This is a genomic window from Phenylobacterium sp. (assembly GCF_030697925.1).
GTDB lineage: Bacteria > Pseudomonadota > Alphaproteobacteria > Caulobacterales > Caulobacteraceae > Phenylobacterium.
In genome coordinates, this window is the sequence record NZ_JAUYOJ010000173.1 from 1 (window position 1) to 109,708 (window position 109,708).

Here is a 109,708-nt window from a genome sequence, read left to right on the forward strand (position 1 = left end):
GATGCGCGGGTAGTTGATCTCTCCAGTGCCCGGCTCACATCGGCCTGGCACGTCGGCTACCTGAATTTCACCGATGTAAGGCAACGCCTGCCGGCATAGCTCGATCAGGTTACCTTCGCCGATCTGCGCGTGGTAAAGATCGAGCATGAGCCTCACCGAGGGCCGGTCGACCGACGCGACCAATTCGATGCAGTCGATTGCTCGCCCGAACGGTACGCCGGGATGGTCGACCGCAGTGTTGAGGTTCTCAAGCACGAAAGTAACCCCTGCTCCTTCCCCGAGGTCGGCCAGACGGCGCAACGTGTCGCGGGCGTGAAGCCACATGGCGCCCGTCACCGAGGCGGCCGGCAGCAGCGGTAGTCCGTCAGGACCAAGACCCGTACCGTGCAGGTTTAGGCGGGGCACGCCCAACCGCTTGGCCACGGCGATCGACTCCTTGGCGGTCGCGACAAGCTCTTCGGCGCCATCGCGATCCGCAAGCCGGCCCCGCACATATCCCGTCATCGACGAGAAGGTGACGCCGCTCGCCGCCAAGGCCCCGATATCGTGGCGCGTCCAATCCCAGATCTCGACCATAAAGCCTGCCGAATCGATCCGCTTCGCACGCTCAAGCAGCGGTAGCTCAAGGAAAAGCATTTCGCTTGAGGCGGCGAGCCGGAAAGGCACGCCGGCAAAAACGCCCTTTGTCGCCGCTGGTTGGGGCTCAGCTTCTGGCCTGGCGTTTGTCATGGTCTGGCTACCTTTCGGCGTGAGCCAGCCCACTCCGCCAACGATCCCGCGATGCTCAGTGGAGCGTACGCTTTGTTGGCTGCCCCAACTGGGGTGAGGGGCAGCAGGCAATGGGTCAATCAGAACTACAATTGCAGCTCGAACCGCTGGAGAACCTGGCGCCTGTCGGCAGGCCCACCGCTTTCGGCGCGCGAACCGCGGGGGCCGGCTGCTCTTGCCGCCTCGAGGCCAACGCGTCGCTGAACACCGCGCCACAAGTGCATATGTCGGCTTCACCGGTCGCCACGGGACAGCAAATCGCGTGTCGAAGCATCGGTTTAACTCCTCCGGCCCATCCGCCGTAGGCTTGTGTCGCTGCGCAGCGACGGGCTCACGAGTGGCGTTGGATAGAATATTCTAGTTTTTTAAAAAGGGAAATTGATAGTTCACTCTGTCTCGCCCGGAGAGGCGTCTTGCGCCGCCTCGCGCCACGGGTCGGCAGCCTTGCGCGCCCTTCGCGTGCTCGCCCCTTTCAATGATCTTTCGTGGTTTTGCTCGAGCTTAGCTCGCCGTCGTCGGCGGTGAGCCGCGAGCCGCGAGCTGCGCCCGACCCCATGCGGAAGGCTTCGAGATCCTCTAGACCGTGGGAACGACCCACGAGACACGATGCACCTGGACGTTCTCGCGAGGGACCCGAGGGGGAGATCGATCGTCTAGCCGCGATGGCGAGCGCGCCGATCGGGCCGGTACGAAATGTATCTTGCGAATGCGACATCAGTCGAAATATACATTCCATCCAACTACGGCGGGGGCCCACAACGCGCGTTGAGGGCGTGGTCAGTCCGCTGGTCGCCCAGTCGGCTCGCCCTTCTGGCGCGGGAAATCAGAGCGTCCTCGGCGCAAGGTCCACGCAAATGCCCACCAACGAGGGGGAGGTTAGGTGATGACCGAGAAACTAGGGACGCAAACTCCGGATACCGGAAGGGCGCCGGACGGGACGGTTCAAGGCTCCCCAAAGGTCGCGGTCGACTTCGACGTGCCTGCGCGAATGCGCGATGGGAACGTCCTCCGCGCCAACGTCTACAGACCCGAAGGCGCCGGGCCCTGGCCCGTTCTGCTGGCCCGATTGCCGTACTTTAAGGATTCGCCAATGCTGGCGAGCGTCCTGGATCCCGTTCAGACCGCGCACCGCGGTTTCATGGTTGTGGTTCAGGACACGCGCGGCCGCTTCGCCTCCGAGGGCGAGTGGGAGCCGTTCCGCTATGAGCGCGAGGACGGTTTCGACTCCGTCGAGTGGGCGGCGCGCCTGCCCGGCTCGAACGGTCGCGTTGGCATGTTCGGCGGCAGCTATTTCGGGAACACCCAGTGGATGGCCGCGATCCAACGGCCGCCCTCGCTCGCCGCGATCTCGCCCATGGTCACTTGGTGCGACCCCATGGACGGCCTGTTCGCTAGGGGCGGGGCGGTGGAATTGGGCCTTGAGCTTGCCTGGACGCTGCAGACGGGTGCCGCCTATCTGCTGAGGTTGCCCATCTCGGAGGAAGAGCGGGCGCGCCGCTTAGTCGCCATCGTAGCCGAATATGACTCTCTTCCGACGAAGGGCTACTGGGACCTTCCCGTGAAAACTGGCGAGATCCAAGGCCACCAACTTCCGTCGCTTGGCGCGATCCCGGTTCTGACCAATCCTGATGTCGCCACATGGTGCCGCGTCGCCGGAAATCATCAGCGCGTGACCGTGCCGACCTTCCACACAGCGGGTTGGTACGACGTCTTCCTGCAGGGAACGCTGGACAATTTCAGGGCGATGAGAGACCTCGGGCGTGACGCCCGGCTGGTGGTCGGGCCGTGGTCGCACGGTGAATTTGGCGATGCGGTCGGTGACTTGCGCTTCGGACTTCCCGCGAGCCGTGTGGGCGCAGCGGTTCATCCGTATGGCGACGTCAATGACTTCCAGCTCGCCTGGTTCGGCCAGCATCTCAAATCGGATTCAAGCGTCGAACTTCCCGAACCGAGGGTGCGGCTGTTCGTAATGGGCCGCAACGCGTGGCGTGACGAGAACGAGTGGCCCTTGCAGCGCGCCGAAATCCAGCGTCACCACCTTCGTGCCGACGGCTCCCTGACGACTGCGGGGCCGGCCGCCGACGAAGGCGCGACCGAGTTCCTCTACGACCCCTCCGATCCGGTTCCGACGGTCGGCGGTCAAACCGTCATGATGAGCGCCTTTCCATCGGGTCCCAAAGAACAGGCTAGGGTCGAGGCGAGGCCGGATGTCTGTGTTTTCACCTCCGAGCCTCTCGATGAAGAGTTCGAAGTCACAGGTCGCGTGCGGGTCGTCTTGCACGCCGTCAGCTCGGCGCCGTCCACAGATTGGGTCGCGCGCCTGTGCGACGTCCATCCAGACGGACGCTCGTATAATCTCTGCGACGGCATTGTCCGGACGGGCCAAAACGCCAGCAGCGTCGGCTGTTACGAAGTCGATCTATGGTCAACCAGCAACGTATTTCTGCCGGGTCACAGAATTAGAGTGCATGTCACGAGCAGCTCGTTCCCGCGCTGGGACCGCAATCTCAATACTGGCGATCAGGACAGCCCGCGACATCAAGTGGCGCAACAGCGCCTATTCCACGACGCCGATCGCCCGTCCTTCATCGAACTACCTGTCATTCGCTAGTTGTTGTTGACGTGCCAGGTCGAAGAGGACCGATGCGCCGGGTTGACGAGCTCCTCGACCTATAGGGCGCGCCCGCCTGCGCGGAGGGCGGTGCTAGGATCCGCTTCGATCTCCTGATCGTGCTCGACGCGGAACACGGCCCAGGCCTTTTATGGCTGGATGAGGGGGGCCGGGGAGGGGATCGGGGATGGGCCGGTTCCGGTTCCAGCGCCTGTTCGACGGCGCTCCATCAGGCGTGAGGAGCGCCGCCTTGAGGTGATCAGAATTGGCGCCTGACCCGGATCCCGTACCGACGGACATCACCAAAGCTCGTGACCCTGCTCGCGCCGCCGCCACCGACATCTGCAGCAACCGCGTTGGTGGTATAGAACTCATTGGTGAGATTGGTGCTGAACGCGCTCACTTCCCAATCGCCGCTCGGGTCGGCCAGCGAAATGGAACCGCTGAGAATACCCACCGAGTCCTGTGAGAAGCCCGGGTTGTTGTAGATGTCGAGCGGGACCTCGCTATTCCAGCTATAGCTGGCGTTGAGCCTGCCCTGCCATTCTCCGACGGGGAATTTATAGTCTCCACCGACGTTGAACTGCCACTTCGGCGCCCCGGCCAGCCTGTTGCCGGTGAGATCCCTGACACGCAGCGCAGGGTTGCCAGGAGCCGCGTCACCCAGTTCGGGATACAAGGGGTCGACCGTGCGCAACCCGTCGTATTCCGTGTCGAGATAGGCGACTGAGCCGTTGAACCTTAGCCCATCCATCGGCGACACTTCCAACTCGGCCTCGATACCTCTGATCTTGGCCTTGGACGAGTTGATGGTGCGGAAGGAAATTTCCCCCGGATCGAGCCCGAGCACCGCCTGCTGGAGATTGGAGTAATCCATGATGAAGCCGGTCAGGTTGCCTGACAGACGGCGATCGGCTGTGCTGGCCTTCAAGCCGACTTCGTAGTTCCAGACGTATTCCGGATTGTAGGAGCGTGACGGGAAGGCGAATTCGTCAAAGCCGCCGGATTTATATCCGCGTGACGCCGTGGCGTAGACCAGCACGTTTTCGCTTGGCTTCCAGTCGATCGAGACGCGCGGCGTCCAGGCTGAGCCTGTGAGGCTACCGGACGAGGTCAGAGTATTGAACGCCGCCCGGCTGGACTTTTTGTCGTGCGTGTAACGGGCCCCTGCCGTGAGGCGGACAGTATCGGTCACATCGAAACGGACCTGACCATAGCCTGACCGAGAGGTGAGTTTCTGGTTGTCGAGGAAGGCGAGCCCGCCTGCCGGAATGCCAAAGAAGGGAAAGCCAACGTCGCCGCGAAGCTTATAGTCATAATCCAGGTAGAGGCCGCCGACGATAAAATCGAGACGGTCGCTGATCTGTCCAGATAGCGTCACCTCCTGCGACAATTGTTCAAAGGGCTGCCGACGTGGATTCGGTCCCCAGAGAACAGCTGCAACGGTGGTGTGATCCTGGTCCTCATTATAGAGCAGCTTGCTTTTCACGTACCCACTGGTGGTCACAAGCTGCAGGTTATCGCTCAGGTCCCAAGCGAGCCGGAACGTACCCTGGAAGAACTCGTCCTTGCGGATGTCGGTCCGATCCTGACTCATTGTCCTGGTGTCGGGATTGAAGTCCAGCGCTCCATTTGCTTCGGCGAGCGATGGCCTGTCCGGTCGAGACCGCCCGAAGGACACAGTCGCCGGAAGAGCTTCGTCGACGCGGGCCTGGAGGATCAGGCTCATCTCCAGCGAGTCGCTCGGACGGCCTAGGAGGTAAAGGCGGGCTTGTCGCTTGTCGATGCCGCCATAGGTGTTTCCGGTTTGCGTCTCGGTGATCCAGCCGTCGGCCTTGTCGACCTGAGCCGCCAGCCGGAAGAGCAACTTGTCGCCGGCGATCGGGCCCGTGACCGCGCCTTCGACCGCGATGCGATCGTAGTTGCCCACGGTGGCTTCCAAATAGCCGCCAGGCTCTGAAGACGGCTTGGCGGAGATCACATAGACGCCGCCGGCGGTCGCGTTGCGGCCACCGAGCGTGCCCTGCGGCCCGCGCAAGACCTCGACGCGTTCGACATCGAAGAAGTCAAAAGTGCCGATTCGGCGGGACGCGTAGGAGACGCCATCCTGAACCATCGCGACGGCCGGCTCGAAGCCCCCGAAGCTGCCGACGCCGCGGATAACGACATTCACGCCCAGACCGCCGTTGGCGTTCTCGGGTACGCGTATCGACGGGCTCAAGAGCGACAAGGAGTTCAGATCGGCTACGCCGCGGTCTTTGAGCGTCTCGGTCGAGTAGGCGGAGATTGCGAGCGGCAGCGAGCTGAGGCGTTCGGCGCGCCTTTCGGCCGTAACGACAATCTCGTTCACGTAGCTGGGCTCGGAGGCGGCCAGCGCCGCATCGCCCGACTGGCCCTTGGGTGCGCGTTGAGCCTCGGTGTCGCCCTGTTGCGCCCAAGCGCCGGCCGACGCACAGGCAGACATCGCGGTCCCGACAAGCAGGCGCGCCAGCCATGAGGTCATCTTCATTTCGTACCCTCCTCACCCAAGATTTTGGCGGGATATGGAGCGCCGTTGGGCATGTCCATTCCGTCTTGCGACTAGGTGGAACAAATATTCCATCATGAGTCAATGGGGAATCGCCTGCCCAAGCGCCGTCACGCAGGATCATGTTCCTGTCGATCGCCGGATGAACGATGGCGCGGAAATCGGGCTGGGCGCCGAACAGCCCCGCCGTGTCTATCGGGGCGTAGGCGCAGGTCCGCCGGCCCGAGAGCATGGCGGCGAGACGCCCGCCGGCCGAGAGACCCATGGCGCAGATCCGGTGAGAATCGACCTCGATCCGCAAGGCGCTCGGAGCACGGCCTGGGCCATGCCGCACACATTGGGCCCGCGGCACCGCGCAATGGACCTGCGCAGCCTCGGAAGGGGGCCGTGCTTCGGGCTTCGGCTGGCCTGCGGCGCTCCGATCGCCTGGCGGAGCCTGTCAAACCCTGGATCGGGAGGGCGGGTCAGGCGCTCACCGGCCGTCACCGCATCGTTGGAATGACGAAGCTCTGATCTGAAACGGCGCCGCCAATGTTCCTGGGCCAACGCTGGGTGACGGTCTTGGTGCGCGTGTAGAAGCGAACGCCATCCAGGCCATACTGATTGAGGTCGCCGAAGCCGGACCGCTTCCAACCGCCGAACGAGTGATAGGCGACGGGCACTGGAATGGGGACGTTGATCCCGACCATGCCGACCTCGACCCGATCGGCGAACTCGCGCGCCGCATCCCCGTTGCGGGTAAATATGGCGACGCCGTTGCCGTATTGATGCTGCGAGGGCAGGGCTAGCGCCTCCTCGAAGTTGGCGGCGCGGACGATCTGAAGCACCGGTCCGAAGATTTCCTCCTGGTAGGCCTTCATTTGTGGGGTGACGTGGTCGAACAGGGTGGGAGACAGGAAGAAGCCCTTCTCGTAGCCCTGAAGCTCGAACCCTCGCCCATCGACGACCAGTTCGGCGCCCTCATCGACGCCCGTCTGAATGTAGCCCTCGATGCGGGTCTTGTGCGCGGCGGAGACGACCGGGCCGTAGTGGGCGTCGGGATCTGTGGAGACGCCGACCAGCAGCGCCTCGATCGCCGGCAGCAGCTTGTCGCGCAGGCGTTCGGCGGTCTCTTCGCCGACCGGCACCACGACCGGCAGGGCCATGCACCGTTCGCCGGCCGAACCATAGGCCGCGCCCATCAGGTCCGCGACGGTCTGGTCCATGTCGGCGTCAGGCAGGACGATGCCATGGTTCTTGGCCCCTCCCATGGCCTGAACCCGTTTTCCGTGCAGGGCCCCCAGGGCGTACACCGACTGGGCGATGTCGGAGGAGCCGACGAAGCTGACGGCCTTGATCGTCGGATGCTTCAGGATCGCCTCGACGATGTCCTTGTCGCCATGGACGACGTTGAGAATGCCAGGGGGCGCCCCGGCCTCGATCATGAGCTCGGCCAGGCGGACCGGCACCGACGGATCACGCTCGCTCGGCTTCAGGATGAAGCCGTTGCCACAGGCGATGGCCGGTCCGAACATCCACATCGGGATCATGGCCGGGAAGTTGAAGGGCGTGACGCCGGCGACGACCCCCAGGGCCTGGCGCGCGGAATAGACGTCGATGCCGGGCCCCGCGCCCTGGCTATGTTCGCCCTTCAGCAGATGCGGGATGCCGCAGGCGAATTCGATCACCTCCAGCCCGCGCATGATGTCGCCCCTGGAATCGGCGATGACCTTGCCGTGCTCGGACGACAGCAGATGCGCCAACTCCTCCATGTGGGCCTCCAGCAGCCGTTTGAACTCGAACATCACCCGCGCCCGACGCTGGGGATTAGTCGCGGCCCAACCGTTCTGCGCCTCCGCGGCATTGGCGATGGCGGCGTCGAGTTCGTCCAGCGAAGCCAGCTGGACCCGCGCCTGAACCTCACCTGTATTAGGATCGAAGACGTTGCCGAAGCGGCCGGAGGCGCCAACGACCGTGCGGCCGCCGATGAAGTGGTTGATGTCGCGCATGATCAGTCCTGGGGAGGGATTTTTGGCCTGGCGATCCAGTCGTGGGCGGGATCGTTGCGGAAGATCCACTGCCGCTTGGGGCCGGCCATGACGTTCAGATAGTAGAGGTCGTAGCCGTGCGGTGCGCCGACCGGATGGTAGCCGCGCGGCACCATCACCACGTCGCCGTCCTCCACCGAGATCGTCTCGTCCAGGCTGCGATCGTCGGTGTAGACCCGCTGGATCGCGAACCCCTGCGGCGGGTCGAGGCGGTGGTAGTAGGTCTCCTCCAGCTGGGTCTCTTCGCTCGGCGTGGCGGTGTCGTGCTTGTGCGGCGGATAGCTGGACCAGTGGCCGCCCGGGGTGATGACCTCCACCACGAGCAGGCCCTCCGCCGGTTGGGTCTCGGGCAGGATGTTCCTGACTCGGCGTTCGTTGGCGCCGCTGCCGCGGATCTCTTGCGGCATGTCGGCCTCTGCAATCAAACGCGGGTCGCCTCGCCCCGAACCCGGCGCGGTGCAGACCGCCAGTTCGACGATGTCGCTGGCGGTGACGAAATAGCGGGTTCCGGCGGGGACATAGACGGCGCCGGGGGCTCGGTCCTCGAACGGCGTGGCGCGACCGCCGACGTCCTCGAAGCTTCGGTCGCCCGCCGTGATCGCGGCGGTTCCCGCGACAATGACCAGACAGGCTTCGCGACCGCCCTCGCCGCCGCTGTAGGTCTGGCCCGCCTTCAACCGCAGCACCTTGAAGCCGACATAATGCCAGCCTGCGCTCTGTGGCGTAACTTCCAGGACGCTGCCGTCGGCGTCGGGGGCGTGAGGGCGGATGCGCAGGTTGGGCACTAGATGAGGCCCGCTTCCAAGGCGCGGGCCTTCAGCGTCTTCAGCCCCAGCTCGGCGTATTTGCGCGGGTTGGCGAGGCTCGGATCCTGTTCGGCCTCGATGACGATCCAGCCCGAATAGTCCATGCGGCGCAGGGCCTCCATGATCTCGGCATAGTCGATGCCGCCGTCGCCCGGCACGGTGAACATGCCCGACAGCACGCCATCCAGGAAGCTGGAACCGCCTCTCTTCGCCTTGGCGAAGGTCTCCCACCGCACGTCCTTGCAATGGACATGGGCGACGCGCTCGGGGTGGTCGCGGATGAGGGCCAGCGCGTTCACCCCGCCCAAGGCCGCATGGCCGGTGTCGAGGGTGAAGCCCACCGAGGGCGCGGTCGCAGCGATGAAGGCGTCCATGTCGGCGGCGGTCTCGACCACCGTGCCGAGGTGGTGGTGATAGGCGAATTTCATCCCCTGCGAGACCACATAGTCGGCGACGCCGGTCATCCGTTCGCCGAACGACTTCCAGTCGTTGGAGGCCAGGCGCGGGGCGGCGCTTATGGGAACCGAGCGATCGCCGTGCACGGCGTTGGAGGTCTCGGCGAAGACGAAGACCTTCGATCCCATGGCCTTCAGCAGGTTCATGTGCGGCTGCAGGGCGACGATCTCGGCCGCGGCGTCGCGCACCAGCAGCGAGCCGGAATACCAGCCGCCGATCAGGTCGAGGCGTCCCAGCATGGCCCTCAGCGCGATCGGGTCCTTGGGGAATCGCCCGCCGAGCTCGACCCCCTCGAAACCGACCTCGCGGATGTCGTTGATGATCTCCTCCAGCGGCGTGTCACCGCCGAGTTCGGGCATGTCGTCGTTGGACCAAGCGATCGGGCTCACGCCCCAGCGGATGCTCATGGCAGCTCTCGCTTGCTGCGGATGTGTTGTTCGTAGTCGCTGCGGGCGGCGTTCACATGCGGACGGTCGGAAACCTCGGGGACGGCGACGTCCCACCACCAGCCGCCGGCCTCGGTGGTCGTCAGCGGGTCAGTGTCGATGACGACCACATAGGACCGGTCGGCGGCGCGGGCGCGGACCATGGCCGCCTCGAACTCGCCGAGCGTGGCGACATGCTCGCTGATCGCGCCCAGGCTGCGGGCGTGGGCGGCGAAGTCGATGTCGGGGAGGATCGCGTGGAGACTGTCGACCAGCAGGTTGTTGAAGCCGGGCGAGCCTGTCGCCTGTTGCAGCCGGTCGATGCAGCCGAAGCCGCGGTTGTCGAGCAGGGCGACGATCAGCTTGCAGCCCATCATCACCGAAGTGGCGAGTTCGGAGTTCAGCATCAGATAGGAGCCGTCCCCGACCATGACGACGACCTCGCGGTCGGGCTCGGCCATTTTGACGCCGAGACCCCCGGCGATCTCGTAGCCCATGCAGGAGAAGCCATATTCGAGGTGGTAGCCGCCCGGCCGCGCCGTGCGCCACAGCTTGTGGAGCTCGCTGGGCAGGCCGCCGGCCGCGCAGACCACGATGGCGTCCTCGCCCATGGAACGCTGCACCGCACCTATGACCTGGGCGTCGCTGGGCAGGGTTTTGTCGGCGGGGCCGGCGGTCGCCGCATCGACGGCCGCGGTCCATCCCGAGACATCGGCGGCGATCTCTGGCGCGCGCCAGCCGGCGAGGGCGACCGACAGGGCCTCAATTACCTCCCGGGCGTCGCCGACGACGGGCTCGGCGCCGTGCTTGTGCGCGTCGAACGCCTGGACATTGACCTGGCACAGCCTGCGGTCCGGGAACAGGCTGCGCGAGCCGGTTGTGAAGTCCTGCAACCGGGTGCCGACGCCGACGATCAGGTCGGCGTTCGAGGCCGCCTCGTTGGCGGCGCTGGACCCCGTGACACCGATGGAGCCGAGGGTGTTGGGATGATCCCAGGGCAAGGCGCCCTTGCCCCCTTGGGTCTCCGCGATCTTGAGCCCGGTGGCTTCGGCCAGGGCGATCAGTTCGGTCTCCGCCTGGCTGTAGAGGACGCCGCCGCCAGAGACGATCAGCGGGCGTTTCGACGCCTTCAGCGCTTCGACGAGGGCGGCGATCTCGCCCGCATCGGCGGGCTGTCGGCGCGCCTTCCAGAGGCGGCGATCGAAGAATGCGGCGGGATAGTCGAAGGCTTCAGCCTGGACGTCCTGGCAAAAGGCGATGGTCGCCGGGCCGCAGGTGGCCGGATCCAACATGGTCGCCAAAGCCTTGGGCAGGGCGTCGAGGATCTGCTCGGGCCGGGTGATCCGGTCGAAGAACCGCGATACCGGTCGGAAGCAGTCGTTGGCCGTGACCGTCCCGTCGCCGAAGGCCTCGACCTGTTGCAGGACGGGGTCGGGGCGGCGGCTCGCAAAGACGTCGCCCGGCATGAACAGGACCGGGATGCGGTTCACATGGGCGACCGCCGCGGCCGTCACCAGGTTGGTGGCGCCGGGCCCGATCGAGGTGGTGCAGATCATCGCGCGTCTGCGGCGCATCTGCTTGGCGTAGGCGATGGCCGCGTGGGCCATGCCCTGTTCATTGTGCGCCCGCCAGGTCGGCAGGACCTCGCGCGACGCATGCAGGGCCTCGCCGATCCCGGCGACGTTGCCGTGGCCGAAGATGGCCCAGCAGCCGGCGAAGTAGGGAACCTCGGCGCCGTCGACGACGACGTGCTGGGCGGCCAACCAGCGGACGGCGGCCTGGGCGGCGGTCAGCCGGATCGTGGTCATCGGCGCACCGCCTCCCGAACCGGGGCGGTCGAAACTCGTGCCTTGGCGGCGCGCCAGGCCTCGATCAGCACCGAGAAGCGTGACGACAGATCGGTGATCGCCGCCTCGTCGTCCATCTTGCCCGACAACCACTGCTCCCCGGCGTCGGCGAAGATCGTGCGGCCGACGGCGAACCCCTTGACGATGGGCCGGGCCGCGGCGGCGTCGAACGAGGCGATCAGCTCGGCTTCCGGCGTGGACAGGCCCAGGAGCAGGACGCCCCGACATAGCGGGTCGTTGGCCTCGATGGCCTGCTCGATATTGACCCAGGCGACCGCATCGTCGGTCGGCTCCAGCTTCCACCAGTCGGGTTTCATGCCCAGATCGTAGAGCCGCTGGATGGCGCGGGAAATCGTGGTGGCGTCAATCGCGCCGTTCTTGGAGGCGATGATCTCCAGCAGCAATTCGTGGCCGGTCTTCCGGCAGGCGTCCTGAAGCCTCAGCATCTGCCGCTCCTGCCGGTCGCGCAGGCCGGGCGGATCGTCCGGATGATAGAGGACGAGGCATTTGGCGACATGGTTGGACGGCCAGGTCGCCAGCTCCGTCGCCACGTCGGCCGAGCTCTCGAACTCGAGCGGGCACGATCCCGGCAGCTCGATGGGCCGCCCGATCCAATAGTTATGGTCGGCGGCGGCCTCGAGCCCGCGCATCCCGAACCGGCCGTCCAGCAGCACGCCATATCGCCGATCGCCCTTGGCCAGCCGGTCAACGGCCTGAAGCGCCAGGGCCTTGAAGGCCGGGATGCGTTCGGGATCGGCGCCCAGCCGTTCGCACATCTCCTCGAACTGGCTTCGGTGGTCCATGGCCAGGACGGTGAGTTCGTCGTACCTCCCACGCCGAGTGGTGGCCCAGTGGATGTGTTCCAGCTCGGCGTCCTCCCGCAGGCGGTACGGGCGCTGTTTCTCGCCCAGGAACAGCTGCAGTTCGTCCCAGGTCGGCATGGCCGGGGCGCAGCCGTGGCGCGATACGACAATGGCGCCGCAGGCGTTGCCGAAAGCGCAGCAGGTCCCCAGCGGCTCGTCCCTCAGCCAGCCGCGCAGGAAGCCGGCCATGAAGGCGTCACCCGCGCCCAGCACGTTGAAGACGTCGACGCGGAAGCCGCGCCCGACGATCCCCCCAGCCAGGGTGTCGGGAATGGCGTCCGGGAAGGCCGAGCATCCGTCGGGGCCCCGCTTGCAGACCAGCAGGGCGTCGCTCATTTCGCGAATGGTGCGCAACGCCGCGATGGTGTCGGTCGACCCACCGAGGATGTGGACCTCTTCCTCAGTGCCGACGATCAGGTCGCAGAGCGGCAGGACCTGTTGCAGCCGGGCGGTGACGTCCAGATCGGCGACGAAGCGATTCTCGCCCATGTCCTTGCCGGTCAGGCCCCACAGCACGGGACGATAATCGATGTCGAAGACGATCCGCCCGCCGCCCTCGCGCATCAGCCGGCAGGCCTTCATCGTCGCCTCGAACACGTTCGGTTGCGACAGGTGGGTGCCGTTGATCAGCAGGGCGCCCGCCGACTGGATGAAGGCGGGATCGACATCGTCGACGCAGAGCGCCATGTCGGCGCAATTCTCGCGATAGAAGATCAGGGGAAAGGTGTCGGGGTCGCGGATGCCGAGGAAGACCAGCGCGGTCAGCCGTTCGGCGTCCGTGAGGACACCGTCCACCGCCACGCCCTCAACGGTCAGTTGCTCGCGGATGAAGCGGCCGAAGTGGTCGGCGCCGACCTTTGTCACCAGGCCCGTCTTCAGGCCCAGTCGCGACGACCCGATCGCCGTATTGGTCGGGCTGCCTCCGATGTATTTGGCGAATGAGGCCATGTCCTCGAGCCGCCCCCCAGTCTGCTGACCGTAGAGATCGACGCAGGACCGGCCCAGGGTGATCAGGTCAAGTCCGCCTCTCCCTCTCGCCATCGACCTTATCTCCATACACAGCAGACTGCGCCTCCGCCCAGCCAGATATGTAACACATATTCTAATATCCTGAGATTAGCAACTTTCGTTTCATGACGCCACGCGCTTGCGTGCCCCTCCGGACGCTATCGGCTTGCGCTTTGGTTGAGACGTCGCGAAAGCGAAGGAAATCACCAAGGCTTGGGCAAGGCACATCGACGTCGCGAGCGAGCGGAACTGGCGGATCTCAGCTTCGCGAACCTGCAGGACTTGCGTCGCCGGCTTGGCCACGGGGCTCACCAGACTGTCACTGATCGCCAGTACGGCCGCCTTCCGACCGACGGCTGAGTCGATGAGCTGCACCGCTTCCTGGGCATATGGGTGATAGCTGACGGCGATCAGCAGATCGTTGGAGGTGATGGCGTGGACCTGCTGACTGGCCATGCCGCCGACGTTGTCGATAAAGACGGTCTTCTTATCCACCTGGTGCAGGGAATAGGCGATATAGGCCGCAACCGGGAACGAGCGGCGGAAGCCGGCGACGTAGATCGTTTCGGCCCTGGTCATAAGATCGACGGCGGCCGATAGGGCCGCGGGGCTGACGGTCTCGCCCAGGTTCTGCAGGGCCAGGCTGTTGCCCTCGATGAACTCGGCCAGAACCTGGCCGGGTTCGCCCGCCGCCTTGCCGTCGACGGCCCGACTGAACTGTCTGACACGCTCGCCATAGGCCAAGGCCGCATGCCCGGACATCAGGCCGTCTCGGAAGAGGCGCTGCATCTGCGTGGCGCCGTCGAATCCAAACGCCTTCGCGAACCTGACGATCGCGGAAGGCTGCACCCCGGTGCGGTCCGCCAGCACCGCGAGCGTTTCCAACGCCACCGTATTGGGCTCGTCGAGGACGTACCTGGCGATCTGCTTGAGCCGCTTACTCAGCGACTCGTATCGATCCAGAATCGCCGCCCTCAATTCATCGGCCGTGGTGGGTGTCGTCAGCTTGTCTGTCATTGTGGCCCTGCCTCGCCTCGCACGGAAACGAAGGTGGCACGGACCGGACTGAAATGGAACGATTCCTGGCGCCGTGGAAATTCCATGCCATATATGGGCAGAATATTGGTTCCATGACGTGTTGCGCGTGAGATGGGCGCCGGTGGAGTTTAGGGGGCTTTCAATGAACAAGGTCGCGATCATCGGCGCGGGGCGCATTGGCCGCATCCATGGCAAGAATGCTGCTCACAACAGCCGCCTCGAACTGGCTGGCGTGGTCGACCCCATCGCAGAAGCGGCGTCGGCGCTCGCAGCCGAATTGGGCTCGAAGGTCATCTCGCTCGATGAAGCTTTGGTCGATCCGTCCATCACCGGCGTCATCATCGCCTCGTCGACGGACACTCACCTCGACTACAGCGTCCTGGCGGCGAAGGCGGGCAAGGCGATCTTCTGCGAGAAGCCGATCGACCAGGATTTGGAACGCGCTCGAAGCGCCGCCGCCGACCTGGGGGAGGCGCGCATGTTGCTGGCCTTCAATCGACGCTTCGACCCCAACTTCCAAGCCCTGAAGGCGCGCCTGGACAGCGGCGCGGTGGGTCACTTGGAAAGCGTGCAGATCACCTCGAACGACCCGTCCCCGCCGCCGCCGTCCTACGTCGCCGCGTCGGGGGGACTGTTTAAGGACATGGCCATTCACGACTTCGATATGGCGCGCTGGCTCCTCGGTGAGGAGGTGAGCGAGGTTTACGCCGTCGGCAGTTGCCTCGTCGATCCCGCCATTGGCGAACTGGGCGACATCGATACGGCCCGCACCGTGTTGAAGACGGTCTCTGGAAAGCTCTGCGTCATCGCCAACAGCCGCCGGTCAGGTTTCGGCTATGACCAGCGCATCGAGGCCTATGCGTCCAAAGGACTGGTCAGGGCGGACAACGTGCTGGAATCGACCGTCCAGGTCTGGAGCGAAGCCGGGGCGTCCGCCGACCGGTTCCAGAACTTCTTTCTCGATCGCTACGCCGAGGCTTACCGCCGCGAGATGGACCATTTCGCCGATATGCTGGAGGGCGCCGCCGCATCGGTCGGCTATGCCGACGGGATCGCGGCGCTGGCCCTGGCCGAGGCGGCGGCGAGATCTGTGCGAACGGGATTGCCGGTCCGTACCTGATCCGCGTTCCGCCCAGCTGTTGCAGCTGGCGCCGCGTGACGCGATGCGCTCGGCGCCTGGCCGGGAAGGGGCCCGCGGCAAGTGCGGACGATCCTCTCGGCGCGGGAAAACTTGCGGTCGTTTTCTAAATCTATAGAAGATAGAAGCGTCGTTCCAACTCTCGTTGTGTGTTCGTTCGCCCGCGGTGGCGAGGGTGGAGCGTCGAGAGGCCAGGCGATATCCGGATCGCCCGTCGTCGGACTCGCCACTGATGGAAGACTTCACGCAACCAGCGCCGCTGGCTCGTCCAATGGGAAAATCACATGTCGCTCGACCCAGTGCTCCAACAGATCCTTGACCAGATCCCTCTGCCGTCGGGCGACCTCGACTGGGGGAAGCTACGCGCGGAATCCGCCTCCCTGATCGCCCTTCTGAACGGGCCCGAAGGCCCGGTCGTCGTGGCCGACGTCCAGACGTTGGAGATCGACGGCAAAGGTGGCCCGGTGCCTCTCCGCATCATCCGGCCAGAGACCGAACCGCGCGGGACCCTGCATTTCGTCCATGGCGGGGCTTGGGCCCTTGGGAGCGTGGATCACATCGAGGGCGTCGTTCGCAGGCTCGCAAAGGAGCTGTCCATGGTCGTCGTCGCCAGCGGGTACAGGCTTGCCCCCGAAGCCCCGTTTCCGGCTGGCTTTGAAGACGTCATGACGGCGGCGGCCTGGGTGCTGGACCACGCCGCCGAGCTTGGCGGCTCGACCCTGCCGGTCGCCATCGGCGGCGAGAGCGCCGGGGCGAATTTGGCCGCAGCCGCAGCGATTGCTCTGAGGGGCGGCGATCATCCCAGGTTCGACGCGCAACTCCTCTTCTTTCCGGCGGTGGATCTTCGCGATGGGGCCAATAGCCTGCCATCGCGACGTGCAGACGCCGATCCGACGCTCCCAGCCACGACGTTCCCGCAGATCTTCTCGACCTACTGCGGCGAGAACGATCGTGGCGATCCCCGTATTTCACCCATGGCGGCGGAAAGCCTCGCCGACCTGCCGCCCGTCTTGCTGGTTGTGCTTTCGGTTGATCCGTTGCGCGACGAGGCCGTCGCCTATGCAGAGCGTTTGAAGAGCTCGGGCGTGCCTGTCGACGTCATGGAATTCGACAATCTCACGCACGGATTTCTCGGCTTTGCAGGTCTCGTGCCGGCGGCCGCGGCGGCTGTCTCGGACATCGCTGACCGCTTTTCCATGATGCTCGCAAGACTACCGCACCAAACGAAATAGCTCGGCGTCGAAGGGAGAGAACCATATGGACAGTTTGGTCTGCGGACGACGCGACATCCCGCTGATGGACATGACGATCGGCGAGGCCTTGGACGCAGCGGCCGCAAGATGGCCCTCGGGCGAAGCGGTGGTGTTTCCCGAACAGGGCGTGCGCCTCTCCTGGTCTGACCTCAAGGACCGCGCCGAGGCGTTCGCCGCCGGACTGCTCCTGCGCGGCCTGCGGCCGGGCGATCGCCTAGGTGTCTGGTCGCTCAATCGGGTCGAGTGGGTGATCGCCATGTTCGCGGCCGCCAAGGCTGGCCTGGTCCTCGTCAACGTCAATCCAGCCTACCGTCTTGACGAGCTTGAGTACGCGCTCGCCAAGGTCGACTGCAAGGCGCTGGTCATCTCCCCGCCTTTCAAGACGAGTGACTATCCGCAGATCCTGCGCCAGTTGGTCCCGGAGATCGGCCAGGGCCCTGCCTGGCGGTCCGTGCGCCTCCCCGCGCTGCGCTTGGTGGTGCAGATGGGTCCGCAAACCCTGGCGGGGGCCGTCGATTTTGCAGGCATCGAAAAGGAAGGCCGGGCGGCGGGGACGCTCGCCCTCCTCGACGCCGCCCTTGGCGTGCGATCCCGTGATCCGGCGAACATTCAGTTCACGAGCGGGACGACGGGCCGGCCCAAGGGCGTCACCCTGAGCCACCACAGTGTGCTGAACAACGGCTACTTCTGTGGCTTGGCTTTGGGATTGACGGCGGCGGACCGTATTGCAGTTCCCGTTCCTCTTTACCATTGCTTCGGCATGGTGATGGCCGTCCTGGCCGGTCTGACGCATGGCGCGGCGACGGTTTTCCCCGGAGAGGGATTCGACCCGGGGCGAACGCTGGCGACAGTGGCGGCTGAACGCTGCACCGCGCTTTACGGCGTGCCGACCATGTTCATTTCCATGCTCGACGACGCCCATTTCGACGACTTCGACCTGTCGAGCCTGCGTACGGGCATCATGGCCGGGTCGCCATGCCCGATCAAGACGATGCGAGAGGTGGTGGAGCGCATGAACATGGCCGACGTCACGATCGCGTACGGGATGACGGAGACGAGCCCGGTCAGTTTCCAATCCGGATTGGACGATACGCTCGAGCGTCGCGTATCGACCATTGGCCAGGTTCATCCTCACGTCGAATGCAAGGTCATCGACGCCGAGGGCAGGACCGTTCCCCGCGGTGCGCCTGGGGAACTATGCACGCGGGGCTACTCGGTGATGCTTGGCTATTGGGAAGATCCCGAACAAACGGCTGCAGCCATCGATGCTGACGGATGGATGCATAGCGGCGATCTCGCGGTCATCGACGAAGCCGGGTACGGCACGGTCGTCGGCCGCCTGAAGGATTTGATCATCCGCGGCGGAGAAAACCTCTACCCGCGTGAGATCGAGGAGTTTCTGTCTCGTCATCCGAAGATCCGCGACGTCCAGGTGTTTGGCGTTCCCGACGATCGCTACGGTGAGGAGGTTTGCGCCTGGATCGTGGTCGCTGACGGCGAATCCATGGCCGCCGCCGAAATTGACGCCTACTGCGAAGGTTCGATCGCCCATCAGAAGAAGCCGCGATACGTTCGGTTCGTCGAGACCTTCCCACTGACCGTCACGGGCAAGCCGCAAAAATTTCTGATGCGCGACGCTATGGTCGCCGAACTCGCCAAGGCGAGGGGAGTCTCAGGCGTCTCGACCACGACGGGCGAGACACACTCGGTCGATGGCCTGCCTGGGACGCCGATGGTCGGAAAGGGCTGAAACGGCCGACCCCGTTCGCCTTTCACGCGCAGGTTCGCCACTGCGCGGGGCCGGTTGACCGGCCGTTGAGAGGACTATGACCCCAACGCTTGCGGCGGGCGGCCGTTTCGTCGTCGGGGCGACGTCACACCGTCCCATCCGTTCGGTTTGGCGGCCCAAGGGGCGAGTTGAAGCCGTGGCGGTTCAGCCAGCGATCAAGGTCCTGGGGCCAGGCATCCACCGGCAGGCCAAGGCGGCGCATGCCGAAACCATGCCCTCCGGCGTCGAATCTATGGAGATCGCTCGGACGTCCACGAGCCTGCCAAGCTTCGAACATTCGGACGCTCTCGCCAACAGGTACCAAGGGATCATCATCTGCGTGAACGAGGAACACGGGAGGCGCGTCGTGCGGCACTGGCTCATCCGGCATCGCGCCGTAGATGACCGCGCCGAAGTCCGGACGGCTGGCGACGTCTGCCCCAAGCAGTGTTGTCGCTGTCGTAATAGCTCCCGCTGAGAAGCCGATCATCCCGATACGGGTCGGATCGACGCCGAAGGCGACGGCGCCGCTCCGGACGGTCCGCACGGCCTGCCGCGCATCGTCCGCGGCAAGCATGCGGCCAGGCAGCATCAGCTGCATGGCTTGCCGCCATGCTCTCACGGTGAGCAGTCGGCTCAGATGATCATCGTCGGAATCGTGAACGCGATACTTGAGGACGAAGGCGACATAGCCGCGCTCAGCGAACCAGGTCGCGATTTCGGCCCCTTCCTTGTCCACCATGAGACAGCGGAACGCCCCGCCAGGGAGAACGATCACCGCGCCGCCATGCGCCTTATCCTGCGGTGGCGCATAGCGGGTGAGGGTAGGCTCGGAAACGTTGGTGACGCTGATGGCCGGGCCCGTGGCGGGCTCGACGATCGCGGTTGACGTTTCCGCCGGAATTCCAGCGGCGAGGTGCGGCGAACCCGCGGGCCAAATCGCGAATGTATCGGTGGACATTGGGAGGGACCTTCGCTGTGTCAGGGGCCGGTTGGAGACGGCTCAAAGGCGCCCGCCGCCGAGGCCGGAAGCGCGCCGGACGACGTCGGACCTGAACTCGGATGGGGCGCGGGCGTCCGGCGACGGCCGACGCGCCCGCTATCCTCGCAGGCGAATGAGGATCGCACACAGGCCAGCCGCCATCGAGACCAGCGCTCCGAAGACAAACAAGCTGGGGTAGCCGCCGGACGCTATGATTCCGGCGGCGATCGCGGGCGCGACCACGCCGGGCGCCGAGCCGGCTGCGAGGAGCAGTCCGAGATCTCTTCCAGCTGTCTGTTCCGAGGGCAAAACGAGCGTGGCGAGCTTTAGGTCGAGAACAAAATAGGTGCCGAACATCACGCCGATGCCGACGCCAAACAGGATCATCACCGACCAGTCCGCATTCAGGGCGGGCAGCAGCGTGACCAACCCGGCGCCGAACGAGACGACCGCCACGATGAACGCGGTCCGGCGCAACCTATCTGCGACGAAGCCCACGACCGGCGTAACGATCAGCCAGCTGATCGTCATGACTGTTAGCAGCATGCTCACGGCGACACCGGGATTCTGGTGCGGCAGGTTGGGCACGCCGACGTAGTCCTGGAGGACGTAGAAGAGGTAGCCGTTCACGCCGAAATAGCACAGGAACATCAGGAAGCGGGAGGCGACCGCCAGGGCGAAATTGCGGTCCCTGAGGCTCTTGAACTCGTCGAGGGCGCTCGTCAGAGACAGGCGCGGGCGGGGGGGCAGCACCTCATCAAGGCTGGACGGCTCTCGCTCGAGAGCAATGAGCGCAAACGTCAGAATGGTGAACGGGATGGCCAGGAAGACGTATCCAAGCACCGGATTGGGCGCGAACGCGCCGATGTTGACGCCTCCAAAGATGCCGACCGGCGCCCCAAGGCCGATGGCTGCGGACGCAAAGCCCAGCTCCTTCAGGGGAATACGGTCGGGGAGGGCGGCGAGCAGAACCGACTGGTAGTAGTTCAGCGTGAACCAAAGCAGCGGCATGACGATCATGAGCTGCACCACCGAGTCCGCGAACGCCATCAGCGGCATCAGCGCGATGCTGGCGAGCCAGGAGAGAACAAGCGACGGGGTCCGACGTCCCCATCGGCTCCGCGTGCGGTCAGAGATGGCTCCGCCCGCAAACAACGCCACGATCGTCGTCAACGACGCGAGCGTGGATAGGACCGCCAGAGTGCCGACCTTGTCGTCCGGGGTCAGGGCCTCCACGACCGGAGGCAACAGGATGTTCTGGATGCCTTGGAAGATCGTGATCAGCGAGGCGTAGGCGAGGAACAGGAGCAGCGCCAAGCGTCGCGGCCTGACGCTCAGGGACTGTCGGTGAACCGACGATGAAGCTTCTCCTTGATCGGTCATAGCCAAGGTCCTCCATGGGCCGGTATCGCTGAAATAAATCTTCTGTCAAGGCAAAAATTGGAATTGACCTTCCATTGTCGCCCTGGCGCGGCCTGGCCGACTTGCGCCCCTGGGCGTCCGACGCGCGCTTTCCTCCCGACCGATGCGCTCGGTCCGACACGGCGCACGCACGCCGCTCGTCGAATGTTTAGTTCATAAATTGCATGGACAGAATGTGTGTTCCATAATAGGGTGGCGGCAATAATAACGGGGAGAGGGAATATGACGTCCAAGAACAGCCTTCTGTGCGCGACAGCCTGTCTGGCGTTGTTTCCCGCGATTGCGACTGCTCAATCGTCGGCCGCCGCAGGCGCGCAGCCCGGCGAGGGTGGCGGGCAAGCGAGCGTCGTCGAGGAAATCATCGTCACCGCCAACCGAAGGGCCGAGCGGCTGCAGGACGTGCCGATCAGCGTCACCGCGATCGCTGGCGAAACGCTGCAGGAGCGTGGCGTGCAGAACCCCGAGGATCTCAGTCGCCTCGCCCCCAGCCTGGTCACCCAGAACAACGCCGCCAACGCCCAGGGAACGAATTTCTCAATCCGAGGCGTGGGCACGTCCAGCTTCCAACGCTCGGTTGAGCCGAGCGTCGCCGTGGTGATCGATGACATCACACTGATCAGGTCTGAGCTCGCCGTCATCAACTTCACCGATCTGGCCCAGGTCGAAGTCCTGAATGGACCTCAGGGCTTTCTCTTCGGAAAGAACGCTTCCGCCGGCTTGGTCAACATCCGGACCCGCGATCCAGAACTCGGCGACAGCGGAGGACGGCTGTTCTCCGAATATGGCCAGCTCAACAACTCCAATAATACTTCATTGTTTCGCGCCCAGGGCATCGCCAACCTCGCCATTCGGGAAGATGCGGCAGCGCGCTTCAACCTGTTCTACGTGAAGAACTCGGCGCTTCAGGACAACGTCGTACCCAACCCCGCCTTCGATGGCGGCCTAGAGCAGATTGGCGGCTCGGGGAAACTCCTCTGGCAGCCCAGCGACGCTCTGCGCGTCCTGCTGTCAGCGGACTACATGGACTCTCAAGGCACGGGGGGCGGGGTGGCGACGCTCCGTAACGCCACGGCGGCAAGCCCGCTCTCCATTGTGCTTCCGGCCATCGGCGTTACGCCGGGTGTGGACAACGACCGGAGCGCTTACAACGGGCTGACCTTCTATGACCTGAAGGTGGGCGGAGGCCAGGCGCGTATCGACTACGAGTTCGACAGCGGTTTTCGACTGACGAACATTGCAGCCTACCGAGGCTTCAAGACCGAACAGGCCTTCGACGCGGATTACAGCCCACTGGACCTGGTCCAGTTTTTTGGCGGTGGAATCTCCACCCGTCAGTTCTCGGAAGAACTTCGGCTCGCGTCCCCGGTCGGTGGAAGGTTGGACTATCAGGTCGGCGTCTTCGTCCTGCAGGCCCGAGTTCGCGAGAGCAACCTCTTGGCGGCGTCACTGGGACAAACACCCCCGCCAGGGTTCACGACCGTACTGGGTTCCGACAGCTTCTGGCGCCAGAACCTCGGCAGCTACGCGGTTTACGGGCAGGGCACTTACCGGTTCACGGATCGCTTGAGCCTGACAGCGGGCGCTCGCGTGACCCACGAGACAATCGACATGCGATTTGAGAATACGGCGGGTGGCGGCGTGGCGCCCCTTCTGCCGATCGCCCCAGACCGCAGCCAAGATCGGAAGGAAAGCAACTTCTCGTGGCGAACGACGCTTCAGTACGACCTGAACGACGATTGGATGATCTATGGGACGGCGGCCGAGGGCTACAAGGGCCCAGGCTATGCGCAGTACTCCTTCTCCTACGTGAAACCTGAAACGTCGACGCACTTCGAGATCGGTTCGAAAAGCCAGCTTCTTGACCGCAAGCTGACCGTCAACGTCTCCGCCTACAACACCGATTTCAAGGACTTCCAGGCCCAGAGCATCGACTTCACGACGCTGTCCTTCCTGCTGCAGAACGCGGGCAAGCTCCGCACCCGCGGCGCCGAAGTTCAGGTCATTGCACGACCGACATCGCGCCTGACGCTGAATGCTGGCGTGGCTTACACCGACGCGCGCTTTCGGGATTTCCAAGGGGACACCTGCTACGTCGGCCAGGTGGACTGCGTGGGGGGAGCCACGGACTCCTCGGGCCGGAGGCTGCCCAATGCTCCGAAGTGGAAAGGCGTGTTCGACGCGAGCTACGAACAGCCGCTCGGGCGTGACTTCGCAGCCATTTTCAACGTCGGTGTCGTCGCCCAGTCCTCCTACAACTTCCTCTCGAACGGAGATCCGGACGCCCTTCAGGGCGGCGTCACCACCATCGACCTCGGGGTGACGCTGAACCAAACGGCGCAAAACTGGAGCTTGCGCGCCTTCTGCCGCAACTGCACGGATGAGCGCTACGTGGCGACGGTCCAGGGACATCCGTTCTTCGGGGCTGATCACATCCAGAACCTGAGCGTTGGCGGGTTCCGTCAGATCGGGGTGGCCTTGGACCTGTCCTTCTGAAGCTTGGCCTCGACCGAGGGGAACTCGTCTTTGTGGATCTGCGATGGGGGTGGCGGTCTGCGACCGCCGCCCCATCTTGATGCAACTGGCCCGCCTACTGTCGAACTCCGCTTGCCTTTTCTGGTTTCGGGTGGCGGCGCTCGAGCGTGATGGAGCGAGGACGGTCAGCCTGGACGACCAAATAGCGAATACCGATCACTCGCGTGGCGACCCGGCCGCAGGCGTCAGCGTCCGTCCCAACCAGTCGAAGGCGCGTACGTAGAGGTCACGCAGGTTGGCGGGGCTGGAGATCAGGTGGCGCTCCCCCCAATAGGTGATCAGCTGGGTGTCCTTGCCTTGCCGATAGAGGGCCGAAAACATCGCCTGGCTCTGGGTGACGGAGACCTCGTCCTGGTCTCCGGCGATCAGCAGCAACGGGGCCGAGATCCTGTCGGCGGCGACATCGAACGCAATGTCTGGTAGAGTCAGGTTGTTGAATCTGAGCGCCTTGGCCAATTGCGTATCAAGTACGCAAGCGAGACGTTTCCAAGCCGAGCATCAACAACACCTCACGGATTTATGATCGACCTCCGCGAGTGGGCGTATCTCCAAAACTCCAATGAAATCATAAGCGTAGCGATGTGACGGTCGAGTTGACGGCAAATCGTGTCTCGAAACCCAAAAACCGAAGTATTTTCATATACTTCGACTGATCATTGATGATCGAGTGGGAGTGACTCGCGTGATCGACCCGCGCTAAACCCGATGCAACCGTAGCGGCTTGGTGTTCTCTCGGGCGATCAGGCCCTTGGCCTCCAGGTCGAGTTGCACGCCCTTCAGCCACCAGCCGGCCGTGGCGCCGCCTGGAAACAGCGCCTCGGGTAGCAGGGGCAGCAGGCGCGCCTTGGCATCCGCCACCGCCAGGCCGGGCGCCGCCGCGGGTAGCACGGCGAGGATCGCCTCGCGCATGGCGTTGTACTTGTCGGCGTCGACCCGCACCGGACGATCCGGACTGTTGGGATTCTCCATCAGGACCTTGTCGGACTGGGCGGTCATGCGGGCAGGCCCTCGACCTTGGGGTTGCGAAAGCCCATCGCGGCCCACGCCTTCATCAGCCGCCACATGAACCGTCCCGAGTGGCCGGAGTAGCTGGGGATGTCGCCCAGCAGCTCGACGCCTTCCGGCCGCTCGGCGGCCATGGTCCGCTCGTCCAGCGGCGGCGCTCCCTCGGCCAGGCGGTCGCGATAGACACTCAGCCAGTGGCCACCCTTGAACTCCAGGGCCATCGGCGCATTGCAGCACTTGGCCACCAGGCGGCGCGTGGTCGAGGCGGGCGTAAGCCGCAACGCCTCCAGCCGCTCGCCGCCCCGCACGCAGCGAACGCGATCCTTCCGATGCATCACGAAGTCCGTTCCGGCGTCGGCGCGGAGCACCGGCGGCGCCTCGGCCAGCGCCTCGATCTGCCGGCCTGCGTCCTGGCAGCTCTTGCAGTAGCAGGCCACGCTGAGGATCGGCGGCCCCGCCATTTCGAACGCCACCTGGCCGCAGAGGCACGACGCGAGCAGGGGTTCCTGCCGTCTCCTGTTCATCCGGGTTCTCCCGTCTTCATTCTTGACTAGAACTGGACGGTCCAGTACTACGAGTCAACCGGGCCGAGGGCAATGACGAAGGCGACCGTCGCCACGAAACGTGAGGAACCGGGCCGCTCCGGACGCAAGCGCCGGGCGATCCTCGACGCCGCCGCGGAGATCTTCCTGCGGCAGGGCTATCTGGGCGCCAGCATGGACGATGTCGCGGCCCAGGCCGAGGTGTCGAAGCAGACCGTCTACAAGCAGTTCGTGAGCAAGGAGGCGTTGTTCGTCGCGGTCGTGAGCGCCATGACCGGGGCGGCGGGCGACGAGGTCCAGCGCGAGATCGCTAGGCTGGGCGAGCAGGACGATCCCGCAAAGGAGCTGCTGGCCTATGCCGAGCGGCAGCTGACGGTGGTGCTGACCCCGCGGCTGATGCAACTTCGCCGCCTGGTGATCGGCGAGGCCAACCGCTTTCCGGCGCTGGGGCGGGCGCTTTACGACGGCGGTCCCGGTCGCGCCATCGCCGGCCTGGCCATGGCGTTCGCGCGATGGACCGAGCGGGGCCTGCTGGCGATCGAGGATCCGGGGGCTGCGGCGTCGCACTTCAACTGGCTGGTCATGGGCGAGCCCGTGAACAACGCGATGCTGTTGGGCGATGAGTCCATCCCGAAGCCGGCGGCGCTGCGTCGTCACGCGGTCGATAGCGTCCGCGTCTTCCTGGCCGCTTACGGACGCCCGGGCTGAGCGTTCGAACGCATTAGCGTTGACTCATCAATGAGTGAATGCTAATTGATTTCCATGCCCGAAGCCGCCGCCTTAACCAATGTCATGCGCGCCCTTGCCGATCCAACCCGGCGCGCCGTGTTCGAACGCGTCGTCGGCTCCGACGAGATCACGGTGGCCGAGCTGACCCGAGGGAGCGGGGTGACGCAGGGGGCCATCTCCCAGCACCTCAAGTCCCTGAAGCAAGCTGGCCTGGTCGCCGAGCGCCCCGAGGGCCGCAACGTCTTCTATCGAGCCCAGCCCGAGGGGCTTGAGCCGCTATTCGACTGGATGAACCACTACAGCGTCTTCTGGCGCGAAGGGTTCGACAAGCTCCGCAGCCTTTTGAAGGAGATAGATCCATGAGCGACGCCGCGATGATGGCCGACACCCAGCAGATTGTCGTCGACGAGGTGTTTCCCCACACCCTGGACGTGGTGTGGAAGACCCTCACGAGCCCCGAGATGATGGCCCGATGGCTCAGGATGGAGCCCAGGGGCTTCAGGGCCGCAGTGGGGACCCGCTTCACCTATCAGACCACGCCGGCCGGGGCGTGGGACGGCGTCATTCGCTGCGAAGTGCTCGAAGTCGAGCCGCTGGAACGCCTCTCCTATGCCTGGACGGGCGGCCATGACGGAAACGTCGGATACGGCTCGCGGCTGGACACCGTGGTGACCTTCCTGCTCTCGGCCGAGGACAACGGGACCCGCATTCGACTTGTCCATTCCGGCTTCGTGCTCCCGAGGAACGAGTCGGCGTTCAAGAACATGAGCGAGGGCTGGAGGAAGGTCGTTCAGACGATCGACTCGATCGCCGCCGAACAGGCCTGACGCACCCTGGCCGATCGCCGAAGGCCGTCGCAGCGCGGCCTTCGGATGGCGGAATTTGTGGGAACTATGACGTTTTGGCCATGAGCGGCCGCCCTTAGAATAATCCCGTCAACTCGCTTGGCGGGAACCTGCCGGCCTGCACCTGGCCGTGCTCATAGGAGGTTTCGATGAACCAGCCGATAGGCGGACAACCCGCCATGCAGCCGCCCCCGATCGTCTCCCGGCAGGCGTGGGAGGCCGCGCGCGAGCAGCTGCTCGTAAAGGAGAAAGCCCAGACCCGCGCCCGTGACGCCCTGGCCGCCGAGCGCCGGCGTATGCCGTGGATGGCCGTGGAGAAGGCCTACGAATTTGAGGGTCCTGACGGCAAGGTGAGCCTGCTCGACCTGTTCGAGGGCCGCCGCCAGCTGATCGTCTACCGCGCCTTCTTCGAGCCCGGGGTGTTCGGGTGGCCGGATCACGCCTGCCGCGGCTGCTCCATGGTGGCCGACCAGGTCGCCCACGTCGCCCATCTGAACGCCCGCGACACCACGCTCGTCTTCGTTTCGCGGGCCCCGCAGGCCGACATCGCGCGCCTTAATGCGCGGATGGGCTGGGAGATCCCCTGGTACACCTTGACCGACGCCTTCGACGCCGACTTCGGCGTCGACGAGTGGCACGGCACGAACGTGTTCATCCGCGACGGCGACCGCGTGTTCCGCACCTACTTCATCAACTCCCGCGGCGACGAGGCGATGGGGGGCACGTGGAGCTATCTCGACATCACGCCGCTCGGCCGGCAGGAGGTCTGGGAGGACTCGCCCGAGGGCTATCCCCAGACCCCGCCCTACAAATGGTGGAACTGGCACGACAACTACGCCGCCGAGGCCGCGCCCGACCCGAAGTGGGTCGAGGTGTCCGACGCCGGCGAGGCGACGTTCAAGACCCCCGAAAACTAGCTCGCCGACGCCGATAGGCCGATCGCCCTCACCGCAGGAGAAACGGAATGAGCGAGGGCGCGCCCGCACGGGGCGCGGCCGGCTGGCTAAGCCTCGCGGCCGCGCCCACCTTCGCCGTGATGGCCCTTCTTACGGCCATGGGCGGCGGGCCGTCCGACATGCTCTGTTCGGCCGGCCCAGCCGCGTCACCGCTGACCGGAATGACGACGATGTACCTGCTGATGAGCGCCTTCCATTTGGCGCCCTGGCTCAAGCTGATCTCAAACCGACGAACAGGACCATCGACATGAACGAGCCCTATGCCGGCGGCTGCGCCTGCGGCGCGATCCGTTATGAAATCGCCGAGAAGCCGCTTGTGGAAGTCGACTGCCAATGCCGCGACTGCCAGCGGATGAGCGGCACGGGCCACGGATCCTATCTGACCTTCCCGAGCCGCGACAAGGTCACCCTCACGGGCCGGGCGGCGCATTGGGATGTGGCCGGCGACAGCGGCAATGTGAAGACCCACGCGTTCTGCCCAACCTGCGGATCGCCGGTCTATCTGACCTCAGCGGCCATGCCCGACTTCTTCTCTGTGCATGCGGCGAGCCTCGATGATCCCGGTCGATTCAAGCCCCAGATGGTGTTCTACACCGCGAGTGGCTTTCCCTGGGACCGCCTCGATCCAGCCCTGGCGAAATTCGAGAAGTTGCCGACCTGACCCAGGTCGGCGGCTTGCCGTTCCCGCCATGCATGTTCTATGTTTGTTCTCACTCAATGCGCGAGGGGAGAACCTGCAGATGAGCCGGGAAAGGGACGAATCGAGGCGTGACCCCGGCGGCCTTGCGCAGCTCCCGCTAGCCTTCGACCGTCCCGGCCCGCCAATGGCGGCGACCTGGCGCGACGTCCTCTATTTTGCGCTCCTGCCGGACGCTGAGGCCATCGCCCGGATCTCCCGTCTCGAGCTCGGGCTGCGGCGGCGTCTCGGCCGGACGTGGCGGCCGTGCGCGCCTGCCAGGCTCCATCTCTCACTGTTGGGCGTAGCGGCCGGACCGTTCGCGCGCGCCACCGTGCTGGCCGCGGCCTCGCGGATCGCCGCGGCGGTGGCCTTCCCACCGTTCGAGGTCGTGCTCACCGGGGCCGCCAGCTTCGGCGGCGGTTCGGTGGTCCTCGGTTGCAGCGAGGGCTCGGCCGCCGCCCTCACCGGGCTGCACGATCGGCTGAAGGATGCTGGCGAGGACCTCGGACTGAGGCTTGGCGCGCGCGCCTTCACGCCCCATCTGACCGTCGCCTACGACGAGGTTCCGATTCCGGAGACGATGCTCGACCCGCCGATCGCCTGGTCGGCCCGGGAGATCGTCCTGGTGTCCAGCGAGCAGGGCAGGGGGCGCCACACCCACCTGGGCCGCTGGCCGCTGGTCGCTTGACTTCGACGGGAGGTCATCCGATCCGACGGCAGGCGCCGTCGCCGTTCCCTGGAGCCTTGAATGCCGGATCTTTCCGCCTTTCCCATCACCAAGCTTTGGCCGGCCAAGCATCCCGATCGTCTGCAGCTTTATTCGCTGCCGACCCCAAATGGCGTGAAGGTCTCCATCATGCTGGAGGAGATCGGTCTTCCCTACGAGCCGCACCCGGTCGACATCGGCAAGAACGAGAGCTGGAAGCCCGAATACCTGGCGCTGAATCCGAACGGCAAGATCCCGGCGATCATCGATCCGAACGGGCCGGACGGGGCGCCGCTGGCCCTGTTCGAGTCCGGCGCCATCCTGCTCTACCTCGCGGAGAAGGCCGGCAAGCTGCTCCCGAGCCCGGCTGCGCGGCGCTACGAGGCCATTCAGTGGGTGTTCTTCCAGATGGCGGCGGTCGGGCCGATGTTCGGCCAGGTCGGCTATTTCAACAAGTTCGCCGGCAGGGAGGTCGCCGACAAGCGTCCGCTGCAGCGCTATGTCGACGAGTCCAAGCGCCTGCTGGGCGTGCTGGAGAGCCGCCTGGCCGGTCGACGCTGGATCATGGACGACGACTATTCGATCGCCGACATCTCCCTGGTGGGCTGGGTGCGCAACCTGATCGGCTTCTACGAGGCCGGCGACCTGGTCGAATACGACGCCCTGGAGCATGTGCCGGTCTGGTTGGAGCGCGCGCTCGCGCGGCCGGCCGTCCAGCGCGGCCTGCAGATCCCCGACCGGTCGTAGGAGAGGCGCGCGATGACCATCACCATCTACGGCATCAAGGCCTGCGACACGATGAAGAAGGCCCGGGCCTGGCTGGACGGGCGCGGTGTCGCCTACGCCTTCCACGACTACAAGGCGCTGGGGATCGATCGGCCGCGGCTGGAACGGTGGATCGGCCAGGTCGGCTGGGAGGTGCTGCTCAACCGCTCGGGGACCACCTTCCGCGCCCTGCCGGACGCCGCCAAGGTCGGGCTCGATGCGGAGAAGGCCATTGGCCTCATGCTGGCCCAGCCCTCGATCATTAAGCGGCCGGTGGTGGACCTGGGCGAGCGCCTGCTGGTCGGCTTCAAGCCGGAGATCTACGAAGGGGCGCTGGGCTAGTCGGAATTATTTTCGCGGCTCCGCATCCAAAGCCCGCCGCGGCGGCGACTAGAGGGTGAAGGAACGGAGAGATGGCTCTCCGTTCCAACGGAGGGGCGATCACTCATGCAAGACGTGTTTCACAGTTACTGGTGGTTGATCTTCCCGCTGGCCGCCTTCGCGTTCGGCGCCTGGGACCGCTGGTTGGCCTATAGCCGTTCGCGCGCGCATCTGGAGCTGATCAAGACCTACGCCGCCCAGGGCAAGGAACCGCCGCCCGAGCTGATGAAGCGCATCCAGGAAGAAGAAGATGACGACGAGGAGAGCGACTGGAGCGGCCTGGGCCGCCGTCACCGCCGCAATAGCAAGCGCCATTCGCGGCACGACGACATCCGTAGGGTGATCTTCACGGGCGCCTTGGCCGGAGCCTTTTGGATCGCCGCGGAGGCATCGTTGATCAACGGCACCGAGGGGCCGTTCCGGCTGGTGGCGCTGATCCTGGTCTGCATCTCCGGCGCGACCCTGCTCTCGGTCCTCGTGACCTCCCGCTTTCGTGACAGATGAACCCTGCCGCCTTGGACGCGACCCTGGTCCGCGCCGCCCAGGGCGGCTCGGAGGAGGCCTTCGCGCGACTGGTGGACCGTCACCAGCAGGCGCTACGCGCCTTCCTGCGCCGGGCCTGCGGGAACCGGGCCCTGGCCGACGACCTGGCCCAGGAGGCCCTGCTGACGGCCTGGTCGCGGATCGACCGGCTGGACGAGGCGGCCAATGTGCGAGCTTGGCTGTGCGGGATCGGGTACAACAAGTGCCGGACCGAACTGCGGTCCGGCCGCAGGGTCCGACAACGGGAGGCCGACTACCAGTCGTCCGACCATCGCTCAACAGGGGTCGCGCCGGAGGACCGGCTGGCCTTGGAGCAGGCGATGGCCGTCCTGCCGCTGGAGCAGCGGGCCGTGGTGGCCCTCTGTCTGGCCGCGGAGTTCAGCCACGCCGATGCGGCCGAGGCGCTCGGCCTCCCGCTCGGCACGGTGAAGTCTCATGTGACGCGCGGACGCGCGCGGCTCATGGAAGCCTTGGGAGTGCGTGATGAGCGATGACGACGCCAGGCTGGCCGCCTTCTTCGCGGCCTCGGAGCCTCCGGCCAGGGACCTCGCCTTCTCGGCCGGGGTGATGGAGGCGGTCGCCCGGGCGCGGTTCCGGCGGGAAATGGCGCGTCTGGCCCTGTTCAGCCTGGTGGGCGGCGTGGTCCTCTGGGCGGTATGGCCCAGCCTCGCGCCGGTGTTGGTCCAGGTCGGCGGCGGGCTGGCGCCGGCCGGCGCGGCCCTGGTGGTCGCCGCCGCGGTGCTGCTGCTGGCCGACGGTCGAGCCATGTCGGCTCTCGGTTTGCGATCATGACGAACATTTCATGCCAAGCTTTGCATCTGTACGCAGGGCCCGGCGCCTCTTTCCTTTCAGAACGGGGCTGATACGCCCGGCAATCCTGAAGAGGGGAAGACGAGATGGAAATTCTGATCCCAATCACGATGTTCGCCATGATCGCGGCGATCGTCATCGCGCCACGCTGGTTCAAGAGCCAGGAACGCCAGAAACTGCAAGAGACCCTGCGGGCCTCTATCGAGAAGGGCGCGACCCTTCCGCCGGAAGTGATCGAAGCCCTGACCAGCGACGTGAAGGCGCCGCCTTCGCCATACAAGGATCTCCGCTCCGGCATCGTCTGGCTGGGCGTGGCCATCGGCTTCGCGGCCCTGGGCTTCGCGATCAGTTTCGAAGAGCCCGACGCCCTCTATCCGTTGCTGGGCATCGCCGCCTTCCCGGGCTTCATCGGCCTGGCCCTGATCGCCCTGTCTTTCGTCACCCGCGGCAAGAACTGAAACGCCCTCTAGAGGGGATGGGGAAAAGCCCAAATGTCGGGCGCTAACACTACAAGGCTGGCCAATCTCCACGACGTGGAACTGGCCGCCCTGGCGGCGGCGGGAGACCGTGCGGCCTTCGGGGAGTTGGTCCGCAGGCATGGCTCGGCCGTGCGCGGCCTGCTGCGGCGGATGGGCTCCCCGCCGGCCGAGGCCGACGACGTCGCCCAGGACGCGTTCCTGACGGCCTTCGAGCGGATCCGCGAGTTCCGCGGTGAAGGGGCCTTCGCCGCCTGGGTCAAGAAGATCGCGGCTCGGCTCTATCTGCGCCGCCTGCAACGCGAGCGGAGATTGGCGGGCCTGGCCCAGGAAGCCGAGGACGCCGCCATCGACGCCCATCAGCCGGATGCGGCGGGGCGGATCGACCTGGACGAGGGGTTGAAGTCGCTGGGAGCGGCCGAAAGGCTGTGCGTGTCCATGTGCTACGGCGCGGGTCTTTCCCACGCCGAGACGGCAGAAGCCTTGAACCTGCCGCTTGGAACGGTCAAATCGCATGTCAAACGTGGTCTGGAGAAGCTCAGAACGCGACTGGCGCCTGCCGGCGCTGCACTTGAAGGGAAGCAGGGCAATGGCTGAGCTTGAATTCGAGCGGCGTCTGGAACGCCTTTTCGGCGACGCGCCGGCCTTCTCCGACGAGAAGGCTTTCGCCATGGCGGTGGAACGCAAGCTGGCGCGGGGCTGGACCCTGCGCCGGATGCTGATCGGCGCGGCCGGCCTGGTCGGCGGCGTGGTCGGCGCGAGCCAGCTCATCCTCTCCAACTTCGTGGGGCAGGTCGAGGCCGCCTCGGAGGGGTCGAGCCGCGTCCTGCGCGCCGGCGTGGCCGAATGGGCGCCGCGGGTTGAGCTGCTTTCGGCGCTGCCCGACGGCTCTTCGGTGGTATGGATCGCCAGCGGCCTTGCGGTCCTGGCCATGGGGTTCGTGCTGACCCGCGTCATCGAGGAGTTCTAGTTCATGTCGGCCCAGCGTCAGGAAACGGTCAAGCGGCTCGCCGCCCCGGATATCACCGCGCGCAAGGGCGGGGTGCCGGTGGTCTGCCTGACCGCCTACACCGCGCCGATGGCCGAACTGCTGGATGAGCACTGCGACCTGATGCTGGTGGGGGACTCCCTCGGTATGGTGGTCCACGGTCTGCCGAACACGGTGGGCGTGACCCTTGATATGATGATCCTGCACGGCCAGGCGGTGATGCGCACCGCCCGGCGGGCCATGGTGGTCGTCGACATGCCCTTTGGCTCCTACGAAGGCGCGCCCGAGACCGCCTACGCCAACGCCGCGCGGATCATGAAGGAAACCGGCTGCCAGGCCGTGAAGGTCGAGAGCGGCGCCATCGTGGTCGACACTATCGACTACCTGGTCAAGCGCGGCATCCCGGTCATGGGCCATGTGGGCCTACGGCCCCAGGCGGTGAACGTCGACGGCGGCTTCAAGGCCAAGGGCAAGGGCGCCGACGAGCGCGCCCGCATCCTGATCGAGGCCAAGGCCACTGCCAACGCCGGCGCCTTCGCCGTGGTGGTCGAGGGCGTGGCCGAGGGCCTGGCCCGTGAGATCACCGAGGCCATCAGCGTCCCGACTATCGGCATCGGCGCCTCGTCCGGCTGTGACGGCCAGATCCTGGTCACCGACGACATGCTGGGCCTGTTCGACTGGACGCCCAAGTTCGTCCGCCGCTACGCCGACCTGCGCGGCGAGATCTCCAAGGCCGTCGCCGGCTACGCCGAGGACGTCCGCCAGCGCCGCTTCCCCGGCCCGGCCGAGATCTATTTCGCCAAGGCGGGGTAGGGCGCGGCGCGGTCGGATAGAGCCGCTCAATCCTGCCTATAAATTAAATCGATTAGGTCTATCGCGTAGTCGGTCCATACTTCCGCCGACGGCGAATTCGCGCACCGGCCTTCAAGGTGCGCCGCGCTTCAAGGGAGAAGACCATGAGCCTCGCGACCAGCAAGACCCTGCAGAACCTGAAAGACGCCTTCGCCGGCGAGAGCCAGGCGAACCGGCGCTACCTCTATTTCGCCCAGAAGGCCGACGTGGAAGGCTACAACGACGTGGCTGCTGTGTTCCGCTCGACAGCCGAAGGCGAGACCGGCCACGCCCACGGGCACCTGGAATTCATGGAAGCCGTCGGCGATCCCGCCACCGGCCTGCCCATCGGCGCCACCGGCAACAACCTGAAGGCCGCCATCGCCGGCGAGACCCACGAATACACCGACATGTATCCGGGCATGGCGCGCACCGCCCGCGACGAGGGCTTCGAGGAAATCGCCGACTGGTTCGAGACCCTCGCCAAGGCCGAGAAGTCCCACGCCGGCCGCTTCCAACGCGCCCTGGACACCCTGGACGCCTAAGGTCCCGCCGGGCGGCGCAGCGTCGCCGCCCGAAGCCTTCTGATTGCGAGGTCTATGTGGCCGACAGTCCCGCCCGCGAGGGCAGCCTCGACGCGCCCTTCCGCCATCCCATCGCCTGGCAGGACGAGGCCTATTACGACCTGGCCGCCGTCGAGAAGGAGATGGAGCGGCAGTTCGACGTCTGTCACACCTGCCGGCGCTGCTTCAACCTCTGCGACAGCTTCCCGCGACTGTTCGACCTGATCGACGAGTCCAAGACCGGCGAGCTCGATAGCGTGGCCAAGAGCGACTACGCCAAGGTCGATGAAGCCTGCACGCTTTGCGACATGTGCTTCCTCACCAAGTGCCCCTATGTCCCGCCGCACCCCTTCGACATCGACATCCCGCACCTGATCCTGCGCTATCGCGCCGCCAAGCGCCGGGCAGGGGAGGTCCAGTTCATCCGCGAGCAGCTGGGCGAGACCGACCGCAACGGCAAGCTCGCCAAGCCCGTGGCGCGCCTGGCCAACTGGGCCACGGCGCGCAAGAACACCCCGCTGCGCAAGCTGCTCGAGGCCATCGCCCAGATCGACGCCGAGGCCGTGCTGCCGAAGTACCATTCCAAGACCGCCACGGACCGGCTGAAGGTCCCGGTGCCGCCGAACCCAGCCGGGCCGGCCGTCGGCCAGCGCAAGGCGGTGCTCTACGCCACCTGCTTCGTCGACTACAACCAGCCCGACACCGCCGTCGCGGCGGCCCGGGTCCTGGCCCTGCAAGGGGTCCAGGCCGAGCTGCTCTATCCGGAGTGCTGCGGCATGCCCCAGCTGGAGGCCGGCGACCTGGCCGACGTGGCCGGCCGTGCGGAACGCCTCGCCGCAGCCTTCGCCCCCTATATCGACCAGGGCTACGAGGTGATCGCGCTCACCGCCAGCTGCGGCCTGATGATGAAGTTCGAGTGGCCGCTGATGCTGCCGGAGAACCACGCGGTCCTGCGCCTGGCCGCCGCCACCCGCGACATCAGCGAATATGTGGTCGACATCGCCAAGACCCACGGGCTGGCCCCGGGCCTGTCGCCGGTCGAGGGTGGAGTGACGGTGCATCATGCCTGCCACGCCCGGGCGCAGAACATGGGCCAGAAATCGGCCGAGATGCTGCGCCTGATCCCCGACACCGCCGTCGAGGTGGTGGAGCGCTGCTCCGGCCACGGCGGCACCTTCGGCGTCATGAAAGCCACCCACCCGGTCGCGCGCAAGGTGGGCCGCCCCGCCGCCCGCGCCGTGGCCCAGAAGGCGAGCGCCGAGCTCTGTTCCGACTGCCCGCTCGCCTGCAAGCACCTGGGCCAACTGCTGATCGTCGAGACTGGAGCCGACCAGGCCCAGCCGCGCCAGTCCCATCCCATCGAGATTTTCGCCCGTGCCTATGGCGCGCTCTGAAGGAGGTCCCATGCCGCTCGCCCTTCGCCAGGTGACCCACGACGACCTGATCCCGGACGAAGAGTTCGCCAAGGTCCGCGCGGAACGCCGGGCCGCCCTGCTGCCGGCCAAGCGGCTGCGCCGGATCGCGCTGGGCCCCAGCTGCACCGTCTATTTCGAGTCCTTCGAGACCATGTTGTTCCAGATCCAGGAGATGCTGCTCACCGAGAAGGGCGGCGCAGCTCAGGTTCCAGATGAGCTTGCGGCCTACAACCCCTTGATTCCCCAAGGTTCGGAACTGGTGGCGACCATCATGTTCGAGGTCGACGATCCGGTTCGGCGCGCGGCTTTGCTGGCCCGGCTGGGCGGTGTGGAGGAGCTGTTCTTCCTGCAGATCGGCGGCGACAAGGTCATGAGCGTCCCCGAGGGCGACGTGGAGCGCACCCGTGAGGACGGCAAGGCCTCCTCGGTCCACTTCGTCCGCTTCCCGCTGAAGCCCGAGCAGATCGCGGTCTTCCGCGATCCCGCCGTGGCGATCCTGGTGGGCTGCGACCACGAGGCCTATGCCCACATGGCGGTGCTCGGACCGGCGACACGGGCCGAGCTGGCCAAGGATTTCGCCTAGGGTTCGCGCGAAACCGGTTTCCAAGCCCCGCGAACGCTCTAGGTTCGGGCGATGGCCTCGTTCATCTCCGCCCTCCGCGCCGCCGCCGGCCAATCGACCCTGCGCATCCTGGCCAGCCTGGTGGTCGGCCTGATCCTGGGGGCTGCGCTCGCCGACGCCTGGTTCCTCGACAACATCCTGGCGGTGGCCGAGCCGGTGGGCGGGCTGTGGCTGGACGCCCTGCGCATGACCATCGTGCCGCTGGTCTTCTCGCTGCTGGTGGTGGGAATCGCCTCGGCGGCCGGCACCGCCGCCGCGGGCGGGACGGCGGCCAAGTCGCTCGCCTTCTTCGCGCTCTTCCTGGTGCTGTCGGCCAGCTTCTGCGCCGTGGCCTTGAGCGCGGTCCTGGCGGCGTGGCCCGCGCCCGTTGAAGCCGTGGCCGGCCTGCGCGAGGCGGCGGGCTCTTCCACGGACAAGGTGCCGGACTTCCCGACCATGGGCGCCTGGCTGCGCGCCTTCATCCCGACCAATCCCGTCGAGGCCGCGGCCACCGCCCAGATGGCGCCCCTGGTGGTGTTCGCCCTGCTATTCGGCCTGGCCGCCACCCGCATCCGGGCGGACCTGCAGACCGGCCTGATCGCGGTGTTCCAGGCGGTGATGGACACCATGCTGGTGCTGGTCCAGTGGGTGCTGTGGGTCGCGCCCGTGGGCGTCCTGGCCCTGGCCTTCATCGTCGGGGCCAAGGCGGGCTTCGGGGCCGCCGGGGCGCTCGGCCACTACATCCTGCTGCTGTCCGGCGTCTGCATCTCGGTCACTCTACTGGCCTATCTGATCGCGCTGGTCGCCCGGGTCCCGCTGTTCGCCTTCGCCCGCGCCGTGGCGCCGGCCCAGGTGGTGGCCTTCTCCACCCAGTCCTCGATCGCTTCTCTGCCGGCCATGATCGCCGGCGCCGCGCAGCTCGGCGCGCCCGAGCGGGTCAGCGGCGTGGTCTTGCCGCTGGCGGTCTCGCTGTTCCGCATTACCAGCCCGGCGGCCAATCTGGGCGTGGCGATCTATTGCGCCCACGTCTACGGCGTAGACCTCACCGTCGCCCTGCTGATCGCCGGCGTCGGGGTGGCCGCCGTGATCAGCCTGGCCTCGGTGGGCCTGCCTGGCCAGATCACCTTCTTCACCACCACCGGCCCCATCTGTCTGATCATGGGCGTGCCGCTGGAACTGCTGCCGATCCTGCTGGCGGTGGAGACCATCCCGGATATCTTCCGCACTGTGGGCAATGTGACCGCCGACGTGGCGGTCACCTGTCTCGTCGACGAGCGGGCCAAGCCATGACCACCCCGGTCCTGCGTCCCATCGCCGCCTCGCGCGGTCGCCGTCGGAAGGGGGAGGGCCCTGACCTGCGCGGCGCTATCCTCGACGCCGCCGAGCTGCTGTTCGCCGGACACGGCTTCTACGGGGTCACCACACGCCAGGTAGCGGCCGAGGCTGGCGTCGACACCGCCCTGATCCACTATTATTTCGGCTCCAAGCGCGACCTGTTCGACGCGGTCTTCGCCCGCCGCGCCGAGATACTGAACGCCGAGCGCCTGCAGGCCATGGCCGCCTACGAGGCCGCTCATCCGGGAACCATGACAGCCAGCGGCGTGATCGAGGCCTTCATCGGCCCGCTGATCGAGCGTTCCCTGACCGCCGAGGCGGGCTGGAAGAACTATTTCCGGCTGGTGGCCCTGGTGAACAACACCCCGGCCTGGGGCGGGGAGACCATGCACCGGTACTTCGACCCCGTGGTCCACCGGTTCATCGACACCCTGAAGAAGGTGATGCCGGGGGCCGAACTCGCCGACCTCTACTGGGGCTACCAGTTCCTCACCGGCTCGATGATGCTGGCCCTGTCGGAGACTGGCCGCATCGACCAACTTTCCGAGGGGCTCTGTCGCTCGACCGACTTGGCCGCGGTGCGGGCCCGGCTGTTCGACTACTGCGCCGCCGGCTTCGAGGCGATCGTCGGAAAGTCAGCGCCCAGCTAGCGGGGCTGTGGCGCCAATTCATCACTTGATTAAAAAACGTGCGGGCGGGGCGTCACGCCCCTGGCGGCGCACGCCCGAATAGTCGCAGTGTCCGCGAAATTCGTCCGACGATGAATTTCAACAACGCTCGCCGTCCGAACGGCCGGGCCTGGGAGAGAGACACGATGCACAACATGTTGAAGGCGGCGCTCCTGGCGGGCGCGGCGTGGTCGGCTATGGCGACGATGGCCGTGGCCCAGACTCCGGACGGCGATGGAACGACCGTCGAGGAGATGGTGGTCACCGCGCGGCGTCGCGAGGAAAGCTTGAAGGACGTCCCGGTCGCCGTGACCGCCGTGACCGCCGAGCGCCTGGAGCGCACGGGCGCCGTCGACCTGACCGTCATGCAGCAGACCACGCCCAACCTGACCGTCCAGGTGGCGCGGGGCTCCAACTCGACCCTGATCTCCTTCATCCGCGGCGTCGGCCAGCAGGACCCGCTATGGGGCTTCGAGCCTGGCGTCGGCCTCTATATCGACGACGTCTATGTCGCCCGCCCGCAGGCCGCGGTGCTGGACGTGTTCGATATCGAGCGGATCGAGGTGCTGCGCGGGCCCCAGGGCACGCTCTACGGCCGCAACACCATCGGTGGGGCGATCAAGTACGTCACCGCCAAGATCCAGGGCGAGCCGGAAATGAAGTTCAAGGGAGCCTTCGGCTCCTACGGCCAGCGCGACTTCGTGGCCTCGGCCAAAGGCAAGGTCTCCGACACCGTGGGCCTTGGCCTCACCTGGGCCAAGTTCGACCGCGACGGCTATGGCACGAACCTCAACACCGGCGCCGAGCACTACAACAAGGACGTGGGCGCGGCGCGGGCGACCATCGAGTGGGAGCCCTCCGAACAGCTGTTCTTCCGCCTGTCGGGCGACCTGGTGCAGGACAAGTCCAACCCGCGCCACGGCCACCGCGAGACCCCGGCCTTGAACTTCCTGGGTCAACCCATCGCCGGCGGCGCCCCGCCGGCCGACGTCTATGACACCTACGCCGGATCTGGCGACGTCAACCGGGTCGAGACCCGCGGCGTCTCGCTGCTGGGCCAATGGAACGTCAGCGACACGCTGACCTTCAAGTCGATCACCGCCTACCGCGCCGGCGAGACCGAAGGCACGATCGACTTCGACGAACTGCCGGCCAAGATCCTCGACATCCCGGCCCGCTACAACGACCATCAGTTCAGCCAGGAACTGCAACTTCTCTATACCGGCGAGCGCCTGCAGGCGGTGGCCGGGGTGTTCTACCTGAACGCCACGGCGGCCGGCGCCTTCGACACCGTGCTGAGCCAGGCCAACCTGACCATCGCCACGGCCGGTGCGGTCGACACCAAGAGCTGGTCGGCCTTCGCCGACGTGAGCTACGACCTCACCGACGCCCTGACCCTGTCGGTCGGCGGACGCTGGACCCGGGACGAGAAGACCGGCCAGGTCTATCGCCAGAATTTCACCGGCTTGATCAGCCCGCTGTTCGGCAACCCGACGGCGATCCCGGGCCTGGTGCGGTCGAACTTCACCAACGAGAAGTCGTTCGAGAAGTTCACCCCGCGGGTCTCGCTGCGCTACGAGGTCAATCCCGACCTGACCGGTTACGTCTCCTACAGCCAGGGCTTCAAGTCGGGCGGCTTCGACATGCGGGCCGACGCCATCCTGACCCCCACCTCGGTCGACGGATATGAGCCGGAAACCGTGGATTCCTACGAGGCGGGTCTGAAGGGCTACTTCTTCGACCGCCGCCTGTCGCTCAATTCGGCGGTGTTCTACGGCAAATACAAGGATCAGCAGATCACCCAGCAGACCCCGGTCGGCGCCTCCATCGCCAGCCAGGTGCTGAACGTCGGCAAGAGCCACATGTCGGGCTTCGAGCTGGAAGGCGTCGCTTCCTTCACTTCCAGCCTCAGCGCCAACTTCTCGCTGGGTTACATCAAGGCCGAGTTCGACGAATACAGCGCCCTCGACCTCACGGTCGTTCCGCGGGTTGTGCGCGACTTCGCCAATAGCCGCGTATTCCAGAACACACCGGAATGGAACGGCAGCGTCGGCCTGACCTACATCCACGACATGGGCGACCACGGGAAGGTCAGCTTCTCGCCGAGCGCCGCCTATCGCAGCAGCTTCCATATGTTCGAGATCCCCTCGATGCTGGACCAGAAGGCCTACTGGCTGATGGACGCCAGCGTGGTCTGGTCGTCGTCCGATGATCGCTACCGCGTGGGCCTGCACGGCAAGAACCTCGGCGAGGAGACCTATCGCGTCGGCGGCTACAACTTCCCGCAGACAGCCGGCGTCCTGTTCGGCAACTCGGTGACCGCCTTCTACGGCCCGCCGCGCACCGTGACCTTGTCGCTCGAAGCCAAGTTCTAGGCTTCTTCACAAGGGGCGCGGGGCTTTCGGCTCCGCGCCCTTTCGATTCCTGATAGGGCTCGACCATGGCCACGACGGACGCGCGAGCGACGGTGCGGGGCGGCGGCTATCGCTATGCGGTGCTGGCGCTGCTGATCATCGCCTACACCTTCAACTTCCTGGACCGCCAGATCCTCGGGATCCTGGCCGGTTCCATCAAGAAGGACCTCAATCTCACCGACAGCCAGCTCGGCTTGATGGGCGGGCTGGCCTTCGCGCTGTTCTATACCGGGCTTGGCATCCCCATCGCCTGGCTGGCCGACCGCTGGAGCCGCACCTGGATCATGACCGGGGCGCTGACCATCTGGAGCGGCTTCACGGCGCTCTGCGGCCTCGCCACCGGCTTCTGGCCCTTGTTCCTGTGCCGCATGGGCGTGGGCGTGGGGGAGGCGGGCGGCGTGGCCCCGGCCTATTCGCTGATCTCCGACTACTTCCCCAAGGAACAACGGGCGCGCGCCTTGGCGGCCTATTCCTTCGGCATCCCGGTGGGCAGCGCGCTGGGCATCCTGTTCGGCGGCCTGATCGCCGCCAGCATCGACTGGCGCGCGGCCTTCATCATCGTGGGCCTGATGGGCGTGGCGCTGGCGCCGGTGTTCCGCCTTGTGGTGCGCGAGCCTCGCCGGGGCTTGGCCGACCTGGAGGCCGGCGCGCCGATTCCCGAGACCGAGCCCGTCGCCCCGCCGAAGGGGGCGCTCGGCCTTCTGCTGAGGAAACCCAGCTTCTGGCTGATCTCGCTCGCGGCCGCGGCCTCGTCGGTTTGCGGCTATGGCGTCTCGTTCTGGCTGCCGTCCTTCTTCGAGCGGAGCCTGGGCATGGGCCTGGTCGACCGGTCGCTGTTCCTGGGGGCCATCACCCTGGTGGGCGGCACCGCGGGCGTCTGGGCCGGCGGATGGCTGGGCGACCGGCTCGGCGGTCGCGACAAGCGCTTCTACCTGCTGGTCCCGGCGGCGGCCTTCGCGCTCGCCCTGCCGTGCTTCTTCTTCGCCATCGGGGCCAAGTCGTTGGCCATGGCCTTCGTGCTGTTCCTGATCCCCCAGGGCCTGAACCTCGCCTGGCTGGGACCGGTGATCAACGCCATCCAGCACCTGGTTCCGGCCGCCTCGCGCTCCACGGCCAGCGCCTGCTTCCTGTTCGTCAACAACCTGATCGGCCTCGGCCTGGGCACCTACTACTTCGGCGCGGTCTCGGACCTGCTGACCCCGCGCTTCGGCGCCGAGGCTCTGCGCTACGCCATCTATTCCGGGCTGGGATTCTATCTCTTGAGCGCGCTGCTTTTCGTGGCCGCCGCCGGCGTCATCAGGCGCGATTGGGTCGACTGATTGCGAGCGTTGCAGCGCACGTCCCGCCGCTATAGGTTCCCCCGCTCAAAACCCTAACGCCCTTTCGCGCGGAGTCCCCTTTCGTGGTTGATGTCTTTGAAGAGGTCGAGGAGCAGCTCCGCTCCGACCGCTACAAGGCGCTTGCGCTGAAAATCCTGCCGTGGATCGGCGGGGCCCTGGTGCTGGCCCTTGTCGTCGCCCTCGGGATCTGGGGCTATCAGAGCTATCGCGCCAAGGCCCATACCGAGGCCTCCGACCAGTACGCCTCGGCCATCGAGGCCTTCAATTCCGGCGACCGGAACGAGGCCGTGCGGCTGTGGGGCGAGGTCGGAAAGTCGTCATCCAAGGCCTACAAGTCCCTGGCCCTTCAGCAGTTGGGCGGGCTCCAGCTCTCCGACGGCAAGGTCGCCGAGGCCGTGAAGCTGTTCGACGAAGCCGCCGAGGCCGCGCCGACCCCGGTGCTGGGCGACGTCGCCCGCCTCAAATCCGCCTTCGCCTTGCTCGACTCAAGCTCGTACAAGGACATGGAGGCGCGCCTGAAGCCGCTCACTGAGGAAGGCCGCCCCTATCGGGTCCAAGCGCGCGAAGCGCTGGCCTTCGCCAAGATCATGGCCGGCGACCTGCCGGGCGCGCGGACCGAGTTCTCCGTGCTGTCGCTGATGGTCGACGGCGGCGAGGGCGTGAGCCAGCGCGCCAAGGCCGCCATCGCCCTGATCGATTCCGGCTCGGCCAAGGCGGTGCCTGGCGCGGTGAAGGCCGCCCTGGCCCTGCCGCCCGCCGTCGCCCTTCCGCCGGGCGCCCTGCCGCCCGGGCTCCAAGCCCAGCCCGCGCCGCAACAGCCAGCCCCTGGACCCCAATGACGTCGATCCGCCGTAACAGCCTGCTCGTCCTGCTCCTCGCGGCCTCCGTGGCCGTGAGCGGCTGCTCGACGATCAACAGGCTGAACCCGTTCAACCGCGGCGGGGACGACAGTCCCAGCGAGACCGCCGCCGAGGGCGAGCGAATCTCCATCGTCGCGGCCGACCAGACCCTGGAAGTCGCCGAAGCCCTCAAGGGCGCGGACTTCTTCCTGCCGACTCCCGCGGCGGTCACCGAGTGGCCGCTGCCCGGCGGGACGGCCGAGCAGTCGGTGGGCCATCCGGAGGCCGGCGGTGGCCTGTCCATCGCCTGGAAGCGCGGCTTTGGCCAGGGCTCGGGCAAGGGCGCCTACGTCACCGCCCCGCCGGTCGCCGCGAACGGCAAGATCTTCGTCATGGATGGCGAGGCCACGGTCTCGGCCTTCGACGCCCAGTCCGGCTCCCAGGTGTGGAAGGCCAACCTCCGCCCCAGCAGCAAACGCGACAAGGAAGCCTTCGGCGGCGGTCTCGCCGTGGCCGACGGCAAGCTCTATGTCGCCTCGGGCTATCGCTTCGTCGCCCAGCTCAACGCAGACACCGGCGCGGTCGTCTGGAAGACCATGACGGAACAGCCGATCCACGCCGCGCCCACGGTTTCGGGCGGACGCCTGTTCGTGGTCGCCGTGGACAACACCCTGCTGACCTTCGACACCGCCAACGGCGCCGATGGCTGGACCTATCAGGGCCTGTCGGAATCGGCCCGCATCCTGGCGGCCTCGTCGCCGGCGGTCTCGGGCGACACCGTGGTCGCGGCCTTCGGGTCCGGCGAACTGGTGGCCTTGCGCGCGGCCAATGGCAATGACCTGTGGAACGAGGCGCTCAGCCGCGCCAACCGCAACAACGCACTGTCCGAGATCCGCGACATCCCCGGCCGCCCGGTGATCTATCAGGGCGACGTCTTCGCGGTCAGCCATTCGGGCGTGTTCGCGGCCACCGACCTGCGCACCGGCCAGGCCCGCTGGAGCCTGCCGGTCACCGGCATCACCACCCCGTGGCCGGCCGGCGACGTGGTCTATGTGGTGTCGAAGGCCGGTGAGGTGATCTGCGTCGCCCGCGAGAGCGGCCAGATCTATTGGATCCGAGACCTGGGCGTCGGGCGCGAACAGTCCAAGGGCGGTCTGTTCGGCATGAAGTTCCTGGGCCGGAAGAACTATACAAGCCGCCCGTTCTGGTCGAGCCCGATCCTGGCTTCGAACCGGATCGTGCTGGCCGGCACCAGCGGCGAGCTGGTGGCGATCAACGCCAAGACCGGCGAAGTCGAAAAGACCATGAACCTTGGCGCCCCCACCCTGATCGGCCCGATCGCGGTGAACGGAACCATCTATGTCGTGACGGATGAGGCTCAACTCATCGCGCTGCGCTAGACCGGACGAAACGTGACGCTATGCCGATGCGGCTAGCCATTGTCGGGCGTCCCAACGTCGGGAAGTCGACGCTGTTCAACCGGCTTGCCGGGCGCAAGCTCGCCATCGTCGACGACCAGCCGGGGGTCACCCGCGACCGGCGCTATGGCACGGGCCGGATCGGCGACCTGGACCTGGAGCTGATCGACACCGCCGGCTTCGAGGACGTCACCGACGACAGTCTCGAATCGCGGATGCGCCAGCAGACCGAGCTCGCCATCGCCGAGGCCGACGTGGCCCTGTTCGTCATCGACGCCCGCGACGGCGTGACCCCGATGGACGAGGTGTTCGCCGAGATCCTGCGCAAGCACGACAAGCCGGTGATCGTCGCGGCCAACAAGGCCGAGAGCAAGGCCAGCGACATCGGCGTCATGGAAGCGTTCGGCCTGGGCCTGGGCGAACCCGTCGCCATCTCCGCCGAGCATGGCGAGGGCATGGCCGACCTCTTTCAGGCCCTGCTGGCCGTCCAGCCGGACGATGACGAGGAAGCCGCCGAGGAGGCCGACAAGCCGATCCGCATCGCCATCGTCGGCCGCCCGAACGCCGGCAAGTCGACCCTGGTCAACAAGCTGATCGGCGAGGACCGCCTGCTGACCGGTCCCGAGGCCGGGATCACCCGCGACGCCATCTCCGTGGACTGGACCTGGGACGGCCAAGCCATCCGCCTGGTCGACACCGCGGGCCTGCGCCGCAAGGCCAAGGTCCAGGAGAACCTGGAGAAGCTCTCCACCCACGACTCGATCCGGGCCATCACCTTCGCCGAGATCGTCATCCTGGTGATGGACGCCACCCACCCGTTCGAGATTCAGGATTTGCAGATCGCCGACCTGGTCGAGCGGGAAGGGCGCGGCCTGGTCTTCTGCTTGGCCAAGTGGGACCTGGTGGCCGACCAGGGCGCGACGCTGAAATACCTGATCGAGGAGGCCGGCCGCTTGCTGCCGCAGCTTCGCGGCTCGCCGGTGATCGCGCTCTCGGCCGAGACCGGCCGCCATCTCGACCGGCTGATGCCGGCGGTGATCAAGGTCCACAAGGACTGGTCGACTAAGGTCAAGACCCGCGACCTCAACGACTGGCTGCACATGGCCATCGAGCGCCATCCGCCCCCGGCCGTGGGCGGCCGTCGCGTGCGCCCGAAATACATGGCCCAGACCAAGGCCCGGCCGCCGACCTTCGTGCTGTTTGCGAGCCGCGCCGACCAGCTGCCCGACCACTACCGGCGCTATCTAATCAACTCGTTGCGCGAGAGCTTCGACATGCCCGGGGTGCCCATGCGGCTCACCGTCAAGTCGAACAAGAACCCCTATGCCGAGGGCGAGGACAAGGGCGGCCCGAAGCCGCGCTCCCAGGCCCCGGTGTTCGCCCCCAAGATCGGCAAGAAGGCGGCCGCCCCCAAGGGCGTCGCAGCCACCCGCGCCGGGATCACCGCCGCGGCCATGGCGGCGGAACTCGATGCGCCAGCGGTGAAGGCCAAGCCGAAACCCAAGGTGAAGCCCAAGACCAAGCTGGCCTCGGTGGGCAAGCCGAAGATCGGCGCCGGCCCCACGCCCAAGGGGCGCAAGGCCAAGCTGATGCGCCCCGGCGTCAAGCCGAAGCGAGCTTCCCGGCCGCCGCCCAGTCGGAAAAGCGGACGTTGACCTTGGGCAGGCCCAGATCGGCCTGCGCCAGCTCCACGATCATCGGACCGATCTCGGCCGGCTCGGGTAGGGTCATTGGATCCTCGCCCGGCATGGCCTCGGCGCGCATCTTGGTGCGCATGACGCCGGGATCGACCAGCACCGCCCGGATGGTGGTGTTCTCCAGTTCGTCGGCCCAGGTGCGCACCAGGTGCTCAAGAGCGGCCTTCGAGGCGCCATAGGCCCCCCAGAACGCCTTGGGCCGCTCCACCCGGCCGGTGGTGAAGAAGATGCCCCGTCCAGCCGGCGACACCCGCAGCAGCCGCTCGGTGGAGCGGATCAGCCGGTAGGTGGCGGTGACGTTGCTCGAGAATACCTTCTCCCAGTTCGACGGGTCGATGTGCGAGATCGGCGACAGCCCGCCCAGGATGGCGGCGGCGTGGACCAGCACGTCCAGCCGGCCGAACCGCTCGTGGATCGCCAGGCCCAGGCCGTCGATGGTGTCGCCTTGGGTCAGATCGAGCGGCACGAGGGTCGCGGACTTGCCGGTGGCGGCCTTGATCTCGTCGTCCAGGGTTTCCAGCGCCCCCTGGGTGCGGCCGACGGCGACCACGTGGGCCCCGGCCTGGGCGAGCGCCAGGGCGCAGGCGCGGCCGATGCCGCGGGTGGCGCCGGTGACCAGGGCGATCTTGCCGTCGAGGGGGAGGGAGGCGGTCATGCGGGAACTCGTTTGGCGTAGCGCTGCGCCAGGGCGGCGCAGGTGATCAGTTGGAACTGGTGATAGAGCATCAGGGGCAGGAGAATGAAGCCCACAGTGGCGGCGGGGAACAGGACCCCGGCCATGGGGACCCCGGCGGCGAGGCTCTTGTTTGAACCCCCGAAGACGATGGCGATCTCATCTTCGGTGGAGAAGCCGCGCGTCCGGGCGACCCAGACCATGAAACCCAGCGACATGGCCAGCAGGACCACGCAGATCAGCATGATCCTGGCGAGGTCCAGGGCCGTGACCTGGTTCCAGATCCCGGCCACCACCGCGCCGGAAAAGGCGTTGTATACCACCAGCAGGATCGAGCCGCGGTCCACCAGGCCGAAGGGCTTGGCGTGACGCTGGATGAAGCCGGCGACCCATGGCCGCAGCAACTGGCCCGCCAGGAAGGGCGCCAGCAGCTGCAGCAGGATGGCCTGCAACGAGGCGAGCGAGACGCCTTCGCCCTGGGCGCCTAGTAGGACGCCCGCCATCACGGGGGTGGCGACCATGCCGATCAGGTTGGAGGCCGAGGCGCCGCAGACCGCGGCGGCCACATTGCCCCGGGCTATGGCCGTGAAGCCGATCTGCGACTGGATCGTCGAGGGCAGGCAGGCCAGGAACACCACGCCTGGCGCCAGAGCGGCCGGCAGGACCCAGCTCGGCAGGGCCGCCGCGCCGAGGCCGGTCAACGGCCAGAGGATGAAGGTTGTGACCAGCACCAGGCCGTGCAGCCGCCAGTGCAGCAGGCCCTTGATCACCGCGTCCGGACTGAGCTTGGCGCCGTGCAGGAAGAACACCAGGGCGATGCCGAACTTGGTGGCGGTGGCGACCACGGGCGCGGCCTCGCCCCGGGCCGGCAGGATCGAGGCCAGCACGACCATGCCGACGATGGCGGCGATATACCAATCCAGGCCGAGGTTCTTGAGGACGCCACGGATCATCGGCCTGAGCCACCGCAGAGGAAGGCTGGACAGCTACCTCGCCGAAGCCACTTCCTCTCCACCCGTCTTGGGGGGGGAGAGGGTAGGGTGAGGGGGGCCTTGCCGCCGCAATGAGCTGGATGGGAGACCGGATTGCGTCGCTCCGCGCCGCATCCCCTCACCCTACCCTCTCCCCTTGAAGGGGGAGAGGAGACGAACGCACCGCGCGCGATCGTCCCCGCGGCCTCGATGAGATCACGCGTCGACCAGGAACGAGAGCTGGCGGTCGGCGCCGTCGTTGCGGCCCTCGGCGATCTCGCGGTCCAGCAGACGCGTCGGGTAGTCGCCGGTGAAGTAGTGGTCGGTGAACTGGGGGTTCACGGGGTCGCGCGGGTCGGCGTTCATCGCCGCGTAGAGCCCGTCGACCGAGAGATAGCCCATCGAGTCGACCTCGAGGATCTTGGCGATCTCTTCGACCGACTTGTTGGCCGCCAGCAGGTGCTCGCGATCGGGCATGTCGATGCCGTAATAGTCCGGCCACTTGATGGGCGGGGAGGCCGAGCGCAGGTGCACCTCGGCGGCGCCGGCCTCGCGCACCATGCGCACCACGCGCACCGAATTGGTGCCGCGCACGATGGAGTCGTCGATCAGCATCACCCGCTTGCCGGCCAGGACATTGCGGTTGGGCGACAGCTTCATGCGCACGCCCAGTTCGCGGGCGCCCTGGGTCGGCTGGATGAAGGTGCGGCCCACATAGTGGTTGCGGATGATGCCCATCTCGAAGGGCACGCCGGTCTCCTGGGCGTAACCCAGGGCCGCGGGCACGCCGGAGTCGGGCACCGGCACGACCACGTCGACCGGGACGTGGCTTTCCTGGGCCAGGCGGCGGCCCATGCGTTTGCGCACCTCATAGACCGAGCGGCCGTTCACCACCGAGTCGGGCCGCGCGAAATAGACATATTCGAAGATGCAGGGCCGGGCCCGGGCGGCGGGGAAGGGCTTCAGGCTCTCGATCCCGTCATGGTCGATGACCACCATCTCGCCATGCTCGATGTCGCGGACGAAGCGGGCGCCGATCATGTCCAGGGCGCAGGTCTCCGAGGCCAGGACGTACTTGCCGTCGACCTCGCCCAGCACCAGCGGGCGGATGCCCAGCGGATCGCGCACGCCCACCAGCTTCTTGTTGGTCAGCGCCACCAGGGCGTAGCCGCCCTCGATGCGGGAGAGCGCGTCGATGAACCGGTCGACGAACCGCGATTTCCGCGAGCGGGCCAGCAGGTGGAGGATCACCTCGGAGTCCGAGGTCGACTGAAAGATCGCGCCTTCCGAGACCAGCTGTTCGCGCAGGGTCAGGAAGTTCGTCAGGTTGCCGTTGTGGGCCAGCGCCACGCCGCCGGCCTCGAGGTCGGCGAACATCGGCTGGACGTTGCGGATAAAGCTGCCGCCGGCGGTGGAGTAGCGGGTGTGGCCGATGGCCATGTGGCCGGGCAGGCGGTCGACCAGGTCGGCGCCGGCGAAGGCGTCGCCTACGTGGCCCATGTGGCGTTCGGTGTGGAAGCGCTGGCCGTCGAAGACCGCGATGCCGCAGGCCTCCTGGCCGCGGTGCTGCAGGGCGTGGAGGCCGAGAGCCGTGATGGCCGCCGCGGCGTTGACGTCGTAGACGCCGAACACGCCGCATTCCAGTCGGGGGGCGTCGTCGTCAGGATCCCGGGGATTCAGCGCCGATTGGCGCCATCGATCCAGATCCTGGGTCATCGGGATTTCTCCACCAGATCGTCGAGCCCGCCGCGTTCGCCGGGGTCATAGCCTTGAGCGTCCCGAGAGTCACCCCCGGCCGACTTGGAACTGTCACGAACCGCCTCGTCGAACGAGGGCCGCAGCCGGTCGGCCATGTCGAAACCCTTGGGCGCAATGGCCTTTAGCGTATCGGCCGCCGCGCGGGTCAGGGGATAAAAAGCCGCACCCGTCATCCATTTGGGCAGCCGGTCGGGCGGCGTGGCGGCGTGGAACACCAGATGGAAAGCCCCCAGGACCACCAGGGCGCGGATCAGCCCGAATCCCAGGCCGATGACCCGGTCCAACATGCCCAGCACCTGCATGTCGCGGACCTTGCGCACCATGCCGGCGCCGGTGATGCGCAACAGGCCGTAGATCGCCACGAACACCACCAGGCCGGCGCTCACCGTGCCCAGCCAGTCGGGATCGATCAGGTTGCGGCCGATAGGCCCCGACCAGCGCAGGCCGAAGACCGCCGCCAGGGCCGCGATGATCAGGGCCAGCGCCGTGACCACCTCGCGCGTGCCGCCGCGATAGAAGCCGACCCCCGCCGAGACCAGCAGCACCAGGCCCACAATGATGTCGAACCAGGGCAGGGGATCTAGTCCCATTGGCTCTCGCCGATCCGAGCGATGGCCTCGGCCAGGCGGCTCACGCCATCGATCTTCATGCCGCCTCCGTCGATGTCCTTTGGCCCCAACGCCCGACGGAAGCCCAGCTTGGCGGCTTCCTTCAGCCGCGAGTCCATGCGGCTGACCGGTCGGATGTCGCCTGAGAGGCTGATCTCGCCGAACACCACGCAGTCCTGCGGTAGGGCCGCGTCCAGGGCCGAGGAGGCCAGCGCCGCGGCGGCGGCGAGGTCGGCGGCGGGCTCGTTGACCCGCAGACCGCCGGCCACGTTCAGATAGACGTCGCGATTGCCCAGCGACAGGCCGCATCGGGTCTCAAGCACCGCCAGCACCATGGCCAGCCGTCCGCTGTCCCAGCCGACGACCGCGCGGCGGGGGGTGCCGTAGGCCGAAGGGGCCACTAGCGCCTGGAACTCCACCAGCACCGGGCGCGAGCCCTCGATCCCGGCGAACACCGCCGCGCCGGCCGCCCGCTCGCCGGAGGTGTCGAGGAACAGAGCCGAGGGATTCTTCACCTCGCACAGCCCCGCGTCGCCCATCTCGAACACCCCGATCTCGTCGGTGGCGCCGAAACGGTTCTTCACCGCGCGCAGGATGCGGAACGGGTAGCCGCGCTCGCCTTCGAAGGCCAAGACGGCGTCGACCATATGCTCGATCACCCGCGGACCGGCGATGGTCCCCTCCTTGGTGACGTGGCCGACCAGGATGATCGCCACGCCCTGCTTCTTGGCCAGCCGCACCAGTTCGCCTGTGGCGGCGCGGACCTGGGTCACCGAGCCCGGCGCGGCCTCATGGACGTCGCTCCACATGGTCTGGATGGAGTCGATCACGACGAGGTCGAACTTCTCGCGCTTCAGGCTGTCGAGGATATCGCGCAGGCTGGTCTCGGTTGCCAGTTTCACCGGCGCGTCGGCCAGGCCCATGCGCTGGGCGCGGCTGCGCACCTGGGCGATGGCCTCCTCGCCGGAGATGTAGGCGCAGGACGCCCCGCGCCGCGCGGCGCTGGCCATGACCTGCATCAGCAGTGTCGACTTGCCGACTCCGGGGTCGCCGCCGAGCAGGATCGCCGAGCCCGGCACCACGCCGCCGCCGCAGACCCGGTCGAACTCGTCCACGCCGGTGGCGATCCGAGGCGGGGAGGGCGTGTGCTCGTCCAGGCCCTGGAAGGCGAGGCCCCGGGTGCGCGAGGCCTTGCTGGGCGCGAGCGCGCCGGGCGGCCGCGACTGCAGCTCCTCGACCAGGGTGTTCCAGGCGCCGCAGGCGGGACACTGGCCGGCCCACTTGGTCTGCGTGGCCCCGCAGGACTGACAGACATAGACGGCGCCGTCGCGGGCCATGCGGGCTCCCTGATTCGCTTGAAGACGACAGTTTAGACGGGCGGAAGGTCCGCGTCCGTCGCAGATCGAAGCCGGTTGCCGAAAGGGTGGCATAGGCTAGGCTCGCCATGTGGGGATTGGACTGGGGCTTTTACAGGCTGGGAGGCGTCTATGAGCGCAGTTGAACCGGGGCCCGCCGCGTCGGGGCTCGTCGAGCGTGCGAAATCCATCTTGCTGCAGCCTTCGGCCACCTGGGCGGTGATCGACGACGAGCCGGCGACCATCGGCGGCCTCTACAAGGGCTACGTCATTCCCTTGGCCCTGATCCCGGCGGTGGCCGGCCTGATCGGCGCCATCGTGTTCGGCTACGGGATGTTCGGCATCAACTACAAGCCGACGGTCGTTTCGGCGCTGGTCGGCGCGGTGGTGAACTTCGGGATCGCCCTGGCCAGCGTCTATGTCCTGGCCCTGATCATCGACGGCCTGGCTCCCAGCTTCGGCGGTACGAAGAACCAGACCCAGGCCTTCAAGGTCGCGGTCTACGCCAGCACCGCCAGCTGGCTGGCTGGGATCTTCATGATCTACCCGCCGCTGGGCATCCTGGGCCTGCTCGGCCTCTACAGCCTGTTCCTGCTCTTCAAGGGCCTGCCGGTGCTGATGAAGGCGCCCGAGGACAAGGCGACCACCTACACCGTGGTGGTGGTCATCGCCGCCATCGTGCTGGCGATCATCGCCGGGGCGATCCTCAGCCCAATTCGCAGCATGGGCCAGGGCTCGGGCCTGATGGCCGATCACAGCGCTGGCGCCGGAACCGTCACCTTCGGCGGCAACAAGGTCGACCTCGGCAAGTTGGAAGAGGCCTCCAAGAAGATGGAAGCCGCCGCCAAGCAGATGGAGAGCGGCGAGGGTCCGGCTCCGACCGATCCCAGCCTGCTGAAAGCCTACCTGCCGGCCGACGTGGCGGGCTTCGCTCGGACCGAGGTCACCACCGGATCCGGCGGGGCCGGCGGCGTCACCGGCTCGCAGGCCGAGGCCATCTACACCAAGGGGGACGGACGCATCCGGCTCAGCGTCACCGACCTGGGGGCGGCGGGCGCCCTGGCCGGCATGGCCGGGGCCTTCAACGTCCAGTCGTCCAGTGAGAGCGATGGCAAGTACGAGAAGGTCGGCAAGGTCGACGGCCGCATGACCACCGAGTCCTACAACGCCGCCTCGCGGCACGGCGAGTACAGCGTCCTGGTCGGCGACCGCTTCATGGTCGCCGCCGAGGGCGACGGCGTCCGCATCGAGGACCTCAAGGCCGCCGTGGCCTCGGTCGGGCCCGCCCGGCTGGAGGCGCTCGCCAAGAAGGGCTAGCGCGTATCGGGCGGTCCGACCCTACCAATGTTCGTCATGGCCGGGCCGCAGGTCCCGGCCATCCAGTCGGCGGACTGGCTTGCGAGTCCTGCGCGTATGGACCCCCGACACGCGCTGCGCGCGGCCGAGGATGACGAGCGTGGGTAGGGTCTGGCTCGTGGTGTGACGACCTAGCGCGCGCCCAGATAGACCCGCTCGGCCCGGTCGCCTAGGCGCACGAGGCATTCGTGCGCCACTGTGCCGGCCGCCGCCGCCAGGTCATCGAGCAGCACATGGGAACCCAGCAATTCGACCATGTCGCCGGGGCTCGCCTCGGCCTCGCCGATCTCGATGGCGATCAGGTCCATGGTGACGATCAGCACCTTGCGCAGCGCGCCTGCGAACCAGGCCTGGCTGCGGCCCATGGTCCCGCGGATCAGGCCGTCCGCATAGCCCGCGGCGATCACGGCGACCCGGCTCTCAGCCTCGACGATGGTCTTGGAGCCGTAGCCGATCATCTCGCCGGCCCCCACCTGGCGCACATAGAGGATCGGCGCCTCGAAGGTGGCCACGGCCTTCAGGCGTGCGTCCGGCCGCTCCTCGGGACCGCCGCCATAGAGGCTGATCCCCGGCCGGACGATGTCGAAATGATAGACGTGCCCCAGCGCGATGCCCGCGGAGGCCGCAAAGCTGGCCCGCGCCTCGGGAAACAGCGACCGCACACCGGCGAACGCGTCGAGCTGGGCGGCGCTGCGGGGATCGGCCGGATCGGTGGCCGAGCCCAGATGGCTCATGATCGTCTCGACGCGCAGACCCCGCGGTGGGTTCGCGGCCAGGTCCCTGATCTCGGCGGCGGTCAGGCCCTGGCGGTTCATGCCGGTGTCGACCTGGATGGCCGCGGTCATGGCTTCGGCGGCTGCAAAGGCGCTCGCGGCCTCGATCTGTGGGCGGCTGCAGAGCACCGGCGTCAGGTTCGCCGCCGCCAGCCGCGGCCCGGTGTCCGGCGTGAAGCCGTCCAGCACATAGATGGTCGCCGGATGGCCGAGCTCGGCCCGCAGCGCCTCGCCCTCGCTCAAGCGGGCCACGAAGAAGGCGCGCGCGCCCTCAGCCCACAGCCGGCGCGCCACCGGGACTGCGCCCAGGCCATAGCCGTCGGCCTTGACCACCGGTGCGGCCTCGGCGCCCGGCGCCAGATCGCGCAACACCGCGTAGTTATGGGCGAGCGCGTCGAGATCGATGGTCAGGCGCGCGGAGGAGGGAGCAGGCATCGTCGCTCCCATAACCGGTTTAGTGCGCGTTGTAGAATCCCTCGCGGGCGAGGTTGCCGAACTTGGTGATGTCGGAGTTGAAGGACAGTTTCACCGTGCCGATGGGACCGTGGCGTTGCTTGCCGATGATCACCTCGGCCATGCCCGCGACCTGGTCCATCTGCTCCTGCCAGGTCAGGTGCTCAGGCGTGCCTTCGCGGGGTTCGGTCCGGCCCAGATAATATTCCTCGCGATAGACAAACATCACCATGTCGGCGTCCTGCTCGATGGAGCCCGATTCCCGCAGGTCGGAGAGCTGGGGCTTCTTGTCCTCGCGGTTCTCGACCTGACGAGAGAGCTGGCTGAGCGCGATGATCGGCACCGACAGCTCCTTGGCCAGGGATTTCATCGACTGGGTGATCATCGAGACTTCCTGCACCCGGTTGTCGTTCTTGCCGGTGCCGTCTCCGCCAGTGACCAGCTGCAGGTAGTCGATGACAATCAGGTCCAGGCCGCTGGTCCGCTTCAGGCGTCGCGCCCGCGCGGCCAGTTTGGCGATGGTGATGCCGCCGGTGGCGTCGATGAACAGCGGCGCGTCCTGGATCTCCAGCGCCGCGTCGCGGATCCGACCGAACTCCAGGGCGGTGATCTCGCCCTTGCGCAGCCGGTCGCCGGAGACCCCGGAGACCTCGGCCAACAGGCGCATCGCCAGCTGTTCGGCCGACATTTCCAGCGAGAAGAAGGCCACGACCCCGCCGGAAACGGTCTTCTTCGACCCGTCCGGCTGCGGCTCCCACGCGTAGTGGCGCGCCACGTCGAAGGCGATATTACAGGCCAGCGCGGTCTTTCCCATCGAGGGACGGCCGGCGAGGATCACCAGGTCGGAGGGGTGTAGGCCGCCCATCTTCTTGTCGAGATCGATCAGACCGGTGGAGATACCCGCCAGGCCGCCGTCGCGGGCGTGGGCCTCGGCGGCCATGGTGACGGCGCCGTGCAGGGCGTCGGCGAAGGGGATGAAGCCCTGGTTGACCGATCCGGTCTCGGCCAGGCTGAACAACTGCTGCTCGGCCGCCTCGATCTGATCGCGGGCCGAGCGCTCGGCGTCGGGCTGGGCGGCGGTGGTGGAGATGTCGCCGCCGATGCGGATCAGGTCGCGGCGCAGGGCCAGGTCGTAGATGACCCGCGAATAGTCGTTGGCGTTGGCCGACGGCGGCGCGCGGTCCACCAGGTCGGCGAGGTAGCGCACCCCGCCCAGTTCCTCAAAGGCCGCGTCGCGGCTGAACTGCTCGGCCAGCAGGATCGGCTCGGCCAGCTGGCCCTTGCGCACGGCGGTCTCGACGGCGGAGAACAGCCGCTGGTGGAAGGGCTCATAGAAGTGGCGCGCCTGCAGGTAGTCGCCGATCCGCTCGAAAGCGGCGTTGTCATAGAGCACGGCGCCCAGCAGGGCCTGTTCGGCCTCGATATTGGCCGGGGCGTGCGGGATCGCCGCGTCATTGTGGGCGGGCCGAAGGTCGAGGGCGGGAACGAGAGCCATGGGTTACCGATAGCTTAAGGCGGAGCGCTCACGCATGCGGCGCAGCGTCCGGACTCACAGGTTTGACGCGGCCTGTGGACAAGCTGAAGACGAAACGACGCGGAGAGGCTATCCCCGCGTCGCGTCAGTTTCGGTCGTAGCGCCCCGAAGGCCTACCAGGTGTAGGCGACTCGACCGTAGAGGTAGCGGCCAGAGCGGCCGAACGGCGCGTAGTTCGAGAACGGCGTGTTCGAGGTGGTGTTGAGTGCAGGGGGCGAGGCGGTGGGGTACTCGTCGAACACGTTGTCCGCGCCTAGCGAGACGCGCACCTTCTCGGTGACGTTCCAGCGGCCTTCTAGGTCGATTACGACCTTGGCCTTGAGCGTCAGGTCCTGGGCCGCCGACGTTCCCGGGCTGAGAACCTCGCCGTAGCGCGTGGCCCGTACGGTCGCGCCGAACTTGTCCAGGGTCCAGTCCACCGAACCGGTGAACTTCGACTCCGGCGAGCCCTTCTCAAAGGTCAGCACGTTCACGCGGTCGAACAGCACCGGGGCAGGGTTGAGCGCCGCGAGCTGGGCGGTGGCCGGGACCTTGGTCACGTCGGTGGAGTTGAAGTTCGCGCCGAGGGTGAAGGCGAAGGTCCCCATGGCCTCGGTGTCGTGCTTGAAGTTGGCGATGATGTCGACGCCCTGGGTCTCGGTGTCGACGCCGTTGATGAAGAAGCGTCCGCCGCCAACGGCCACGAAGCCCTGCGAGACCAGATAGGCGCGCACATTGGCCTGGGTCAGGTTCTCCGAGAGGACGATACGATCCTCGATATCGATGCGATAGGCGTCGATCGTCAGGTTGACCCTGCCGAAGCGGAAGACCGCGCCGATCGCGTAGTTGATCGACTTCTCCGCGTCGAGCGGCTTCGCGCCCAGGGCCGCCGCCACCGGATCCGTCGCCGGGAAGGTGGTGATGTCGAAGGGCACGCCGTTGATGAAGTTCGTCGAGGTGGTCGAGAAGAATTGCTGCTGCAGGGACGGCGCCCGGAAGCCGTTTTGGATCGAGCCGCGCAGGGCGAAGTTCTCAGTGAAATCATAGCGCGCGGCGAACTTTCCGGTCACCGTCTCGCCGAAGTCGGAATAGGACTCCGCCCGGACCGCGGCCGACATCAGTAGCTCGTCGGTGACGTTGGCTTCGACGTCCAGATAGAGGCCGACCGAGGTGCGGTCCTCGTCGAGCTCATTGGAAGGACGGAAGCCTGGGAAGACCTGGGCGCCGGACGGGGTCGGGGCGCCGTTCAAAAGGGCGCCGCCGTTGCGGTACGAGTCCGGCTCGCCCGCGTGGATCTCATAGCCCTCTTTCCGCCACTCCAGGCCGGCGGCGACGTTCAGCGGCGAGGCGAGGCCCACCTCGTAGGTCCGAACGCCGGAGACGTTGAGGACCAGCTGGTTGTACTCGAACCCGCCGGCGTCGAAGACCGTCTTGCTGCTGGGCCCGATGGACCGGTTCAGCGTGTCGCGGATCACGAAATCCATCTCGTTGGAGCCGTAGACCAGCGAGATGTCCGTGTCCCAGCTGCCCAACCTGGACTTGGCGCCGCCGGCGACCGAGAAGTCCTCCACGGTCGGATTGATCAGCGGCAGGAAGCCGTCGGGATAGATGGAGACGATGTTGCGGTCGTCGAGCGAGCGGCGGAAGAAGCCCGCCGAGAGCGCCTCGCGGTTCTGGTAGCTGGCCCAGCCGTAGAGGCTGGTGGTGTCGCTGACGTCATATCCGGCGTTGGCGAACAGCGAGTACTGCTTGACGTCCGGCTCGCCGAACCAGGCGTTGTAGCGATTGAAGCTCGCCTCGCGCGGATCGAAGGCGCCGCCCACCAGGGTGTATTGCTGACGCCAGTCGGGGGCGGTGCGGATGGTCTTGTTCTGGTCGAGATATTCCGCCGCCAGGGTCAGGAAGCCGGATTCGCCGAGCGGCAGACCGATCCAGCCCGAGAGGTTGATGGTCTCGCCGTCGGTGCGGTCGTACTTGGCCTTGTCGGCCACGGTCCAGTTGGCGCCGGCTGGCGGCGACGCGACCAGGGTCTTCACGGTGGTGACGCGCGCGCCGTAGGTGGCGGTCAGCCCGCCGCCGCTGTTGGCTTTGCGCAGGCGCAGGTTCAGCACGCCGGCGATGGCGTCGGAGCCGTATTGCGCCGAGGCCCCGTCGCGCAGCACCTCGATCGACGACACCATGGCGGAGGGAATGGTGTTCAGGTCTACCGACGAGGCTCCGCGGCCGATGGTGCCGTTGACATTGACCAGGGAGGCCGAGTGGCGGCGCTTGGAGTTCACCAGGACCAGGGTCTGGTCGGGCGCGAGCCCGCGCAGGGTGGCCGGGCGGATGGTGTCAGTGCCGTCGGCCAGGCCGGGGCGGGGGAAGTTGAACGAGGGCAGGGACACCGAGAGCGCCTGGTTGACCTCGGTCACGCCAAGCTGGTTCAGCTCGGCGGCGCTGATCACGTCGACGGGCGCGGCGGTGTCGAGCACGGTGCGGTTGGCCGCCCGGGTGCCGGTGACGATGAATTCCTCAAGCTCCGTCGCCGGGGTCTGTGTCTGGGCCATCGCCTGGCCGCCGGCGAGCAGGGTCGCGGCGGAGGCCGTCGCGAGCAGAATGTGACGAGTGTTCATGAATCCCCCAGGAATGCCCGCGGACTCTTCGGCCGCGCGCAGGCGTCGAGGATTCTGAAACTAGTTGGGTTTGCGCCGGCCCGGTATGGCAAAACTGTCACAAAACTACGCAAACGAAATGTGCCGTTGCTCAGTTACGCGGCATCTATGGGCCGGTATCCACCGCGCGCAAAGAAAACGGCGCGGAACCCGAAGGTCCCGCGCCGCTGTCTTGGGTCTGGAAGGCGTCGACCTAGTGGTCGGCGCCGAAGTCCACATCATGCGAACCGGCGCCGCCGGCCGCCATGTCGGCGGCGGCTTCCTCGTCGGCGATCCGGTCTTCCTCGAACTGCGAGGTGATGACGTTCTCGCCGCGGGCCTGGCGTTCGGCCTCGTCCTGGCTGCGGGCGATGTTGATCGTCACCGTCACGGTCACTTCGGCGTGCAGGCGGATCTTCACCGGGTGCATGCCCAGGGTCTTGATCGGCTTATCGAGCGAGACCATCGAGCGGTCCACCTTGCCACCGGCGCCGTTGACGATGTCGGCCACGTCGCGACCGCTGACCGAGCCGTAGAGTTGGCCGGTCTCGCCCGCCTGACGGATCAGGATGTAGGACGTGCCGTCGAGGGACTCGCCGGCCTTGCCGGCTTGATCCTTGGCCTTGAGGTTGCGCGCCTCGATATCGGCGCGCTGGGCGTCGAAGACCTTCTTGTTGGCGCTGGTGGCCCGCAGGGCCTTGTGGCGCGGCAGCAGGTAGTTGCGAGCGTAGCCGTCCTTGACGGTGACTTCGTCGCCCAGGCCGCCACGGCCTTCGACTCGTTCGAGCAGAATGACTTTCATGTGCCTGGCTCCCTTACTTCACGACATAGGGGAGGAGGGCCAGGAAGCGGGCGCGCTTGATGGCCTTGGCCAGTTCACGCTGCTTCTTGGCCGACACCGCGGTGATGCGCGAGGGCACGATCTTGCCGCGCTCGGAGACGTAGCGCTGCAGCAGCTTCACGTCCTTGTAGTCGATCTTCGGAGCGTTGGCGCCGGAGAACGGGCAGACCTTGCGACGGCGGAAGAAGGGACGGCGCGCGGCGCCGGCGGCCGCGGGGCCCGTTGCGGTTTCGTCGGTCATCAGAAGCCCCCTTCTTTCGGAGCAAAGCCGCCATCTTTCGAGCCGAAGCCGCCGTCCTTCGAACCGAAGTCGTCGCGGCGCGGTTCGCGCTCACGATCGCGGTCGCGACGGGCGAGAACCGGGGAGAGCTCCAGGTCGAGTTCGTCGACGCGGACGGTCAGGTGGCGCAGGACGTCTTCGTTCAGCGACAGCTGGCGCTCCATCTCCTTCACCGCCGGCGCCGGGGCGTCGATGGAGAGCAGGGAGTAGTGGCCCTTGCGGTTCTTCTTGATACGGTAGGTGAGGTTGCGAAGGCCCCAGTACTCGATCTTGGCGACGGATCCGCCGCCTTCTTCGATCAGGTGCTTCAGGGTGTCGTTGAGGGCTTCGGCCTGTTGCGGCGAGATATCCTGCCGCGAGATGACGACGTGCTCGTAGAGCGCCATGGTTTCCTTTTCCCATTTGGAGGGCGGCGCGTCCGGCGGCGGGTGACCGCCGGAAACGATGGATCTCAGGCGCGGCGGCCGGGAGTTTCCCGACCCTTTCGCGTTCCGGCTTGAGACCGCCTTCCGTGAAGAGGCGCGCTAGTACGGGAAAACTGCTGTTTCGGCAAGGGTTTTCACGCCGCCGTGGCGCGGCGCTATTTTTTGGGATGCTTCGCGCGCCAGGCCTTCACGGCGGTCATGGTCTCGGTGACGTGATCGTTGGCGTTCAGGTTTGAATAGGCGTGCACCACCTCGCCGGCTGGCGAGATCACGTAGGAGGTGCGGTCGGACAGGCCGGGCCGGACGGCCAGCTTGGAGTCGTACTGGCCGGCGATCACCGCATTGGGGTCGGCCGCGACGGGGAACTTGCCCGAGCACTTCTCGGTGTCGGCCGAGAAGGCGGCGAGCTTGTCGAGATTGCCCGAGGTGACCCCGATCACCGTCGCGCCCTGGGCCTTGAAGCCGTCGGTGGCCTCGGCGAACAGCCGGGCTTCCAAGTTGCAGCCGGCGGTGTCGGCGGCTGGGAAGAAGTACAGCACCACCGGCCCCTTCTTGCGCGCATCGGCCAGGGAGAAGGTGATCGGCTTGCCGGCCTGGTAGCCCTGGGCCGTGAAGTCCGGCGCCTTGGCGCCTTCCTTGAGCGCGGCGAGGGCCGGGGTGGCGGCGAGGGCCGTGAGCGCGGCGACGAGGGCGAGGCGGTGCATGCGATTTTCTCCCAGTTGCCGGGATCATACGGCCGGTCGTCGGCTTTGTCTTCGTTGCGGGCGCAGGGAATTTCGTCGCCTGGCGTGTCCAGTTGCCTCGGCTAAGGTTGTTAACCTTTCTGAACATTCACTTACTTCGTTGAGGTTATCGCAATCGCTGCTCCGCTAACCCTCTGAATGTACGAAGCATCCAGGGGTGGGGCGTTGCGGGTAGTCACGATCGCAAGTTTGGGCGCCTCGGCGGCCCTCGGCCTCGGGGCCCTGGTGGTCGCCAAGGTGATGCTGCCGGCCCAGGGAAATGTCGCCCAGGCCTCGCCTCGGTCGCCGATGGCCAACGCCGTCTCGGTGGTCGTCGCCTCCCGCGCCATCAAGTACGGCGAGCGGCTGGACGCAGCCCGCCTGACCGTGGTGCGCATGCCGCGCGACGCCGCACCGGCCGGGGCCTTCGCCACCGTGGCCCAAGTGCTGGCTCAGGATCACGGCGGGGCGCCGGTGGCGTTGACCCCGATCGCCATCCGCGAGGCGGTGCTGCCCGCCAAGCTCTCGGGCCCCGGCGCACGGCCCTCGGTCGCCGCCGAGATCGCCGATGGACTTCGCGCCTATACGATCAAGGTCTCCGACGTCTCGGGCGTGGGCGGCCACGCCCTGCCGGGCGACCGGGTCGACGTGGTGCTGATGCGCGATCTGTCGACCGACGACACCCACAAGGTTATCGAGTCCGAGGTGGTCATCCAGAACGCTCGCGTCCTGGGGGTCGATCTGAACGCCGATCCCACCTCCAACAAGCCCGCCAGCCCCAACACCGCCACCCTCGAGGTGAGTGTCAAGGACGCCCAGAAGCTGGCGGTCGCCGCCAGTCTCGGCGAGCTGTCCCTGGCCCTGCGCGCTTCGGGACAGGCCGAGATCGAGACCTTCGCCCCGCTCTCGACGCGCGACGTCGTCGGCGGCCTCGCTAAGGGCGCGCCGAGCGCGAGCGCCGTCCGCCCGCGCCGCGCGACGGCGCCGGCCGCGCCGCGCTCGATCATCCAGATCGTCGAAGGAGAGGGCGCGTGATGTCGCGATCCAAGACCTCGGCCCGCGTGTTCTGCGCCGTGGCCGCCCTCCTGACGGCGGTCCCGGCCTCGGCCGCGGAGTCGTTCGTCAGTGAGTCCGCCCGCAGCCGCATCATCAACGTTCCCCGTAACAAGTCGCTGTCCTTCCGTCTGGACAGTCCGGCTTCCAAGATCGTGGTGGCCCAGCCCGAAACCGCCCAAATCGTCGCCACTACGGACCGCAGCTTCTATGTGCGCGGCAAGGCGCTGGGCTCCACGAACCTTCTGATCTACGGCGGCGGCGGCCAGCTGCAGGAAGTGATCGACGTGCGCGTCGGCTATGACGCCGAGTCGCTCGAGGCCGATCTCGCCGCGGCCCTGCCCGGCGAGGGTGTGCGGGTGCGCAACCTGGGCGAAGGCCTGCTGCTCACCGGGGAGGTCTCGACCACCGCTGTCGCCGCCCGCGCCAAGACCCTGGCCGACAGGTTCGCCCCCGAGGCGGTGACCACCGCCCTGACCGTCCGGGCGTCGCAGCAGGTGATCCTGGAGGTCCGCATCCTGGAAGCCAGCCGCTCGGCCCTGAAGGACGTGGGCTTCAATCTCACGGCGTCCAACGGCTCCTTCGCCCTGGCCACCGGCAGTGGCCTCATCGGCAACACAGCGCCGCAAGGGGTGCTGCAGCTCTCCGGCTCGATCGGCTCGGCCAATGTCGACCTGACCCTGGCGGCCCTGGAGGAGAAGGGCGTGATCCGCACGCTCGCGCGGCCGAACCTGGTGGCGCTGTCGGGCCAGAAGGCCAGCTTCCTGGCCGGCGGCGAGTTCCCGTTCCCTGTGCCCGCGGGCCTCAACACGGTCAGCATCGAGTTCCGCGAATTCGGCGTAAAGCTCAACTTCCTGCCGACCGTGCAGGACAACGGCCTCATCCGGCTGCAGGTGGCCCCCGAGGTCAGCCAGCTCGACCACAACAACAACCTGCGCATCCAGGGCTTCGAGATACCCAGCCTGGTGGTCCGCCGCACCGACACCACCATCGAACTCAAGGACGGCGAGGCGTTCGCGGTCGCTGGCCTGTTCCAGCAGGACTACGTCAACCAGGTCCGCCAACTCCCCGGCGTCGGCGAGGTGCCGGTGCTGGGGACGCTGTTCCGCTCGGCGCGTTGGCGCCGCGCCGAGACCGAGCTGGTGATCATCGTCACGCCGAGACTGGCCACCGCCGCTGACCTGGCGCCCGCCAACCAGCCCGATCCGTTCACCGGGCAGGAGGCCAGCGCGATCGACCTGATCCTCGAAGGCAAGGCCCTCGACCAGCCGATGGCGGCGCCGGTCAACGGCAAGTCGCCCCGCGGATGACCCTCATGCAGCGTGTAGCGAGACCTCGCGGATGACCCACTGGAGCCTGCTTGGCCGTCGTGTCCTGGCCATCGGGACGACCCTCGCGCCGCTGGCGCGCGGGCCGCTGTTCGGCGCGGCTTTCGAACTGGCGGGCGTGGAGCGACTGGTCGATCTCCAGCCGGCCACGGTCGACCTGATCCTGATCGACGCGGACGCCGCCGACCCCGCGATCCTGGGCGAGGCCATAGCCGGCCTCGCGGCAATGGCGGGGGCGCCGCCGACCTTGCTAGTGGGCCAACGCCTACCCGCCAACCTGGTCCGCGCCCTCATGCGGATCAAACACTCCGACGTACTGGAGGAGCCGTTTTCCGACGAGCAGCTGCAGGCGGCCGTCTACGGCCTGCTCGATGGCGCGGCGTCGGAACCGGCCCTGTCCTCCGGCCAGGGCTCGCGCTGCTGGGCGGTGGTGGGCGCGGTCGGCGGCGCCGGAGCCACGACGCTCGCCATCGAGATCGCCAGCGCGCTCGCCGGCCGGACCACCAAGGAACAGGGGGTCTGTCTGATCGACCTGCACCTCGCCGATGGCGCGGCCTCCGCCTATCTGGCGGCCTCGCCGGCCATGGGCCTGGCCCAGTTCGGCCCAGCGGCCGAGCGGATGGACGCGGCCCTGCTCGCGGCCTTCACCACCCCGGTCGCCAAGGGCCTGGACCTGCTGGCCTGTCCTCGCGACCCGCTCGCCTTCGACCAGATCTCCCGCGAGGCGGTGCTGCGCATCCTCGAGATCGCCTGCGAGGCCTATGAGTTCGTGATCATCGACATGCCGCGCCATCGGCGGTCCTGGTCGCTGGAGGTGCTGTCGGGCGCCGACGAGGTGCTGGTGATCTCCGAGCTCACCGTGCCGGCCCTGCTGGCGGCCCGGTCTCTGTCGGAGGAGATCGAGACGGCGCTGCCGGTGGGCCGCAAGACTCGCATCGTGCTGAACCGCCTGGCCGGCCGCATGTTCGGTCCTACACCGTCGACGGCGGAGGCCGAACGCGCCCTGGAGCGCAAGACCGAGGCCAGCATCAGCTCCGACTGGGAGGCCGCCGCCGCCTCGGTCAATCTGGGCGGACCGATCAGCCAGTACCGGCCCAAGTCCAAGATCGTGCGCGACGTGGCCGTCCTCATCGACCGACTGCTGGGCGTGGCCGACCGCCGCGCCGGCTGGTCCCGGAGAGCCGCCTGATGGGCCGTTTCAACCTCACCCGTCCCGCGGCCCCGGTCGAGGTCGACCCAGACCTCCCCGAGCCGCCCCCGCCGCGGCCCGAACCCTCCGCCCAGCGGGTGTCGGAAAACAAGATGCTGGACGTGAAGATGAAGCTTCACGCCCGTCTGATCGAGGAACTGGATCTCTCCAAGCTGGAGAAGCTGGCCGACGGCGAGCTGCGCAAGCAGGTCATGTCCCTGGTCGCCGACTTCGCCCGCGACGAGCGCCTGGTGCTCAACACCGCAGAGCTGGAGGAACTGGGCGCCTCGGTGCACGACGAGATGGTGGGCCTTGGCCCCATCGAGCCGCTGCTCAAGGACGACAGCGTCAACGACATCCTGATCAACGGGCCGTTCCAGGTCTATGTGGAGCGGCGCGGCGAGCTGGAGCCGACCCCCGTCAGGTTCCGCGACAACGACCACCTGCTGCGCATCGTCAATCGCATCGTCGCCGGCGTGGGCCGCCGGATCGATGAGAGTTCGCCCATGGTCGACGCCCGCCTGCCGGACGGCAGCCGGGTCAACGCCGCCATCTTCCCGGTCGCCATCGACGGCGCCTGCGTCTCGATCCGGAAATTCTCCAAGAAGCCCTACACCCTGGAGAAGCTGGTCGATGTCGGAGCCATGCCCCAGTGCGTCGCCGACTTCCTGCACGGGGCGATCAAGGCGCGAGTCTCCACTGTGATCTCGGGCGGCACGGGTTCGGGCAAGACCACCATGCTCAACGCGCTTTCCGCCGCGATCAGCCACGGGGAGCGCCTGATCACCATCGAGGACGCCGCCGAACTGCAGATGCAGCAGCCCCACGTCGTGCGCATGGAGACCCGGCCGCCGAACATCGAGGGCAAGGGTGAAATCCGCCAGCGCGAACTGGTCAAGAACGCCCTGCGGATGCGCCCCGACCGGGTAATCCTTGGCGAGGTCCGCGGCGAAGAGGCCTTCGACATGCTCCAGGCCATGAACACCGGCCACGAGGGCTCGATGGCCACGATCCACGCCAACACCCCGCGCGACGCCATCACCCGCCTGGAGCAGATGGTCGCCATGTCCGGCATGCGGCTGACGCCCGAGAGCATGCGCGGCCAGATCGCCTCGGCCATCGGCATGATCGTCCAGGTGATGCGCCTGTCGGACGGCAAGCGGAAGGTGATGGCCGTCACCGAGATCACCGGCATGGAGGGCCAGGTGGTCCAGATGCAGGATATCTTCGTCTTCAATCGCACCCACACCACCGCCGATGGGATGGTGCATGGCGAATTCCGGGCCACGGGTCTGCGCCCCAAGTGCCTGGACGAGATGATCCGCCGCGGCATCGCCTATGACGTGGCCCACTTCGATCCCTCGCGGGCGCTGAGCTGATGGAAGTCGACGTTTCCTGGGTCTATCTGATCCTGGTCTTCGCCGCGGTGTTCGCCGCGGCCCAGGCGACGATCGGCCTGGCCCGCACCGCCCAGCAGAAGCGCAAGGTGAACCGCCGCCTGCTGATCGCCGAGCGCACCGCCGGCATCGCCGAGCTGGTGGTCGAGCTTCGCAAGCAGCGGGGCCTCAACGCCGCGGGCGACGCCAAGGGCGGCTGGGTGTGGCTGGGCGCCCTGATCGTCCGTTCCGGCGTGCCCTATGACGCCCGTCGCTGGCTGCTGGTGATCTTGGTCGTCGCCCTGGTCGGCGCGGCCCTGGCCTTCCTGGCCACCAGGAGCCTGATCGCCCTGCCGGTCGGCGCCGTGCTGGCGGGCGCGGGCGGCCCGATTATGTTCCTCAAGGTCATGGCCGGCCGCCGATCGAAGGCGCTGGGCGAACAGCTGCCGCAGGGCCTGGAAATCATCGTCCGTAGCCTGGAGGCGGGCCATCCGGTGCCCACCGCCATCTCCCTGGTGGGCCGGGAGATGTCCGACCCCATCGGCTCGGAGTTCGGCATGGCCGCCGACGAGATCGCCTATGGCGCCACGCTGGAGCAGGCCGTCGAGCGCATGTCGGTCCGATGCCAGCACCCGGACGTCGATCTGTTCGCCGCCACCGTGCGCCTGCAGGAGCGGGCCGGCGGCAATCTGACCGGGCTCCTGAAGCTCAACGCCAACACGGTGCGCGAGCGACAGCGGATGCGCCTGAAGATCAAGGCGGCAACCTCCGAGGGCCGGGTCTCGGCCATGATCCTCAGCGCCGCGCCGCTCGTGGCCGGAGGGGCCATCACCGTCATGGCGCCGGACTTCTATGGCGACGTGATCGACGAGCCGGTCGTGCAGTTCGCCCTGGCCGGGTTCGCCGTCTGGCTGGGCATCGGCAACCTCGTCATGCGCAAGATGGTCGCCATGCGGATCTAGCCATGGACATGCTTCAGCTCCAGAATCTGATCACCGGCGTCGCCCTGGTCCTGCTCTCGGTGGCCGGGGTCGGTGGGCTGCTCGTGCTGGCCGGCGAGGTGCGGGTGCGCTCGCAGCGCCGCGCCCGGTTCGAGGGGCCGGACGGCGGAGCGCGGCCGACCTCGCCGCACGGCGAGGTGCGCATCTTCGGCCACGTGATCGCCGGCGTGCGGCGCCTGGGCCAGCAGGCGGCCGTGAGCGATCCGTCCAAGGTCTCTGACGTGCGCATGCGGCTGATGCGCGCCGGCTACTTCAACCGCGACGCCGCCGTCTATTATCTGGGCGCCCGCGCCATTTCCCTCGCGCTCGCCACCATTGGCACGATCCTGCTGTTGCCGTTCGCCATGAAGGGCGGCGGCACCGGCCCGCTCAGCGTGGCCGGAGCGCTGTCGCTGGTCGCCCTGCTGGGTCCCGACCGGTTCCTGAAGATGCGCCAGAAGGACCGGGAGCTGGAATATTCCGACGGCTTCCCCGACCTGCTCGACCTGCTGGTCGCCTCGGTGGAGGCTGGTCTCTCCCTGGACGCCGCCGTGTCCAGGGTCTGTGACGAACTCGCGCGGCGCTATCCGCGTCTGACCGTCCACCTGCGGATGCTGACCCTGGAGCTGCGGGCCGGCAAGTCGCGCAAGGAGGCCTGGCTGACCTTCGCCGACCGCCTGGGCATCGACGACGCCCGGGCCCTGGCCACCATGCTGCGCCAGGCCGAGGATATGGGCACCAGCCTGGGCGAGACGCTCACCATCTTCTCCACCGACATGCGCCAGAAGCGCATGCTGCGGGCCGAGGAGAAGGCCCTGGCCCTGCCGGTCAAGCTGACCATCCCGCTGATCCTGTTCATCTTCCCCTGCCTGCTGGGCGTGCTGCTGCTGCCCGCGGTGGTCCGGCTGTCGCAGACCTTCGGCAATGGCGGTCCGGTGAACTAGCACTTGTGGGCCGGGGCAGGGCCGGACGATAAGCTCGCCAGATGGATTCCTCCGCCCTGCGCCACGTCCTTCGCGACGCCGTCATCCCCGAGCTGCCGAACGCCTATTTCGGTAAGGTGCGGGACAATTACGACCTGCCGGACGGCCGGCGGATCATCATCGCCTCGGACCGGCTGAGCGCCTTCGACAGGATCCTGGCGGCCATCCCCTACAAGGGCCAGGTCCTGACCCAGACGGCTCGGTTCTGGTTCGAACAGACCGCCGATATCTGCCCCAATCACGTGCTCAGCTATCCCGACCCGAACGTAGTGGTGGGCCGGCGGTTGGACATTCTGCCCGTGGAGATCGTGGTTCGCGACTACCTGGCCGGGACCACCGGCACCTCGATCCTCACACTCTACAAGCAGGGCCAGCGGGAGATGTACGGCCACGTGCTGCCGGACGGCCTGCGCGACAACCAGAAGCTACCGCATCCGATCATCACGCCGACCTCGAAGGCCTTCGACGGCGGCCACGACGAGCCGCTGACGCCAGAGGAGATCGTGGCCCAGGGCCTGCTCACACAGGCCCAGTGGGACCAGCTCTCAGCCTATGCGCTCGCCCTGTTCGCCCGCGGCCAGGAGATCGCCGCCCGGCGCGGCCTGATCCTGGTCGACACCAAGTACGAATTCGGGACCGACGCCGACGGGACCATCCTCCTGGCCGACGAGATTCACACGCCCGACTCCAGCCGCTACTGGATCGCCGGGACCTACGACCAGCGCTTCGCCGCCGGCCAGCGGCCAGAGAGCTTCGACAAGGATTTCGTCCGCGCCTGGGTGGCCGAGCGGTGCGACCCCTACAAGGACCCGATCCCGGAGATTCCGGCGGCGATGATCCTGGAGACCGCGGCGGTTTATGTCCGCGCCTTCGAGACCATCACCGGCCAAGTGTTCGAACCGCCGAAGGGCGACGAACCCGTCCTGGAACGGATCCGCCGCAACCTCGCGCAGTTCTTCTAGCCAGCGCCTCTTAGAACGTCTGGCGCAGGGTGACGCCGACCGTCCGCGGCTGGTTGGTCTGGTAGCCGTAGCGGGCGCGCAGGCCGCGTTCCCGGTCGATGGAGAGCAGGGCCCTCTCATCCGTGAGGTTCTGCACGAAGACCGCGGCTTCGAAATTGCTGAAGCGCGCGCCGCCGCGCAGGTTCACCACCTGGTAGTCCGGCAGCTCCAGCGGGAAGCTCAGCGTCGAGACGGTGGGCGCCCCGGTCGTGAACAGGGTCACCGTCGTCGGGTTGTTCTCCTGGTCCGCGATCTGGGTGAACCGGTCGCCGACATACTGCCAGGTGAGACTGGCGAAGGGAGTCCAGCCGCCTTCCAGTTCATGATTGTAGTTCAGGCTGAAGGCGGCCTGGAACTTCGGCACGGTGGGCAGGCGGTTGCCGTCCCGCAAGCCCTGGGTCGGGGCGCCGGACGAGTCGAGCACGCTCGACTTGAGCTTGGCGCTGTTCCAGGAGGCCGAGGCCGCCACGTCGAAGTCGCCGGTGAGCCGCAGGGCGAACTCCGCCTCGACGCCGCTGGACTTGGCCTTGGGCACGTTGACGATAACCCGCGACGAGCAGCTTCCGGCGTTGATGGTCGCCTGCAGGTTCTCGATGTCGGCATAGAAGGCCGCGAAGGTGAGCGACCCGCGCCGTTCGGCGAACTCCGCCTTCATGCCCGCCTCGTAGTTCCAGACGGTTTCGTTGTCGAAGCTGGGCTTGGAGAGCGCGTTGAACGTCGCGAAGTCGGCCGGAGTGCACAGCGGCCGGTTCAACGGGTCGTTGATGCCGCCCAGCCGGAAGCCCTTGGAGGCCTGGGCGTTGAAGGTGATGTCATCGGTGGCCTTGTAGGCGACGATGACCCGCGGGGCGAAGTCATCGGCCTCCGTGCTGCCCGGCACGCCGATGGTGGTGTCGGCAAAGATGCCGTCGAAGGTGAGGATCCGGTCTTCCTCATAGCTGGCGTAGCGGAGGCCGGCGGTGACGTCCAAGCGCTCGTTCACCGTCCAGGTGGCTTCGCCGAACACCGCATACTGCTTTTGCTTGTAGGGCACGGTCGAATAGTAGAGCGCGTCCTTCGGCGCGCGCGCGCCCGCGGTCGGAATGCCGGTCGCGGCCTCGAAGCCGGCCACGTCGAGGAATTGGGAATAGTCGCGGTCGACATTGGAATAGAAGCCGCCGACCACCCATTGGAAGGGGCCTTCGCCGTCCGAGGTCAGTCGGAGTTCCTGGGTGAACGACTTCACATTGGTTTCGTCATAGAGCGGCGCGTCGAGGGTGAAGACCGCCTCTGGCAGACCGATCGAGCCGCCGGTGATCGAGCCGGTCAGGGCGGTGGCGTCGCGCACCACAAGAAGGTCGCGGTCCTGGAATGTGGAGATCGAGGTGAGGGTGACGCCGCCGAAATCGTACTGGACGTTGACGTCGCCCAGCCGGAACTCGTCTTTGAATTTCTCTTGGAGCTGAGTGAACTGCTGGAGGTCGCCCAGGGTCACCGCCGGACGGGTCGTGGTGTATTGGTTGCCGAGGTAATTGTAGACGTCGACCCGGTTGTAGCCGTCGACATCGATGGTCTGGTAGATCACCCGCGGCGTGATGGTGAGGTTCTCGTTCGGCTGGAACAGCAGCGAAGCGCGGAAGCCCAGGCGGCTGCCGCCGTTCACGTCCTCCTTGATCGCCCCGCCGGGTTGGACCGCGTCGATGAAGCCGGGAAAGTCCGTGGCGTAGGCGACGATGCGCAGGGCCGCCTGTTCGGTCAGCGGAATATTGATCATGCCCTTCAGGTCGCCGCCGGTTTCGCCGTGCCGCACGTTTTTGACGGTGACTTCCGCCGCGCCCTGCATTTCGGCGGTGTTGGGCTGGTTGGTGATGTAGCGCACGGTGCCCGACAGGGAGCCGGAACCGTAGAGCGTGCCCTGGGGCCCGCGCAGCACCTCGACCCGGTTCAGGTCGAACAGGTCGATGTCAGGGGTGAACAGCGACAGCGAGATCACCGACTCGTCGAGATAGACGCCCACCTGTTCCTTGACGCCCGGCTGGTCGCGGACGATCTCTCCGGCGGAGATGCCGCGGATGGCCACCTGGCTCTGGCCGGGACCGAGGTTCTGCACCGTGAAGCCGGCGATGTTGCGCGACAGCTCCTCGATATTGGTCGCGCCGCGCTCGCGCATCTTGGTTTCGCTGAGCGCATTGATCGAGAACGGAACGTCGATCAGGGCCTCGTCGCGTTTCCGCGCGGTGACGATCACCTCTTCGATTTCGGTCTGGGCCATCGCGGCGGTCGCCGGCATGGCCATGATGATCGCGAGCAGGCTCGCCTGAGCCGCCGCGCGCTTGCGGTTGTACGCCATGGTCGTCTTCTCCCGTGTTCACCCCTGTCTCGGCGCATCGCTGCGGATACGCGGCATGGGTGTTATGGGGGCAGGTAATCCTGCTGCGACCGGGACTGTCCAGCATGATTGCGTTCCAGGCGCCGCGGGATGAAATCGTCCGAGGCGGGAGTATTTTGCGCTCGATTACGCCTGCGAAGTGTTGTCCCAGTGGACGTTGCTGCCGACTATCCTACGATCGGGGACCATCCCGGCCCCTGTGGCGCCAAAGCCCCAGCGCGCCGCCATCAGCCGGTGAAGCCCAGCATGATCACGGTGAGCAGGAAAATCACGATGGCGATGACGCAGAAATTCAGAAGCAGGAAGGTCCGCCAGATCGCCGAGAACATCCTTAGGCTGTAGGCGCCCTTCAGTTGGGCGAACATGTGCGCCGGGATGATTAAGGGCAGACCGATCGCCACCGCCGCCCCGCCCGCCGCCCCGCCCCAGCGGACGATAGCCGCGGCCACCATGGTCAGCATCGCCATGAAGGTCAGCGAATAGAGCACAAGGACCCCATGGTCGTAGAAGGTGAAACCGCGCTTCCAAATGAACAAAAGGGCCACGAAGGGCAGGGAAATCGGCACCAGCAGGAAGGAGAATTTGTAGAAGGTTTGTTGGAGCTTGTAGAGCGCTAGGGCTGGGTTTTCGAGCTTCTTCCGGAGCTTCTTGTCGAGATCCTTGTTGCCGGTATCGACCTTGAACTCCCCCGACAAGGTCTTGGCCCGAACCTCATCCTCCCAGCCGCGGCCTCCGATGACCGAGGTTGGCGTGCTGTCCAGGGCGGCCACGGCCTCCTGGGTGTCGGCGACCACATCCCGGGCGTCCTTCACATCGCCTTCCAGGTCCTTGCGCCTCCCCCTGGCGTCCCCATCGTCTCCGGTCGGCGCCTTGGCGAGCGCCGCCTCGGCCGCGACGAGGCTGGCCTGGTCGGCCGCGAGCCGGTTCGCCAGGGCCGTCCTCTGCAGCGCCATGTCGACCGGCAGTTCGGCCTTCACCGGCATGAAGCTCAGCAGCATGAACATGACGAAAACGGTGAACAGGAACGTGGCCAGCGGCGACACGTAGCGGGTCCGTTTGCCGTACACCCACTCGCGGGTGAGTTTGCCGGGGTTGAAGACCAGCAGCGGCAGGGTCCGCCAGATGCGGCTGTCGAAGTGCATCACCCCGTGCAGCAGTTCCTCGCCCAGGTGCAGCAGGGTGCGGTGGACGTGGGTCGGCTGGCCGCAGGTCTGGCAGAAACGCCCGGAGACCTCGGCGCCGCAGTCGGTGCAGGTCTTGGCATGTTCGCCGGCCAGGCCGGTCGGCTTTTCGATGGCCGCCCCGATCAGCCCGCCCGTGGCCGCGCCGCCGACTGCATCCAAATCCATGGGCGACCCCCGTCACGAAAACGGAGAGATTGTTACAGGCGTTCGCCGCGCCGGCCAACGGGCGTAGGATGCCGCCGAGCTGGCGAGGGGAGGGTCACATGTATCATCAAGGCAATCGCGACCTGCAGGACGCATTCGGCAGTCGCGCCCTGGCCGACCGGCTGGAAGAGACCCTGCGCCGCTCGACCTTCAACGAGGCCGACGGCGCCTTCATCGCGGCGCAGAGCTTCTTCTTCCTGGCTACGGCCGATGCGGAAGGCCGGCCCGACTGCTCCTTCAAGGGCGGCCCCGCCGGATTCGTCCAGGTGGCCGCGCCCGACGAGCTGATCTTCCCTGACTATGACGGCAACGGGATGTTCAAGAGCCTCGGCAATATCGCCGCCAACCCGCATGTGGGCCTGCTGTTCATCGCGATGGGCGAGAAGCCGCAGCGTTTGCGGGTCAATGGGACGGCGAGCGTCTCGCAAGATGATCCGCGCATCGCGGCCATCCCCGGCGCCCAACTGCTGGTCAGGGTCCGTCCGACGGACATCTTCCCGAACTGCCCGCGCTACATTCCGTCGCTGCGGGAGGTCGAGCCGTCCGCCTACACGCCGAAGGCCGACGCGCCGCCGGTCGAGCCGGCCTGGAAAAGCTTCCAGGCCTTCGCCGACGTGGTCCCGCCGCGCCGGCGGTAGCGGCCAATCAGGCCGCGCCGAGGTCCAGCTTGCTAACGTCGACGCCGCCGGTGACGACCTTCACCTTCAGCAGGCGCATCTCGCCGTTGGCGAAGCTCAGGTCCGACACCGGAATGCGGTTGTCGCGGCGGATGTTGGAGGCGTCGCGCAGGGTCAGGTGCAGGGTCATGTCGTCGCGCGAGGTGCCGGACTGCTCCGCGGCCTCGATCGCCTTGCGGAAGGTCTCCGCCATCGACTTCGGCGCCACGAAGGCGGGCCGCTGCAGCGGAATGTCTTGGCTCATGGTCTGGCTCATCGGGCTAGGTCTCGGTTGAAAGGGCGGGTCAGGCTGCGGCGAAGAAGCCATGCTCGCCAGTGACCCGGACCTGGCAGGGCCGGCCGGCGTCCTGCGCGGCGCGGGCGCGGCGATTGGCGGCGGCCTTGGCCTCTTCCTTGTCGATGGAGTGGTCGAAGTACTGGCCTTCGTGTTCCACGGCCCACTTGTCGTCATGGCGCGCCACGGTGAAGACGGCTCGGATGAAAGCGTCGCGGGTGGCCATGGGGGGCTGCTCCTTGTCGAGACGGGCTTGTGGAATGGGGGTGCGGCCGGCGGGCAGCGCCGGCGCGAGAATCCACAGACCTCGAGTGTGTGACAAGTTATCTACAGGCAAAGGGCCTGAATGTCCGCCTTATTCTGGAAATTGCTCATTTTTTCGAAACTTTCGGCGACTCTCGTTTTACGGGTTTCACCGCTCATCATGAGTCTTCGATGACCTACCGGCATGTTGAAGACACCGGATTCCCGACCGCGAGCCGCCACGGGAATTTCAGCTCAACCTCGGCTATGCCGTTTTGGGCGCGTAAATATTGCCGGTCCATTTAGGCTGGACCGCGAGCCCGGCGCGAACCGAGGGTCCTAGCGCGCCAGTTCTTCCTCCACCTGTCCCAGGCGCTCCTTGCCGAAGAACATCTCCTCGCCGACGAAGAAGGTGGGGATGCCGAAGGCGCCGCGCGCCGCGGCGGCCTCGGTGTTGGCCATCAGCTCGGCCTTGACCTGGGAATCCTGGGTGGCCTCCAGCAGCGCCGGCGCATCGAGACCGGCCTCGGTCAGCACCTGGGCCACGACCTGCGGATCGTCCATCTTCAGGCCCCGCTCCCACATGCCGGCGAAGACCGCGGCGGTATAGGCCGGCTCCACCCCCATCCGCCGGGCGGCGACCATACCGCGCATGATCAGCAAGGTGTTGATCGGGAAATGCGGATTGAACTGATATCGGCTCAGCCCGTGCCGGGCGGTGAACCGGCGGCTCTCCAGCGCCTCGTAGGCCAGCTTGCCCTGGATGTCGCCAAAGGCGGTCATCGGGGCCTGGTTGCCGGTCAGCTTGAACAGGCCGCCCAACAGGCAGGGCGTGATCTTGATCTCGGCCCCGGTCCGCTGGGCGATGTCGGGCAGGACCTGGTGGGCCATGTAGCCGTTGGGGCTGGCGAAATCGAAGATGAACTCGACGGTCTTTGCCATGACGTTCTCCCTCACCAGCTCTCGGACCAGGGGCGCAGGTCGAGTTCGTGCGTCCAGGCCGAGCGATGTTGCCTGTGCAGCCACACATAGTTCGTAGCGATCTCCTCGGGCTTGAGGATGGCGTCGCGCTCCAGGCGCTCCTCGCGGTCGGGGATATTGGTGCGGGCGAACACCCCGTCGATTGAGCCGTCGACCACGATATGGGCCACGTGGATGCCCTGGGGTCCCAATTCCTTGGCCGCCGTCTGGGCGACCGCGCGCAGGGCCTGCTTGGCCGCGGAAAAGGCCGAGAACCCCTGGCGTCCGCGCATGGACGCCGAGGCGCCGGTGAACAGGATGGTGCCGCGGCCCCGCGGGATCATGACCTTGGCGGCCTCGCGCCCGGTCAGGAAGCCCGAGAAGCAGGCCATCTCCCAGACCTTGTGGAACACCCGGGCGGTGGTCTCGGTCAGTTCGAAGCGCACATTGGCTCCGATGTTGAACACCACCACCTCCAGCGGGCCCACGTCGCGCTCGATCTCGGCGAACAGGGCGACCATCTCGTCCTCGGACCGGGCGTCGACGCCGAAGGCGCGGGCCTTGCCGCCTGCGTCGCGCAGGGATTGGGCCAGGGCTTCCAGCTGATCGAGGTTGCGCGCCCGCCGGGTGATGCAGACCTCGAAGCCCTCGGCCGCGAAGGCCTTGGCGATGGCGCCCCCGACGCCATCCCCGGCGCCGACCACGAGACAGACCCCAGCCATGGCTTCACTCCAGTCAGTTTATTTTCTGTACTGACCATGGTATCGAATCCGGACCCCGTCAATGATCGGTTTCACGAGGAATGGGAGACGCCGCCGATGAAGTGGAACGAACTGGCCGAGCAGCCGTGCTCGATCGCTCGCTCGGTGGCGGTGATCGGCGACCGCTGGACCTTGATGGTCCTGCGTGACTGCTTCCTGGGCGTCCGGCGGTTCGAAGCATTCCAGGAGCGCCTGGGCATCTCGCGGACCATCGTCGCCGACCGCCTGAGGCGCCTGGTCGGGGAGGGTGTGCTGAAGCGGGTTCCCTACCAGGACAACCCGACCCGTTTCGAATACGGGCTGACCGAGAAAGGGATGGAACTGCACCCCGTGGTGATGGCCATCGTCCACTGGGGCGACCGCCACTATGCCGGCCGGGCTGGACCGCCGCTGCTGCACCGGCACAAGGCCTGCGGCCACGATTTCCACGCCGTCCAGACCTGTTCCGAGTGCGGCGAAATGGTCGACGCGCGGAGCGTCGAGACCCGACCGGGGCCGGGCGCGGCGGAATAAGCGCGGCCGGCGGGTCGGCCTGTGCTAGGGTGGCGCCTGCGTCCAAGAAGGCTTTCGCATCGGGAGCCTGCGGTCGCCAAGGGGCCAAGGTGGCCGTCATCGAAAATCGGTCCGTGGCCGCCGGGAATCTGGCCGGCGCGCTCATCGACACCTCGCCCGTTCCGCTGCTGCTGTTCGACGCCGAGGCGCGGGTTGTGCGCGCCAGCCCGTCGTTCTGCGCCGGCTTCGACATCCTGGCGGATGGCGCGGAGGGCTCGACCCTGGCTGAGCTGGGCGGCGGCGAATGGGACATCGCCCAGCTACATGTCCTGCTGGAGAACGCTCTGACCGACGGGCCTGTGCTGTCCGACTACGAGACCGATCTCGTTCGGCATGACCTTCCCGTGCGGCGGCTGGTGGTCAATGTCCAGAACCTCACCCATGGCGACGCGGAGCGTCACCGAGTGCTCATGGTGGTCAATGACATTACCGACGTCCGGCGGGTGGAGCACCTGAACGTCGCCCTGCTTCTGGAGAAGGACACCCTGCTGCGGGAACGCGCGGTGCTGATGCAGGAAATGCAGCACCGCATCGCCAACAGCCTGCAGATCATCGCCAGCGTCCTGCTGCTCAAGGCCAGGACCGTGAAGTCCGAGGAAACCCGTCAACACCTGCACGACGCCCACGACCGGGTCATGTCGGTCGCCGCCGTGCAGCAGCACCTGCAGGCGAGCCTCGGCGAGGTGGAGGTTGGACCCTATCTGACCAAGCTGTGCGAGAGCCTGGCCTCGTCGATGATCCGCGAGTCGCGCCCGCTGACCCTGAACGTGCGCGCGGACAATGCAACGGTCACCTCCCAGGAGGCGGTCAGCCTCGGCCTGATCGTCACCGAACTGGTGATCAACGCTCTCAAGCACGCCTTCCCGGATGGGCGGCGGGGCAAGGTGCACGTCGACTATGAACTGACCCAGCCCGGATGGACCCTGTCGGTCACCGACGACGGGATCGGCAGGCCGCCGACCTCGCCCGATATACGCGTCGGCCTGGGCACCAGCGTCGTCGAGGCCCTGGGCAAGCAGCTTCGCGCCGAGGTGGTGGCCTCGGACGCCGCGCCCGGCGCCAGGATCGCCCTGGTCAACATCGGTCCGCCGCCGTCCAACGACGACTGAGGCCGCCGGGCGCGCGCGAACGCCATCGCCCTCGCGCCCTCGATCTCCTCCATATAGACGTATGGGTCGTTGGGATCGGTCAAGGCGAGCGCGGGGAGGGCTGACATGGTGCTCAACATGGCGCCTGCGGCCAGCTTCCAGGGAAAGAAGGACGCCTCGACGGTGCTTCCCAAGGCTGAAATTCGCGAACCGGGACCTTAGTCTGAGCAGATCGAGCTGCGCAAAACATGACCGACGAAACAAATCTCATCGCCTGGAGCCTGGAGGAGGTCGCTGATCGCCACGGCGATCCGACAGCCGCCGTTTATGACCGGCTGTTCGCCAAGAGCCCCGAAATGGCCGAGCTGTTCATCGGCGATAAGACCGGCGCCGCGCGGGGCGAGATGCTGGCCGTCGTCTTCCAGACCTTGCTGGACTTCTCGAGCGAGGGGGCGTTCGGCGCCAACATGGTCCGCGCCGAGATCATCAACCACGAGGGCCTAGGCGTGCCGCCCGGGGTGTTCACGACCTTCTTCGCCACGGTGATGGAGACCCTGCGCGAGCTGCTGGGCGACGACTGGACCCCGCCGGTGGCCGCGGCTTGGGACGATCTTCTGGCGGGGCTGGAGACTGCGATCCACAGCGAAGCTGCGGCCTAGTTCTAGGATCGGGAATCCGTCATGGTCCCGCGCCATGACAAACGAACCCTTTTTCAAACGAGACGGGGACCACTACGTCCCCACCCCCGCCGGCCGAGGCCCCTGGAATCCGAACTCCCTGCACGGCCGCGTCATCGTCGGCCTGCTGGGCTTCGAACTGGAACGCAAACATGGCGACCCGGATTTCCTGCCGGCCCGCCTGACCGTCGATATGTACCGGCTGCCGGGCTTCGATCCCGTCGAGGTGACCACCCGGCTGATCCGCGAGGGCGGCCGGATTCGGGTGGCCGAGGCGGAATTCATCTCCGGCGGCGTCAGCATGGCCAAGGCGACCTGCCAGTTCCTACGCCGCACCGAGAATCCCGAAGGCAATGTCTGGAAGGCGCCGGAGTGGGACGTCCCCAAGCCCGCCGCGATCCCGGCGCCGGATCCTTCGAGCGGACCCATGGGCCGGATGTGGTCCACCCGGCCGATCAGCGGCGGCTTCGGCCAGGGCGGCCAGCGCCGCATGTGGATGAGCGAGGTCCGCGACATCGTCGAGAATGAGCCGCTCACCCCGTTCCAGCGCGTCGCCGTCGCCGCCGATTTCGCCAGCCCCGCCGCCCACGCGTCGGACCAGGGCCTGGCCTTCATCAATTCCGACGTCACCGTCTATCTGCACCGGATGCCGCGCACCGAATGGATCGGCTTCGAGAGCGCCTATCACGACGCCACCGACGGCGTGGCGGTCGGCGAATGCCGCCTCTATGACGAAGAGGGCTCCATCGGCTTCGCCTCCTGCGCGGCCCTGGCCCAGAAGCGACCGGCCAGGCCCGCCCCGGCCAAGGAGGCGAAGGCGGAGGCATGATCCTCTTCGTCACCCATCCCGAGGTGGTGATCGATCCGGCCGTCCCGGTCCCCGACTGGCCGCTATCGGAGGTCGGCCGCGCGCGAATGGAGGCCTTCGCCGCGTCCCTGGCCGGAGGGCCGACACCGGTCGTCGGCGTCTGGTCCAGCGGCGAGCGGAAGGCGCGCGACGGGGCGGAGATCGTGGCCGGACGCCTTGGTCTGACGGCGCGGGTCGAGCCGGACCTCCACGAGAACGACCGCTCGGCCACCGGCTATGTCGCCCCGCCCGAGTTCTGGGAGATCGTCGAGCAGTTCTTCGCCCGGCCCTATGAGAGCGTCCGCGGCTGGGAGACGGCGGCCCACGCGCAGGCGAGGATCGTGGCCGCGGTCGGCCGGGTGGCGGCGGCCGAGACCGGGCCCGGCCTGGTGGTCGTGGTGTCCCATGGCGGGGTTGGCGCGCTGCTGATGGCCCATCTCCAAGATGTCGCGATCGGCCAGGAAGATCGCCCCGCCCATTCCGGCGGCGGGTGCTGGATCGCCATCAGGCGCGAAGACCTCAAGGTCCAGGGCGGCTGGCGAAACGTCGAGGACTACGGACGCTAGGGCAGGTTAGATAGGCCGATGGCCGCCGAATCCCCGATCCTGTCGCTGCGTTCCCTGGCCAAGTCGGTCCCCGGCGGCCGGGTGCTGTTCGAGGGCCTGGACCTGGACCTGGCGGCCGGCGAGTTCGTCGCGGTCATGGGCGAGTCCGGGGTCGGAAAGTCCACCCTGCTCAACCTGATCGCCGGGCTGGACGGCGCGGACGCGGGGCAGGTGGCCATCGACGGGGTGGGGCTGGAGACCCTGGACGACGACGCGCGCACCGGACTGCGGCGCGACCGGATCGGCTTCGTGTTCCAGGCCTTCCACATCCTGCCGCACCTGACCCTGGGCCAGAACGTGGCTCTTCCCCTGGTCCTGCAGCGCGCGCCGGGCGCCGAGGCCCTGGCGCGGGCCGGCGACATGCTGGACGCCGTGGGCTTGCCGGGTCGAGCGGGGGACTTCCCCCACCAGCTCTCGGGTGGGGAGATGCAGCGGGTGGCGATCGCCCGGGCCCTGGCCCACCGCCCCGGCCTGATCCTGGCCGATGAGCCCACCGGCAACCTCGATCCCGAGACCGCCGGCCGGGTGCTGGAACTGTTCGCGGCCCAGGTGCGCCAGTCCGGCGCCGCGGCCTTGCTGGTCACCCATTCCGACGTCGCCGCCGCGGCGGCCGACCGGGTTCTCACCCTGACCCGCACCGGCCTCGTCGAGCGCCATGGCGGCTGATCGTCCCCGGGCGCTGGCCGCGCGCTGGATGATTCTCGGCGAGTGGCGGGCCCATCCTATGCGGGCGGTGACGGCGGCTGTGGCCATCGCCGTCGGCGTGGCGCTGGGCCTGGCTGTGCACCTGGTCAACGCCTCGGCGCTCAACGAATTCTCCCAGGCCGTTTCGACGGTCAATGGCGACGCCGAGCTGCAGGTGCGAGGGGTCTCGCCCGCCGGCTTCGACGAGGCGCTCTACCCGACACTGGCCCGGCTGCCGGGCGTGGCGGCGACTAGCCCGGTGGTGGAGCTTGAGGCCGGGGCTAAGGGCGCGGATGGTCCGGTGACCTTGATCGGCCTGGACGTCTTGCGCGCGGCGCATGTGACGCCGAGCCTGCTGGGTCGCCCCTCTGGCGCGGACGCGGCTCATGGCCCGACCAGCGAGGCGGCTTTCGACGACAATGCCGTGCTCCTCTCTCGGGCCGCGCTTGACGCCCTGCAGGTCAAGCCGGGCGACCGCCTCGACCTGACCGCGGCCGGCCGCACCGTGCCCCTGGCGGTGGCCGGGACGCTACCCGGCGTGGCCGAGGGCCAGCAGATCGCCGTCATGGACATCGCCGCCGCCCAGTGGCGGTTCGGCCAGATCGGCAAGCTGCAGCGCATCGACCTGCGCCTGGAGCAGGGCGCCGACGCAGGCCGGGTACGCGCGGCCATCGCCAGGGTGCTGCCCGCCGACGCCCAGCTGGTCAGCCGCGAGAGCGAGGCCCGGCGCAGCGACGCGCTCAGCCGCGCCTACCGGGTCAATCTCGACATGCTGGCCCTGATGGCCCTGCTGACCGGCGGGTTCCTGGTCTATTCGGCACAGTCGCTGGCCGTGGCGCGGCGCCGGGCGCAGTTCGCCTTGCTGCGGGTGCTGGGTGTGCGCCGCCGCGCCCTGCTGGGCCAGGTGCTAGCCGAGGGGGCGGTCGTCGGGCTGGCGGGTGGCGTCGCGGGGCTCGGGCTCGGCCTGGCGCTGGCGAGCGGGGTCCTGGCGCTGCTGGGCGGCGACCTCGGGGGCGGCTATTTCGGTGGGGTGGAGCCGGAGCTGGTCTTCGCGCCGGGCGCCGCCCTGGTGTTCCTGGTCCTGGGCCTGCTCACCGCCATGGGCGGCAGCCTGATCCCGGCTCGTGAGGCCGCCAGGGCCCAGCCGGCTGTGGCGCTGAAAAACGTCGGCGATTCCGTCGACCCACGTGTCGCGCCGCGCATCTGGCCCTCGCTGCTACTGCTGGCCGTAGGGGCCGCGGCGGCCTTCGCCCCGGCCGTCGGGGGTATTCCGCTGTTCGGCTACGGCGCCATGGCCCTGCTGCTGGCCGGCGGGGTGGCGGCCATGCCCTGGATCGCCCGGACCATGTTGACGCCCTTGCAACGCGTCCGCGTGGCCGGCGCGGCGGTAGATCTGGCCTTCAAACGGCTGTGGGGCGCGCCGTCCCAGGCGGCGGTGGCGCTGTGCGGGATCGTGGCCAGCACCAGCCTGATGGTGGCCATGGCGGTGATGGTGTCGAGCTTCCGCGGCTCCGTGGACGACTGGCTGGGCCAGGTCCTGGCCGATGACCTCTATGTCCGCGCCGAGGCCTCAGGCGGCGGCTTCGATCCCGCGACCCAGGCGGCCCTGGCGCGCACCCCCGGCGTGGCGCGGATGGTCTTCCAGACCTCCACCAGCCTTCGCCTGTCTCCGGACCAGCCGCCGCTGGCGGTGCTGATCCGGCCCTTCGACGCGCGCCGGATGCCGATGATCGACAGCGCGACGCCGCCGGCGGGCGCCACGCCGGTCTGGGTCTCAGAACCCGCCGCTTGGCTCTATGGCTGGAAGCCGGGCCAGAGCATCACCCTGCCCATCAGCGGCCAGGCGGCGCCGTTCTTCGTGGCCGGCGTTTGGCGCGACTATTCCAACCAGCACGGCGCGGTCTCCCTGGATTCCGCCGACTACACGCGGCTGACCGGTGACGCCTTCCGCGCCGGGGCCGCGGTCGAACTGGCGCCTGGCGCGAAGCCCGAGACGGTCATCGCCGCCCTGCGCGCCCGGATGCCGCCCGGCCTCAGCGTCGACTTCGCCGAGCCCAAGACCTTGCGCGCCTTCGCCCTGCGCCTGTTCGACCGCAGCTTCGCGGTGACATATGGCCTGGAGGCCATCGCCATACTGGTGGGGCTGGCCGGGGTGGCGGCCACCATCTCGGCCCAGACCCTGGCGCGGACCAAGGAGTTCGGCATGCTGCGCCACCTGGGCGTCACCCGCTCGCAGATCGTCGCCATGCTGGCCACCGAGGGCGCGGTGCTAGGGGCGGTGGGCGTCCTGGCCGGGATCGGCCTGGGCCTCGTCATGAGCCAGGTGCTGATCCACGTGGTCAATCCGCAGTCCTTCCATTGGACCATGGAGACCCAGCTCCCCTGGACCCTGCTGGCCAGTGTGGCGGCGGCCCTGGTCGCCGCGGCGGCGGGCACCGCCCTGCTGGCGGGCCGCCGGGCGCTGTCGGCGGACGCCGTGCGCGCCGTGCGGGAGGACTGGTGATGGGGCGGTTGTTCGCCATCCTCGCCGCCCTGCTGGTGCTGGCCAGCCCCGCGGCCACCCAGACCGGGCCGGTCCTGCCGCTCTATCCGCAGGTGCGACCTGGCAGGGTCTTGACCTTCCCCGCCGACCACGGGGCGCACCCGGAATTCCGCACCGAGTGGTGGTACGTCACCGGCTGGCTGAAGACCGAAGGCGGCCAGGACTTGGGCTTCCAGGTGACCTTCTTCCGCTCGCGCCCCAGCGTCGACCAGGCCAACCCCAGCGCCTTCGCCGCCAAGCAGATCCTGTTCGCTCACGCCGCGCTGTCGGACCCCAAGCTCGGCAAGCTGCTGCACGACCAGCGCATGGCCCGCGCCGGCTTCGGCCTAGCCGAGGCGGCGGTGGGCGACGCCAACCTGATCATCGACGACTGGACGATGCGCCGCGCCGCCGACGGCCGGTTCCTGACCAAGGTCGGCGGCAAGGCCTTCACCCTCGACCTGGCCTTTCGCCCCACCCAGCCGCCCCTGGCGCAGGGGGAGGGCGGCTACAGTCGCAAGGGCCCCCAACCCAGTCAGGCCAGCCACTATTACAGCCTGCCGCAGATGGTCGTGTCGGGGACCGTGACGCGGGGCGGCAAGGCGGTGCGGGTCACCGGCTCGGCCTGGCTCGACCGCGAATGGTCCTCGACCCTGCTCGATCCCAAGGCGGTGGGCTGGGACTGGGTCGGCCTCAACCTCGACGACGGCGGCGCCCTGATGGCCTTCCAGGTCCGCGACGCGGCTGGCAAGGCGCTCTGGGCCGGCGGTTCGCTACGCGGCAAAGATGGTGCGGTGACGAGGTTCACGCCGGACATGGTGCGCTTCGGCGCTGAACGTCTCTGGCGCTCGCCCCGGACCGGAGGCCGCTATCCAGTGGAGCGCTCGTTGTCGGTGCGTCTGCCGCAGGGCGAGCGGAGGTGGATGCTGAAGCCCCTGTTCGACGACCAGGAACTCGACAGCCGCACCGCCGGGGGCCCGATCTACTGGGAAGGGGCGGTGACGACGCAGGGCGGTCGTGGGTATCTGGAGTTGACGGGGTATGTCAGCCCGATGAAGTTGTAGAAACGCGCTTGTCTACATAGCCGGCAAGACAATCCTTTCGCCGAAGCGCGCTCGAAAGAGCCGGTCGATCAAGAGAAACCAGTGGCTCTGCGGACTTGGGTCAAGCCCCTCGGCCTTCAGAACTGCAAGGGTGAACTCACTCGCTGACACGCTCTCGCGCTCGGAAATCTGCTCGATTGCCTCGGCTGGAACGCAGAATCCATGGTCAACGCAAAGCGTGTCGAAGAAGGCGTAGAGGTCGCCTCGAAGCGCCACGACTAAGCCCGCCCAGGCTCCACCAGGATCTTCACGTGCGCTTCGGGATCCCCCAGTGTCACGAACGCATCGGCCACCCGGCCTAGCCCCACCTTCCCAGTCACCACGCCGCTGACGTCGATCACGCCCTCGGCGATGTCGCGCAGGGTCTGGGCGAACTCTTCGGGGGTGTAGCCGAACACGAAGGTGAGCTCGATTTCCTTCGTAATGGCGATGGCGGGCTCGATCTTGTCGGTCTCCATACAGACCCCCGCCACCACGATCTGGGCGCCGGCGGGTGAGGCCTCGATCAGGCTCTGGACGATGCCGGGCGAGCCGACGCATTCGAAGACCACCGGCTGACCGAAACTGCCGCCCATCATCTTGATCATGCTCTGGGCCGCGCGAGCGGTCGGGACGCCGAAGCCCTCCCAGCGGGCGTGCGGGCTCTCCCTGGCCGGGTCGATGATGATGTCGGCGCCCAGCATTTCGGCCGCGGCGCGGCGGCGCGGCGAGTAGTCGGCGGCGATGACAGGGCCATGGCCGCGCGCCTTCAGCCCCGCGATCACCGCCAGGCCGACGGTGCCGCAGCCCACCACCAGGCAGACGCTGTTGGGGTCGAGCCGCGCCTTGGCCACCGCATGGGCGCCGACCGCGAAGGGCTCGGTGAGCGCCGCCTGGTCGGTGGGCAGGCCGTTGGGCACCTCCAGCAGCAGGGCTTCCGACAGGATCATCCGCTCGGCGAAACCGCCCGGTAGCTTGTTGGAGAAGCCGAGCATCTCCGCCCCGCCGGCCGGGGTCAGGGTGACGGGCAGGGAGACGATGCGGGTCCCGGCCTTCAGCGCGCCGGTCGTGCCGGGTCCGTGGTCGAGGATCTCGGCGCAGAACTCATGGCCGAACACCGTGTCGGCGCGGGGATCGAAGCCGTTGGTCATGCCGCCGCTGGCCCGGCTGGTCAGCTCTATCATGTGCTCCATGTGGTGCAGGGCGTGTAGGTCCGAGCCGCAGATGCCGCAGGCCAAGGTTTTGACCAGCACCTGGCCGCTGTCGGGCTTCAGGTCCTCGATCTCGTCGCAGACCAGGGCCTTGTTCCGCCGAATGACCGCCCGCATGTCGCTCTCCCACAAGCTGTCATCCCGGAAGACGCGCAGCGGCTATCCGGGATCCATAGACGCCGACCCCTCCGGCTTGATCTGGAGCGTATGGCTCCCGGTCTTGCTGCGCAAACCGGGATGACACCCAGAGAAGACGGCGCGTCAGCGCGACGACATCTGAGAGAAGGTGACGCCAGGGAGGGGAAGCCGCTATTTCGCGGGAGTTGCCGGGGCTGGGCATATCCCCTAACCCTCCCGGCTCGGAATCGTGAGAGCGCGACAGCGCCGTAGACGGGAGAGCCCCATGAGCCTCGCCTTCCTATTTCCCGGCCAGGGCAGCCAGGCGCTCGGCATGGGCGCCGATCTGGCGGAGGCCTTCGGGTCGGCCCGCGAGGTGTTCCAGGAGGTCGACGAGGCGCTCGGCCAAAAGCTGTTCAAGCTGATGCGCGAAGGGCCGGAGGATCAGCTCACCCTGACCGAAAACGCCCAGCCGGCCCTGATGGCCGTGTCCCTGGCGGTGATGCGCACCCTGGAGAAGGAATTCTCCATCGGGGTCGAGAAGGCCGCCTTCGTGGCCGGCCACAGCCTCGGAGAGTATTCCGCGCTCGCCGCCGCCGGGGCCATCAGCCTGGCCGACACCGCGCGCCTGCTGAAGCTGCGCGGTCAGGCCATGCAGCGGGCTGTGCCGGTGGGCGAGGGGGCCATGGCCTCCCTGATCGGGCCCAAGTCCGACGTGGCCCTGGCCGAAGCGGCGGCTGCAGCCGGCTCTGCGGTGGGCGTCTGCGTCGTGGCCAACGACAACAACAACGGCCATGTGGTGATCTCCGGCGCCAAGGCCGCCGTGGATCTGGCCATCGAGAAGGCCAAGGAGCTGGGGGCCCGCGCCATCCCGCTGAACGTCTCGGCGCCCTTCCACTGCCCGCTGATGCAACCGGCGGCCGACGAGATGGCCGAGGCCCTCGGCCGCGCCACGATCCTGGCGCCCCGCGCGCCGCTGGTCGCCAATGTCACCGCCAAGCCAACCCTCGACCCGGAAGAGATCCGCCGTCTGCTGGTGGACCAGGTCACCGGCCGGGTGCGCTGGCGCGAGAGCATGCTGTGGCTGGCCAACGACGCCGGGATCACCCGTTTCGCCGAGGCCGGATCGGGTAAGGTGCTGTCGGGCATGGCCAAGCGGATCGCGCCGGACTCCGAAGCCACGCCGCTCAACACCCCCGCCGACCTCGAAGCCTTCGCGAAGAGCCTCTGACATGTTCGATCTGACTGGAAAGACCGCCCTCGTCACCGGCGCCACGGGCGGCATCGGCGGCGCCATCGCCAGGGCCCTGCACGCGGCCGGCGCCCATGTGGTGCTGTCGGGCACCCGCGAGGCGGTGCTGGCCGACCTCGCCAAGGCGCTGGGCGAGCGCACTTCGATCGCCGCGGCCAACCTTGCCGACGCCGAATCGGTGGACGGCCTGATCGCCCGCGCCGAGGAGGCCGCCGGGAACGGTCTCGACATCCTGGTGGCCAACGCCGGCATCACCAAGGACGGCCTGCTGATGCGGATGAAGGACGAGGACTGGGAGTCCGTCCTCAAGATCAACCTGGAAAGCTATTTCCGCCTGAGCCGCGCGGCCATGCGTGGCATGATGAAGCGGCGGGCCGGCAGGATCATCGGCATCACCTCGGTGGTGGGCGTCATGGGCAATCCTGGCCAGGCCAACTATGCGGCCTCCAAGGCCGGAATGATCGGCTTTTCCAAGGCCTTGGCCCAGGAAGTGGCCACGCGCGGCATCACCGTGAACTGCGTCGCCCCGGGGTTCATCGAGAGCCCGATGACCGATGCGCTCAACGAAGCCCAGAAGGCCCAGATCCTCGGGACCATTCCCGCTGGCCGGCTGGGCCTGGGAAGCGACGTCGCGGCGGCCTGCGTTTATCTGGCCAGCGACGAGGCCGGCTACATGACGGGCCAGACGCTGCACGTGAACGGCGGCATGGCCATGATCTGACCGGTTGGCGCCGACGTGGCGATCATGCTACGGCGACGCCCGAACCGGCGAGGCGAAGGTCTCGAAGCCCAGTTCCGTTGCGGTTGACAACTCGTCGGCCGTCGCGGATGGATCAGTTTGAACAACAGGGACTTAAGCGAATGTCCGACATCCTCGAGCGCGTGCGCAAGATCGTCATCGAACACCTCGACGCCGATCCGGAGAAGGTCACCGAGAAGGCGAGTTTTATCGACGACCTGGGCGCTGACAGCCTCGACAACGTCGAACTCGTCATGGCCTTCGAAGAAGAGTTCGATATCGAAATTCCCGACGACGCGGCGGAGCATATCCAGACCGTTGGCGACGCGGTGAAGTTCATCGGTGAGCGCCTGGGCGCTTAAGCTCAGCAATCATTGAAGTTTCGGCCGCCGCGTCGCTCCCCGGAGCTCGCGGCGGTCTGCGTTTGGAGGCTCGCCCATGCGTCGTGTCGTCGTCACCGGAATCGGTCTTTTGACCCCTCTCGGCCAGGGCGTCGACTTGACCTGGGCGGCGATCCTGGCCGGAAAGTCCGGGGCCGGGCGCATCACCACCTTCGATCCGACCGAATATGCCTGCCAGGTGGCCTGCGAAGTGCCGCGGGTGGACGGCCGGGGCGGCGGCGGGCCCGATGTGGCCGGCTCCTTCGATCCGGACCTGACCATGGCCCCCAAGGACCAGCGTCGGGTCGACGACTTCATCCTCTACGCCATGGCCGCGGCCGACGAAGCGGTAAAGGATTCGGGCTGGGTCCCGGAGACCGACGAGGACAAGGAACGCACCGGGGTCATCATCGGCTCTGGGATCGGCGGCCTGGGGACCATCGAGCGCACGTCCGTCGAGCTCTTCCAGAAGGGTCCGCGGCGGATCAGCCCGTTCTTCATCCCCTCGGCCCTGATCAACCTGGCCTCGGGCCAGGTCTCGATCCGCTACGGCTTCAAGGGCCCGAACCATTCGGTGGTCACGGCCTGCGCCACCGGGGCCCACGCGGTCGGCGACGCCGCGCGGATGATCAAGTACGGCGACGCCGACGTGATGGTGGCCGGCGGGGCCGAGGCGGCGATCTGTCCGGTGGGCGTCGCGGGCTTCATCGCCTGCCGCGCCATGTCGACCAACTTCAACGCGACGCCCGAGAAGGCCAGCCGGCCCTATGACAAGGATCGCGACGGCTTCGTCATGGGCGAGGGCGCCGGCGTCCTGGTGCTGGAAGAGTACGAGCACGCCAAGGCGCGCGGGGCCAAGATCTATGCCGAGGTGCTGGGCTACGGCCTGGCTGGCGACGCCTACCACATCACCGCCCCGGCCGAGGACGGCGACGGCGGCTTCCGGGCGATGCGGGCGGCGATCAAGGACGCCGGCATCGACCCCTCGGAGATCGACTACATCAACGCCCACGGCACCTCCACGCCGCTGGGCGACGAGATCGAGCTGGGCGCCGTGGCCCGCATCCTGGGCAACGCCGCCAAGACCGTGACCATGTCCTCCACCAAGTCGGCCACCGGCCACCTGCTGGGCGCGGCCGGCGCCATCGAGGCGATCTTCTCCTGCCTGGCGATCCGCGACCAGATCGCGCCGCCGACCATCAACCTGGACAGTCCATCCGTGGTCACGGAGATCGACCTGGTTCCCAACAAGGCCAAGCCGATGGCCATCGAGGTGGTGCTTTCCAACAGCTTCGGCTTTGGCGGCACCAACGCCTCGGTGGTGTTCAAGAAGGTCTCGTGAGCCCGCGCGCCCGTCGCGGCGGCCTGTCGCCCGCGCGACGCCTGATCATCATCCTCGCCAGCGCCGCGGCCACCCTGGCCGCCGCCGTGGTGCTGTTCCTGGTCTGGGCGGTCTGGTCCTACCAGGGTCCAGGTCCGGCGGCGAAGTCCGGCGACGTCACCGTGGTCATGCTGCGCAAGGGCGCGGGCGTATCCGAGATCGCCTCGACCCTGGAGCGCGCGGGCGTAGTGCGCTCCGACGCCATCTTCGCCGCCGCGGCCCAGATCACCGGCGCGGCGCGGACGCTGAAGGCAGGCGAGTACGAGTTCAAGAGCCGCGCCTCCATGGCCAGCATCCTGGACGACATCCGCGACGGCCGCATCGTGGTCCACCAGATCACCGTGCCGGAGGGCATGACGTCCGAAGCTGTGGTCGAGGCCCTGGCCGCCAAGTCCGAGCTGACCGGCGACGCCCCGGCCCCGCCGGAGGGCTCGATCCTGCCCGAGACCTATCAGTTCGAACGCGGCGAGGACCGGGCCGCGGTGCTGAAGCGGATGATGGACGCTCGCGAGGAATTGCTGGGCCTGTTGTGGTCCAAACGCCAGCCGGGCCTGCCCATCGCCACGCCGGACGAGGCCGTGACGCTTGCCTCCATCGTCGAGAAGGAGACCGGCGTCGCCTCGGAACGGCCGAGGGTGGCGGCGGTGTTCGTCAACCGGCTGCGCGCCGGCATGCGGCTGGAGAGCGACCCGACCATCATCTACGGCCTGACCGGCGGCAAGCCGCTGGGCCGGGGCCTGCGCGCCTCGGAACTGGCCGCGCCCAACCCCTACAACACCTACCAGATCGACGGCCTGCCCCCGACGCCGATCGCCAATCCGGGCCGCGCGGCCCTGGCCGCCGTGCTGGATCCGCCGGGGTCCGACGCTCTCTTCTTCGTCGCCGATGGCACGGGCGGCCACGTCTTCGCCGCGACCTACGAAGAGCACCTGAAGAACGTCGAGCGCTGGCGCGCCATCGAACGCAAGCGCGAGGTCGAGGTGCTGAAGGACCGGGCCAAGGCCCTGAAGGAACGCTAGCCATGCCACTGAACGGAATGACCGGGTTCGGCCGGGCCGAGGGCGCGGCGGGGGACTGGAGCTGGTCGGCGGAGGCGCGCTCGGTCAACGGCCGCAACCTGGAGGTCCGGTTCCGCGGCCCGCCGGGGTTCGACACGCTGGAGCGCGTGGCGCGCGACGGGACCCAGGCCCGGTTCGCCCGCGGCCAGGTCACGATCGGCGTGCAGGCCAAGCGCAGCGAGGGCGGCGCCCAGGTCCGGATCAATCTCGACCAGATCGAGCGCTATCTGGAGGCGGGCGCCGGCCTGCTGGCGGCCGGCAAGGCCGCGCCACCGAGCCTGGACGGCCTGCTGGCCCTGCGCGGCGTCGTGGAAGCCGCCGAGACCCTGGATGATCCCGACGCCCAGGCCGCCATCGAGGCGGCCATGGCGCTCTCCATCGGGGCCGCGCTGGAAGGCCTGGCCGAGGCGCGGCGCGAGGAGGGGTTCGCGCTGACCGGCGTGCTGATCACCCTGGTGGATCGCATCGAGCTGCTGGTCCGCCAGGCGGGCGAGACGGCCGCCGGCCAGCCAGCGGCGATCAAGGCGCGCTTCGAGGCGAGAATGACAGAGCTGCTCGGCGAGGCCGCCCCGGCCGACCGCATCGTCACCGAGGCCGCCGCCATGGCCGTGAAGGCCGATGTCCGCGAGGAGCTGGACCGCCTGGCGGGCCATATCGACGGCGCGCGGACGCTGATTGCGGGGGAGGGGCCCTCGGGCCGCCGGCTGGACTTCCTGACCCAAGAGTTCATGCGCGAGGCCAACACCCTTTGTTCGAAGTCGGCGCTGTCGGCCTTGACCAATATCGGCCTCGATCTCAAGGCCACCATCGAGCAGTTTCGAGAGCAGGTGCAGAATGTCGAGTGACGGCGACGCCAAGCCCTGGGAGACCCAGCGCCGCGGCCTGCTGCTGCTGGTCTCCAGCCCGGCCGGCGCGGGTAAGACCTCGCTGTCGCGGCGGCTGGTGGCCGACCACGCCGACATGACCCTTTCGGTCTCCTGGACCACCCGAGCGGCGCGGCCGGGCGAGGAGGAGGGGCGCGAATACTTCTTCGTCGATCGCGCGGCATTCGAGGCCAAGATCGCCGAGGGCGGGTTCCTGGAATGGGCCGAGGTCAACGGCAACCTCTACGGCACCCCCGGCGCCGCCGTGATGGAGGCCCTGCTGGACGGCAAGGACGTGCTGTTCGACATCGACTGGCAGGGCGCCAAGCAGGTCGCCGAAAAGGCGCCCGACGACAGCGTCCGCGTCTTCATCCTCCCGCCCTCCTGGGAGGACCTGTCGCGCCGGCTGCACGCCCGCGCTCAGGACAGCGAGGAGGTGATCGCTCAGCGCCTCTTGCTCGGCAAGGAAGAGATCGCCCACTGGGGCCTCTACGACTACGTGATCGTGAACAAGAACTTCGACCGGGCCTATGCCGACCTCGGACACATCTACCGCGCCGAGCGGATGAAGCCCGGCCGCAATACCTGGCTGCCGGCGTTCGTCGAAGGTCTGCTCGGCGAATAGGCCGCCTCGGATAGGAAAATTACACCTTCACCGTGCAATGGACCTTCGCCTAAGCTTGGCTGTGGAGGGTCTCATGCAGAAATTGGTGTTCGCCGCGGCGCTCGCCCTGGCGACGCCGGCCCTGGCCGGGTCGCTGAGAATCACGCCGATCGCCACCATGGGCGCGCCGGTGGAATACCGACAGGGCCGGGCGGAATCCCTGTCCAGCCTGGCGCGGACCGATGTCGCCCTGATGATCGAACGCGCCGTCATCGACGAGCGGGACTTCCCGACCGTCCGCCTGGGGGTCAAGAACAATGGCCCGGTCTCGGTCAACATGGTCCCCGAGGCGGTTCAGGTGACCACCAACCAGGGCGTGGCCCTGCCGATCCTGACCCATGACGAGCTGGCCGCCGCCGTGGAGGCGGACGAGCGCAAGCGCGAGAGCCGTGCCCGCTTCGCCGCCAAGCTCGACGCCGTCGGCGCGGCCATGCGCGACCAGCCGACCCGGCCCAACCCGTCCGTCCAGGCCGGGGTCAGGGAGGCGCAGGAGGAGACCGCCGCGGTCTTGGACGCCATCGCCAACCGCGGCTTCCTGGCCCAGACCGTGCGCTCCGGCGAGGAGCACATGACCGACCTTGGCCTTGGGCCGCTGCCGAAGGGGGTGACGTCGCTCACCATCAAGGTCACCCTGGGCGAGGAGACTCATACATTCCTGCTCAACGTGGCGCGATAGGCATGCACAGCATCCGCACCGAGGCCCTGATCCCCGCCAGTCCCGATCGGGTCTACGCGGTCCTGGCCGACTTCGCGCGCTATCCCGAGTGGAATCCGCTGAACCTGGCGGCGCACGGCGAGGCGCGGCTGGGCGCGCGGGTGCCCATGGTGTTCCGCGACCTCCCGGGCAAGCCGGGGGCAGTGATCCGCCAGACCGTCCGCATCGTGGCCGCCGAACCGGGCCGCGAGCTGGCCTGGGCCGGACAGGCGCCGCTGATCTTCAAGGGCCGGCATGGCTTCCTGCTGACGTCGGAGGGCGCCGGAACCCGGCTGGTCCACACCGAAGTGCTCTCTGGCCTGCTGCCCGCCACATGGAGCGCCGAACGCATCGCCCGCGACTTCACGCCCGCCTACGAAGCCGTGAACACCGCCCTGGCCGCTCGAGTCGCGAGTCTGGGCTGAATTTGCAGTTGCGGGTCTTTCGCAACTTGCGTTTCTCGTAGAGGGTCGGGCGGCATGGCGCGAACCCTCTTCCTGGTGCTCGGACTGGTCTTCACGGCGCTCGGCGTCGTGGGCGCCTTCCTGCCGCTGCTGCCAACGACCGTGTTCCTGATCCTGGCGGCCGGCTGTTTCGCCAGGTCGTCGCCCCGGCTGGAGGCCTGGTTGATGGACCATGCGCAGTTCGGCCCGACCCTGAGGGCCTGGCGTGAGCACAGGGCCATTCCGCGGCCCGCCAAGGTGATGGCCTGCGCAGGGATGGCGCTGGGCTTCGTGGTCTTCTTCATCACGGCCCACCCGGGGGCCTGGCTGGCGCTAATCGTCGCCGCCGCGCTCGGGGCCTGCGCGGTCTTCGTGGTCTCTAGGCCGAGCGCTTCTCGATAAAAGCCTCGATCCCGTCCAGCACCCGCTCAAGTCCGAAGGCGAAGGCCCGCTCTGGATCGCCGACGGCCTCGTAGGCCTCGCCCGCCGCGGCCCCGACGCGCGCGGCTATGGGAAACTGCGCGGGATCGAACACCTTCTCCAGCAACGGCCCGCTGATCTCCCACCACTGGGCGTCGCTCAAGCCGGTGCGGCTCTCGGCCTGCATGGCCTCCACGGCGCTGCGCACGGCGCCGTGCACATAGTTGGAGATCAGGCTGATCACCTGGTCCATCTCCAGGTCCGCGAGGCCCTCGCCCTCGACGGCGCGCAGTTCGAAATCGAACTTGGCGATCATGTTGGGGCCCAGCACCGGGCGGTGCATCACCACCTGCAGCATCCAGGGATGACGGTGGTAGAGGTCCCAGTTGTCGCGCGCTACCTGCTCCAGCCGCGCGCGCCACCCGGCGCCCTCGGCATAGGTCTTGGGTGTCTCGCCATAGACCCGGTCCAGCATGACGTCGATCAACTCGGCCTTGGAGGGCACGTAGGTGTAGAGCGACATGGTGGCGACCTTTAGCCGGTCGGCGACCCGCCGCATGGAGAGCGCCGACAGACCCTCGGCGTCAGCCAGCTCGATGGCGGCGACGGCGATTTCCTCCACGCTGAGGCGCGGGCGCGGCCCGCGGCGGCGGGCGGGGACGAGACCCCAGAGCAGTTCGAGGCTGCGTCTGGGATCGCCGGCGGAGGACGAGTCGGCGGTCATGGCGTTCGACCTAAACATAGGTAACGCCGCACGTCGTACGATAACGGCGCCGTGCGAAAATCGAACCCGGAATCGCGCTAGGCCTGGGCTATGTACGAGCTGCACATCGCCAACAAGAACTACTCGTCCTGGTCGCTGCGGCCTTGGGTGCTGATGCGCGAGCTGGGTATTCCGTTCGACGAGCGCCTGACGCCCTTCGACCCCGACTCGAACTGGCAGGCCTTTCGCGGATTCTCGCCCACCGGCCTGGTCCCGGCGCTCCGGGACGGCCACCGGTCGGTCTGGGAATCCCTGGCCATCGTCGAGTACCTGGCCGAACGGCATGAGGGGGTCTGGCCGAAGGATCCCGACGCGCGGGCCTGGGCGCGCAGCGCCGCCGCCGAGATGCATGCCGGGTTTGCCGCCCTGCGCGAAGCCTGCACCATGAATGTCGGCATCCGGGTGCGGCTCGCGGAGCGGTCGCCCAAGCTCGAACAGAACCTGGCGCGCATCGACGAACTTTGGCGCGAAGGTCTCCACCGGTTCGGCGGCCCGTTCCTGGCGGGCAAGGCCTTCGGGGCCGTCGACGCCTTCTTCGCGCCGGTGGCCTTGCGCCTGAAGACCTATGGCCTGACCCTGTCGGGACCGGCCGAGGCTTACGCCGGGCGACTGTTGGCTCTACCCTCGATGCAGGCGTGGCAGGCCGCCGCCCTGGCCGAGACCTGGCGCGAGCCCGGTCACGAGGCCGAAGCGCGGGCGTGCGGCGAATGGCTGGAAGACCTGAGGGCGAGCGGAGGCGACCATGGCTGAACCCAAGGGCAAGCGGGACTTCCGCGACAATCCCCGCATCGACATCCGCGAGCGCCACGAGGTGGCGTTCTGGGCCAAGCGCTGGGGCGTGACGGCCGAGCAGATCGCCGCGGCCCACAAGAAGGTCGGCCACAACGTCAAGGACATCGCCACAGAGCTGGGCAAGCGCCGGTGAGGCTGCTGGGCCTGCCCGGGCGCAAGGCCTCGACCCTCACGCAGATGACCGATCTGGTCGAACGGTTGGCCGGCGGACAGGCTGCGGTTCGGTCCTATGGATTCTGGGGCGGCGCGGATGTCCCCGATCCCGACGTCGGACCCGAGGTGTTGGCGGTCGCCGACAGCGGAGCCGAGCTTCTGGTCTGCAAGTCCATCGGCACGCTGATCGCCATGCTCGCCCGCGAGCGCCACGGGTTCATCGCCAAGTCCTACGTCTTCATCGGCTCACCCCTGCGCCGGTTCGAAGCCGAGGGTCTGACCGACATCCTGCGTCGCCAGGCGCACGCGGCGCCAACGCTCTTCATCCAGCAGACGGCGGACTTCAACGGAGCCTACGCCGACTTGGCCGCGGCGGTCGGCGCCGCACCCTTCGCGACGATGGCTGAGGTCCCGGGGGACGACCACCTCTATTCCGACACAATGCGCCTGGCGCAGATCATCGAGGCCTGGCGCGCCTCTGCGCCTGCCTAGGCGCCCCGCATGGACCTGCCGATCCTCACCGACCCGTTCTTCTATCTAGTCGCCATCCCGGCGGTGATCCTGCTGGGCCTGGCCAAGGGCGGGTTCTCCGGCATGGGGGTGATCGCCGTGCCGCTGATGGCGCTGGCGATCTCGCCGGTGCTGGCGGCCTCCATCACCCTGCCGATCCTGATCGTCCAGGACGTGGTCAGCGTTTCGGCCTTTCGGAAGACCTGGGACAAGGGGGTGCTGCTGCTGATGCTGCCCAGCGCCGCGATCGGGATCGGCCTGGGCTACGCGCTCGCGGCCTTCGTGCGGCCCGGGGCGGTGGAACTGGCGGTCGGCGCGATCGCCGTGGTCTTCTCCCTCCAACGCCTATGGTTGGATCGAGCCGGCGCGCCGGTCGCAGATCCGCGGCGCGAACGCGTTCCCTGGCGGGGGGTGCTGGCCGGGATCACGGCGGGCTTCACCAGTCAGCTTGCCCACGCGGGCGGACCGCCGTTCCAGATCTATGTCATGCCCAAACGGCTGCCGCGCGACGTGTTCGTCGGCACCAGCGCCATCTTCTTCGCCGTGGTGAACTGGATGAAGGTCCCAGCCTACTGGGCGCTCGGCCAGTTCACACCGCAGGCCTTGAGCACGGCTCTCGTCCTGCTGCCCCTAGCCATCGCCTCGACCTGGGCGGGGGTCTGGCTGGTGCGACGGATTCCGGCCGAGCGGTTTTACCAGATCGTCTATAGCCTGTTGGTGGTGGTCGGAGCCAAGCTGGCCTGGGATGGGGCCTCGGCGCTGACGTGGGGCATGTCATGATCATCAAGGTGCTGGGGGCCGTGCTGTGTGGCGTCGGCCTCACCTGGATCCTGCAAGGGGTCGGCGTCCTGCCAGGTAGCTTCATGACCGGCCAGATCGTGTGGGCCGCCATCGGTGGCGTCGCCCTGATCGCGGGTCTGGTGATGCTCACGATCGGCCGGCGAGGCCAGCGTCGTAGCGGGTCGGACGACGGCGGCGGCGACTAGGCGCGCCAGGCGTCCGCCAACGCCAGGAATCCTTCCACGGAGATGGTCTCGGCCCGCGCCTCGGGCGCGATGTCGACCTTCAAGCACAGGGCTTCTCCTCCCAGCACCTTGAGGCTGGAGCGCAGCATCTTGCGGCGCTGGCCGAAGGCCGCCGCGGTGATGGTCTGCAGGGCGGCGAGCCGCTCCGGCGACGGGCGGTCGGCGCGGGGCGTCAAGTGGACCACAGCCGAGGACACCTTGGGCGGCGGGGTGAAGGCGCGGGGCCCGACATCCATCACCAGGGCCGCATTGGCCGTGGTCTGCGCCAGCACGGCCAGCCGGCCATAGGCGTCGTCGCCGGGCTGGGCGACGATCCGTTCAGCCACTTCCTTCTGGAACATCAAGGTCATGGAGGCGGGTGTGAACGTGCCCGTCAGCCACTTGATCAACAGCGCCGTGCCGACGTTGTAGGGCAGGTTGGAGACCACGTGGGCCGGGGCGCCGGCCGCCAGGGCGCCCTCGTCGGCGCCGAGCGCGTCCTCCACCCGGATGGCCAGGGCGCCGTCGGCCGCCGTCGCCAGCTCCTCCAGCAGGGGTAGGAAGCGCGGATCCTTCTCGATGGCGGTCACCCGTGCGCCGGTTTCCAACAGAGCCCGCGTCAGGCCGCCGGGGCCGGGTCCGACCTCGATCACATGGTCGCCATCGCCGACCTGGGCCAGCCGGGCGATCTTACGCGTGATGTTGAGGTCCAGCAGGAAGTGCTGGCCGAAGCTCTTCTTGGCCATCAGGCCGTGCTCGGCCAGGGTCTCGCGGAGCGGGGGGAGGTCAGCCAGGGGGTGTGTCACGCCTCTCCCTAGCACCGGAATATCAAGTCCTTAAGCCCCGCTTCACCCTGGGAATCTATACTGGGGCCAGGATCAACCTGGCGGGTCTCTCGTGACGATCGCACCGATCTCGGGCGTATCGCTGCCCAACCTGACCATTCCGGTGACGCCGGTCCGCGCCGTCGCCGCGACCGTGCACGCCAATACGCCGCTGCCGGAACTCAATCCCGCCCAGATCCAGGCCCTGGCCGTGGCCGAGGTGACGCGGGGCGCCGCGGTGCGGCAGGGTGGCCTGGCGCCGTTGATCGCCGACCTCTCCCAGGCCGCCCAGGACCAGGCGCTGCCGAGCCCGGTGCGCGAGGCCGCCGTCCGGGTCCTGGCCCACGCCCCGCCGCTCGCCAGCAATGTCACCGGGCCCGACGTGGCCAAGGCCATGGCCCGCTCGGGCCTGTTCCTCGAGGCCAAACTGGCCGCCGCGCCGCTGGCCTCTCCCGTGGGCCATGATCTCAAGGCCGGCCTACTGATGTTGCGCCAGGCCCTGTCGACCTGGCTCGCCGCCGCGCCGGGCTCTCAGGGCCCCAGGTCCGCCGCCGTGCCGCCGCCGCCCTTTCGGGCCGGCGGAACCCGCGCCCAGGCCCCGGCCGTCAGCAAGCTGTCGCCGGGCGGACCGCCCCTGGTCATGGGTCAGGAACTGGCCCGCGAGACAGAGGCGGCCCTGGGCCGGGTGGAACTGCTGCAGATTGCTTCGCTGCCGGCCGAGACCGGCCCCGAGGCCCAGGTCACCCGCTGGATGTTCGAGATGCCCTTCGTCACGCCGCAGGGCGCGAGCGTCGCCCAGTTCGAGGTGACCCGCGACGGCCGCGGCGATGGCGGCGAACTCGAACCGGTCTGGCGGGCGGCCTTCTCCCTGGACGCCGAGCCCCTGGGCCCGATCCACGCCCGCGTCAGTCTCGCCGGAGCCCAGGCCGGCGTCAGTCTGTGGGCCGAGCGCGCGGAGGGCCTGGACCGCCTGCGCGCCGACCAGGGCCTGCTCAGCGCCGCCCTGGCCGCCGTCCAACTGCGCGCCGAGATCGCCGTGCACGCCGGCGCCCCGCCCAGCCGCGCGCCGGAAGCCGGCCATCTGGTGGACCAGACGTCATGAACCGGCCGCTCAAGGACCGGCTGGCTGTGGCGCTCAAATACGAGGGGCAGGGGGCGCCGACCGTAGTCGCCACGGGCCGGGGCCTGATCGGCCAGCGGATCGTCGAGACCGCCCAGGCCCACGGCGTGCCCATCGAGCGCAATGCGCCGCTCGCCCAGGCGCTCTCCACCATCGAGCTGGAGACCGAGATTCCCGAGCGTCTGTACGTGGCGGTCGCCGAAATCCTGGCCTTCGTCCTGCGCGCCGCCGAGGACCGGCGCTAGCCGACCTCCACGACCTCGACCTCGGCGCCGGCCACCACGGCGGTGTCGCCCACCGACTTGCCCAGCAGGGCTTGGGCGAGCGGCGAGATGTAGGACACCGAGCCCTTGGCGGGATCGGCCTCGTCCTCGCCGACAATGGCGTAGGTCTGGCGGCGGCCGTCCTCGCGCTCGAAGGTCACCTTGCGGCCGAACTGAACGGTGTCGCTGGCCGGATCGGGCTCAACCAGCTGGGCATTGCCGCGGCGGGCGGAATAGTAGCGCAGGTCGCGTGTGGCCCGCGCCATGGCCGTGCGGTCGGCCTGGACCTCGCCCCCGGCCTGGGCGGCGGAATAGGCGGCGCGCGCGGCGGCCAGAGCCTTGTCGATGGCGGCCAGGCCCTTGGCCGTGACCAGGTTCGGATGTGGCGAGATGGGACGGTCGGGCAGGTCCGCCGCGGCCGCCTCGTGATCGCCTTCCTTGGTGAAGGCGACGCTCATCGTAACGTCCGTCCCATGGCCAAGTCTCCTCCGCGTTCACCTCTATATGGGAACGCGGACGATCTGGCGTGGTTCGAAAAATCAGCCGGCCAGCGACTCGACCCAGGTCGCAATCGCCATCCAGCCTGCCGTGCCCGCGAAGACCAACGGCACGATCTCCTGCAGCAGGACGGCGGCCCCACCCCAGACATAGACGGGGTGCGGTCGCCCGCGCGTGCGCCAGTCGTAGACCATGGCCGCGATCACCAGCAGGTTTACGAAGATGCTCGGCGCGATGGTGACCTGCACCGGCGGAGGCCCGACCGCGCCGGGCGGCGCAAGCAGGACCATGAACACGCGGGCGCTGGCCGCCTGCATCAGCGGGATCATGGCCAGCAGCATCAGCCGCTTGTGTACGTCCGCTCGCCGGTTGTTGGCGATGGCGGTCCCGAACAAGCCCGCGAACAGCACCACCGCCGATAGCGAGACGATGGAGAACTGCCGCGCCTGGTCGCCCATGCCGATGGTCTCGGCGACCTTGATCGAGTTGATCGCCGCCAGCACCACGGTGAAGCACATGGCCGTGGCGAGCGCGATCCCAGCCAGGCCCCAGTTCCGGTGATCATAGGTCCGGCCCACGGCGACCAGCGAGGTCTGCGCCAGGTAGAACAGCGTCCAGGTGAAGAAGATCAACCCGTGGACGTGCAGGATCGGCGCGCCGCCGAACGTGCCCGTGGCGACCTTGGACCAGTAGGTCGGGATGAAACCCCCGAAGGCGATGACGACGAACACCGCCGCCATGCCCACATAGAACCAGCGTGTCTCGGCGCGCTCCGCGCCCATTGTCGTCGCAACCATGCAAAACCCCCATTCGCATATCCGCGGTGGGGGAATGTTGCCACGGGCTAAGGCGTGTTCCCAGTAGCAGTTGTTAGGTTTTAGCGGGTCAGCCGCCGCCGGTTGGCGCGGATCTTCCGGCGGTAGTGGGTGACGGCGCGCGCCGGCGCCAGGTGGCCCGTGCCCGACATGAGCGCGAGCGCCATGTCCGACTGCAGCGCCATCATGGACTCGGTCTTCTCCGAGATCATCAGGGCGGTCTCCTTGACCGCCGCCTCACCGCCGAAGGCGAGCTTGTTCAGCCGCAGGGCGATGACCTGCTGGGCCTCCAGGCCCATCTGCCAGGCGGAGAGCGAGAGGGAGAGCCACTGGGGGCTGCGTGTCATATGTGGGTTTCCAAGGGCGCGCAGATGCAACGCCGCATCTGATCAATGGCTGCGCCGGGGTTGCAGATCAAGCGCCCAGGCGCTGCCGCGTCCAATCGTCCACCACCCGCTCCAGCACCGCCAGCGGCATGGCGCCCCCCAGGAGCACCAGGTCGTGGAAGGCTTTCAGATCGAACTTCGCCCCCAGGGCCGTGTGGGCCTTGGTCCGCAGGCGGTCGAACTCCGTGTGGCCGATCTTGTAGCCGCAGGCCTGACCGGGCCACACCACATAGCGGTCGATTTCGTTCTCCGCGGCGCCCACCGGTAGGCCGACGGTTTCGATCATATAGGTCACGGCCTTCTCACGACTCCAGCCCTGGGAGTGCATGCCGGTATCCAGGACGATCCGCGCGGCGCGATAGAGGAAGGACTGCAGGTAGCCGATCCTGCCGGCCGGATAGGCGTCGTACATTCCAAGCTCGTCACCGAGCTGTTCGGCATAGAGGCCCCAGCCCTCGCCATAGGCGGTGAAGCCCATGGTCTTCAGCAGCAGGGGCGCGCCCGGCGCCTCCAGCAGCACCGCGCCTTGGAACAGGTGGCCCGGGACGCTCTCGTGGTAGGTCAGGCTGTTCAATGACCATTTCGGCCAGTCCGCCGTGTCGCGCAGGTTGATGTAGAAGGTCCCCGGCCTCGAGCCGTCCAGGGTCCCGCCCTCGGCATAGCCGCGCGGCGCTCCTAGCTCGATGGCCGGCGGGACCCGGCGGATTTCCATACCGGCCTTGGGCAGGGTGGCGAACACCTGCGGCGTGCGGGCCCGAACGGCTTCCATGGTGCGGTTGAGGTCGGCCAGCAGCGTCGCGCGGCCGGCCTCGGTATTGGGATAGAGCTGGCTGGGATCCTTGCCGAAGGCGGTGAGCCGGGCGCCCACCGAGCCCTGGGTCAAGCCCTGGGCCCGCAGCAGGACGTCGGCCCGGGCCGACAGCTCGGCCACCTGGGCCAGGCCGACCTTGTGCGCCTCGGGCGGCGTCAGGTTGGTGGTGGTGTGGTAGCGCAGGCCGAGATCGTAATAGCGCCGGCCGTCGGGCAGGCGGCTCACCCCGACCTCGTGGACGGCGATGCGGCGATGTTCGGTCAGCAGGGCGATCTGGTCGGCGAGCGCGCTCGCCAGCGGTCCGTCGACGATGGTCGCGGCCTTGGCGGCCCAATCGGCGCCGAGGCCCTTTTCAGCAGCTCTGCGACCCAGGGAGGCGGCCAGGCCCGAGCCCTCGCCCTTCTGGGCGGCCAGGGACCGAAGCTGGGTCAGCGCCTTGTCCAGCACGAAGTCGGGCGGGACGACGCCCATGGCCGCGTCGGCGCGCAGGCGGCCGTTCTCGTCGCGGACATTCTGGGCGAAGACCGTCAGGCGGGAGAGGTAGGCCTCGGCGTCGGCCTTGGACTCGATGAAGTGCTTGGAGTCCAGGAAGTCGGGGATCTTCTGATAGGCGCCGGTGAGCTGACTGACCACGTAGGGCACGGGATAGTCGTAGGAATCGACCCCGCCATAGGGGAAGGCGGCGGCCTCGGCGTCGCGGTCGGCCAGCCAGGCCACGGTGTCGTACCGGCTCGCATCGAGCCCGGTCAGCGCCTTGCGGTCGATGGCGGCGAGCTTGGGCCGCGCGTCGATCATCGGCTGGAAGACGTTCATACGCGCGCTGGGCGAGCGGTCGTCCAGTTTCGATTTCAGGCCCGATCGCGGCCCAGTGTCGAAGCCCAGGCCCGAGGCCGTGGTTGGCGAGGTCCGCAGGATCGATTCGAAGATCTCGTCATAGAGCGCCCTGGCCCTGGCGGCTGCCGGGTTCGTCTCGGCGCGGGCGGTGTTGGAGGCGGCCAGTGAGGCGATGGCGCCCGCGAGGACGTGGCGGCGATTGAGCATGGGAGATCCCTCGGCTGCGAACCGGGGGAAGAGGCCACGGCGACGGTTGCTGGGCAAGCGCCCTCAACAGGCCGCAATCGGGAGCGACCTTCACCGTCAAGGAGACTGTCCATGTCCGCTTATGCGCCACCCTTGATCTCGGCCCTGCTGCTGGCGCTCTGCGCCGCCCCCGCGATGGCGGAAGAGGCGATCTCCACGGCCGGCGCCGCCGCGCCGCCCAGCGCCGCGGCCGACACCGCCGCCCAGATCGACCGCTGGATCGCCGAGGCGCCTCAGCCTGTCGACGAGCCGACCGTCGATCAGCGTCGCCGTATCCATGGCGAGGTCGGCGTCGCGGTCGGGACCGGTGGCTATCGCAGCGGCTATCTGGTCAGCGTCATGCCGCTCGGCGAGACGGGCAGCCTCACCCTGGCGATCAGCCAAACCAAGAATGCTCGAGGCCACTACTACGACCATGGCTTAGGGGCGGTCGGACCGCGACCGCTGCTGGCGCCGCTGGACTAGGCTTCGCGGCGGGTGGCGATCTCGTCGGCCATGCGGATGGCGGCGACCAGGCTGTCGGGCCGGGCGTAGCCGCGGCCGGCGATGTCGAAGGCCGTGCCGTGGTCGGGCGAGGTCCGCACGATGGGCAAGCCCAGCGTCACGTTCACCCCACCCCAGAAGTCCAGCATCTTGACCGGGATCAGGGCCTGGTCGTGATACATGCAGACCGCCGCGTCGTAGCGGGCGCGGGCGGCTTCGTGGAACAGGCTGTCGGCGGGCGTGGGGCCGACGGCGTCGACCCCGAGTTCGCGCAGCGTGCGGACCGCCGGTGCGACGATCTCAATCTCCTCGCGACCGATGGCGCCGTCTTCGCCCGCATGGGGGTTGAAGCCAGCCACCGCCAGGCGAGGCGCGGCGATCCCGAAATCGCTGCGCAGGGCCTGGGCAGTCACCAGTCCGGCGTTGACGACCTTCTCGATTGTGAGCTTGGCCCCGACCTGGGCGAGCGGCTCATGCACCGTGACCAGGCTGGTGCGCAGGCCATCCACGGCCAGCATCATGACCGGGCCCCTGGCGCCGTCGAAACCGGCGCTGGCGGTCAGTTCGCCCAGGAATTCAGTGTGGCCGGCGAACGGGAAGCCCGCCTCGTAGAGCGGCGCCTTGGCGATCGGGGCGGTGACTAGGCCGCGCACGGCGCCCGACAGGGCCAGGCCCACCCCGGTCTCGATCCACTGGATGATGGCGCGGGCGGCGGTGGCGGAGGGTTGGCCGGCCACCACGGGGCTGCGCAGCGGCAGGTCGATCACGGGCAGGGCCTCGGAGAACACCCGGCCGCCCTCGTTCGGCGTAGTGACGCGGCGGACCACGGTGGCGCCGGAGGCCGAGGCCAGGGATTGGTAGTCTCCGACGACGACGAACCCCGGCCCGTCGGCCCGGAGTTGGCTCCAGGCCTTGACGATGATCTCCGGGCCGATCCCGGCGGGATCGCCCAGGGTCAGCGCGAGAGGTCCGTTCTTCACCGCGTCTCGATCGTGGCCGATGTTCTCAAGTCGCGCATATAGCGCCTGGCGATCATACTCAGTTGCTGTCCGAACAGTCGACTTTCGATCTGCTCGCTGGTCGCCGCGTCCGCGCCGCCGGCCCGTTTGGAGCAGACGGCCAGGATATGCAGGCCCGCCGCCGTGCGGATCGGCTCGGAGAGCTGGCCCGGCTGCAGGGTCTCGGCGGCGCTCCGGAAGGCCGGCGCCAGGTCCTTGATCTCGGCTTCGCCCAGATCCCCGGCCACCACGCCACTTACCGTGGCGGCCTTGGCCTCCAGGTCGCCGCAGCCGGTGACCTGGCCGCGCAGGGCGGTCAGGGTGGCGGTCGCCGTGCTGACCTGCGCCGCCGACGCGTCCTGTGGCAGGGCCAGGGCGGCCTGCTTCAGGTTGACGACGGCCGCGCCCGCGCCTGAACGCTTGTCGCGTAGATAGATGATGTAGACCCCGTCGCGCACCTGGATGGCGCGGGAGAGTTGGCCTGGACGCATCTGCTCCAGGGCGGCTTCCACCTCGGGGGCCATCTCGCCGGCCGCGACCCAGCCGGCGTCGCCTCCGGCGGCGGCCGTGGCCGAGGCGGAGAACTGGCGGGCCACGGCCTGGAACGGCGCGCCCTGCTGCATCTGGGCGATGAGCTGGGTCGCCCCGGTCATCGCCGTCTCCATTCCGCCCACACGGTTGGCGTCGAGGAAGACCTCGCTGATCTGGTACTGCGGCTTGGAGGCCGAGGCCGCCAGGCGCTGCTGCTGGGCCTTGACCTGGTCCTCGCCGATGCGCAGGCGCGAGCCGTAGCGACCGCGGATCCAGCGCTGCCAACTGGTCTGCGCCCGAATCTGCTCCTTCAGGGTGCCGATCCCGATCCCCTGGGCCTCCAGGGAGGCGATGAACTGCTCGGTGGGGACGTTGTTATTCTTCGCCATGTCGGCGATCTCAGCGTTGAGCTCGGCCTCGTCGGCGACGATCTCGATCTTCTGGTCCTTCTCCTGGCGCCGCAGCTCCTGGATCTGGAGTCGTTCGTCGACCAAGGAAATCAGCGCTTCGCGTTGGAATTGCTGGATATTCTGCTCGGTCGGCTGGATGCCGGATGTGGCGATCAGCAACCGCATGCGCTGGGCCAGGTCGTAGGTCGAGATGATGTCGTCATTGACCACGGCGGCCACGGACTCGCTGAGGCCCTGGGGGGGCGCCGGACGCGGCGCTTCGACGGCCGGCGGCGCGGCGGGCGCGGGGGTCTGGGCCCAGGTGATCGGCGGAGCGCCGACTGCGGCCAGGACGGCCGCCAAGGCGACGCCGCGCGCCGCGAGGCCCGTGACTTTACGCGCGCGGATCATGGGTGAGGTCTTCCTTAGCGTAGCGCCGTAGCGTGCGGCCTCATGGCCGCGGTTATCAGTTGCCATATTACTGTTCGCCTAGTGTGGCGAGGGTTAGGCGGAAGGTGAAGGACTCGGATGGGCCCAGGCGGCCCAGGATCGTGTCTTCCCGGCGATAGATAAAGTCGAGCCGGGTGCATTCATCGCGATAGACCACGCCCAGATCGCGGATCACCCAGGCCTTCTGCACGAGGTCGCGGTTGCCGTAGGCGGTTAGGCCCCAGTGCTTGCTCAGATAGACCTCGCCGCCCAGGTCCAGGTTCTCCACCTTGAGCCCGTTGGGATCGGCGCGGTCGCGCAGATAGCGGACATAGCCGTGGCCCCACTTGGAATTGACGTTGGCGCCGGTCTCGGCGCGGGCGATGTGGAGGTCGTCGGCGTCGAAGCGGGCGCGGCCGAAGAAGGACAGGCCGCGCAGGGGTTCGGCGGTGGCCGAGACGATCCAGTCCGAGGCCTTTGGCCGCAGGCCGCTCTGGGCGCTGAACACCTCGTTCCGCTCCGTCCGTAGGGAGCGGCCGACCAGGATGCTGGCGCGGCGCCGGTCGTCCCAGAACACCGAGGCCCGGCCGCCGACATTGGCCCGCAACCCGTCCTCATAGAGGTCGTAGCCGGGGAATTTGTTGGCGCGGAACAGGTTGGTTTCGTCGAACTCGAAGGCGATGGAGTCTTCGTTCAGATAGACCGGCTGCCCCAGGGCGTTGCGGCCCAGTTCGATCTGCTTCAGGTCCGGCGACAGGGCGATCTGAGCGATCGGCTCAAGAATGACCGACAAGTCTTTGAAGCGACGAATAAAAGGCCAGGATATATCGGCGCCGGCCACGGCAAGGCCGCGCGACAGGGTCTTGGATCTCGGCCCCACCCCGACTACGCCGACGAAGTTGTCGTCGAGGCTATAGGCGTCGAAGCGGGCCTGGACATAGGGCGCGATCCGCAGGCCGGCGGTGGAGGTGTAGACGCTCCGCCAGTCGACCTCGCCGGTGGCGCGGCGGCTGTCGAGGCCGTCGAGGCGTAGTGGCGGGGCGTTCAGCGGCGACTGCTCGCGGGTGAGGGCCACGGCGCTGGCCCGGAACCGCAGGCGACCGCCGGCGACCTTGCCGTCCGGCTCCCAGCGGGACTCGATCAGCGGACCGACGATGGGGAAGGTCCGCTCGTTGTCGCCCGGCCGCAGGCCCTGGATGGTGAAGGCGGCGGCGGAGAAGTACGAGTTCTGGGTCTCGCGCGTCGTGTAGAGCTGCGAGATCAGCCGCCGGTCATCGGCCACGTAGGGGCCGCGGTTCTCGTAGACGCCGCCGATCTCGTACTTGTCGAACAGCAGGTCGTCGGAGGTCCGCTCGGCGGTGAAGCCCCAGCGCCACTTGTCGTTGATGGCGAAGGCGCCGGACGCCAGGACGTAGCTGCGCGAGGTCGCGTCGCCGAACGGGTCGCCCTTGCTGTCGAAGTCCTCGTCATAGGTGTAGCCGAAGCGAGCATCGAGGGCGCCGGAGTAGAAGCGCTTGCGATATTGGCCATTAATGAAAGGGGTAACTTTCGTGTTGATTTGAGGACTTATCGTCAAATCCGAATGTGGCGACAGAACGAGCAGATAGGGTTGTTCGTACGACAGGCCGCGGCGGTCGGAGGCCGAGATCTCGGGCGGCAGCAGGCCGGACTTGCGGACCGCCTCGGGGTCCGGGTGCCAGAACACCGGCAGGTAGACCAGCGGCACCCCGAAGATCTGGATGACGGCGTTGCGATAGTAGACGAGCTGGCGGTCCTTGTCCTGGACCACCCGTTCGGCCTTGATCGACCAGGTCGGGGTCTTCGGCTTGGTCCCGTCCGGGGCGCAGATCTCGCAGGGCGTGTAGATCGCGCGGTTCAGCTCGTTGATGCGGTCGGACCGCCGCACGGCGCTGGCCGCGGCAATCTTGACGTTCTTCGGCATGCGGGCGGCGAAGCCGGTGGCGACCCCGGCCTTCATCTGGTCGTCCAGCACGATCTCGTCGGCGTATTCCACCGAGCCGTCGGCGTTGAGGATCGAGGTCTCGCCGCGGGCGCGCATGGTGCCCTTGGCCTCGTCATAGACCAGCTCCTGGGCGCGCAGGGTGCGGCCCTGGTAGCGGACCTCGACGTCGCCCGTGGCGGTGCTGACCTTGTTCTTGTCGTCGCGGACCACGAGGTCCGCTTCCATATAGAGCTGATCCTCGGCCAAGCCGTCGGGCGAGGGGCCGGTCTTCGGGGCCTGGGCGTGCGCCTGCGCCGAGGACAGCACCAGGAGCGCCACGCCCGCGAGCAGGCCGCGCTTGGCCGAGGCTGAACGCCTGCGCAAACTCATGAAGCCAAGGATCCCCTCAACGCGGTGTGGCCGGGCGGTGTGACCGGATGCATAACCGGGAACGCCGGCGATTCAACCATCTTCGGTGTAGCAGAGCAGGGAGAGCCCAGACAGCAGGGCGACGACCGGCGGCGCCCAGGCCGCCGCGAACAGCGGAATGATGTCGGCGTCGGCCAGGGCCCCGGAGAACTCGTTGAAGAAGAAGACGACGAAACCAAGGCCGACCCCAGCTCCCGCAAGGCCTGCCAGGCCTCCAAGCCGGGCCAGGCGCAAGGAAAAGGCGGCCGCCAGGATCGACATGGCCGCGAACAGCACCGGCGTGGCCAGGAGCTGCTGGTGCCGCAGCCGGTAGCCGCCCGCCGAGAAACCGGCCTGCTCGGTCATGCGGATCGCCGCCGGCAGCCGCCAGAAGGCGACCGACTCAGGTGCGGCGAACCGCTCCATGGCTGATTCGGCGTCGAGGGTTGAGCGGATGGACAGTGAGTCGGAGCGTACTGAGTTCTCGCCGGCCGAGGCCTCGCGCACGTCAGTGAGCCGCCAGTAGCCCGGCAGCAGGCGCGCCTCGGCCGCCTCCAGCCGGCGTTTGAACGCCGGGACGCCGCGCTTGTCCTTCTGATAGACGAAGATCGACACCGCCTTCAGCCGCACCACGCCCTCGACCGTGTCGCGGGCCTTGGCGTGGATCACCATCTGGGTCCGCTCGTCGCCCTGACGCAGCCACACCTCCTGGGGCGCGTCGGTCAGATAGTTCTCCATCAGGTCGGCGCGGTCGGATTCGTATCGGGCGCTGAAGGCCGCGGCGAGTGGGTTGAACACCGTCACCGTGATGACGCCGATCACGAACGCCGCTCCCGCCGAGGGCAGGATGAAGCGCCAGGCCGAAACGCCCGCCGCGCGCATGGCCACCAGCTCGGAGCGGCGGTTCAGGCCCACATAGGCGGCGATCCCGCCGAACAGGAAGACGAACGGCGCCAGCAGCAGGATGGTGGCCGGCGCCTGCAGCAGGGTCAGGCCGAAGAGCTGGGCGACCCCGACATCGGCCCGCACCGCCACCTCCCGCGACAGGTTTACGAACGACACGAGCAGGATCACCGCCGAGATGACCGCCAGGGCCGCGCCGACGCCCGCCAGGGTGCGTCCCATCACATAGCGTTCGAGGCGGCCCAGCCCGATCATGCCGCCGCTCCCGCGCGACGGGAGATGCGCGCCGGCTTCAGCTGCATGTCGATGAACCGCGAGACCTTCTGGCGGAAGATGCTGCGCAGGGCGAAGTAGGTCGCCGCCACCGGCACCAGGTATTGGAGGAGGTTGAGCCAGGCCTCGGACTCGGCGCCCGCCTGGACCACGAAGCCCAGGATCCGCACGGTGACGGCCGCCGCGCCGACGATGGCGATCCGCCGGCCATATCCCATGCGCGAGAAGCCGCCGCCGATGATCGCCGACAGGGCCATGGCCATGAGCGCGATGTTATAGAGCGGACTCGCCAGGCGGTTATGGCCCTCGGCCAGCAGCTTCAGCCGGTTGCGCTTCTCCCAGTCCTGCTCGAGGTCGGGGAACAGCAGCTCGTGCAGATAACGGTCGGAGGGCTTGTAGTGGATCATCTCGCCGGTCGCCATGAACGGTGAGAGGTCGAAGATGTACTCGTCGAAGGACAGGTAGTTCAGCACTCCGGCTTCGCTGAACTCCTGGTTGGAACCCTTCTGCATGACCAGGACGGGCCGCTCGCCGCGCTTGGCCAGCCGGCCGGTGTCGGCGGTGTAGGTCGACGCGTCGCCGTCGTCCTTTTCCTGGTGGATGAACAGGTTGTGGATCAGGCCGGTCCCGTCGACGGACTGGGCGTAGACGGTCAGGCCGGGGGCAGGGGCGGTGAACTCGCCCTCGCGGATCAGGGTGGAGGCCAGGTCCGTGCGCACGTTGAACAGGGTCTGGCGCATCTCCCGCGAGGCGGCTGGCTGGATCCAGAGGTTCATGACCAGGGCCAGGACCATGATGATCGAAGCCAGCCGCAGGGCCGGTGAGATCACCCGCCAGCGGCTCATGCCGCCGGCGAAGCAGACGACGATCTCCTGCTCGGTGTGCAGCCGGTTCAGCGCCACCAGGCCCGCCACGAACACCGCGATCGGCAGCACCATGTTGAGAAGCTGGGGTAGGGCCAGCACCGTCACCTTGGCGAAGACCAGGGCGCTCTGCCGTTGGCTGACGATGATGTCGAGCGCCGACAGGCTCTGGCTCAGCAGGGCGACAGCCGTCAGCGCCGCCGTGGCCAGCACGGTCGGTCCCAGGAGCTGGCGGAACAGATAGCGGTCGATCAGCGGCATTGAAGAAATGTAGGTTTCTGGGGGGATTTTGCGCGCCCCCACGCGGAAGCTGTTCTAAATCATGCGTCGCCGCGCCACACAACCGCCGCAGGGACGGTCACGGTTGCTGGCTCGCGCGGCGCACGCCCGCATTGTCTGGAGTTTGAGGGACTTATGGAGATCGAGTTCGTCGCGGCCCAAGCCGCTTTGGCTGACAAGACGGCCCTCGCCGTCATCGTGTTCGAGGGTGACGTCCTGGCCGGCGCGGCCGGCGAACTCGACGCCCAGGCGGGCGGCGCGCTGGGACGCGCCGTCGCCGGCGGCCGGTTCACCGGCGCCAAGGGCCAGGTGCTCGACGTCCACGGCGCCCCGGGAGCCTCGCCGCGCATCGTGCTGGTGGGCGCGGGCAAGGCCGACGCCTTCGATGACCTGGCGGTGGAGAACGCCGCGGCCAGCGCCTATGGCGCCGTGAAGGCCTCGGGCCTGACCGTCCTGCGCCTGCGCCTGCCGAAGGACGGCGCCCATACGGCCGCCCAAGCGGCGCTTGGCGTGCGCCTGGCCGCCTACCGCTTCGACCGCTACCGCACCAAGGAAGCGGCCGAGAAGAAGCCCACCGTCATCAAGACCCAGATCGTCACCGGCGAGGCTGATGCGGCCCTAGCGGCCTTCCCGCCCTATGCGGCGCTGGCCGACGCGGTGGCCTTTTCCCGCGACCTGGTCTCCGAGCCGCCGAACGTCCTCTATCCAGAGGAGTTCGCTCGACGGGTGAAGGCGCTCGAGAGCCTGGGCCTCGAGGTCGAGATCCTGGGCGAGGCCGAGATGGCCAAGCTGGGCATGGGCAGCCTGCTGGGCGTCGGCCAGGGCAGCATCCGTGAGAGCCAGCTCGCCGTCATCAAGTGGTACGGCGCCAAGAACAAGGAGGCCCAGCCCATCGCCTTCGTCGGCAAGGGCGTCTGCTTCGACACTGGCGGCATCAGCCTCAAGCCCGCCGAC

At 67.7% G+C, this 109,708-nt stretch carries 110 protein-coding genes (1 of these 110 cut by a window edge); 67 read left to right on the forward strand and 43 right to left on the reverse strand.

Going from position 1 to position 109,708, the window contains the following annotated elements; all coding sequences use genetic code 11:
* A partial coding sequence (locus Q8Q88_RS16440; RefSeq protein ID WP_305676264.1) for a TIM barrel protein occupies positions 1-762 on the reverse strand: 762 nt, incomplete at its 3' end.
* Positions 763-1,651: 889 nt separating this feature from the next.
* On the opposite strand from Q8Q88_RS16440, the gene Q8Q88_RS16445 reads away from it, so the two are divergent.
* Complete coding sequence (locus tag Q8Q88_RS16445) at positions 1,652-3,379, forward strand: CocE/NonD family hydrolase (protein WP_305676265.1); 1,728 nt, start codon at positions 1,652-1,654, stop codon at positions 3,377-3,379.
* 259 nt (positions 3,380-3,638) lie between these two features.
* On the opposite strand, the gene Q8Q88_RS16450 is transcribed toward Q8Q88_RS16445, so the two are convergent.
* The 7 genes from Q8Q88_RS16450 to Q8Q88_RS16480 all read right to left on the reverse strand — a co-directional run bounded on the left by Q8Q88_RS16450 (position 3,639) and on the right by Q8Q88_RS16480 (position 14,355).
* The gene (locus Q8Q88_RS16450) at positions 3,639-5,888 is read right to left on the reverse strand and encodes a TonB-dependent receptor (protein WP_305676266.1); all 2,250 of its coding nucleotides are present in this window, start codon (positions 5,886-5,888) and stop codon (positions 3,639-3,641) included.
* 500 nt (positions 5,889-6,388) lie between these two features.
* The gene (locus Q8Q88_RS16455; protein ID WP_305676376.1) at positions 6,389-7,897 is read right to left on the reverse strand and encodes a CoA-acylating methylmalonate-semialdehyde dehydrogenase; all 1,509 of its coding nucleotides are present in this window, start codon (positions 7,895-7,897) and stop codon (positions 6,389-6,391) included.
* Positions 7,897-8,718, reverse strand: a complete 822-nt coding sequence (gene iolB / locus Q8Q88_RS16460) for a 5-deoxy-glucuronate isomerase (protein ID WP_305676267.1) — start codon at positions 8,716-8,718, stop codon at positions 7,897-7,899. Before iolB ends, Q8Q88_RS16455 begins: the two co-directional genes overlap by 1 nt.
* On the reverse strand, positions 8,718-9,602 hold the full coding sequence (gene iolE / locus Q8Q88_RS16465) for a myo-inosose-2 dehydratase (RefSeq protein ID WP_305676268.1): 885 nt from the start codon (positions 9,600-9,602) through the stop codon (positions 8,718-8,720). Before iolE ends, iolB begins: the two co-directional genes overlap by 1 nt.
* Entirely contained in the window at positions 9,599-11,428 is a 1,830-nt protein-coding gene (iolD, locus tag Q8Q88_RS16470; protein ID WP_305676269.1) for a 3D-(3,5/4)-trihydroxycyclohexane-1,2-dione acylhydrolase (decyclizing), read from the reverse strand. Before iolD ends, iolE begins: the two co-directional genes overlap by 4 nt.
* Positions 11,425-13,371: a 5-dehydro-2-deoxygluconokinase gene (gene iolC / locus Q8Q88_RS16475; RefSeq protein ID WP_305676270.1), complete on the reverse strand. Its 1,947-nt coding sequence runs from the start codon at positions 13,369-13,371 to the stop codon at positions 11,425-11,427. The genes iolD and iolC overlap by 4 nt, the downstream gene beginning before the upstream one ends.
* 90 nt (positions 13,372-13,461) lie before the next feature.
* Positions 13,462-14,355, reverse strand: a complete 894-nt coding sequence (locus Q8Q88_RS16480; protein ID WP_305676271.1) for a MurR/RpiR family transcriptional regulator — start codon at positions 14,353-14,355, stop codon at positions 13,462-13,464.
* Between the two features lie 163 nt (positions 14,356-14,518).
* Between Q8Q88_RS16480 and iolG the strand changes: the two genes are divergently transcribed.
* The 3 genes from iolG to Q8Q88_RS16495 all read left to right on the forward strand — a co-directional run bounded on the left by iolG (position 14,519) and on the right by Q8Q88_RS16495 (position 18,517).
* Positions 14,519-15,496, forward strand: a complete 978-nt coding sequence (iolG, locus tag Q8Q88_RS16485; RefSeq protein ID WP_305676272.1) for an inositol 2-dehydrogenase — start codon at positions 14,519-14,521, stop codon at positions 15,494-15,496.
* A gap of 302 nt (positions 15,497-15,798) precedes the next feature.
* Positions 15,799-16,746, forward strand: coding sequence for an alpha/beta hydrolase (locus Q8Q88_RS16490; protein WP_305676273.1), 948 nt, complete (start codon positions 15,799-15,801; stop codon positions 16,744-16,746).
* A 25-nt stretch (positions 16,747-16,771) separates the two neighbouring features.
* Positions 16,772-18,517 (forward strand): AMP-binding protein, encoded by a 1,746-nt coding sequence (locus tag Q8Q88_RS16495; RefSeq protein WP_305676274.1) that lies wholly within the window; start codon positions 16,772-16,774, stop codon positions 18,515-18,517.
* A gap of 124 nt (positions 18,518-18,641) precedes the next feature.
* On the opposite strand, the gene Q8Q88_RS16500 is transcribed toward Q8Q88_RS16495, so the two are convergent.
* Together Q8Q88_RS16500 and Q8Q88_RS16505 are read right to left on the reverse strand one after the other, a co-directional pair.
* Complete coding sequence (locus Q8Q88_RS16500) at positions 18,642-19,496, reverse strand: alpha/beta hydrolase (RefSeq protein WP_305676275.1); 855 nt, start codon at positions 19,494-19,496, stop codon at positions 18,642-18,644.
* Positions 19,497-19,634: 138 nt separating this feature from the next.
* Positions 19,635-20,834, reverse strand: coding sequence for an MFS transporter (locus tag Q8Q88_RS16505; protein ID WP_305676276.1), 1,200 nt, complete (start codon positions 20,832-20,834; stop codon positions 19,635-19,637).
* Positions 20,835-21,161: 327 nt separating this feature from the next.
* On the opposite strand from Q8Q88_RS16505, the gene Q8Q88_RS16510 reads away from it, so the two are divergent.
* Positions 21,162-23,432 carry a TonB-dependent receptor gene (locus Q8Q88_RS16510; RefSeq protein WP_305676277.1) on the forward strand — a complete coding sequence of 757 codons (2,271 nt, stop codon included), beginning with the start codon at positions 21,162-21,164 and terminating at the stop codon, positions 23,430-23,432.
* A gap of 195 nt (positions 23,433-23,627) precedes the next feature.
* Here Q8Q88_RS16510 and Q8Q88_RS16515 read toward each other — a convergent pair whose 3' ends face one another.
* The 3 genes from Q8Q88_RS16515 to Q8Q88_RS16525 all read right to left on the reverse strand — a co-directional run bounded on the left by Q8Q88_RS16515 (position 23,628) and on the right by Q8Q88_RS16525 (position 25,000).
* Positions 23,628-23,927, reverse strand: a complete 300-nt coding sequence (locus Q8Q88_RS16515; protein WP_305676278.1) for a S9 family peptidase — start codon at positions 23,925-23,927, stop codon at positions 23,628-23,630.
* A 240-nt stretch (positions 23,928-24,167) separates the two neighbouring features.
* Positions 24,168-24,467 (reverse strand): hypothetical protein, encoded by a 300-nt coding sequence (locus Q8Q88_RS16520; protein WP_305676279.1) that lies wholly within the window; start codon positions 24,465-24,467, stop codon positions 24,168-24,170.
* Positions 24,464-25,000, reverse strand: a complete 537-nt coding sequence (locus tag Q8Q88_RS16525; protein ID WP_305676280.1) for a GFA family protein — start codon at positions 24,998-25,000, stop codon at positions 24,464-24,466. The genes Q8Q88_RS16520 and Q8Q88_RS16525 overlap by 4 nt, the downstream gene beginning before the upstream one ends.
* Before the next feature lie 72 nt (positions 25,001-25,072).
* Here Q8Q88_RS16525 and Q8Q88_RS16530 point away from each other — a divergent pair, with 72 nt between their 5' ends.
* From Q8Q88_RS16530 to der, 26 genes are all read left to right on the forward strand, one after another.
* The gene (locus Q8Q88_RS16530; RefSeq protein WP_305676281.1) at positions 25,073-25,726 is read left to right on the forward strand and encodes a TetR/AcrR family transcriptional regulator; all 654 of its coding nucleotides are present in this window, start codon (positions 25,073-25,075) and stop codon (positions 25,724-25,726) included.
* Between the two features lie 54 nt (positions 25,727-25,780).
* Positions 25,781-26,110: a helix-turn-helix transcriptional regulator gene (locus Q8Q88_RS16535; protein ID WP_305676282.1), complete on the forward strand. Its 330-nt coding sequence runs from the start codon at positions 25,781-25,783 to the stop codon at positions 26,108-26,110.
* Positions 26,107-26,574, forward strand: a complete 468-nt coding sequence (locus tag Q8Q88_RS16540) for an SRPBCC domain-containing protein (RefSeq protein ID WP_305676283.1) — start codon at positions 26,107-26,109, stop codon at positions 26,572-26,574. The genes Q8Q88_RS16535 and Q8Q88_RS16540 overlap by 4 nt, the downstream gene beginning before the upstream one ends.
* Before the next feature lie 167 nt (positions 26,575-26,741).
* Positions 26,742-27,509: a DUF899 domain-containing protein gene (locus Q8Q88_RS16545; RefSeq protein WP_305676284.1), complete on the forward strand. Its 768-nt coding sequence runs from the start codon at positions 26,742-26,744 to the stop codon at positions 27,507-27,509.
* A 47-nt stretch (positions 27,510-27,556) separates the two neighbouring features.
* Complete coding sequence (locus Q8Q88_RS16550) at positions 27,557-27,799, forward strand: hypothetical protein (RefSeq protein WP_305676285.1); 243 nt, start codon at positions 27,557-27,559, stop codon at positions 27,797-27,799.
* Positions 27,796-28,209 carry a GFA family protein gene (locus Q8Q88_RS16555; RefSeq protein WP_305676286.1) on the forward strand — a complete coding sequence of 138 codons (414 nt, stop codon included), beginning with the start codon at positions 27,796-27,798 and terminating at the stop codon, positions 28,207-28,209. The genes Q8Q88_RS16550 and Q8Q88_RS16555 overlap by 4 nt, the downstream gene beginning before the upstream one ends.
* 79 nt (positions 28,210-28,288) lie before the next feature.
* The gene (locus Q8Q88_RS16560; protein ID WP_305676287.1) at positions 28,289-28,915 is read left to right on the forward strand and encodes a 2'-5' RNA ligase family protein; all 627 of its coding nucleotides are present in this window, start codon (positions 28,289-28,291) and stop codon (positions 28,913-28,915) included.
* Positions 28,916-28,975: 60 nt separating this feature from the next.
* Entirely contained in the window at positions 28,976-29,680 is a 705-nt protein-coding gene (locus tag Q8Q88_RS16565; protein WP_305676288.1) for a glutathione S-transferase N-terminal domain-containing protein, read from the forward strand.
* A 12-nt stretch (positions 29,681-29,692) separates the two neighbouring features.
* Complete coding sequence (locus Q8Q88_RS16570; RefSeq protein WP_305676289.1) at positions 29,693-30,040, forward strand: ArsC family reductase; 348 nt, start codon at positions 29,693-29,695, stop codon at positions 30,038-30,040.
* 105 nt (positions 30,041-30,145) lie between these two features.
* The gene (locus Q8Q88_RS16575; protein ID WP_305676290.1) at positions 30,146-30,583 is read left to right on the forward strand and encodes a hypothetical protein; all 438 of its coding nucleotides are present in this window, start codon (positions 30,146-30,148) and stop codon (positions 30,581-30,583) included.
* Positions 30,584-30,594: 11 nt separating this feature from the next.
* Positions 30,595-31,116 carry an RNA polymerase sigma factor gene (locus tag Q8Q88_RS16580; RefSeq protein ID WP_305676291.1) on the forward strand — a complete coding sequence of 174 codons (522 nt, stop codon included), beginning with the start codon at positions 30,595-30,597 and terminating at the stop codon, positions 31,114-31,116.
* The gene (locus Q8Q88_RS16585; RefSeq protein WP_305676292.1) at positions 31,106-31,414 is read left to right on the forward strand and encodes a hypothetical protein; all 309 of its coding nucleotides are present in this window, start codon (positions 31,106-31,108) and stop codon (positions 31,412-31,414) included. Before Q8Q88_RS16580 ends, Q8Q88_RS16585 begins: the two co-directional genes overlap by 11 nt.
* A 104-nt stretch (positions 31,415-31,518) precedes the next feature.
* A complete protein-coding gene (locus tag Q8Q88_RS16590; protein WP_254833451.1) occupies positions 31,519-31,890 on the forward strand; it encodes a DUF6249 domain-containing protein in 372 nt (123 codons plus the stop codon).
* Between the two features lie 33 nt (positions 31,891-31,923).
* Positions 31,924-32,505 (forward strand): RNA polymerase sigma factor, encoded by a 582-nt coding sequence (locus tag Q8Q88_RS16595; RefSeq protein WP_305676293.1) that lies wholly within the window; start codon positions 31,924-31,926, stop codon positions 32,503-32,505.
* On the forward strand, positions 32,498-32,878 hold the full coding sequence (locus tag Q8Q88_RS16600; protein WP_305676294.1) for a hypothetical protein: 381 nt from the start codon (positions 32,498-32,500) through the stop codon (positions 32,876-32,878). Before Q8Q88_RS16595 ends, Q8Q88_RS16600 begins: the two co-directional genes overlap by 8 nt.
* A gap of 3 nt (positions 32,879-32,881) precedes the next feature.
* Positions 32,882-33,709: a 3-methyl-2-oxobutanoate hydroxymethyltransferase gene (gene panB, locus Q8Q88_RS16605; protein ID WP_305676295.1), complete on the forward strand. Its 828-nt coding sequence runs from the start codon at positions 32,882-32,884 to the stop codon at positions 33,707-33,709.
* Between the two features lie 143 nt (positions 33,710-33,852).
* Positions 33,853-34,272 (forward strand): rubrerythrin family protein, encoded by a 420-nt coding sequence (locus tag Q8Q88_RS16610; RefSeq protein ID WP_254833444.1) that lies wholly within the window; start codon positions 33,853-33,855, stop codon positions 34,270-34,272.
* A gap of 56 nt (positions 34,273-34,328) precedes the next feature.
* Entirely contained in the window at positions 34,329-35,684 is a 1,356-nt protein-coding gene (locus Q8Q88_RS16615; protein ID WP_305676296.1) for a (Fe-S)-binding protein, read from the forward strand.
* A gap of 10 nt (positions 35,685-35,694) precedes the next feature.
* Entirely contained in the window at positions 35,695-36,288 is a 594-nt protein-coding gene (locus Q8Q88_RS16620; protein ID WP_305676297.1) for a DUF3501 family protein, read from the forward strand.
* A gap of 51 nt (positions 36,289-36,339) precedes the next feature.
* Complete coding sequence (locus Q8Q88_RS16625; protein ID WP_305676298.1) at positions 36,340-37,596, forward strand: dicarboxylate/amino acid:cation symporter; 1,257 nt, start codon at positions 36,340-36,342, stop codon at positions 37,594-37,596.
* On the forward strand, positions 37,593-38,291 hold the full coding sequence (locus Q8Q88_RS16630; RefSeq protein ID WP_305676299.1) for a TetR/AcrR family transcriptional regulator: 699 nt from the start codon (positions 37,593-37,595) through the stop codon (positions 38,289-38,291). The genes Q8Q88_RS16625 and Q8Q88_RS16630 overlap by 4 nt, the downstream gene beginning before the upstream one ends.
* A 164-nt stretch (positions 38,292-38,455) precedes the next feature.
* Positions 38,456-40,684: a TonB-dependent receptor gene (locus Q8Q88_RS16635; RefSeq protein WP_305676300.1), complete on the forward strand. Its 2,229-nt coding sequence runs from the start codon at positions 38,456-38,458 to the stop codon at positions 40,682-40,684.
* Between the two features lie 65 nt (positions 40,685-40,749).
* Positions 40,750-42,042 carry an MFS transporter gene (locus Q8Q88_RS16640; protein ID WP_305676301.1) on the forward strand — a complete coding sequence of 431 codons (1,293 nt, stop codon included), beginning with the start codon at positions 40,750-40,752 and terminating at the stop codon, positions 42,040-42,042.
* A gap of 83 nt (positions 42,043-42,125) precedes the next feature.
* Entirely contained in the window at positions 42,126-42,902 is a 777-nt protein-coding gene (locus Q8Q88_RS16645; RefSeq protein WP_305676302.1) for a tetratricopeptide repeat protein, read from the forward strand.
* Entirely contained in the window at positions 42,899-44,302 is a 1,404-nt protein-coding gene (locus tag Q8Q88_RS16650) for a PQQ-binding-like beta-propeller repeat protein (RefSeq protein ID WP_305676303.1), read from the forward strand. The genes Q8Q88_RS16645 and Q8Q88_RS16650 overlap by 4 nt, the downstream gene beginning before the upstream one ends.
* Before the next feature lie 20 nt (positions 44,303-44,322).
* Positions 44,323-45,975 carry a ribosome biogenesis GTPase Der gene (der, locus tag Q8Q88_RS16655; RefSeq protein WP_305676304.1) on the forward strand — a complete coding sequence of 551 codons (1,653 nt, stop codon included), beginning with the start codon at positions 44,323-44,325 and terminating at the stop codon, positions 45,973-45,975.
* Here the strand turns inward: der and Q8Q88_RS16660 are convergent.
* The 5 genes from Q8Q88_RS16660 to radA all read right to left on the reverse strand — a co-directional run bounded on the left by Q8Q88_RS16660 (position 45,923) and on the right by radA (position 51,364).
* On the reverse strand, positions 45,923-46,672 hold the full coding sequence (locus Q8Q88_RS16660) for an SDR family NAD(P)-dependent oxidoreductase (RefSeq protein WP_305676305.1): 750 nt from the start codon (positions 46,670-46,672) through the stop codon (positions 45,923-45,925). The genes der and Q8Q88_RS16660 overlap by 53 nt on opposite strands.
* A complete protein-coding gene (locus Q8Q88_RS16665) occupies positions 46,669-47,643 on the reverse strand; it encodes a bile acid:sodium symporter family protein (protein ID WP_305676306.1) in 975 nt (324 codons plus the stop codon). Before Q8Q88_RS16665 ends, Q8Q88_RS16660 begins: the two co-directional genes overlap by 4 nt.
* A 234-nt stretch (positions 47,644-47,877) precedes the next feature.
* Positions 47,878-49,377 (reverse strand): amidophosphoribosyltransferase, encoded by a 1,500-nt coding sequence (gene purF, locus Q8Q88_RS16670; RefSeq protein ID WP_305676307.1) that lies wholly within the window; start codon positions 49,375-49,377, stop codon positions 47,878-47,880.
* Positions 49,374-50,009 (reverse strand): CvpA family protein, encoded by a 636-nt coding sequence (locus Q8Q88_RS16675; protein ID WP_305676308.1) that lies wholly within the window; start codon positions 50,007-50,009, stop codon positions 49,374-49,376. The genes purF and Q8Q88_RS16675 overlap by 4 nt, the downstream gene beginning before the upstream one ends.
* Entirely contained in the window at positions 50,000-51,364 is a 1,365-nt protein-coding gene (gene radA, locus Q8Q88_RS16680) for a DNA repair protein RadA (RefSeq protein WP_305676309.1), read from the reverse strand. Before radA ends, Q8Q88_RS16675 begins: the two co-directional genes overlap by 10 nt.
* A 150-nt stretch (positions 51,365-51,514) precedes the next feature.
* Between radA and Q8Q88_RS16685 the strand changes: the two genes are divergently transcribed.
* A complete protein-coding gene (locus tag Q8Q88_RS16685; protein WP_305676310.1) occupies positions 51,515-52,699 on the forward strand; it encodes a Yip1 family protein in 1,185 nt (394 codons plus the stop codon).
* A gap of 170 nt (positions 52,700-52,869) precedes the next feature.
* Here the strand turns inward: Q8Q88_RS16685 and alr are convergent, their stop codons facing one another.
* The 7 genes from alr to Q8Q88_RS16720 all read right to left on the reverse strand — a co-directional run bounded on the left by alr (position 52,870) and on the right by Q8Q88_RS16720 (position 60,360).
* A complete protein-coding gene (gene alr / locus Q8Q88_RS16690) occupies positions 52,870-53,946 on the reverse strand; it encodes an alanine racemase (protein ID WP_305676311.1) in 1,077 nt (358 codons plus the stop codon).
* A 19-nt stretch (positions 53,947-53,965) separates the two neighbouring features.
* Positions 53,966-55,459, reverse strand: a complete 1,494-nt coding sequence (locus tag Q8Q88_RS16695; protein ID WP_305676312.1) for a replicative DNA helicase — start codon at positions 55,457-55,459, stop codon at positions 53,966-53,968.
* Positions 55,460-55,611: 152 nt separating this feature from the next.
* Positions 55,612-58,092 (reverse strand): TonB-dependent siderophore receptor, encoded by a 2,481-nt coding sequence (locus tag Q8Q88_RS16700; RefSeq protein ID WP_305676313.1) that lies wholly within the window; start codon positions 58,090-58,092, stop codon positions 55,612-55,614.
* A 232-nt stretch (positions 58,093-58,324) separates the two neighbouring features.
* Positions 58,325-58,912 (reverse strand): 50S ribosomal protein L9, encoded by a 588-nt coding sequence (rplI, locus tag Q8Q88_RS16705; RefSeq protein ID WP_305676314.1) that lies wholly within the window; start codon positions 58,910-58,912, stop codon positions 58,325-58,327.
* Positions 58,913-58,925: 13 nt separating this feature from the next.
* A complete protein-coding gene (rpsR, locus tag Q8Q88_RS16710; protein WP_305676315.1) occupies positions 58,926-59,192 on the reverse strand; it encodes a 30S ribosomal protein S18 in 267 nt (88 codons plus the stop codon).
* A complete protein-coding gene (rpsF, locus tag Q8Q88_RS16715) occupies positions 59,192-59,617 on the reverse strand; it encodes a 30S ribosomal protein S6 (RefSeq protein WP_305676316.1) in 426 nt (141 codons plus the stop codon). The genes rpsR and rpsF overlap by 1 nt, the downstream gene beginning before the upstream one ends.
* 194 nt (positions 59,618-59,811) lie before the next feature.
* Entirely contained in the window at positions 59,812-60,360 is a 549-nt protein-coding gene (locus Q8Q88_RS16720) for a peroxiredoxin (RefSeq protein WP_305676317.1), read from the reverse strand.
* A 204-nt stretch (positions 60,361-60,564) separates the two neighbouring features.
* Here Q8Q88_RS16720 and cpaB point away from each other — a divergent pair, with 204 nt between their 5' ends.
* Genes cpaB through Q8Q88_RS16755 form a run of 7 tightly spaced genes read left to right on the forward strand, consistent with a single transcriptional unit; the run spans position 60,565 to position 68,249 of the window.
* On the forward strand, positions 60,565-61,413 hold the full coding sequence (gene cpaB, locus Q8Q88_RS16725; RefSeq protein ID WP_305676318.1) for a Flp pilus assembly protein CpaB: 849 nt from the start codon (positions 60,565-60,567) through the stop codon (positions 61,411-61,413).
* Complete coding sequence (locus Q8Q88_RS16730) at positions 61,413-62,741, forward strand: type II and III secretion system protein family protein (RefSeq protein ID WP_305676319.1); 1,329 nt, start codon at positions 61,413-61,415, stop codon at positions 62,739-62,741. The genes cpaB and Q8Q88_RS16730 overlap by 1 nt, the downstream gene beginning before the upstream one ends.
* 31 nt (positions 62,742-62,772) lie before the next feature.
* Positions 62,773-63,948: a hypothetical protein gene (locus Q8Q88_RS16735; protein WP_305676320.1), complete on the forward strand. Its 1,176-nt coding sequence runs from the start codon at positions 62,773-62,775 to the stop codon at positions 63,946-63,948.
* A complete protein-coding gene (locus Q8Q88_RS16740; RefSeq protein WP_305676321.1) occupies positions 63,948-65,327 on the forward strand; it encodes a CpaF family protein in 1,380 nt (459 codons plus the stop codon). Before Q8Q88_RS16735 ends, Q8Q88_RS16740 begins: the two co-directional genes overlap by 1 nt.
* Positions 65,327-66,286, forward strand: coding sequence for a type II secretion system F family protein (locus tag Q8Q88_RS16745; protein ID WP_305676322.1), 960 nt, complete (start codon positions 65,327-65,329; stop codon positions 66,284-66,286). Before Q8Q88_RS16740 ends, Q8Q88_RS16745 begins: the two co-directional genes overlap by 1 nt.
* A gap of 2 nt (positions 66,287-66,288) precedes the next feature.
* A complete protein-coding gene (locus Q8Q88_RS16750) occupies positions 66,289-67,248 on the forward strand; it encodes a type II secretion system F family protein (RefSeq protein ID WP_305676323.1) in 960 nt (319 codons plus the stop codon).
* Positions 67,249-67,289: 41 nt separating this feature from the next.
* Complete coding sequence (locus Q8Q88_RS16755; protein WP_305676324.1) at positions 67,290-68,249, forward strand: phosphoribosylaminoimidazolesuccinocarboxamide synthase; 960 nt, start codon at positions 67,290-67,292, stop codon at positions 68,247-68,249.
* Positions 68,250-68,259: 10 nt separating this feature from the next.
* Here the strand turns inward: Q8Q88_RS16755 and Q8Q88_RS16760 are convergent, their stop codons facing one another.
* Together Q8Q88_RS16760 and Q8Q88_RS16765 are read right to left on the reverse strand one after the other, a co-directional pair.
* Positions 68,260-70,617 (reverse strand): TonB-dependent receptor, encoded by a 2,358-nt coding sequence (locus Q8Q88_RS16760; protein WP_305676325.1) that lies wholly within the window; start codon positions 70,615-70,617, stop codon positions 68,260-68,262.
* A gap of 266 nt (positions 70,618-70,883) precedes the next feature.
* Complete coding sequence (locus Q8Q88_RS16765; protein ID WP_305676326.1) at positions 70,884-72,005, reverse strand: DUF3667 domain-containing protein; 1,122 nt, start codon at positions 72,003-72,005, stop codon at positions 70,884-70,886.
* A 98-nt stretch (positions 72,006-72,103) separates the two neighbouring features.
* Here Q8Q88_RS16765 and Q8Q88_RS16770 point away from each other — a divergent pair, with 98 nt between their 5' ends.
* Complete coding sequence (locus Q8Q88_RS16770) at positions 72,104-72,682, forward strand: pyridoxamine 5'-phosphate oxidase family protein (protein WP_305676327.1); 579 nt, start codon at positions 72,104-72,106, stop codon at positions 72,680-72,682.
* 7 nt (positions 72,683-72,689) lie between these two features.
* Here the strand turns inward: Q8Q88_RS16770 and Q8Q88_RS16775 are convergent, their stop codons facing one another.
* The 4 genes from Q8Q88_RS16775 to Q8Q88_RS16790 all read right to left on the reverse strand — a co-directional run bounded on the left by Q8Q88_RS16775 (position 72,690) and on the right by Q8Q88_RS16790 (position 74,920).
* On the reverse strand, positions 72,690-72,965 hold the full coding sequence (locus Q8Q88_RS16775) for a hypothetical protein (protein WP_305676328.1): 276 nt from the start codon (positions 72,963-72,965) through the stop codon (positions 72,690-72,692).
* 40 nt (positions 72,966-73,005) lie between these two features.
* Entirely contained in the window at positions 73,006-73,221 is a 216-nt protein-coding gene (locus Q8Q88_RS16780; protein ID WP_254833411.1) for a DUF2188 domain-containing protein, read from the reverse strand.
* Positions 73,222-73,577: 356 nt separating this feature from the next.
* Positions 73,578-74,180 carry a 2-hydroxychromene-2-carboxylate isomerase gene (locus Q8Q88_RS16785; RefSeq protein ID WP_305676329.1) on the reverse strand — a complete coding sequence of 201 codons (603 nt, stop codon included), beginning with the start codon at positions 74,178-74,180 and terminating at the stop codon, positions 73,578-73,580.
* Positions 74,181-74,191: 11 nt separating this feature from the next.
* Positions 74,192-74,920: an SDR family NAD(P)-dependent oxidoreductase gene (locus tag Q8Q88_RS16790; RefSeq protein WP_305676330.1), complete on the reverse strand. Its 729-nt coding sequence runs from the start codon at positions 74,918-74,920 to the stop codon at positions 74,192-74,194.
* A 96-nt stretch (positions 74,921-75,016) separates the two neighbouring features.
* Here Q8Q88_RS16790 and Q8Q88_RS16795 point away from each other — a divergent pair, with 96 nt between their 5' ends.
* The 8 genes from Q8Q88_RS16795 to Q8Q88_RS16830 all read left to right on the forward strand — a co-directional run bounded on the left by Q8Q88_RS16795 (position 75,017) and on the right by Q8Q88_RS16830 (position 82,997).
* Positions 75,017-75,472 (forward strand): helix-turn-helix domain-containing protein, encoded by a 456-nt coding sequence (locus Q8Q88_RS16795; RefSeq protein ID WP_305676331.1) that lies wholly within the window; start codon positions 75,017-75,019, stop codon positions 75,470-75,472.
* Between the two features lie 89 nt (positions 75,473-75,561).
* On the forward strand, positions 75,562-76,620 hold the full coding sequence (locus Q8Q88_RS16800; RefSeq protein ID WP_305676332.1) for a sensor histidine kinase: 1,059 nt from the start codon (positions 75,562-75,564) through the stop codon (positions 76,618-76,620).
* Positions 76,621-76,847: 227 nt separating this feature from the next.
* The gene (locus Q8Q88_RS16805; RefSeq protein WP_305676333.1) at positions 76,848-77,258 is read left to right on the forward strand and encodes a globin; all 411 of its coding nucleotides are present in this window, start codon (positions 76,848-76,850) and stop codon (positions 77,256-77,258) included.
* Between the two features lie 34 nt (positions 77,259-77,292).
* A complete protein-coding gene (locus Q8Q88_RS16810) occupies positions 77,293-78,105 on the forward strand; it encodes an acyl-CoA thioesterase domain-containing protein (RefSeq protein WP_305676334.1) in 813 nt (270 codons plus the stop codon).
* A complete protein-coding gene (locus Q8Q88_RS16815; RefSeq protein WP_305676335.1) occupies positions 78,102-78,689 on the forward strand; it encodes a histidine phosphatase family protein in 588 nt (195 codons plus the stop codon). The genes Q8Q88_RS16810 and Q8Q88_RS16815 overlap by 4 nt, the downstream gene beginning before the upstream one ends.
* Positions 78,690-78,707: 18 nt before the next feature.
* Positions 78,708-79,394, forward strand: a complete 687-nt coding sequence (locus tag Q8Q88_RS16820; RefSeq protein ID WP_305676336.1) for an ABC transporter ATP-binding protein — start codon at positions 78,708-78,710, stop codon at positions 79,392-79,394.
* Positions 79,384-81,915 (forward strand): FtsX-like permease family protein, encoded by a 2,532-nt coding sequence (locus Q8Q88_RS16825; protein WP_305676337.1) that lies wholly within the window; start codon positions 79,384-79,386, stop codon positions 81,913-81,915. Before Q8Q88_RS16820 ends, Q8Q88_RS16825 begins: the two co-directional genes overlap by 11 nt.
* A complete protein-coding gene (locus tag Q8Q88_RS16830) occupies positions 81,915-82,997 on the forward strand; it encodes a carotenoid 1,2-hydratase (protein ID WP_305676338.1) in 1,083 nt (360 codons plus the stop codon). Before Q8Q88_RS16825 ends, Q8Q88_RS16830 begins: the two co-directional genes overlap by 1 nt.
* Before the next feature lie 257 nt (positions 82,998-83,254).
* On the opposite strand, the gene Q8Q88_RS16835 is transcribed toward Q8Q88_RS16830, so the two are convergent.
* Entirely contained in the window at positions 83,255-84,343 is a 1,089-nt protein-coding gene (locus Q8Q88_RS16835; RefSeq protein WP_305676339.1) for a zinc-binding dehydrogenase, read from the reverse strand.
* Between the two features lie 286 nt (positions 84,344-84,629).
* Here Q8Q88_RS16835 and fabD point away from each other — a divergent pair, with 286 nt between their 5' ends.
* The 10 genes from fabD to Q8Q88_RS16885 all read left to right on the forward strand — a co-directional run bounded on the left by fabD (position 84,630) and on the right by Q8Q88_RS16885 (position 92,219).
* Entirely contained in the window at positions 84,630-85,574 is a 945-nt protein-coding gene (gene fabD / locus Q8Q88_RS16840; protein WP_305676340.1) for an ACP S-malonyltransferase, read from the forward strand.
* A gap of 1 nt (position 85,575) precedes the next feature.
* A complete protein-coding gene (gene fabG, locus Q8Q88_RS16845) occupies positions 85,576-86,316 on the forward strand; it encodes a 3-oxoacyl-[acyl-carrier-protein] reductase (protein ID WP_305676341.1) in 741 nt (246 codons plus the stop codon).
* A gap of 140 nt (positions 86,317-86,456) precedes the next feature.
* Positions 86,457-86,696 (forward strand): acyl carrier protein, encoded by a 240-nt coding sequence (locus tag Q8Q88_RS16850; protein WP_056019455.1) that lies wholly within the window; start codon positions 86,457-86,459, stop codon positions 86,694-86,696.
* A gap of 76 nt (positions 86,697-86,772) precedes the next feature.
* Positions 86,773-88,056 carry a beta-ketoacyl-ACP synthase II gene (gene fabF / locus Q8Q88_RS16855; RefSeq protein ID WP_305676342.1) on the forward strand — a complete coding sequence of 428 codons (1,284 nt, stop codon included), beginning with the start codon at positions 86,773-86,775 and terminating at the stop codon, positions 88,054-88,056.
* Positions 88,053-89,114, forward strand: coding sequence for an endolytic transglycosylase MltG (gene mltG, locus Q8Q88_RS16860; RefSeq protein ID WP_305676343.1), 1,062 nt, complete (start codon positions 88,053-88,055; stop codon positions 89,112-89,114). The genes fabF and mltG overlap by 4 nt, the downstream gene beginning before the upstream one ends.
* Before the next feature lie 2 nt (positions 89,115-89,116).
* Positions 89,117-89,998, forward strand: a complete 882-nt coding sequence (locus Q8Q88_RS16865) for a YicC/YloC family endoribonuclease (protein ID WP_305676344.1) — start codon at positions 89,117-89,119, stop codon at positions 89,996-89,998.
* A complete protein-coding gene (gene gmk, locus Q8Q88_RS16870) occupies positions 89,988-90,641 on the forward strand; it encodes a guanylate kinase (protein WP_305676345.1) in 654 nt (217 codons plus the stop codon). The genes Q8Q88_RS16865 and gmk overlap by 11 nt, the downstream gene beginning before the upstream one ends.
* Positions 90,642-90,714: 73 nt before the next feature.
* Positions 90,715-91,356, forward strand: a complete 642-nt coding sequence (locus tag Q8Q88_RS16875; RefSeq protein ID WP_305676346.1) for a hypothetical protein — start codon at positions 90,715-90,717, stop codon at positions 91,354-91,356.
* 2 nt (positions 91,357-91,358) lie between these two features.
* Positions 91,359-91,799, forward strand: a complete 441-nt coding sequence (locus Q8Q88_RS16880; RefSeq protein ID WP_305676347.1) for an SRPBCC domain-containing protein — start codon at positions 91,359-91,361, stop codon at positions 91,797-91,799.
* 54 nt (positions 91,800-91,853) lie between these two features.
* The gene (locus Q8Q88_RS16885; RefSeq protein WP_305676348.1) at positions 91,854-92,219 is read left to right on the forward strand and encodes a YbaN family protein; all 366 of its coding nucleotides are present in this window, start codon (positions 91,854-91,856) and stop codon (positions 92,217-92,219) included.
* Here Q8Q88_RS16885 and Q8Q88_RS16890 read toward each other — a convergent pair.
* Positions 92,197-92,961: a TetR/AcrR family transcriptional regulator gene (locus Q8Q88_RS16890; RefSeq protein ID WP_305676349.1), complete on the reverse strand. Its 765-nt coding sequence runs from the start codon at positions 92,959-92,961 to the stop codon at positions 92,197-92,199. The genes Q8Q88_RS16885 and Q8Q88_RS16890 overlap by 23 nt on opposite strands.
* Positions 92,962-93,051: 90 nt before the next feature.
* Between Q8Q88_RS16890 and Q8Q88_RS16895 the strand changes: the two genes are divergently transcribed.
* From Q8Q88_RS16895 to Q8Q88_RS16915, 5 genes are read left to right on the forward strand one after another with little or no spacing between them, the layout of a single operon-like run.
* Positions 93,052-93,750 carry a glutathione S-transferase family protein gene (locus Q8Q88_RS16895; protein WP_305676350.1) on the forward strand — a complete coding sequence of 233 codons (699 nt, stop codon included), beginning with the start codon at positions 93,052-93,054 and terminating at the stop codon, positions 93,748-93,750.
* Positions 93,743-93,925 carry a DUF3606 domain-containing protein gene (locus Q8Q88_RS16900; RefSeq protein WP_305676351.1) on the forward strand — a complete coding sequence of 61 codons (183 nt, stop codon included), beginning with the start codon at positions 93,743-93,745 and terminating at the stop codon, positions 93,923-93,925. The genes Q8Q88_RS16895 and Q8Q88_RS16900 overlap by 8 nt, the downstream gene beginning before the upstream one ends.
* Complete coding sequence (locus Q8Q88_RS16905) at positions 93,922-94,437, forward strand: hypothetical protein (RefSeq protein ID WP_305676352.1); 516 nt, start codon at positions 93,922-93,924, stop codon at positions 94,435-94,437. Before Q8Q88_RS16900 ends, Q8Q88_RS16905 begins: the two co-directional genes overlap by 4 nt.
* 21 nt (positions 94,438-94,458) lie before the next feature.
* Positions 94,459-95,235, forward strand: a complete 777-nt coding sequence (locus Q8Q88_RS16910; RefSeq protein WP_305676377.1) for a sulfite exporter TauE/SafE family protein — start codon at positions 94,459-94,461, stop codon at positions 95,233-95,235.
* Positions 95,232-95,441, forward strand: coding sequence for a hypothetical protein (locus tag Q8Q88_RS16915; RefSeq protein WP_305676353.1), 210 nt, complete (start codon positions 95,232-95,234; stop codon positions 95,439-95,441). The genes Q8Q88_RS16910 and Q8Q88_RS16915 overlap by 4 nt, the downstream gene beginning before the upstream one ends.
* On the opposite strand, the gene rsmA is transcribed toward Q8Q88_RS16915, so the two are convergent.
* Positions 95,438-96,205: a 16S rRNA (adenine(1518)-N(6)/adenine(1519)-N(6))-dimethyltransferase RsmA gene (gene rsmA, locus Q8Q88_RS16920; protein WP_305676378.1), complete on the reverse strand. Its 768-nt coding sequence runs from the start codon at positions 96,203-96,205 to the stop codon at positions 95,438-95,440. The genes Q8Q88_RS16915 and rsmA overlap by 4 nt on opposite strands.
* Before the next feature lie 151 nt (positions 96,206-96,356).
* On the opposite strand from rsmA, the gene Q8Q88_RS16925 reads away from it, so the two are divergent.
* Positions 96,357-97,385, forward strand: a complete 1,029-nt coding sequence (locus tag Q8Q88_RS16925) for a flagellar hook-length control protein FliK (RefSeq protein WP_305676354.1) — start codon at positions 96,357-96,359, stop codon at positions 97,383-97,385.
* Positions 97,382-97,648: an EscU/YscU/HrcU family type III secretion system export apparatus switch protein gene (locus Q8Q88_RS16930; protein ID WP_305676355.1), complete on the forward strand. Its 267-nt coding sequence runs from the start codon at positions 97,382-97,384 to the stop codon at positions 97,646-97,648. The genes Q8Q88_RS16925 and Q8Q88_RS16930 overlap by 4 nt, the downstream gene beginning before the upstream one ends.
* On the opposite strand, the gene greA is transcribed toward Q8Q88_RS16930, so the two are convergent.
* From greA to Q8Q88_RS16950, 4 genes are all read right to left on the reverse strand, one after another.
* Positions 97,645-98,124: a transcription elongation factor GreA gene (gene greA / locus Q8Q88_RS16935; RefSeq protein WP_305676356.1), complete on the reverse strand. Its 480-nt coding sequence runs from the start codon at positions 98,122-98,124 to the stop codon at positions 97,645-97,647. The two genes, Q8Q88_RS16930 and greA, sit on opposite strands and share 4 nt — an antisense overlap.
* Positions 98,125-98,205: 81 nt before the next feature.
* Positions 98,206-98,961 carry a hypothetical protein gene (locus Q8Q88_RS16940; RefSeq protein WP_305676357.1) on the reverse strand — a complete coding sequence of 252 codons (756 nt, stop codon included), beginning with the start codon at positions 98,959-98,961 and terminating at the stop codon, positions 98,206-98,208.
* 80 nt (positions 98,962-99,041) lie between these two features.
* Positions 99,042-99,326: a hypothetical protein gene (locus Q8Q88_RS16945; RefSeq protein WP_305676358.1), complete on the reverse strand. Its 285-nt coding sequence runs from the start codon at positions 99,324-99,326 to the stop codon at positions 99,042-99,044.
* A gap of 67 nt (positions 99,327-99,393) precedes the next feature.
* Positions 99,394-101,217, reverse strand: coding sequence for a DUF885 family protein (locus Q8Q88_RS16950; protein ID WP_305676359.1), 1,824 nt, complete (start codon positions 101,215-101,217; stop codon positions 99,394-99,396).
* Between the two features lie 111 nt (positions 101,218-101,328).
* On the opposite strand from Q8Q88_RS16950, the gene Q8Q88_RS16955 reads away from it, so the two are divergent.
* Positions 101,329-101,721 (forward strand): hypothetical protein, encoded by a 393-nt coding sequence (locus Q8Q88_RS16955; protein ID WP_305676360.1) that lies wholly within the window; start codon positions 101,329-101,331, stop codon positions 101,719-101,721.
* On the opposite strand, the gene pdxA is transcribed toward Q8Q88_RS16955, so the two are convergent.
* The 5 genes from pdxA to lptF form a co-directional block, all read right to left on the reverse strand.
* Positions 101,718-102,719 (reverse strand): 4-hydroxythreonine-4-phosphate dehydrogenase PdxA, encoded by a 1,002-nt coding sequence (gene pdxA / locus Q8Q88_RS16960; RefSeq protein ID WP_305676361.1) that lies wholly within the window; start codon positions 102,717-102,719, stop codon positions 101,718-101,720. The two genes, Q8Q88_RS16955 and pdxA, sit on opposite strands and share 4 nt — an antisense overlap.
* Entirely contained in the window at positions 102,716-104,068 is a 1,353-nt protein-coding gene (locus Q8Q88_RS16965; RefSeq protein ID WP_305676362.1) for a peptidylprolyl isomerase, read from the reverse strand. The genes pdxA and Q8Q88_RS16965 overlap by 4 nt, the downstream gene beginning before the upstream one ends.
* Before the next feature lie 67 nt (positions 104,069-104,135).
* Positions 104,136-106,418: an LPS-assembly protein LptD gene (locus Q8Q88_RS16970; protein WP_305676363.1), complete on the reverse strand. Its 2,283-nt coding sequence runs from the start codon at positions 106,416-106,418 to the stop codon at positions 104,136-104,138.
* Between the two features lie 72 nt (positions 106,419-106,490).
* The gene (locus Q8Q88_RS16975; protein WP_305676364.1) at positions 106,491-107,594 is read right to left on the reverse strand and encodes an LptF/LptG family permease; all 1,104 of its coding nucleotides are present in this window, start codon (positions 107,592-107,594) and stop codon (positions 106,491-106,493) included.
* A complete protein-coding gene (gene lptF, locus Q8Q88_RS16980; protein WP_305676365.1) occupies positions 107,591-108,736 on the reverse strand; it encodes an LPS export ABC transporter permease LptF in 1,146 nt (381 codons plus the stop codon). The genes Q8Q88_RS16975 and lptF overlap by 4 nt, the downstream gene beginning before the upstream one ends.
* 153 nt (positions 108,737-108,889) lie before the next feature.
* On the opposite strand from lptF, the gene Q8Q88_RS16985 reads away from it, so the two are divergent.
* Positions 108,890-109,708, forward strand: partial view of a leucyl aminopeptidase gene (locus Q8Q88_RS16985; protein WP_305676366.1) — the 5' portion only. 663 nt of this gene lie beyond the right edge of the window; 819 of the gene's 1,482 nt are visible here — the first part of the coding sequence; it begins with the start codon at positions 108,890-108,892; its stop codon lies beyond the right edge, outside the window.

What these genes read in the sequence shown, in the direction of transcription:
- rpsR (WP_305676315.1), bottom strand. Translation starts at nt 59,192, where the DNA reads ATGACCGACGAAACCGCAACGGGCCCCGCGGCCGCCGGCGCCGCGCGC.
- Q8Q88_RS16775 (WP_305676328.1), bottom strand. Translation starts at nt 72,965, where the DNA reads ATGAGCCAAGACATTCCGCTGCAGCGGCCCGCCTTCGTGGCGCCGAAG.
- Q8Q88_RS16865 (WP_305676344.1), top strand. Translation starts at nt 89,117, where the DNA reads ATGCCACTGAACGGAATGACCGGGTTCGGCCGGGCCGAGGGCGCGGCG.
- Q8Q88_RS16555 (WP_305676286.1), top strand. Translation starts at nt 27,796, where the DNA reads ATGAACGAGCCCTATGCCGGCGGCTGCGCCTGCGGCGCGATCCGTTAT.
- Q8Q88_RS16820 (WP_305676336.1), top strand. Translation starts at nt 78,708, where the DNA reads ATGGCCGCCGAATCCCCGATCCTGTCGCTGCGTTCCCTGGCCAAGTCG.
- Q8Q88_RS16560 (WP_305676287.1), top strand. Translation starts at nt 28,289, where the DNA reads ATGAGCCGGGAAAGGGACGAATCGAGGCGTGACCCCGGCGGCCTTGCG.
- Q8Q88_RS16880 (WP_305676347.1), top strand. Translation starts at nt 91,359, where the DNA reads ATGCACAGCATCCGCACCGAGGCCCTGATCCCCGCCAGTCCCGATCGG.
- Q8Q88_RS16445 (WP_305676265.1), top strand. Translation starts at nt 1,652, where the DNA reads ATGACCGAGAAACTAGGGACGCAAACTCCGGATACCGGAAGGGCGCCG.
- Q8Q88_RS16635 (WP_305676300.1), top strand. Translation starts at nt 38,456, where the DNA reads ATGCACAACATGTTGAAGGCGGCGCTCCTGGCGGGCGCGGCGTGGTCG.
- gmk (WP_305676345.1), top strand. Translation starts at nt 89,988, where the DNA reads ATGTCGAGTGACGGCGACGCCAAGCCCTGGGAGACCCAGCGCCGCGGC.
- Q8Q88_RS16975 (WP_305676364.1), bottom strand. Translation starts at nt 107,594, where the DNA reads ATGATCGGGCTGGGCCGCCTCGAACGCTATGTGATGGGACGCACCCTG.
- Q8Q88_RS16495 (WP_305676274.1), top strand. Translation starts at nt 16,772, where the DNA reads ATGGACAGTTTGGTCTGCGGACGACGCGACATCCCGCTGATGGACATG.
- Q8Q88_RS16945 (WP_305676358.1), bottom strand. Translation starts at nt 99,326, where the DNA reads ATGACACGCAGCCCCCAGTGGCTCTCCCTCTCGCTCTCCGCCTGGCAG.
- rsmA (WP_305676378.1), bottom strand. Translation starts at nt 96,205, where the DNA reads ATGGCCAAGAAGAGCTTCGGCCAGCACTTCCTGCTGGACCTCAACATC.
- Q8Q88_RS16600 (WP_305676294.1), top strand. Translation starts at nt 32,498, where the DNA reads ATGGCTGAGCTTGAATTCGAGCGGCGTCTGGAACGCCTTTTCGGCGAC.
- Q8Q88_RS16520 (WP_305676279.1), bottom strand. Translation starts at nt 24,467, where the DNA reads ATGACCGCCCAGTCCGACAAGGTCCTGATGGAGAATCCCAACAGTCCG.
- Q8Q88_RS16510 (WP_305676277.1), top strand. Translation starts at nt 21,162, where the DNA reads ATGACGTCCAAGAACAGCCTTCTGTGCGCGACAGCCTGTCTGGCGTTG.
- Q8Q88_RS16950 (WP_305676359.1), bottom strand. Translation starts at nt 101,217, where the DNA reads ATGCTCAATCGCCGCCACGTCCTCGCGGGCGCCATCGCCTCACTGGCC.
- panB (WP_305676295.1), top strand. Translation starts at nt 32,882, where the DNA reads ATGTCGGCCCAGCGTCAGGAAACGGTCAAGCGGCTCGCCGCCCCGGAT.
- Q8Q88_RS16805 (WP_305676333.1), top strand. Translation starts at nt 76,848, where the DNA reads ATGACCGACGAAACAAATCTCATCGCCTGGAGCCTGGAGGAGGTCGCT.
- Q8Q88_RS16630 (WP_305676299.1), top strand. Translation starts at nt 37,593, where the DNA reads ATGACCACCCCGGTCCTGCGTCCCATCGCCGCCTCGCGCGGTCGCCGT.
- rpsF (WP_305676316.1), bottom strand. Translation starts at nt 59,617, where the DNA reads ATGGCGCTCTACGAGCACGTCGTCATCTCGCGGCAGGATATCTCGCCG.
- Q8Q88_RS16665 (WP_305676306.1), bottom strand. Translation starts at nt 47,643, where the DNA reads ATGATCCGTGGCGTCCTCAAGAACCTCGGCCTGGATTGGTATATCGCC.
- purF (WP_305676307.1), bottom strand. Translation starts at nt 49,377, where the DNA reads ATGACCCAGGATCTGGATCGATGGCGCCAATCGGCGCTGAATCCCCGG.
- rplI (WP_305676314.1), bottom strand. Translation starts at nt 58,912, where the DNA reads ATGAAAGTCATTCTGCTCGAACGAGTCGAAGGCCGTGGCGGCCTGGGC.
- Q8Q88_RS16875 (WP_305676346.1), top strand. Translation starts at nt 90,715, where the DNA reads ATGCAGAAATTGGTGTTCGCCGCGGCGCTCGCCCTGGCGACGCCGGCC.
- Q8Q88_RS16940 (WP_305676357.1), bottom strand. Translation starts at nt 98,961, where the DNA reads ATGGTTGCGACGACAATGGGCGCGGAGCGCGCCGAGACACGCTGGTTC.
- Q8Q88_RS16900 (WP_305676351.1), top strand. Translation starts at nt 93,743, where the DNA reads ATGGCTGAACCCAAGGGCAAGCGGGACTTCCGCGACAATCCCCGCATC.
- Q8Q88_RS16625 (WP_305676298.1), top strand. Translation starts at nt 36,340, where the DNA reads ATGGCCTCGTTCATCTCCGCCCTCCGCGCCGCCGCCGGCCAATCGACC.
- Q8Q88_RS16450 (WP_305676266.1), bottom strand. Translation starts at nt 5,888, where the DNA reads ATGAAGATGACCTCATGGCTGGCGCGCCTGCTTGTCGGGACCGCGATG.
- alr (WP_305676311.1), bottom strand. Translation starts at nt 53,946, where the DNA reads ATGCCTGCTCCCTCCTCCGCGCGCCTGACCATCGATCTCGACGCGCTC.
- Q8Q88_RS16675 (WP_305676308.1), bottom strand. Translation starts at nt 50,009, where the DNA reads ATGGGACTAGATCCCCTGCCCTGGTTCGACATCATTGTGGGCCTGGTG.
- iolG (WP_305676272.1), top strand. Translation starts at nt 14,519, where the DNA reads ATGAACAAGGTCGCGATCATCGGCGCGGGGCGCATTGGCCGCATCCAT.
- Q8Q88_RS16885 (WP_305676348.1), top strand. Translation starts at nt 91,854, where the DNA reads ATGGCGCGAACCCTCTTCCTGGTGCTCGGACTGGTCTTCACGGCGCTC.
- Q8Q88_RS16850 (WP_056019455.1), top strand. Translation starts at nt 86,457, where the DNA reads ATGTCCGACATCCTCGAGCGCGTGCGCAAGATCGTCATCGAACACCTC.
- Q8Q88_RS16770 (WP_305676327.1), top strand. Translation starts at nt 72,104, where the DNA reads ATGTATCATCAAGGCAATCGCGACCTGCAGGACGCATTCGGCAGTCGC.
- Q8Q88_RS16540 (WP_305676283.1), top strand. Translation starts at nt 26,107, where the DNA reads ATGAGCGACGCCGCGATGATGGCCGACACCCAGCAGATTGTCGTCGAC.
- Q8Q88_RS16785 (WP_305676329.1), bottom strand. Translation starts at nt 74,180, where the DNA reads ATGGCAAAGACCGTCGAGTTCATCTTCGATTTCGCCAGCCCCAACGGC.
- Q8Q88_RS16500 (WP_305676275.1), bottom strand. Translation starts at nt 19,496, where the DNA reads ATGTCCACCGATACATTCGCGATTTGGCCCGCGGGTTCGCCGCACCTC.
- Q8Q88_RS16695 (WP_305676312.1), bottom strand. Translation starts at nt 55,459, where the DNA reads ATGGCTCTCGTTCCCGCCCTCGACCTTCGGCCCGCCCACAATGACGCG.
- Q8Q88_RS16570 (WP_305676289.1), top strand. Translation starts at nt 29,693, where the DNA reads ATGACCATCACCATCTACGGCATCAAGGCCTGCGACACGATGAAGAAG.
- Q8Q88_RS16595 (WP_305676293.1), top strand. Translation starts at nt 31,924, where the DNA reads ATGTCGGGCGCTAACACTACAAGGCTGGCCAATCTCCACGACGTGGAA.
- Q8Q88_RS16720 (WP_305676317.1), bottom strand. Translation starts at nt 60,360, where the DNA reads ATGCACCGCCTCGCCCTCGTCGCCGCGCTCACGGCCCTCGCCGCCACC.
- Q8Q88_RS16620 (WP_305676297.1), top strand. Translation starts at nt 35,695, where the DNA reads ATGCCGCTCGCCCTTCGCCAGGTGACCCACGACGACCTGATCCCGGAC.
- Q8Q88_RS16535 (WP_305676282.1), top strand. Translation starts at nt 25,781, where the DNA reads ATGCCCGAAGCCGCCGCCTTAACCAATGTCATGCGCGCCCTTGCCGAT.
- Q8Q88_RS16830 (WP_305676338.1), top strand. Translation starts at nt 81,915, where the DNA reads ATGGGGCGGTTGTTCGCCATCCTCGCCGCCCTGCTGGTGCTGGCCAGC.
- Q8Q88_RS16530 (WP_305676281.1), top strand. Translation starts at nt 25,073, where the DNA reads ATGACGAAGGCGACCGTCGCCACGAAACGTGAGGAACCGGGCCGCTCC.
- Q8Q88_RS16930 (WP_305676355.1), top strand. Translation starts at nt 97,382, where the DNA reads ATGAACCGGCCGCTCAAGGACCGGCTGGCTGTGGCGCTCAAATACGAG.
- Q8Q88_RS16660 (WP_305676305.1), bottom strand. Translation starts at nt 46,672, where the DNA reads ATGACCGCCTCCCTCCCCCTCGACGGCAAGATCGCCCTGGTCACCGGC.
- greA (WP_305676356.1), bottom strand. Translation starts at nt 98,124, where the DNA reads ATGAGCGTCGCCTTCACCAAGGAAGGCGATCACGAGGCGGCCGCGGCG.
- Q8Q88_RS16575 (WP_305676290.1), top strand. Translation starts at nt 30,146, where the DNA reads ATGCAAGACGTGTTTCACAGTTACTGGTGGTTGATCTTCCCGCTGGCC.
- Q8Q88_RS16550 (WP_305676285.1), top strand. Translation starts at nt 27,557, where the DNA reads ATGAGCGAGGGCGCGCCCGCACGGGGCGCGGCCGGCTGGCTAAGCCTC.
- iolD (WP_305676269.1), bottom strand. Translation starts at nt 11,428, where the DNA reads ATGACCACGATCCGGCTGACCGCCGCCCAGGCCGCCGTCCGCTGGTTG.
- iolE (WP_305676268.1), bottom strand. Translation starts at nt 9,602, where the DNA reads ATGAGCATCCGCTGGGGCGTGAGCCCGATCGCTTGGTCCAACGACGAC.
- Q8Q88_RS16790 (WP_305676330.1), bottom strand. Translation starts at nt 74,920, where the DNA reads ATGGCTGGGGTCTGTCTCGTGGTCGGCGCCGGGGATGGCGTCGGGGGC.
- Q8Q88_RS16970 (WP_305676363.1), bottom strand. Translation starts at nt 106,418, where the DNA reads ATGAGTTTGCGCAGGCGTTCAGCCTCGGCCAAGCGCGGCCTGCTCGCG.
- Q8Q88_RS16795 (WP_305676331.1), top strand. Translation starts at nt 75,017, where the DNA reads ATGAAGTGGAACGAACTGGCCGAGCAGCCGTGCTCGATCGCTCGCTCG.
- Q8Q88_RS16735 (WP_305676320.1), top strand. Translation starts at nt 62,773, where the DNA reads ATGACCCACTGGAGCCTGCTTGGCCGTCGTGTCCTGGCCATCGGGACG.
- Q8Q88_RS16740 (WP_305676321.1), top strand. Translation starts at nt 63,948, where the DNA reads ATGGGCCGTTTCAACCTCACCCGTCCCGCGGCCCCGGTCGAGGTCGAC.
- lptF (WP_305676365.1), bottom strand. Translation starts at nt 108,736, where the DNA reads ATGCCGCTGATCGACCGCTATCTGTTCCGCCAGCTCCTGGGACCGACC.
- Q8Q88_RS16915 (WP_305676353.1), top strand. Translation starts at nt 95,232, where the DNA reads ATGATCATCAAGGTGCTGGGGGCCGTGCTGTGTGGCGTCGGCCTCACC.
- fabD (WP_305676340.1), top strand. Translation starts at nt 84,630, where the DNA reads ATGAGCCTCGCCTTCCTATTTCCCGGCCAGGGCAGCCAGGCGCTCGGC.
- fabF (WP_305676342.1), top strand. Translation starts at nt 86,773, where the DNA reads ATGCGTCGTGTCGTCGTCACCGGAATCGGTCTTTTGACCCCTCTCGGC.
- Q8Q88_RS16835 (WP_305676339.1), bottom strand. Translation starts at nt 84,343, where the DNA reads ATGCGGGCGGTCATTCGGCGGAACAAGGCCCTGGTCTGCGACGAGATC.
- Q8Q88_RS16480 (WP_305676271.1), bottom strand. Translation starts at nt 14,355, where the DNA reads ATGACAGACAAGCTGACGACACCCACCACGGCCGATGAATTGAGGGCG.
- Q8Q88_RS16760 (WP_305676325.1), bottom strand. Translation starts at nt 70,617, where the DNA reads ATGGCGTACAACCGCAAGCGCGCGGCGGCTCAGGCGAGCCTGCTCGCG.
- Q8Q88_RS16955 (WP_305676360.1), top strand. Translation starts at nt 101,329, where the DNA reads ATGTCCGCTTATGCGCCACCCTTGATCTCGGCCCTGCTGCTGGCGCTC.
- Q8Q88_RS16650 (WP_305676303.1), top strand. Translation starts at nt 42,899, where the DNA reads ATGACGTCGATCCGCCGTAACAGCCTGCTCGTCCTGCTCCTCGCGGCC.
- radA (WP_305676309.1), bottom strand. Translation starts at nt 51,364, where the DNA reads ATGGCCCGCGACGGCGCCGTCTATGTCTGTCAGTCCTGCGGGGCCACG.
- Q8Q88_RS16825 (WP_305676337.1), top strand. Translation starts at nt 79,384, where the DNA reads ATGGCGGCTGATCGTCCCCGGGCGCTGGCCGCGCGCTGGATGATTCTC.
- Q8Q88_RS16590 (WP_254833451.1), top strand. Translation starts at nt 31,519, where the DNA reads ATGGAAATTCTGATCCCAATCACGATGTTCGCCATGATCGCGGCGATC.
- Q8Q88_RS16780 (WP_254833411.1), bottom strand. Translation starts at nt 73,221, where the DNA reads ATGGCCACCCGCGACGCTTTCATCCGAGCCGTCTTCACCGTGGCGCGC.
- Q8Q88_RS16755 (WP_305676324.1), top strand. Translation starts at nt 67,290, where the DNA reads ATGGATTCCTCCGCCCTGCGCCACGTCCTTCGCGACGCCGTCATCCCC.
- Q8Q88_RS16545 (WP_305676284.1), top strand. Translation starts at nt 26,742, where the DNA reads ATGAACCAGCCGATAGGCGGACAACCCGCCATGCAGCCGCCCCCGATC.
- Q8Q88_RS16525 (WP_305676280.1), bottom strand. Translation starts at nt 25,000, where the DNA reads ATGAACAGGAGACGGCAGGAACCCCTGCTCGCGTCGTGCCTCTGCGGC.
- fabG (WP_305676341.1), top strand. Translation starts at nt 85,576, where the DNA reads ATGTTCGATCTGACTGGAAAGACCGCCCTCGTCACCGGCGCCACGGGC.
- Q8Q88_RS16640 (WP_305676301.1), top strand. Translation starts at nt 40,750, where the DNA reads ATGGCCACGACGGACGCGCGAGCGACGGTGCGGGGCGGCGGCTATCGC.
- Q8Q88_RS16895 (WP_305676350.1), top strand. Translation starts at nt 93,052, where the DNA reads ATGTACGAGCTGCACATCGCCAACAAGAACTACTCGTCCTGGTCGCTG.
- Q8Q88_RS16685 (WP_305676310.1), top strand. Translation starts at nt 51,515, where the DNA reads ATGAGCGCAGTTGAACCGGGGCCCGCCGCGTCGGGGCTCGTCGAGCGT.
- Q8Q88_RS16965 (WP_305676362.1), bottom strand. Translation starts at nt 104,068, where the DNA reads ATGATCCGCGCGCGTAAAGTCACGGGCCTCGCGGCGCGCGGCGTCGCC.
- Q8Q88_RS16890 (WP_305676349.1), bottom strand. Translation starts at nt 92,961, where the DNA reads ATGACCGCCGACTCGTCCTCCGCCGGCGATCCCAGACGCAGCCTCGAA.
- Q8Q88_RS16765 (WP_305676326.1), bottom strand. Translation starts at nt 72,005, where the DNA reads ATGGATTTGGATGCAGTCGGCGGCGCGGCCACGGGCGGGCTGATCGGG.
- iolC (WP_305676270.1), bottom strand. Translation starts at nt 13,371, where the DNA reads ATGGCGAGAGGGAGAGGCGGACTTGACCTGATCACCCTGGGCCGGTCC.
- Q8Q88_RS16490 (WP_305676273.1), top strand. Translation starts at nt 15,799, where the DNA reads ATGTCGCTCGACCCAGTGCTCCAACAGATCCTTGACCAGATCCCTCTG.
- Q8Q88_RS16815 (WP_305676335.1), top strand. Translation starts at nt 78,102, where the DNA reads ATGATCCTCTTCGTCACCCATCCCGAGGTGGTGATCGATCCGGCCGTC.
- Q8Q88_RS16745 (WP_305676322.1), top strand. Translation starts at nt 65,327, where the DNA reads ATGGAAGTCGACGTTTCCTGGGTCTATCTGATCCTGGTCTTCGCCGCG.
- Q8Q88_RS16565 (WP_305676288.1), top strand. Translation starts at nt 28,976, where the DNA reads ATGCCGGATCTTTCCGCCTTTCCCATCACCAAGCTTTGGCCGGCCAAG.
- der (WP_305676304.1), top strand. Translation starts at nt 44,323, where the DNA reads ATGCCGATGCGGCTAGCCATTGTCGGGCGTCCCAACGTCGGGAAGTCG.
- Q8Q88_RS16810 (WP_305676334.1), top strand. Translation starts at nt 77,293, where the DNA reads ATGACAAACGAACCCTTTTTCAAACGAGACGGGGACCACTACGTCCCC.
- Q8Q88_RS16700 (WP_305676313.1), bottom strand. Translation starts at nt 58,092, where the DNA reads ATGAACACTCGTCACATTCTGCTCGCGACGGCCTCCGCCGCGACCCTG.
- Q8Q88_RS16730 (WP_305676319.1), top strand. Translation starts at nt 61,413, where the DNA reads ATGTCGCGATCCAAGACCTCGGCCCGCGTGTTCTGCGCCGTGGCCGCC.
- Q8Q88_RS16750 (WP_305676323.1), top strand. Translation starts at nt 66,289, where the DNA reads ATGGACATGCTTCAGCTCCAGAATCTGATCACCGGCGTCGCCCTGGTC.
- Q8Q88_RS16610 (WP_254833444.1), top strand. Translation starts at nt 33,853, where the DNA reads ATGAGCCTCGCGACCAGCAAGACCCTGCAGAACCTGAAAGACGCCTTC.
- Q8Q88_RS16585 (WP_305676292.1), top strand. Translation starts at nt 31,106, where the DNA reads ATGAGCGATGACGACGCCAGGCTGGCCGCCTTCTTCGCGGCCTCGGAG.